Origin of the sequence: Curtobacterium herbarum (genome assembly GCF_016907335.1) — a bacterium.
GTDB classification, from domain to species: domain Bacteria; phylum Actinomycetota; class Actinomycetes; order Actinomycetales; family Microbacteriaceae; genus Curtobacterium; species Curtobacterium herbarum.
This window is the reverse complement of record NZ_JAFBBT010000001.1, coordinates 110,888-221,652: the sequence shown is the minus strand read 5'-3', so window position 1 is coordinate 221,652 and position 110,765 is coordinate 110,888. Positions and strand designations below refer to the sequence as shown.

The 110,765-nt window shown below is 72.5% G+C and carries 116 protein-coding genes (2 of these 116 running past the window's edge); 40 read left to right on the top strand and 76 right to left on the bottom strand.

Translation table 11 applies throughout. From position 1 onward, the window contains the following. Positions 1-501, bottom strand: the 5' portion of a protein-coding gene (locus tag JOD51_RS01175; protein ID WP_204606688.1) for a LysR family transcriptional regulator ArgP. It extends 420 nt beyond the left edge of the window; only the first 501 of its 921 coding nucleotides appear in the window; it begins with the start codon at positions 499-501; its stop codon lies beyond the left edge, outside the window. A 68-nt stretch (positions 502-569) separates the two neighbouring features. On the opposite strand from JOD51_RS01175, the gene JOD51_RS01170 reads away from it, so the two are divergent. After that, positions 570-1,355 (top strand): LysE/ArgO family amino acid transporter, encoded by a 786-nt coding sequence (locus JOD51_RS01170; protein WP_259558095.1) that lies wholly within the window; start codon positions 570-572, stop codon positions 1,353-1,355. 221 nt (positions 1,356-1,576) lie between these two features. Here the strand turns inward: JOD51_RS01170 and JOD51_RS01165 are convergent, their stop codons facing one another. From JOD51_RS01165 to JOD51_RS01145, 5 genes are all read right to left on the bottom strand, one after another. After that, positions 1,577-3,049: an APC family permease gene (locus tag JOD51_RS01165; protein WP_204606687.1), complete on the bottom strand. Its 1,473-nt coding sequence runs from the start codon at positions 3,047-3,049 to the stop codon at positions 1,577-1,579. A 131-nt stretch (positions 3,050-3,180) separates the two neighbouring features. Next, a complete protein-coding gene (locus JOD51_RS01160) occupies positions 3,181-4,068 on the bottom strand; it encodes an HAD family hydrolase (RefSeq protein ID WP_204606686.1) in 888 nt (295 codons plus the stop codon). Between the two features lie 51 nt (positions 4,069-4,119). Then, a complete protein-coding gene (locus JOD51_RS01155; protein ID WP_204606685.1) occupies positions 4,120-4,944 on the bottom strand; it encodes an alpha/beta fold hydrolase in 825 nt (274 codons plus the stop codon). Between the two features lie 217 nt (positions 4,945-5,161). Next, entirely contained in the window at positions 5,162-5,674 is a 513-nt protein-coding gene (locus JOD51_RS01150) for a methylated-DNA--[protein]-cysteine S-methyltransferase (RefSeq protein WP_204606684.1), read from the bottom strand. Beyond that, entirely contained in the window at positions 5,671-7,317 is a 1,647-nt protein-coding gene (locus tag JOD51_RS01145; RefSeq protein ID WP_275578851.1) for a DNA-3-methyladenine glycosylase 2 family protein, read from the bottom strand. Before JOD51_RS01145 ends, JOD51_RS01150 begins: the two co-directional genes overlap by 4 nt. Positions 7,318-7,421: 104 nt before the next feature. On the opposite strand from JOD51_RS01145, the gene JOD51_RS01140 reads away from it, so the two are divergent. Next, positions 7,422-7,982 (top strand): molybdenum cofactor biosysynthesis protein, encoded by a 561-nt coding sequence (locus JOD51_RS01140; protein WP_204606683.1) that lies wholly within the window; start codon positions 7,422-7,424, stop codon positions 7,980-7,982. A gap of 91 nt (positions 7,983-8,073) precedes the next feature. Here JOD51_RS01140 and JOD51_RS01135 read toward each other — a convergent pair whose 3' ends face one another. The 5 genes from JOD51_RS01135 to folE form a co-directional block, all read right to left on the bottom strand. Then, positions 8,074-8,622, bottom strand: a complete 549-nt coding sequence (locus JOD51_RS01135; protein WP_204606682.1) for a type 1 glutamine amidotransferase domain-containing protein — start codon at positions 8,620-8,622, stop codon at positions 8,074-8,076. A gap of 140 nt (positions 8,623-8,762) precedes the next feature. Continuing rightward, on the bottom strand, positions 8,763-9,419 hold the full coding sequence (locus JOD51_RS01130) for an HAD-IA family hydrolase (RefSeq protein ID WP_259558099.1): 657 nt from the start codon (positions 9,417-9,419) through the stop codon (positions 8,763-8,765). Between the two features lie 97 nt (positions 9,420-9,516). After that, positions 9,517-10,263 (bottom strand): pyrimidine reductase family protein, encoded by a 747-nt coding sequence (locus JOD51_RS01125; protein ID WP_204606681.1) that lies wholly within the window; start codon positions 10,261-10,263, stop codon positions 9,517-9,519. Further along, positions 10,260-11,201: a dihydropteroate synthase gene (gene folP / locus JOD51_RS01120; RefSeq protein ID WP_204606680.1), complete on the bottom strand. Its 942-nt coding sequence runs from the start codon at positions 11,199-11,201 to the stop codon at positions 10,260-10,262. The genes JOD51_RS01125 and folP overlap by 4 nt, the downstream gene beginning before the upstream one ends. Then, positions 11,201-11,803, bottom strand: coding sequence for a GTP cyclohydrolase I FolE (gene folE / locus JOD51_RS01115; RefSeq protein WP_204610663.1), 603 nt, complete (start codon positions 11,801-11,803; stop codon positions 11,201-11,203). The genes folP and folE overlap by 1 nt, the downstream gene beginning before the upstream one ends. 154 nt (positions 11,804-11,957) lie before the next feature. On the opposite strand from folE, the gene JOD51_RS01110 reads away from it, so the two are divergent. Beyond that, a complete protein-coding gene (locus tag JOD51_RS01110) occupies positions 11,958-13,427 on the top strand; it encodes an NCS2 family permease (protein ID WP_204606679.1) in 1,470 nt (489 codons plus the stop codon). A 100-nt stretch (positions 13,428-13,527) separates the two neighbouring features. Here the strand turns inward: JOD51_RS01110 and JOD51_RS01105 are convergent, their stop codons facing one another. Next, positions 13,528-13,983 carry a hypothetical protein gene (locus tag JOD51_RS01105; protein WP_204606678.1) on the bottom strand — a complete coding sequence of 152 codons (456 nt, stop codon included), beginning with the start codon at positions 13,981-13,983 and terminating at the stop codon, positions 13,528-13,530. Between the two features lie 134 nt (positions 13,984-14,117). Here JOD51_RS01105 and JOD51_RS01100 point away from each other — a divergent pair, with 134 nt between their 5' ends. After that, positions 14,118-14,381 (top strand): hypothetical protein, encoded by a 264-nt coding sequence (locus JOD51_RS01100; RefSeq protein WP_204606677.1) that lies wholly within the window; start codon positions 14,118-14,120, stop codon positions 14,379-14,381. Positions 14,382-14,473: 92 nt separating this feature from the next. Further along, positions 14,474-14,995 carry a DUF1697 domain-containing protein gene (locus JOD51_RS01095; protein ID WP_204606676.1) on the top strand — a complete coding sequence of 174 codons (522 nt, stop codon included), beginning with the start codon at positions 14,474-14,476 and terminating at the stop codon, positions 14,993-14,995. Positions 14,996-15,111: 116 nt separating this feature from the next. Here the strand turns inward: JOD51_RS01095 and JOD51_RS01090 are convergent, their stop codons facing one another. The 4 genes from JOD51_RS01090 to JOD51_RS01075 all read right to left on the bottom strand — a co-directional run bounded on the left by JOD51_RS01090 (position 15,112) and on the right by JOD51_RS01075 (position 19,814). Continuing rightward, on the bottom strand, positions 15,112-15,576 hold the full coding sequence (locus tag JOD51_RS01090; RefSeq protein WP_166780445.1) for a prevent-host-death protein: 465 nt from the start codon (positions 15,574-15,576) through the stop codon (positions 15,112-15,114). 47 nt (positions 15,577-15,623) lie between these two features. Beyond that, positions 15,624-16,391 (bottom strand): meso-2,3-butanediol dehydrogenase, encoded by a 768-nt coding sequence (gene budC, locus JOD51_RS01085; protein WP_204606675.1) that lies wholly within the window; start codon positions 16,389-16,391, stop codon positions 15,624-15,626. 148 nt (positions 16,392-16,539) lie between these two features. Then, positions 16,540-19,047, bottom strand: coding sequence for a glycoside hydrolase family 65 protein (locus tag JOD51_RS01080; RefSeq protein WP_204606674.1), 2,508 nt, complete (start codon positions 19,045-19,047; stop codon positions 16,540-16,542). Then, a complete protein-coding gene (locus tag JOD51_RS01075; RefSeq protein WP_204606673.1) occupies positions 19,044-19,814 on the bottom strand; it encodes an HAD family hydrolase in 771 nt (256 codons plus the stop codon). Before JOD51_RS01075 ends, JOD51_RS01080 begins: the two co-directional genes overlap by 4 nt. Before the next feature lie 158 nt (positions 19,815-19,972). On the opposite strand from JOD51_RS01075, the gene JOD51_RS01070 reads away from it, so the two are divergent. Continuing rightward, positions 19,973-21,325 carry an APC family permease gene (locus JOD51_RS01070; protein ID WP_204606672.1) on the top strand — a complete coding sequence of 451 codons (1,353 nt, stop codon included), beginning with the start codon at positions 19,973-19,975 and terminating at the stop codon, positions 21,323-21,325. A 67-nt stretch (positions 21,326-21,392) separates the two neighbouring features. Here JOD51_RS01070 and JOD51_RS01065 read toward each other — a convergent pair whose 3' ends face one another. The 7 genes from JOD51_RS01065 to hxlB all read right to left on the bottom strand — a co-directional run bounded on the left by JOD51_RS01065 (position 21,393) and on the right by hxlB (position 27,076). Further along, positions 21,393-22,151, bottom strand: a complete 759-nt coding sequence (locus JOD51_RS01065; protein ID WP_259558111.1) for an alpha/beta hydrolase — start codon at positions 22,149-22,151, stop codon at positions 21,393-21,395. A gap of 113 nt (positions 22,152-22,264) precedes the next feature. Further along, a complete protein-coding gene (locus JOD51_RS01060; RefSeq protein ID WP_204606671.1) occupies positions 22,265-22,912 on the bottom strand; it encodes a PepSY domain-containing protein in 648 nt (215 codons plus the stop codon). Between the two features lie 98 nt (positions 22,913-23,010). Beyond that, positions 23,011-24,408, bottom strand: coding sequence for a sensor histidine kinase (locus JOD51_RS01055; RefSeq protein ID WP_259558112.1), 1,398 nt, complete (start codon positions 24,406-24,408; stop codon positions 23,011-23,013). Then, positions 24,401-25,078 carry a response regulator transcription factor gene (locus JOD51_RS01050; protein ID WP_204606670.1) on the bottom strand — a complete coding sequence of 226 codons (678 nt, stop codon included), beginning with the start codon at positions 25,076-25,078 and terminating at the stop codon, positions 24,401-24,403. The genes JOD51_RS01055 and JOD51_RS01050 overlap by 8 nt, the downstream gene beginning before the upstream one ends. Positions 25,079-25,205: 127 nt before the next feature. Then, complete coding sequence (locus JOD51_RS01045) at positions 25,206-25,673, bottom strand: hypothetical protein (RefSeq protein ID WP_204606669.1); 468 nt, start codon at positions 25,671-25,673, stop codon at positions 25,206-25,208. 180 nt (positions 25,674-25,853) lie between these two features. Further along, positions 25,854-26,483 (bottom strand): 3-hexulose-6-phosphate synthase, encoded by a 630-nt coding sequence (hxlA, locus tag JOD51_RS01040; protein ID WP_204606668.1) that lies wholly within the window; start codon positions 26,481-26,483, stop codon positions 25,854-25,856. 20 nt (positions 26,484-26,503) lie between these two features. After that, the gene (gene hxlB, locus JOD51_RS01035; protein ID WP_204606667.1) at positions 26,504-27,076 is read right to left on the bottom strand and encodes a 6-phospho-3-hexuloisomerase; all 573 of its coding nucleotides are present in this window, start codon (positions 27,074-27,076) and stop codon (positions 26,504-26,506) included. 113 nt (positions 27,077-27,189) lie between these two features. Between hxlB and JOD51_RS01030 the strand changes: the two genes are divergently transcribed. From JOD51_RS01030 to JOD51_RS01020, 3 genes are all read left to right on the top strand, one after another. Further along, a complete protein-coding gene (locus JOD51_RS01030; RefSeq protein WP_204606666.1) occupies positions 27,190-28,014 on the top strand; it encodes a LuxR C-terminal-related transcriptional regulator in 825 nt (274 codons plus the stop codon). A 231-nt stretch (positions 28,015-28,245) separates the two neighbouring features. Continuing rightward, positions 28,246-28,557 (top strand): transcriptional regulator, encoded by a 312-nt coding sequence (locus JOD51_RS01025; RefSeq protein WP_204606665.1) that lies wholly within the window; start codon positions 28,246-28,248, stop codon positions 28,555-28,557. Then, entirely contained in the window at positions 28,554-29,234 is a 681-nt protein-coding gene (locus JOD51_RS01020) for a nucleotidyl transferase AbiEii/AbiGii toxin family protein (protein WP_259558120.1), read from the top strand. The genes JOD51_RS01025 and JOD51_RS01020 overlap by 4 nt, the downstream gene beginning before the upstream one ends. Here the strand turns inward: JOD51_RS01020 and JOD51_RS01015 are convergent. The 6 genes from JOD51_RS01015 to JOD51_RS17465 all read right to left on the bottom strand — a co-directional run bounded on the left by JOD51_RS01015 (position 29,210) and on the right by JOD51_RS17465 (position 37,032). After that, positions 29,210-29,899, bottom strand: coding sequence for a response regulator (locus JOD51_RS01015; RefSeq protein WP_204606664.1), 690 nt, complete (start codon positions 29,897-29,899; stop codon positions 29,210-29,212). The two genes, JOD51_RS01020 and JOD51_RS01015, sit on opposite strands and share 25 nt — an antisense overlap. Continuing rightward, positions 29,896-32,388, bottom strand: coding sequence for an ATP-binding protein (locus tag JOD51_RS01010; protein ID WP_204606663.1), 2,493 nt, complete (start codon positions 32,386-32,388; stop codon positions 29,896-29,898). Before JOD51_RS01010 ends, JOD51_RS01015 begins: the two co-directional genes overlap by 4 nt. A 123-nt stretch (positions 32,389-32,511) precedes the next feature. Then, entirely contained in the window at positions 32,512-33,117 is a 606-nt protein-coding gene (gene kdpC / locus JOD51_RS01005; RefSeq protein ID WP_204606662.1) for a potassium-transporting ATPase subunit KdpC, read from the bottom strand. A gap of 2 nt (positions 33,118-33,119) precedes the next feature. Beyond that, entirely contained in the window at positions 33,120-35,261 is a 2,142-nt protein-coding gene (gene kdpB / locus JOD51_RS01000) for a potassium-transporting ATPase subunit KdpB (RefSeq protein ID WP_204606661.1), read from the bottom strand. Then, positions 35,261-36,943 carry a potassium-transporting ATPase subunit KdpA gene (gene kdpA / locus JOD51_RS00995; protein ID WP_204606660.1) on the bottom strand — a complete coding sequence of 561 codons (1,683 nt, stop codon included), beginning with the start codon at positions 36,941-36,943 and terminating at the stop codon, positions 35,261-35,263. Before kdpA ends, kdpB begins: the two co-directional genes overlap by 1 nt. Continuing rightward, positions 36,943-37,032 (bottom strand): potassium-transporting ATPase subunit F, encoded by a 90-nt coding sequence (locus tag JOD51_RS17465; protein WP_111074018.1) that lies wholly within the window; start codon positions 37,030-37,032, stop codon positions 36,943-36,945. The genes kdpA and JOD51_RS17465 overlap by 1 nt, the downstream gene beginning before the upstream one ends. Positions 37,033-37,432: 400 nt before the next feature. Between JOD51_RS17465 and JOD51_RS00985 the strand changes: the two genes are divergently transcribed. Beyond that, positions 37,433-38,419, top strand: a complete 987-nt coding sequence (locus JOD51_RS00985; RefSeq protein WP_259558127.1) for an Abi family protein — start codon at positions 37,433-37,435, stop codon at positions 38,417-38,419. On the opposite strand, the gene JOD51_RS00980 is transcribed toward JOD51_RS00985, so the two are convergent. Then, positions 38,397-39,374: a helix-turn-helix transcriptional regulator gene (locus JOD51_RS00980; protein ID WP_204606659.1), complete on the bottom strand. Its 978-nt coding sequence runs from the start codon at positions 39,372-39,374 to the stop codon at positions 38,397-38,399. The genes JOD51_RS00985 and JOD51_RS00980 overlap by 23 nt on opposite strands. A 99-nt stretch (positions 39,375-39,473) precedes the next feature. Between JOD51_RS00980 and JOD51_RS00975 the strand changes: the two genes are divergently transcribed. From JOD51_RS00975 to JOD51_RS00965, 3 genes are all read left to right on the top strand, one after another. Further along, on the top strand, positions 39,474-39,893 hold the full coding sequence (locus JOD51_RS00975; RefSeq protein ID WP_204606658.1) for a VOC family protein: 420 nt from the start codon (positions 39,474-39,476) through the stop codon (positions 39,891-39,893). A gap of 51 nt (positions 39,894-39,944) precedes the next feature. After that, entirely contained in the window at positions 39,945-40,655 is a 711-nt protein-coding gene (locus JOD51_RS00970) for a hypothetical protein (protein ID WP_204606657.1), read from the top strand. A 72-nt stretch (positions 40,656-40,727) separates the two neighbouring features. Then, positions 40,728-41,648: a hypothetical protein gene (locus tag JOD51_RS00965; protein WP_204606656.1), complete on the top strand. Its 921-nt coding sequence runs from the start codon at positions 40,728-40,730 to the stop codon at positions 41,646-41,648. A 15-nt stretch (positions 41,649-41,663) separates the two neighbouring features. On the opposite strand, the gene JOD51_RS00960 is transcribed toward JOD51_RS00965, so the two are convergent. Continuing rightward, positions 41,664-42,500: a putative RNA methyltransferase gene (locus tag JOD51_RS00960; RefSeq protein ID WP_204606655.1), complete on the bottom strand. Its 837-nt coding sequence runs from the start codon at positions 42,498-42,500 to the stop codon at positions 41,664-41,666. Between the two features lie 36 nt (positions 42,501-42,536). Between JOD51_RS00960 and JOD51_RS00955 the strand changes: the two genes are divergently transcribed. Together JOD51_RS00955 and JOD51_RS00950 are read left to right on the top strand one after the other, a co-directional pair. Further along, on the top strand, positions 42,537-43,151 hold the full coding sequence (locus JOD51_RS00955) for a CG0192-related protein (protein ID WP_204606654.1): 615 nt from the start codon (positions 42,537-42,539) through the stop codon (positions 43,149-43,151). A 133-nt stretch (positions 43,152-43,284) separates the two neighbouring features. After that, positions 43,285-44,223, top strand: a complete 939-nt coding sequence (locus tag JOD51_RS00950; protein ID WP_204606653.1) for an aldo/keto reductase — start codon at positions 43,285-43,287, stop codon at positions 44,221-44,223. 103 nt (positions 44,224-44,326) lie between these two features. Here the strand turns inward: JOD51_RS00950 and JOD51_RS00945 are convergent, their stop codons facing one another. From JOD51_RS00945 to JOD51_RS00885, 13 genes are all read right to left on the bottom strand, one after another. Continuing rightward, entirely contained in the window at positions 44,327-44,491 is a 165-nt protein-coding gene (locus tag JOD51_RS00945; RefSeq protein ID WP_204606652.1) for a hypothetical protein, read from the bottom strand. A 29-nt stretch (positions 44,492-44,520) separates the two neighbouring features. Further along, positions 44,521-44,715, bottom strand: coding sequence for a hypothetical protein (locus JOD51_RS00940; protein WP_204606651.1), 195 nt, complete (start codon positions 44,713-44,715; stop codon positions 44,521-44,523). A gap of 48 nt (positions 44,716-44,763) precedes the next feature. After that, positions 44,764-45,033, bottom strand: coding sequence for a hypothetical protein (locus tag JOD51_RS00935; protein ID WP_204606650.1), 270 nt, complete (start codon positions 45,031-45,033; stop codon positions 44,764-44,766). 34 nt (positions 45,034-45,067) lie between these two features. Beyond that, a complete protein-coding gene (locus tag JOD51_RS00930; protein ID WP_204606649.1) occupies positions 45,068-46,681 on the bottom strand; it encodes a serine/threonine-protein kinase in 1,614 nt (537 codons plus the stop codon). Between the two features lie 283 nt (positions 46,682-46,964). Beyond that, the gene (locus tag JOD51_RS00925) at positions 46,965-47,819 is read right to left on the bottom strand and encodes a phosphatase PAP2 family protein (RefSeq protein WP_204606648.1); all 855 of its coding nucleotides are present in this window, start codon (positions 47,817-47,819) and stop codon (positions 46,965-46,967) included. 46 nt (positions 47,820-47,865) lie between these two features. Next, positions 47,866-49,551 (bottom strand): bifunctional 3'-5' exonuclease/DNA polymerase, encoded by a 1,686-nt coding sequence (locus JOD51_RS00920; protein ID WP_204606647.1) that lies wholly within the window; start codon positions 49,549-49,551, stop codon positions 47,866-47,868. 94 nt (positions 49,552-49,645) lie between these two features. Beyond that, a complete protein-coding gene (locus tag JOD51_RS00915) occupies positions 49,646-49,840 on the bottom strand; it encodes a multidrug transporter (RefSeq protein WP_166780183.1) in 195 nt (64 codons plus the stop codon). Next, positions 49,837-50,643: a hypothetical protein gene (locus JOD51_RS00910; RefSeq protein ID WP_204606646.1), complete on the bottom strand. Its 807-nt coding sequence runs from the start codon at positions 50,641-50,643 to the stop codon at positions 49,837-49,839. The genes JOD51_RS00915 and JOD51_RS00910 overlap by 4 nt, the downstream gene beginning before the upstream one ends. Then, positions 50,640-51,548: a carbohydrate ABC transporter permease gene (locus JOD51_RS00905; protein ID WP_239539745.1), complete on the bottom strand. Its 909-nt coding sequence runs from the start codon at positions 51,546-51,548 to the stop codon at positions 50,640-50,642. Before JOD51_RS00905 ends, JOD51_RS00910 begins: the two co-directional genes overlap by 4 nt. Next, positions 51,545-52,495 (bottom strand): carbohydrate ABC transporter permease, encoded by a 951-nt coding sequence (locus JOD51_RS00900; protein WP_204606645.1) that lies wholly within the window; start codon positions 52,493-52,495, stop codon positions 51,545-51,547. The genes JOD51_RS00905 and JOD51_RS00900 overlap by 4 nt, the downstream gene beginning before the upstream one ends. A 150-nt stretch (positions 52,496-52,645) precedes the next feature. Further along, complete coding sequence (locus tag JOD51_RS00895) at positions 52,646-53,956, bottom strand: ABC transporter substrate-binding protein (RefSeq protein ID WP_204606644.1); 1,311 nt, start codon at positions 53,954-53,956, stop codon at positions 52,646-52,648. Further along, entirely contained in the window at positions 53,953-55,194 is a 1,242-nt protein-coding gene (locus tag JOD51_RS00890; protein WP_204606643.1) for a Gfo/Idh/MocA family protein, read from the bottom strand. The genes JOD51_RS00895 and JOD51_RS00890 overlap by 4 nt, the downstream gene beginning before the upstream one ends. A 271-nt stretch (positions 55,195-55,465) precedes the next feature. Continuing rightward, complete coding sequence (locus tag JOD51_RS00885; protein WP_204606642.1) at positions 55,466-56,254, bottom strand: DeoR/GlpR family DNA-binding transcription regulator; 789 nt, start codon at positions 56,252-56,254, stop codon at positions 55,466-55,468. A gap of 132 nt (positions 56,255-56,386) precedes the next feature. Here JOD51_RS00885 and JOD51_RS00880 point away from each other — a divergent pair, with 132 nt between their 5' ends. From JOD51_RS00880 to JOD51_RS00860, 5 genes are read left to right on the top strand one after another with little or no spacing between them, the layout of a single operon-like run. Beyond that, positions 56,387-57,265 (top strand): SIS domain-containing protein, encoded by an 879-nt coding sequence (locus tag JOD51_RS00880; protein WP_204606641.1) that lies wholly within the window; start codon positions 56,387-56,389, stop codon positions 57,263-57,265. Further along, positions 57,265-58,233 carry an ROK family protein gene (locus JOD51_RS00875; RefSeq protein WP_204606640.1) on the top strand — a complete coding sequence of 323 codons (969 nt, stop codon included), beginning with the start codon at positions 57,265-57,267 and terminating at the stop codon, positions 58,231-58,233. The genes JOD51_RS00880 and JOD51_RS00875 overlap by 1 nt, the downstream gene beginning before the upstream one ends. After that, the gene (gene nagA / locus JOD51_RS00870; RefSeq protein ID WP_204606639.1) at positions 58,230-59,345 is read left to right on the top strand and encodes an N-acetylglucosamine-6-phosphate deacetylase; all 1,116 of its coding nucleotides are present in this window, start codon (positions 58,230-58,232) and stop codon (positions 59,343-59,345) included. Before JOD51_RS00875 ends, nagA begins: the two co-directional genes overlap by 4 nt. Beyond that, positions 59,342-60,325, top strand: a complete 984-nt coding sequence (locus tag JOD51_RS00865; RefSeq protein ID WP_204606638.1) for a 1-phosphofructokinase family hexose kinase — start codon at positions 59,342-59,344, stop codon at positions 60,323-60,325. The genes nagA and JOD51_RS00865 overlap by 4 nt, the downstream gene beginning before the upstream one ends. Continuing rightward, a complete protein-coding gene (locus JOD51_RS00860) occupies positions 60,322-61,158 on the top strand; it encodes a class II fructose-bisphosphate aldolase (RefSeq protein ID WP_204606637.1) in 837 nt (278 codons plus the stop codon). Before JOD51_RS00865 ends, JOD51_RS00860 begins: the two co-directional genes overlap by 4 nt. Before the next feature lie 33 nt (positions 61,159-61,191). Here the strand turns inward: JOD51_RS00860 and JOD51_RS00855 are convergent, their stop codons facing one another. Further along, entirely contained in the window at positions 61,192-62,580 is a 1,389-nt protein-coding gene (locus JOD51_RS00855; RefSeq protein WP_204606636.1) for an L-serine ammonia-lyase, read from the bottom strand. Positions 62,581-62,643: 63 nt separating this feature from the next. After that, positions 62,644-63,315 carry a LuxR C-terminal-related transcriptional regulator gene (locus tag JOD51_RS00850; protein ID WP_204606635.1) on the bottom strand — a complete coding sequence of 224 codons (672 nt, stop codon included), beginning with the start codon at positions 63,313-63,315 and terminating at the stop codon, positions 62,644-62,646. 134 nt (positions 63,316-63,449) lie between these two features. Between JOD51_RS00850 and JOD51_RS00845 the strand changes: the two genes are divergently transcribed. Further along, the gene (locus JOD51_RS00845) at positions 63,450-63,725 is read left to right on the top strand and encodes a GlsB/YeaQ/YmgE family stress response membrane protein (RefSeq protein ID WP_204606634.1); all 276 of its coding nucleotides are present in this window, start codon (positions 63,450-63,452) and stop codon (positions 63,723-63,725) included. A gap of 112 nt (positions 63,726-63,837) precedes the next feature. On the opposite strand, the gene JOD51_RS00840 is transcribed toward JOD51_RS00845, so the two are convergent. Further along, complete coding sequence (locus JOD51_RS00840) at positions 63,838-64,032, bottom strand: PspC domain-containing protein (RefSeq protein ID WP_204606633.1); 195 nt, start codon at positions 64,030-64,032, stop codon at positions 63,838-63,840. Positions 64,033-64,171: 139 nt separating this feature from the next. Beyond that, positions 64,172-65,110 (bottom strand): NADP-dependent oxidoreductase, encoded by a 939-nt coding sequence (locus JOD51_RS00835; protein WP_239539744.1) that lies wholly within the window; start codon positions 65,108-65,110, stop codon positions 64,172-64,174. A gap of 100 nt (positions 65,111-65,210) precedes the next feature. On the opposite strand from JOD51_RS00835, the gene JOD51_RS00830 reads away from it, so the two are divergent. Further along, positions 65,211-66,029: a shikimate 5-dehydrogenase gene (locus JOD51_RS00830; RefSeq protein WP_204606632.1), complete on the top strand. Its 819-nt coding sequence runs from the start codon at positions 65,211-65,213 to the stop codon at positions 66,027-66,029. Positions 66,030-66,277: 248 nt separating this feature from the next. Here JOD51_RS00830 and JOD51_RS00825 read toward each other — a convergent pair whose 3' ends face one another. The 16 genes from JOD51_RS00825 to JOD51_RS00750 form a co-directional block, all read right to left on the bottom strand. Further along, entirely contained in the window at positions 66,278-66,721 is a 444-nt protein-coding gene (locus tag JOD51_RS00825) for an SRPBCC family protein (RefSeq protein ID WP_204606631.1), read from the bottom strand. A gap of 1 nt (position 66,722) precedes the next feature. Further along, positions 66,723-68,168, bottom strand: a complete 1,446-nt coding sequence (locus tag JOD51_RS00820; protein WP_204606630.1) for a phytoene desaturase family protein — start codon at positions 68,166-68,168, stop codon at positions 66,723-66,725. A gap of 68 nt (positions 68,169-68,236) precedes the next feature. Next, a complete protein-coding gene (locus tag JOD51_RS00815) occupies positions 68,237-68,905 on the bottom strand; it encodes a hypothetical protein (RefSeq protein WP_204606629.1) in 669 nt (222 codons plus the stop codon). Positions 68,906-69,071: 166 nt separating this feature from the next. After that, on the bottom strand, positions 69,072-70,340 hold the full coding sequence (locus JOD51_RS00810) for a sugar ABC transporter permease (RefSeq protein WP_204606628.1): 1,269 nt from the start codon (positions 70,338-70,340) through the stop codon (positions 69,072-69,074). After that, on the bottom strand, positions 70,337-71,101 hold the full coding sequence (locus JOD51_RS00805) for an ATP-binding cassette domain-containing protein (RefSeq protein WP_204610649.1): 765 nt from the start codon (positions 71,099-71,101) through the stop codon (positions 70,337-70,339). Before JOD51_RS00805 ends, JOD51_RS00810 begins: the two co-directional genes overlap by 4 nt. A 116-nt stretch (positions 71,102-71,217) precedes the next feature. Continuing rightward, positions 71,218-72,333, bottom strand: coding sequence for a sugar ABC transporter substrate-binding protein (locus tag JOD51_RS00800; protein WP_204606627.1), 1,116 nt, complete (start codon positions 72,331-72,333; stop codon positions 71,218-71,220). A gap of 126 nt (positions 72,334-72,459) precedes the next feature. Further along, the gene (locus JOD51_RS00795; protein WP_259558145.1) at positions 72,460-73,560 is read right to left on the bottom strand and encodes an ROK family transcriptional regulator; all 1,101 of its coding nucleotides are present in this window, start codon (positions 73,558-73,560) and stop codon (positions 72,460-72,462) included. Positions 73,561-73,761: 201 nt separating this feature from the next. Beyond that, on the bottom strand, positions 73,762-74,784 hold the full coding sequence (locus JOD51_RS00790; protein ID WP_204606625.1) for a glycine betaine ABC transporter substrate-binding protein: 1,023 nt from the start codon (positions 74,782-74,784) through the stop codon (positions 73,762-73,764). Beyond that, a complete protein-coding gene (locus tag JOD51_RS00785) occupies positions 74,781-75,545 on the bottom strand; it encodes an ABC transporter permease (protein ID WP_204606624.1) in 765 nt (254 codons plus the stop codon). The genes JOD51_RS00790 and JOD51_RS00785 overlap by 4 nt, the downstream gene beginning before the upstream one ends. Next, complete coding sequence (locus JOD51_RS00780; protein WP_259558146.1) at positions 75,542-76,801, bottom strand: ABC transporter ATP-binding protein; 1,260 nt, start codon at positions 76,799-76,801, stop codon at positions 75,542-75,544. The genes JOD51_RS00785 and JOD51_RS00780 overlap by 4 nt, the downstream gene beginning before the upstream one ends. Beyond that, positions 76,788-77,435: an ABC transporter permease gene (locus JOD51_RS00775; RefSeq protein ID WP_111074059.1), complete on the bottom strand. Its 648-nt coding sequence runs from the start codon at positions 77,433-77,435 to the stop codon at positions 76,788-76,790. The genes JOD51_RS00780 and JOD51_RS00775 overlap by 14 nt, the downstream gene beginning before the upstream one ends. 191 nt (positions 77,436-77,626) lie before the next feature. Continuing rightward, entirely contained in the window at positions 77,627-78,283 is a 657-nt protein-coding gene (locus JOD51_RS00770; RefSeq protein WP_204606623.1) for a DUF6197 family protein, read from the bottom strand. Between the two features lie 57 nt (positions 78,284-78,340). Continuing rightward, on the bottom strand, positions 78,341-79,024 hold the full coding sequence (locus JOD51_RS00765) for an ATP-binding cassette domain-containing protein (RefSeq protein ID WP_204606622.1): 684 nt from the start codon (positions 79,022-79,024) through the stop codon (positions 78,341-78,343). Next, on the bottom strand, positions 79,014-80,996 hold the full coding sequence (locus tag JOD51_RS00760; RefSeq protein WP_204606621.1) for a bacteriocin-associated integral membrane family protein: 1,983 nt from the start codon (positions 80,994-80,996) through the stop codon (positions 79,014-79,016). Before JOD51_RS00760 ends, JOD51_RS00765 begins: the two co-directional genes overlap by 11 nt. A gap of 27 nt (positions 80,997-81,023) precedes the next feature. Then, complete coding sequence (locus JOD51_RS00755; RefSeq protein WP_204606620.1) at positions 81,024-81,356, bottom strand: lactococcin 972 family bacteriocin; 333 nt, start codon at positions 81,354-81,356, stop codon at positions 81,024-81,026. Positions 81,357-81,443: 87 nt separating this feature from the next. Beyond that, on the bottom strand, positions 81,444-82,349 hold the full coding sequence (locus JOD51_RS00750) for an aminoglycoside phosphotransferase family protein (RefSeq protein WP_204606619.1): 906 nt from the start codon (positions 82,347-82,349) through the stop codon (positions 81,444-81,446). A gap of 52 nt (positions 82,350-82,401) precedes the next feature. Between JOD51_RS00750 and JOD51_RS00745 the strand changes: the two genes are divergently transcribed. After that, the gene (locus JOD51_RS00745) at positions 82,402-82,833 is read left to right on the top strand and encodes a hypothetical protein (RefSeq protein WP_204606618.1); all 432 of its coding nucleotides are present in this window, start codon (positions 82,402-82,404) and stop codon (positions 82,831-82,833) included. A gap of 36 nt (positions 82,834-82,869) precedes the next feature. On the opposite strand, the gene JOD51_RS00740 is transcribed toward JOD51_RS00745, so the two are convergent. Genes JOD51_RS00740 through JOD51_RS00730 form a run of 3 tightly spaced genes read right to left on the bottom strand, consistent with a single transcriptional unit; the run spans position 82,870 to position 85,894 of the window. Next, positions 82,870-84,030: a PP2C family protein-serine/threonine phosphatase gene (locus JOD51_RS00740; RefSeq protein ID WP_204606617.1), complete on the bottom strand. Its 1,161-nt coding sequence runs from the start codon at positions 84,028-84,030 to the stop codon at positions 82,870-82,872. Further along, positions 84,027-84,779 (bottom strand): ThuA domain-containing protein, encoded by a 753-nt coding sequence (locus JOD51_RS00735; RefSeq protein ID WP_204606616.1) that lies wholly within the window; start codon positions 84,777-84,779, stop codon positions 84,027-84,029. Before JOD51_RS00735 ends, JOD51_RS00740 begins: the two co-directional genes overlap by 4 nt. Beyond that, positions 84,776-85,894 carry a Gfo/Idh/MocA family protein gene (locus tag JOD51_RS00730; protein ID WP_204606615.1) on the bottom strand — a complete coding sequence of 373 codons (1,119 nt, stop codon included), beginning with the start codon at positions 85,892-85,894 and terminating at the stop codon, positions 84,776-84,778. Before JOD51_RS00730 ends, JOD51_RS00735 begins: the two co-directional genes overlap by 4 nt. Positions 85,895-86,047: 153 nt before the next feature. Here JOD51_RS00730 and JOD51_RS00725 point away from each other — a divergent pair, with 153 nt between their 5' ends. Both JOD51_RS00725 and JOD51_RS00720 read left to right on the top strand, forming a co-directional pair. Then, positions 86,048-87,487, top strand: a complete 1,440-nt coding sequence (locus tag JOD51_RS00725) for a DUF4832 domain-containing protein (protein ID WP_204606614.1) — start codon at positions 86,048-86,050, stop codon at positions 87,485-87,487. A 170-nt stretch (positions 87,488-87,657) separates the two neighbouring features. Next, entirely contained in the window at positions 87,658-88,116 is a 459-nt protein-coding gene (locus tag JOD51_RS00720; RefSeq protein ID WP_204606613.1) for a DUF3817 domain-containing protein, read from the top strand. 98 nt (positions 88,117-88,214) lie between these two features. Here the strand turns inward: JOD51_RS00720 and JOD51_RS00715 are convergent, their stop codons facing one another. Beyond that, a complete protein-coding gene (locus tag JOD51_RS00715) occupies positions 88,215-90,425 on the bottom strand; it encodes an NADP-dependent isocitrate dehydrogenase (RefSeq protein WP_204606612.1) in 2,211 nt (736 codons plus the stop codon). Positions 90,426-90,577: 152 nt separating this feature from the next. After that, positions 90,578-91,066, bottom strand: coding sequence for a hypothetical protein (locus JOD51_RS00710; protein WP_204606611.1), 489 nt, complete (start codon positions 91,064-91,066; stop codon positions 90,578-90,580). 147 nt (positions 91,067-91,213) lie between these two features. On the opposite strand from JOD51_RS00710, the gene JOD51_RS00705 reads away from it, so the two are divergent. The 4 genes from JOD51_RS00705 to JOD51_RS00690 all read left to right on the top strand — a co-directional run bounded on the left by JOD51_RS00705 (position 91,214) and on the right by JOD51_RS00690 (position 94,819). Continuing rightward, positions 91,214-92,257, top strand: a complete 1,044-nt coding sequence (locus JOD51_RS00705; protein WP_204606610.1) for a M23 family metallopeptidase — start codon at positions 91,214-91,216, stop codon at positions 92,255-92,257. Positions 92,258-92,462: 205 nt separating this feature from the next. Then, positions 92,463-93,371: a helix-turn-helix transcriptional regulator gene (locus tag JOD51_RS00700; RefSeq protein WP_204606609.1), complete on the top strand. Its 909-nt coding sequence runs from the start codon at positions 92,463-92,465 to the stop codon at positions 93,369-93,371. A gap of 72 nt (positions 93,372-93,443) precedes the next feature. Continuing rightward, positions 93,444-94,172, top strand: a complete 729-nt coding sequence (locus JOD51_RS00695) for a class I SAM-dependent methyltransferase (RefSeq protein ID WP_204606608.1) — start codon at positions 93,444-93,446, stop codon at positions 94,170-94,172. 167 nt (positions 94,173-94,339) lie between these two features. Next, positions 94,340-94,819 carry an FBP domain-containing protein gene (locus JOD51_RS00690; protein ID WP_204606607.1) on the top strand — a complete coding sequence of 160 codons (480 nt, stop codon included), beginning with the start codon at positions 94,340-94,342 and terminating at the stop codon, positions 94,817-94,819. Between the two features lie 87 nt (positions 94,820-94,906). Here the strand turns inward: JOD51_RS00690 and JOD51_RS00685 are convergent, their stop codons facing one another. Both JOD51_RS00685 and JOD51_RS00680 read right to left on the bottom strand, forming a co-directional pair. Next, positions 94,907-95,893 carry an aldo/keto reductase gene (locus JOD51_RS00685; RefSeq protein WP_204606606.1) on the bottom strand — a complete coding sequence of 329 codons (987 nt, stop codon included), beginning with the start codon at positions 95,891-95,893 and terminating at the stop codon, positions 94,907-94,909. A 182-nt stretch (positions 95,894-96,075) separates the two neighbouring features. Further along, positions 96,076-96,486 carry a hypothetical protein gene (locus JOD51_RS00680; RefSeq protein ID WP_204606605.1) on the bottom strand — a complete coding sequence of 137 codons (411 nt, stop codon included), beginning with the start codon at positions 96,484-96,486 and terminating at the stop codon, positions 96,076-96,078. A gap of 95 nt (positions 96,487-96,581) precedes the next feature. On the opposite strand from JOD51_RS00680, the gene JOD51_RS00675 reads away from it, so the two are divergent. The 5 genes from JOD51_RS00675 (at position 96,582) to JOD51_RS00655 (ending at position 102,373) form a co-directional block, all read left to right on the top strand. Then, on the top strand, positions 96,582-97,118 hold the full coding sequence (locus tag JOD51_RS00675; protein ID WP_204606604.1) for an acyl-CoA thioesterase: 537 nt from the start codon (positions 96,582-96,584) through the stop codon (positions 97,116-97,118). 73 nt (positions 97,119-97,191) lie between these two features. Then, positions 97,192-98,073 carry an aldo/keto reductase gene (locus JOD51_RS00670; protein ID WP_111074079.1) on the top strand — a complete coding sequence of 294 codons (882 nt, stop codon included), beginning with the start codon at positions 97,192-97,194 and terminating at the stop codon, positions 98,071-98,073. Positions 98,074-98,244: 171 nt separating this feature from the next. Continuing rightward, entirely contained in the window at positions 98,245-98,835 is a 591-nt protein-coding gene (locus JOD51_RS00665; protein ID WP_239539743.1) for a PadR family transcriptional regulator, read from the top strand. After that, entirely contained in the window at positions 98,832-99,563 is a 732-nt protein-coding gene (locus JOD51_RS00660) for an ABC transporter ATP-binding protein (RefSeq protein ID WP_204606602.1), read from the top strand. Before JOD51_RS00665 ends, JOD51_RS00660 begins: the two co-directional genes overlap by 4 nt. After that, complete coding sequence (locus JOD51_RS00655; protein WP_204606601.1) at positions 99,560-102,373, top strand: FtsX-like permease family protein; 2,814 nt, start codon at positions 99,560-99,562, stop codon at positions 102,371-102,373. The genes JOD51_RS00660 and JOD51_RS00655 overlap by 4 nt, the downstream gene beginning before the upstream one ends. 67 nt (positions 102,374-102,440) lie before the next feature. Here JOD51_RS00655 and JOD51_RS00650 read toward each other — a convergent pair whose 3' ends face one another. Further along, positions 102,441-102,725, bottom strand: a complete 285-nt coding sequence (locus JOD51_RS00650) for a hypothetical protein (protein WP_204606600.1) — start codon at positions 102,723-102,725, stop codon at positions 102,441-102,443. Positions 102,726-103,107: 382 nt separating this feature from the next. Here JOD51_RS00650 and JOD51_RS00645 point away from each other — a divergent pair, with 382 nt between their 5' ends. Then, complete coding sequence (locus tag JOD51_RS00645; RefSeq protein WP_204606599.1) at positions 103,108-103,326, top strand: type II toxin-antitoxin system HicA family toxin; 219 nt, start codon at positions 103,108-103,110, stop codon at positions 103,324-103,326. A gap of 8 nt (positions 103,327-103,334) precedes the next feature. After that, positions 103,335-103,739, top strand: a complete 405-nt coding sequence (locus JOD51_RS00640) for a sigma factor-like helix-turn-helix DNA-binding protein (protein ID WP_204606598.1) — start codon at positions 103,335-103,337, stop codon at positions 103,737-103,739. A 222-nt stretch (positions 103,740-103,961) separates the two neighbouring features. On the opposite strand, the gene JOD51_RS00635 is transcribed toward JOD51_RS00640, so the two are convergent. Together JOD51_RS00635 and JOD51_RS00630 are read right to left on the bottom strand one after the other, a co-directional pair. Beyond that, positions 103,962-104,627: an SDR family NAD(P)-dependent oxidoreductase gene (locus tag JOD51_RS00635; protein ID WP_204606597.1), complete on the bottom strand. Its 666-nt coding sequence runs from the start codon at positions 104,625-104,627 to the stop codon at positions 103,962-103,964. Between the two features lie 82 nt (positions 104,628-104,709). After that, a complete protein-coding gene (locus tag JOD51_RS00630) occupies positions 104,710-105,111 on the bottom strand; it encodes a (R)-mandelonitrile lyase (protein WP_204606596.1) in 402 nt (133 codons plus the stop codon). A gap of 231 nt (positions 105,112-105,342) precedes the next feature. Here JOD51_RS00630 and JOD51_RS00625 point away from each other — a divergent pair, with 231 nt between their 5' ends. Beyond that, complete coding sequence (locus JOD51_RS00625) at positions 105,343-106,461, top strand: PQQ-dependent sugar dehydrogenase (RefSeq protein WP_204606595.1); 1,119 nt, start codon at positions 105,343-105,345, stop codon at positions 106,459-106,461. Between the two features lie 24 nt (positions 106,462-106,485). Here the strand turns inward: JOD51_RS00625 and JOD51_RS00620 are convergent, their stop codons facing one another. Next, entirely contained in the window at positions 106,486-107,553 is a 1,068-nt protein-coding gene (locus JOD51_RS00620) for an SDR family oxidoreductase (protein WP_204606594.1), read from the bottom strand. Positions 107,554-107,707: 154 nt separating this feature from the next. On the opposite strand from JOD51_RS00620, the gene JOD51_RS00615 reads away from it, so the two are divergent. The 3 genes from JOD51_RS00615 to JOD51_RS00605 all read left to right on the top strand — a co-directional run bounded on the left by JOD51_RS00615 (position 107,708) and on the right by JOD51_RS00605 (position 110,340). Next, the gene (locus JOD51_RS00615; protein ID WP_259558176.1) at positions 107,708-108,955 is read left to right on the top strand and encodes an MFS transporter; all 1,248 of its coding nucleotides are present in this window, start codon (positions 107,708-107,710) and stop codon (positions 108,953-108,955) included. Positions 108,956-109,195: 240 nt separating this feature from the next. Then, the gene (locus tag JOD51_RS00610) at positions 109,196-109,363 is read left to right on the top strand and encodes a hypothetical protein (protein WP_204606593.1); all 168 of its coding nucleotides are present in this window, start codon (positions 109,196-109,198) and stop codon (positions 109,361-109,363) included. A gap of 14 nt (positions 109,364-109,377) precedes the next feature. After that, a complete protein-coding gene (locus tag JOD51_RS00605) occupies positions 109,378-110,340 on the top strand; it encodes a diacylglycerol/lipid kinase family protein (protein ID WP_204606592.1) in 963 nt (320 codons plus the stop codon). A gap of 218 nt (positions 110,341-110,558) precedes the next feature. On the opposite strand, the gene JOD51_RS00600 is transcribed toward JOD51_RS00605, so the two are convergent. Continuing rightward, positions 110,559-110,765, bottom strand: the 3' end of a protein-coding gene (locus JOD51_RS00600) for an ATP-binding cassette domain-containing protein (protein WP_204606591.1). Its footprint extends 408 nt past the window's final position; the window shows 207 of its 615 coding nt (coding positions 409-615); the start codon falls outside the window, past its right edge; its stop codon occupies positions 110,559-110,561.

The window sequence follows — 110,765 nt, the reverse complement described above, 5'->3', positions numbered from 1 at the left end:
GTCGACACCGAGCGGGACGGACGAGCAGCCCTGCACCGGATCCGCCTCGGCCGTGACCGCCGCCATCACCGTCCCGGCCCGCAGCAGTTCGGCGGTGCGGTCCTGGTCCTCGCGGTGCAGGTCGAACACCACCTCGGTGTCGGTCCGGACGAGCGCGAGGGCGTCGAGGAACCACGTCGCCAGCGAGTCGGCGTTCACCGCGAGCGGGATCGACGGGGTCCGACCCGGGACGTCCGCACCGGGCACGTCGAGCGCCCGCGAGGTCTCCTCGTCGAGCAGCCGCACCTGCCGTGCGTGCCGGAGGACGACCTCGCCGTCCGCCGTGGGCACGATCGGGGTGGTCCGCTGCAGGAGCACCCGGCCGACGAGCTGCTCCATCGACTTGACCCGCTGCGACACCGCCGAGGGCGTGATCGACAGCGCACGAGCGGCGGCGTCGAACGTCCCCGCGTCGACGGCGGCGAGCAGGGTCTCGAGGTGGTCACGCTGGAACCGAACCATCAGTCCAGCTTACGGTGCACCAGGAACATGAGCTGGCCTGCGCCTGACCAGACCCGTACGGTTCCCCTGTGACCGCACCGCTCGACGCTCTGCTCCCCGTCCTGCTCCCCGCCCTGTCCGGCCTCGGCACCGGGCTCGCCCTCATCGTCGCGATCGGGGTCCAGAACACCTACCTGCTGCGGCTCGCGGTCAGCGCGCGCCTCGGTGTGGTCGCCGTCGCGGTGGCGGTCTGCGCACTCTCCGACGCGGCACTCATCATCGCGGGCGTGCTCGGCGTCGGGGTCGTCGTCGAACGGGTACCGGCAGCACTGCTGGTCATCCGGTTCGTCGGCGCGGCGTTCCTGCTCACCTACGGGGTGCTCGCGGCCCGGCGGGCGCTGCGGCCCTCGGGCGAGGCGATCCGTCTCGACGAGCGGGCCGCCGAGGACGGGGTGCCCGTCCCGACCGGTGCGGGCCATGGAGGTGACGGTCTGGAGGCTGCACCCGCGTTGCGGGGTGGGGCGGTGCCTCCCGGCCGGGCCGGTCTGGGCGACCGGCGTGTGGGAGGGGACCCGGCGGGCCCGACGATGCGCGCCGCGGTCCTGACCATGCTCGTCTTCACGTGGGCGAACCCGCACGTGTACCTGGACACGCTGGTGTTCCTCGGGTCGGTCGCGAACCAGCAGGGGGTCGACGATCGGTGGTGGTGGACCGTGGGGGCGGTGGCGGCGAGCTGCCTGTGGTTCGGTGCGCTCGGCTTCGGCGGTCGGCTGCTGCGCCCGCTGTTCGCGAAGCCGCTGACGTGGCGGGTGTTCGACGCGCTGGTCGCCGTCGTGATGCTCGCCTTCGGCGTGACGCTGCTCCTCGGCGCCTGACGGGCGGCGGGCGGCCCCGGCGGCCCGGCGGCCCGCGCCCCGACGGCCCGCGCCCCGGCGGCCCGGCGGCCCGGCGCTGCCCGCCGCTCGCCTGGCGTCGTCGGGCGCCGCCCAACAGAAGACGGCTCGCGCCACGGGATGCCATGGCGCGGGCCGTCTTCTGTGGTGCGGATCCGAACGGCACCGGGTGGCGCGCCGGCGGGCGCTGGTCGGCGGAGGGGCTACTCGCGCATCGCCTTGCCGACGCGGCTGTTGCGGCGGCTGTAGCCGAAGTAGATCGCGAAGCCGATGACGAGCCAGACGACGAAGCGGATCCAGGTCTCGACCTCCAGGTTGAGCATCAACCAGAAGCAGAGCACCGCGGACAGGATCGGGACGACGGGCGACCACGGCACGCGGAAGGACCGGGGTGCGTCGGGGCGCGACCGCCGGAGCACGATGATGCCGATCGAGACCAGCACGAAGGCGGACAGCGTGCCGATGTTGATCATGCCCTCGAGCTTGTCGACCGCGGTGAACCCGGCGAGGAAGGCGACGACGATGCCCGCGACGACCTGCACGCGGACCGGGGTCTGCGTCTTCGGGTTCGTGACCGAGAACCAGCGGGGCAGGAGGCCGTCACGGCTCATCGAGAACACGATGCGGGACAGGCCGAGCAGCAGCACCATGACGACGGTGGTGAGGCCGATCAGGGAGCCGATCGCGATGATGCCGGCGGCCCACGGCAGCCCGACGATGTCGAACGCGGACGCCAGCGAGGGCGCCTTCTCCTGGGCGAGCTGCTTGTACGAGACCATGCCGGTGATCACGATGCTGACACCCACGTAGAGCAGCGTGACGATGCCGAGCCCGATGAAGATGCCGCGGGGCAGGGTCTTCTGCGGGTTCTCGGTCTCCTCGGCACTCGTGGCGACGACGTCGAAGCCGATGAACGCGAAGAACACGAGCGACGCCGCGGCCAGCAGCCCGAAGACGCCGTACTGCGCCGGTGCCGCACCGGTGATCCAGGACACGAGCGACTGCGTCAGGACGCTGCCCTCGGCGCCCTTGGTCGGCTCGGCGGCGGGGATGAACGGCGTGAAGTTCGCTGCCTTGACGAAGAAGGCGCCGACCACGATGACGAAGAGGACGATCGCGACCTTGATCACGGTGATGACGGCGGAGACGCGGCTGGACAGGCGGGTGCCGAACGCCAGCAGCGCGGTGAACAGGCCGACGATGAGGACCGGACCCCACGTGAAGCCGATCGGTCCGATCGCGATGGTGCTCGGCAGCGTGACGCCGAACACGTCGAACGCGGTGCTGAGGTAGATCCCCCAGTACTTCGCGATCACGGCGCTGGCGGTCAGGGTCTCGAGGATCAGGTCCCAGCCGACGATCCACGCGAGCAGCTCGCCCATCGTGGCGTACGTGAACGTGTAGGCGGAGCCCGCGACCGGGATGGTCGAGGCGAACTCGGCGTAGCACATGATCGCCAGACCGCACGTGACGGCGGCGAGCAGGAACGACACGATCACGCCGGGGCCGGCGAAGTTCGCGGCGGCGTTCGCGCCGACCGAGAAGATGCCGGCGCCGACCGCGACGGCGATCCCCATCGCGGCGATGTCGAACGTCTTCAGGGAGCGCTTGAGCGAGCGCCCCTTCTCGTCGGCGTCGGCGAGCGACGCCTCGATGGACTTGGTGCGGAGGGCCATGGACGATCCCGTCATCGGAGCAGGCGGACCCCGGAAGGGTAGTGGTATACCGCACGACGGTGCAACCGGGAGGTCGCGTGCCGCTGGTCGGGCCGGCTGCGGACCCCGGTCAGACCGGTTGCGGGCCCTGGTCAGACCGCCGAGTCGGAGCGCCCCTCGCGCCAGGCACGGAGGAACCGGGCTCCGGCCTCGTCGTGGATGACCCCGTCGGGCGCGGTGAGCACGGGGTACGGCGTCTCGGGCACCCCGTCGGCCGGTCGGACGTCGACGTGGGCGACCCGGTGGCCGTTGGCGTGCAGCCAGTCGGCCATCGCGTAGTCGCTGCGGGAGTCGCCGACCGTGCGCCACTCGAGGGGCAGGTCGCCGTCCTCGGCCAGCAGTTCGAGGGCCCGCTCGGCACCGAGGTCCTTGCCGCTGCGGTCGGACTCGACGTCGGTCGAGATGATCGTCGGGTCGACCCGCCATGCCACCGCGCCGTGCTCGTCCGGACGCACGTCGTCGAGGCGGCGGACGCCGAGCCCCCGGCGTTCGAGTGCGGCCATCGCCTGCGCGTCGAACGCGGGCTGCCGGGCCAGGTACGCCGCGCTGTCGACGTCCACCAGCTGCTCGATCGACACCATCGCGTGCTTCGTCTCGTCGAAGAACACCAGGTCGGCGTACTGCTGTCGGACGAGCTCGCGCATCTCGTCGGCGAAGTCCCGCGGCAGCGCCAGGTCCTCGGCGACGGTCAGGTCGCCCATGCCGTCGGGGAACTGCGGGCCGATCGAGCACCAGACGGCGCCCTTCTCACAGACCGCGTGCACCCGGCCGCCGGCCGCGAGGCCCCCGGCGAGGAGCGGGCCGACGACCTGCTCGCGGATGAAGGCGTCGCTGCGTCCGGTGTTGAACACGACGGGGATGCCCTCGGCCGCCAGGGCGACCAGGTCCTCGACGATGCTCGGGATCGCGATGGTCCGCGAGAGCGGGCTGGCGATCGGGCCGTCGACGTCGAGCAGGAGTCCGAGGCGGGGTGCGTTCACCCGTCCATCCTGGCGCAGGTCAGCGGGTGCGGCGACGGGGCCGTGCGCGGTTCAGTGCGCGTCGGGGCTGGGTTGGGGCTGGAGGAAGCCGTCGACCGTGCTCCGCAGCACCGCCGGGTCCGGCACGTGGCCCTGCCCCTCGAGCACCACGGAGGTCGACCCGGGCACGGTCTCGACCACCGCGCGGGCGGCCGCCCGGGTCCAGGTCGGGCCGGTGGTGCCGGCGGCGACGAGCACGGGGATGCCCACGGCGGCGAGTGCCCGCTCCGGCACGACGAGTCCGCTGAGGACCCGGACGTCACGGCCGAGGACCCCGGCGTCGGCGAGCAGCGCCTTCCACAGCTTCGGCTTGAGGGGCACGGCGGAGACCTGCAGCATCGGGATGCCGAGCACCCGGGTGAGGTAGGCGCGGACCGCGGCGGCTCGACGGCCGCCGGCGATCATCTCGTCCAGCCGGTCGGCGAAGAGCACGTCGTCGGCGTGCGCGTCGACGCTCGCACGGTACGGCGGTTCGTAGAGGACGGCACGGCCGACCGGCAGCCCGGTGGCGACCGCGTGCAGGACGACCGCGGCGCCGACGCAGATGCCGAGCAGGTCGACGGGTCCGCCGACGTCGGCGACGACGGCGGCCAGGTCCTCGACCTCCCGCGTGACCGACCACGGCCGGGTGTCACCGCTCTCCCCGCGTCCACGGCGGTCGTAGGTGACGACCCGGTAGCGGTCGGAGAAGGCGGCGACGATCCCGTCGACGAACGGGGTGCCCCGGTGGTCGAAGGCTCCGCCCACGAGGACGAGCGCCGGGCCGTCGCCGCTCGACGAGACCGCGATCCGCGTGCCGTCCGCAGACAGCACCGATCGGTCGGCGGTGGTCGTCATGGCGTCCTCGTTCGGTCCTGACGGCGGGTGGCGCGCTCCGGTCGTCCGGCACCGGTGGGTGCCACACGCATCGCGGTCGACGCTGATCTCGGTCCACGGTGTTCCGTGGACCACGCCGTCGTCGTGAGTCTGACAGGCCCCGGGCTCGGCGTCACCACCCACGTCCTGGGGGAGCGCTTGATGCTCCCTGTGAACACGTGCCCTGTCCGAGGGGCGCTCAGACGAGGGCGTCGGCGGTCACGGACTCCCGCTCGAGCAGGGACCGCTTGACGTCGAGTCCCCAGGCGAAACCGCCCAGGGAACCGTCGGAGCGCAGGACCCGGTGGCAGGGGACGAACAGGGCGGGGGCGTTCCGGGCGCAGACGCTGGCGGCAGCGCGGACGGCGTCCGGGCGACCCATGGCGCTGGCGAACGCCGTGTACGTCAGCGTCGACCCCGCGGGGATGTCCCGGAGCCGCCGCCAGCCCTCGGCGAAGAGCTCGGTGCCGATCTGGTGGACGGGCACCTGCACGGCGTGCTCGGGCTCCCCCGCGTAGTAGGCGTCCACCGCGTCGGCTGCGCGGACCTGCCCGTCGAGGACCCGGGTCGGCCGGTGCCGTTCGGCCAGGCGCGCGAGGATCCGGTCGGGGTCGGCGGTCCACCCCGAGGCGAGGACCCGCCCGCGGTCGTCCTCGAGCACGGTGAAGGGCCCGTCGGGGGTGGAGAGGGTGGAGAGGACGGCGTCGGTCATCGGGGTTCCTTCCCGGGGTTCGTGGAGGTCGCTGCGGTCCGGTCCATCGCGCGATCGATGATCGGCCGCCAGCAGTGCATCGTGAGGTAGCTCCGCCAGGGGGCCACCCGTTCCGACCATAGGGAGAGCTCCCGCGCCGAACCGGGCAGCCCGAGTTCCTGTGCACCGTTCCGCACGGCGAGGTCGCTGTGCAGGAAGAGATCGGGGTGGTGCCGGACCCGGAGTGCGGTGTAGTCCGCCGTCCACGGGCCGATGCCCTTCACGGCGAGCAGGCCGGAGCGGAGTTCGTCGAGCGACTGACCGCTGTGGACGACCAGGCTGCCGTCGGCGAGCGCCGCCGCGACGCGCATGATCGTGTCGACGCGGGCTGCGGGGCCGCGGAGGACCTCCCGCCCGCGCTCGGCGATCACCGCGGCACGGGGGAACAGCCGCACGAGTGCCTCGTCGACATCGGGGGGACCGGGGACGAGCCCGGCCGCCACCGGCAGGCCCAGTGCCGCCACGAGCCGTGTCTGCGCCGTCCGGGCCGCCGCGACGGACACCTGCTGTCCGATGAGGGTCCGGAACACCACCTCGTGCGGGTCCACCGCCCCCGGCAGGCGCATGCCGGGCACGCGTGCGACGACCGGTGCGAGCTCGGGCACCGCCGCCAGGGCAGCGTCCACCGCCACCGGGTCGGCGTCGAGGTCGAACAACGACCGGACCCGGGCCACGAGCGTGGGCAGGTCCGACAGGTCGGTGAGCCGGACGAGCAGGTCCAGCCCGGTCCGCACCCGCCCGGCCCGAGCGCCGGAGCCGCCGGTGCCGGAACCAGCCCCGTCGGCGTCCGCAGCCGTCGCGCGGAACCAGCCCGGGCCTCCCGGCAGGTCCAGCACCCGCCCGTACGACGCGACCCGCCCAGCCGCGTCGAAGCCGACCTGCTCCGTGCCGGCGAGCGCGTGCAGCGCGTGCCACTCGAGCAGCCCCTGCACGTCGAACGGCGGCCGTGCCGGCAGGTGTACGCGGAGCGCACCGTCGCCGCCCGGCGCGACCCGCCGTCGGGCTCGCAGCTCGCTGGGGGTGAGCGCGAAGACCTCGCGGACGGTGTCGTTGAACTGGCGGATGCTCGTGAACCCGGCGGCGAAGGCGACGTCCGCGATCGGCAGGTCGGACGAGGTGAGCAGGGTCCGCGCGGTCTGCGCCCGGTGCGCACGGCTGAGCGCCTTCGGCCCCGCACCCAGCTCGTCCGTCATGATCCGGTTCAGCTGCCGTTCCGAGTAGCCGACGCGACCGGCGAGGCCGGGGACGCCCTCCCGTTCGACGACGCCGTCGAGGACCAGGCGCATCGCACGGGCGGCGACGTCCTCGCGGAGGTCCCACTCCGGGCTGCCGGGCGTGGCCTCGGGCAGGCAGCGGCGGCATGCGCGGAAGCCGGCGAGGTGCGCGGCGGCGCTCGTCCGGTAGAAGGTGACGCCCGTCGAGCGCGGTGTGCGGGCGGGGCAGCTCGGGCGGCAGTAGATACCGGTGGAGTGCACGGCGGTGACGAACTGGCCGTCGAACCGGGCGTCCCGCGAGGCCGCGATCCGGTACCGCTCGTCGTGCAGCGGATCGGGCAGCGGATCGGACAGCGCGTCGGGCGGCGCGGCGGCTCCGGTGGTCGTCATGCGGTCAGCCTGGCACGGGCCCACGACACCGGACTGGCGGGAATCGGACGTCGCAGCACCGCGCGTGGACGGGACGGCCGGGAGGCACGGCTACCGTCGACCGCATGGCTCCCGTCCCCGACCCGGTCGCCTCCGTCGTGCTGCCGCACGCCCGCGACGTCGAGGTGACGATGCTGCTGGTCTCCCGGAGGCACCGCTACGAGGGCCGCCCCGCGGACGGCGCGTCACCGACCGAGGAGGAGGAGCTCCGCGACCGCGTCGAACTGCGTGCCGGACTCGGGATCGTCGGCGACCGGTACTTCGCGGCCCGGGCGCACGTGCACGCGTCGGTGACCCTGATCGGTGTCGCGGGGCTCGAGGCGGTGGGACGGGAACTCGGGGTGTCGATCGACCCGGCGGCGACACGGCGGAACGTGTTCCTGCGCGGCGTCGACGTCGAGGCACTGCGGGGGGAGCCGTTCTCGCTGGACTCCGGCGACGGCCCGGTCCTGTTCCGCGGGTACCGGCCGGCGAACCCGTGCGCGTGGATGGACACCGAGGTGGCACCCGGGGCGTTCCGGGCGATGCGCGGGCGGGGCGGGGTGCGCTGCGACCCGGAGTCCGACGGCGTGCTCGCCCTCGGCCGTGCCGTGCTCCGCACCGCCCACGAGGTCCCGGTCGGCTGACGCGGCCCCGGCCCCGCGAAACGCAACGTGGGCGGTGTCGCGCGGCGGAGTACCGCTGCGCGTCGCCGCCCACGTTGCGTGTTGCGAGGGGTCAGGCGAGGGCAGCCTGGATCGCGTCGACGAACGCCGGCAGGTCGCCGGGGTTCCGCGACGTGATGATCGTGCTGCCGGTCTCGTCGACCTGGACCTCCTGGTCGACCCACTCGGCACCGGCGTTGCGGACGTCGGTCTGCAGCGAGGGGAACGACGTGATCGTGCGACCCGGCAGGACACCGGCCTCGACGAGGGTCCACGGGCCGTGGCAGATCGCCGCGACCGGCTTGCCGGCCTCGACGAACGCCTTCACGAGGTCGATCGCGGCGGCCTCCTGGCGGATGGTGTCGGCGTTGATCGTGCCACCGGGGACCACGAGGGCGTCGAAGTCGCCGGCCGAGACACCGTCGAGGGTGGTGTCGACGTCGACGTCCTTGCCCGGGTCCTTGTCGCCGACCAGGGTCTGGATCGAGCCGGACTCCTTGGCGGCGACCGTCACGGTGGCGCCGCGCTCACGGAGCTGGTCGGTGGGCACGACGATCTCGTCCTGCTCCACGCCGTAGTTCGTCGCGATGACGAGGATCTTCTTGCCGTCGAGGGCTGCCATGGTCACTCCTTCCGCAGGCCGGGGTCTCCGGCTGCAGGGACCAGGGTCGTCGGACGCCGCTGGGTGCGTTCGCAGTGCGCAGGGGGACGTCCAGCCGGAGTGCGCGGACCGGCCTGCCGGGCCGGCCCGGGCCTGCCGCGTCAGCCCCGGATGCGGAACCCGTCCCCCTTGGCCGTCACCGTGACGCCGTCGTACCCCGTGATGCGCACCAGGTCCGCCGGCAGGTCGGCGGGGGCGAGCTGCCCGACGGCGACGGTCGTCGCACCGGACGCGAGCGCAGCCTCCAGGCCGGCCGGGGCGTCCTCGAAGGCCAGGCAGTCCTCGGCCGCGACGCCGAGCAGGGCCGCGCCCCGCAGGTAGCCGTCCGGGTGGGGCTTGCCGTGCTCGACGTCGTCGGCGGCGACCACGGCGTCCGGGACGGGCACGTCGGCGGCGCGCATCCGGTTCACGGCGAGGTCCCGCGGCGCGCTGGTGACGAGCGCGACCGGCACACCTGCGGCCAGGAGTCGACGGACGAACGCACCGGCGCCGGGGACCTCGATGATGCCGTCGGTGTTCTCGACCTCGTCGTTGACCAGTTCGAGTGCGACCCGACGCTGTTCGTCGGGAGCCAGGTCGGGCAGGAAGTGCCGGATGGTGTCGATCGTCTGACGGCCGTGCGAGAAGCCGAGGATCGTCTGCGGGTCGAGGTCGTGCTCGGCGCCGAAGCGGCCCCACGCACCCTCGACGATGGCGGTCGAGTCGACGAGCGTCCCGTCCATGTCGAACAGGACCCCGGACACCACGACATCGATCACGCGCCCGACCCTACCCGGCAGGCGTGTCGGGCCCCTCCCCCGGCAGGCAGGACCGCCAGCGGGTGGACAGGCGGGTGGACGAGCAGGGAGCACCCCGTCAGCGCGCCCGCACGTACCGCGTCAACAGCACGTCCCCGGCCCCGAGCAGCACGTGCGCCAGCCGCATCGAGCGGAGTTCCGGGGACGACCCGTGCACGATGCGCCCGCCGTCGCCGCCCTCGAGTGACGGGTCGATCGACAGGCACAGCTCGTCGACGAGGTCGGCCGCGACCAGTGCGCCGAGGAAGGACGGCCCACCTTCACAGTGGATGGTGCGGAGGCCCCGGTCGACCAGCGCGGCCCGGACCTGTGCCGGGTCGACGGCGTCCTCACCGCACGACACCACGTCCGCGACGGCCTCGAGCGCGTGTCGCCGCGAGGGGTCTGCGGACGCCGAGGTGAGGACGACCGGTCGGACCGGCGCCTCGGTGAACACCCGCGAGGCCGGGTCGAGACCGAGCGACCCCGTGACGATCGCGAACACCGGGTGGTCGGGCAGCCCGTGCGCCCGACGCCAGGCGACGTCGGCGTCGTGCAGCACCATCGGCCCGTACCCCTCGTCGCGGACGGTGCCCGCGGCGACCAGGACGACGTCGGCGACCCGGCGCAGCAGGTCGAACACGCGCAGGTCGTCGTCACCGCCCAGGGACCCGGACTTGCCGGCGGCGGTGGCGGAGCCGTCGAGGGAGCTGACGAAGTTGACGCGGAGCCAGCCGCCGTCGGCCGTGCCGTCGGCGGCGTCGGTGTAGGCGTCGAGGACTTCGTCGTCGGACAGGTCGGCGATCGGGTCGGGCAGGTGCGTCACGTGTTGTGCCTCGCTTCCAGGGGTGCGCGCCAGCCGAGGACGGTCTCGACCATGCGCATCGCGTCGACGGACTCGACGACGTCGTGCATCCGGACGATGCGGGCACCGAGCATGGCGCTGACCGTCGCTGCCGCCAGCGTCCCGGACAGCCGTTCACCGCGGGGCCGGCCGAGGCTCTCCCCCACGAAGTCCTTGTTCGACACCGCGGCGAGGACCGGGTAGCCGAGGGCGACGACCTCCGGCAGGCGCCGGGTCAGCTCGAGTGTGTGCACCGTGGTCTTGTTGAGGTCGTGGCCGGGGTCGATGATGATCCGGTCCTCGGGGATGCCTGCCTCGAGCGCCCGGTCGACACGGAGCCGCAGGAAGGCCGCGACCTCCCCCGCAACGTCGGCGTACTGCGGCTTCGGGTACTGCTGCCGCGGTGCCGCGAGGGAGTGCGTGATGACGATCGTCGCGTCCGAGTCCGCCACGACGGCGGCCATCCGAAGATCGGCCAGGCCGGTGGTGTCGTTGACGACGCTGGCGCCGGCGGCGATCGCGGCGGCCGCGACCTCGGGGCGGAAGGTGTCGACGCTGATCGTCACGTCGGACTGCTGCGCGACCTGCTCGACGACGGGGACGACGCGCTCGATCTCGTCGGCCGCGGACAGCTCCGGCCCGGGAGCGAACTTCACGCCGCCGATGTCGACCCAGTCGGCGCCCTGCTCGGCGGCGGTGACGGCGGCCTCGACCGCGCGGTCGAGGGCGAACGTGCGGCCCTTGTCGTGGAACGAGTCCGGCGTGCGGTTGACGATCGCCATCACCGCGATGCGGTGGTCGAAGTCGAAGGTGCGGCGGCCGATGGTGCGGACCGGTTCGCGCAGGTCGGGGACGACCCACCCGGGTCCGGTCGCGCCGGCCGCACCGGACGGGAGGCCCGTGCCGAGTCCGACGCGCATCAGGCGTCCGCCCCGCTGCCGGTGCCGCCGCTGCCGCTGCCGCTGCTGATGAGCGCGATCGCCTCGGCCCGTCCGGCCGCGTCGGCGAGGATCCCGCTCGCTGCGACGGTCACCGTCGTGGAGCTCGTCTGCCGCTCCCCCCGGGTCGTCACGCACTGGTGCTGGGCATCGAGGACGACCAGGACGCCGCGCGCCTCGAGGCCGTCCTGCACCGCCTGAACGACCTGCTCGCCGAGGCGCTCCTGCAGCTGCGGGCGGGAGGCCAGCGCCTCCACCACACGCGCCAGCGTCCCCAGGCCGATGAGCCGCTCGCCCGGCGCGTACGCCAGGTGCGCGGTGCCGAGGAACGGCAACAGGTGGTGTTCGCACACCGAGCGGAACAGGATGTCGCGGACGATCACCAGGTCACCGCGCTCACCGTCGCCGGCGGGCACCGTGCCGTCGCGGGCGATCTGCGTCGCGTCCTGGTCGAGCCCGCGGAAGAACTCCGTGTAGGCGTCGGCGACCCGCTGCGGGGTCCGCTCCAGTCCGGGTCGGTCGGGGTCTTCGCCGATGCCCGCCAGCAGCTCTCGCACGGCGGCCTCGACACGGGCACGGTCCATGCGCTGCGTCACCAGGTCATCCAACACCGCTCGGCGGGGGTGCGACTGACCACGGAACGCGGTGACGTACCCCGATCACGGGGGACGGGCCTCCAGGACGGCTACCCTGCGGCCGCGACGTGCCGGCGGTCCCAGGTTCCTTTAAACTTCTGCGGTGAGCGCCCCGCAGACATCCAGCCCGCCCCGGAACAGCGTCGCATCCGGCCTCGACCGCTTCTTCTCGGTCACGAAGCGCGGATCGACCATCCCCCGAGAGATCCGTGGTGGTCTCGTCTCCTTCGTGACGATGGCCTACATCGTCATCCTCAACCCACTCATCCTCGGCGGGTTCAGCGCCGACCAGGCCGCCAAGGACGTCAGCGGCGGATGGCTCGAGAACGCTCAGGTGGCCGCGGCCACCGGCCTGGTCGCCGGTCTCATGACCATCGCGATGGGTGTCGTCGCGAACCTGCCGTTCGGCATCGCGGCGGGCCTCGGGATCAACTCGTTCCTCGCCGTGAGCGTCGTGCACCAGGTGACGTGGGCCGAGGCGATGGGTCTCGTCGTCATCAACGGTGTGATCATCGTGATCCTGGCGCTGACCGGCATCCGGACGATGATCTTCACCGCCGTGCCCGCGCAGCTCAAGGCGGCGATCACGGTCGGCATCGGCCTGTTCATCGCGTTCATCGGCCTGGTCGACTCGGGCTTCGTGCGGTCCTCGGGCCTGGCGTCCCCGCCGCTGCAGCTCGGTGAGGACGGCTCGGTCGGGGCCCTGCCGACGATCGTGTTCCTGATCGGCCTGGTGATCATCGGCACGCTGATGGCCCGCAAGGTCAAGGGCGCGCTGCTCATCGGCATCATCGCGACGACGATCATCGCGATCATCCTGCAGGCGGTGTTCCACGTGCCGACCTCGGTCGACTCGAAGACCGGCTGGAACCTCAACGCCCCGGGTCTGCCGAGCGCGCTGTTCGCCTTCCCCGACCTGTCGCTCGTCGGCCAGTTCGACTTCGGCGCGTTCGCCCGGATCGGTCCGCTCGCCGCGTCGATGCTCGTCTTCACGCTGGTCTTCACGAACTTCTTCGACGCCATGGGCACGATGACCGGGCTCGCGAAGGCCGCCGGGGTCGCGGAGAAGGACGGCACGTTCCCCCGTCTCCGTGCGGCGCTCGTCGTCGAGGGTGCCGGTGCCATCGCGGGTGGTGGCGCCTCGGTGTCGTCGAACACGGTGTTCATCGACTCCGCCGCCGGCATCGGTGAGGGCGCCCGGACCGGCATGGCCTCGGTCGTCACGGGCCTGCTGTTCCTGGCGTCGATGTTCCTGACGCCGCTGACCCAGGTGGTGCCGCTCGAGGTCGCCGCCGCCGGACTCGTCGTCGTCGGCGCGCTCATGGTGGCGCAGGTCGCGGACATCGACTGGTCGGACTTCGGGTCGGCGCTGCCGGCGTTCCTGACCATCGTCGTGATGCCGCTGACCTACTCGATCGCGAACGGCATCGGCGCGGGCTTCATCAGCTGGGTGCTCATCAAGGCGCTGTCCGGCAAGGGGCGCGAGGTGTCGTGGCTGCTGTACGTCGTCGCCGCGGGCTTCCTGCTGTACTTCGCCCGCGGTCCGCTGGAGGCGGCGCTCGGCGTCGGCTGACCCCCGCTGAACGCAACCTGGGCGGTTGCTCGCAACGGTGTTCCGTGGCGAGCAACCGCCCACGTTGCGTTCCGCGGAGGGGACGGGCGGGAGGCGCGGCTCAGTCCGGCAGGTCGGTGGGCTTGGCCTCGTGGTGGCGGTGGGCCGGCGTGCGCCGGTCCTCCTTCATGCCCGCCTCGAACAGGTGGCGCTTGCCACCGACGAGCTGCTCACGCGCGGTGCGCTCGAGCTCCTTCGCGGTCGCGTAGTAGCCGTCGTCGTAGTCCTCGACGACCTGGAACGTCCACCGACCGGCGATCACGTTCCGGCCGACGAGCTCGGTGTCGATGCGCTCCGCGAGCTCGGTGTGCCCGGCCTTCCGCAGCTGCTCCACCGCCTCGCCGATGTTCAGGTCGGCGGTGCCGGTCAGGCGGTGGAAGCCGTACAGGAGACCGCGGGCGTGCTCGATGACCTCGAGCGCCGCGGACAGGCTGCCGAGGGCTTCGACCGTCGCTTCCGAGACCCCGTCCGGGACCTGGTGTGCGGCGTCGGGACCCTGGTTGTCGTCGTTCGTCATGATGCTCGTCTACACGACTGCTCCTCGCCCTGTTGTCGGCGTCCCCGCAGAGCGAACACGGCACGCCGGAGCGCTTGCGGGTGTCGGATGGCCGACCTAGCATTCGAACACGTGTTCGAACGAGGAGGCTCCTGATGATGATCGTCGACACCGCGGTCACCGTGTGGTGGACCGGTGGCACACCCGTCCGACTGGTCTGGCTCGGCCGTCGATGGCGCGTCACCGACGTCCCGACCCGGCTGACCACGACCCCGTCCGACCTGCCCACCGCCATCACTCACGCGCCGGAACGGACCGCCGGGTGGCGTTTCCAGGCGACCGCAGAGGACGGCGAGACCCTGGTGCTGGACATCGTGCCGGACGGCGACGGCTGGACCGTCGCCCGGACCTGGACGTGAGCGCCGTGGACGGCCCCGTCTTGGACGTGAGCGCCGTCGACGGCCCCGCGGCGGGTGTGGACCCCGACCCGGCGCCGCGCTACGGTCGCGGCATGACGACCTGGGTCGCCCTGCTGCGCGGGGTCAACGTGAACGGCATCACGATCCGGAGCGCCGACCTCGCCGAGCCGTTCCGCTCCCTCGGGCACACCGACGTCCGGACGGTCCTGGCCTCGGGCAACGTCGTGTTCACCGCCGCGGACCCCGTCGAGCCCTCGGTGCTGCGGTCGTCCGTGGAGCAGGCCCTCCGGGAGCGCTTCGGGTACGACGCCTGGATCGTCCTCGTCCGGCACGACGCCCTCGCCGACCTCGTCGCGGGGTTCCCCTTCGCGTCCACGGCCGACCGGCACGACTACGCAGTGTTCGCATCCGAGCCCGCCGCACTCGACGACCTGCTCGCCGGACTCGACCTCGACCCGTCGGTCGAGCAGGTCGCGCGCGGGGACGGCGTCGTCTACTGGTCGTGCCCGAAGGGGTCGAGCACGTCGACCGCCTTCGCGAAGCGCGCCGGAGCTGCCCGGTTCAAGCGGACCACGACGGCCCGCAACACGAACACGCTCCGCAAGCTGCTCTGAACGGCACGCCGCCCGCCGTCGTGCCGACCGAGATCACTTGGTCTGGTTCGGGTGGCGCGTGTGGACATCGGGGTCCGGACGGGGCGAGCGACCCCCGATCGCCGCGGCACCACCGCTCAGGGCTTCTCGACGACGACCGGTCGTGCGAGGGGCTCCGGCTCGACCGAACCCCAGCCGGCGGCGATCGCCTCGGCCGAGTTGCGCCACGCCTGCATCTCGAGGAGCAGACGGCGTGGCTGCCGGAGCGCGAAGGAGCCACGCGCCACCTCGACGATCTCACGGGCGAACTGCCGCTGGTCCTCGCGACTGAGCATGCCGATCCACGGGTACGGGATCGCGAGACGCTCGTGCAGCGGCAGTTCCTCGTTCACCGTGACGGCAGCGATGAGCTCCGCGGCGATGTCGAGCACGGCTTCGTCCTCGTCCGACCGCTCCTTGGTGGTCAGGACGAGCGGCGCGCCGTCGCGGCGGGTCACCTCGAGGGGTTCCTGCTCGGCCGCCGCGAAGACGTCCTTGGCGTGCCGCGACAGATCGGAGGACTGGACGGTGCGCCGTCGACGCGGGGCTGCGAGGAGAGTCATGGATTGAGGCTATTCAGAACGCGTTCTGAACGCAAGACCCGCGGACGTCAGGCCTGCGCCGGCTGCCCGTTGCTCGCCATCGTGCCGCCGTCGACGGGCAGGACCGCTCCCGTGATGAACGACGCCTCGTCGCTCGCCAGGAACAGCACCGCCGCCGCGACCTCCTCCGACCGACCACCGCGACCGAGGGCGATCCGCTCCGAGAACTCCCGCTTGAGCTCCTCGTCCTCCGCCTGCGACCGGGTCAGGTCGGTCCAGATCAGGCCCGGTGCGACGGCGTTCACCCGCACGCCGAACCCGCCGTTGTCGAGCGCCGCCGCCTTCGTGAAGTTCGAGACGCCGCCCTTCGCCGCGTTGTAGGGGCTCATCCGCCAGTCCGCGGCCTCGCCGGACACCGACGAGGTGTTCACGATCGACCCCTTCGTCTCGCGGAGGAACGGCAGCGCCACCCGGGTGCCGTAGAACACGCTCGACAGGTCCGTCTCGACGACCCGGTGCCACTCCGTGGGCGAGATGTCCGTGATGTCACCCGAAGTGAACGTCCCGGCGTTGTTGACGAGCACGTCGAGCCGGTCCCACCGGTCGATCGCCGCGTCGACGACCGTCTGCCAGGCGTCCGGGTCGGCCACGTCGGCCTGCAGCCACAGTGCCTGCGCCGTCGGCAGTGAATCCGCGACGGCTCGGACCTTGTCCGCGACGCTGTCGACCAGGACGACGCCGGCGCCCTCCGCGACGAACGCGCGTGCGGTGGCCTCGCCGATGCCGGACCCCGCGCCGGTGACGATCGCGACCTTGCCCTCGAACCGCTTGCTCATGGTGTGTTCCTCTCGCGTCGGTGGTCCCCGTGGCGGGACACCGTCGGCCCGGAGGACACGGGTGACCACGATGCCCGCCCCGCCCTGGACGGCGGTCCAGGCGGAGGCGGGCATCGACGGCGGACGGAGGGCGGGCCTCCCGGCCGAGTCAGGCGGTGGTGTCCTCGTTCTCCGTCGCGCGTTCCAGCGAGATCGTCGGGATGGAGGCGGTGATCACCGAACCGTCAGCGCGGAGCGTCCCCTGGATGTCACTGGTGGTCGGCGCGTGCCCGGCCATCCGCGGGCCCTGGTGCGGCAACGGCACGACGGTCGGGTCGCCGGGCCGGACCTCGATGTGCTGGTTGTGGACCCAGGCGTCGAGGCCGTCGCCGGACTCGACCGTGAAGGTCATCGCGTGCTGCTCGAGGTCGACGCGCACGCGGGAGCCGCGGACCGTCATCCGGTAGGTCAGACGGTCCCAGTCGATCGGCAGTCGCGGGTTGAACGTCAGGCGCCCACCGTGGTCGCGCATGCCGCCGAAGCCGTTGACGAGCGCACCCCAGATGCCACCGGTCGACGCGATGTGCACGCCGTCGGTGGTGTTGCCGTGCAGGTCGGCGAGGTCGACGTAGAGCGCGGTCTGGAAGTACTGGTCGGCGAGCTCGTGGTAGCCGACCTCGGCCGCCATGATCGACTGCACGACCGCCGACAGCGTCGAGTCCCCCGTGGTGAGGGCGTCGTAGTAGTCGAAGTCGCGGCGCTTCTCGGCGGGCGTGAACTCGTGGCCCTGCAGGAACAGCGCGAGCACGACGTCGGCCTGCTTGAGCACCTGGAACCGGTAGATGACCAGCGGGTGGTAGTGCAGCAGCAGCGGCCGCTTGGACTCCGGCGTGCGCTCGAGGTCCCACAGCTCCTTGTCGAGGAACTGGGCGTCCTGCGGGTGGATGCCGCGGTGCGGGTCGAACGGTATCTCCATCGACTCGGCGGCGCGCTCCCAGCTCTCGACCTCGGACTGGTCGAGGCCGGTCCGACGGATCATCCGCGCGTACTCGTCCGGGTCGTCCACGGCGAGGTGCCGGCAGGCGTTGACGGCGGACCACAGGTTCGCCCGGGCCATCACGTTCGTGTACATGTTGTCGTCGACGACGGTCGTGTACTCGTCCGGGCCGGTGACGCCGTCGATGTGGAACTTCTGGTCGCCGTTCGAGCGCCAGAAGCCCAGGTCCTCCCACAGCCGGGCGGTCTCGACCAGGATGTCGATGGCGCCGCGCTTCAAGAAGTCGGTGTCCCCGGAGGCCCGCACGTACTGCATCAGTGCATGGGCGATGTCCGCGTCGATGTGGTACTGCGCGGTGCCGGCGGCGTAGTAGGCGCTGGACTCCTCGCCGTTGATCGTGCGCCACGGGAACAGGGCACCGCGCTGGTTCAGCTCACGGGCGCGGGACCGTGCGGCGTCGAGCATGTTGTAGCGGAACCGGAGGGCGTTCCGGGCGACGATCGGCGCCGTGTACGACAGGAACGGCAGGACGTAGATCTCCATGTCCCAGAAGTAGTGACCGCCGTAGCCGGAGCCCGTGACGCCCTTCGCCGCGATGCCGTGGCCGTCGGTGCGGGCCGTGGCCTGCGCCAGCTGGAACAGGTTCCAGCGGACGGCCTGCTGCACCTCGGGCTTGCCCGCGATCTCGACGTCGCTGCGGGCCCAGTAGTCGTCGAGCCACTTGCGCTGCTCACCGAAGACCTGCTCCACGCTCTCGTACTTCGCGCGGTCCAGGGTGCGGTCGCAGCGGTCGGCGAGCTCGCGCGCCGGCACGCCGCGGGACGTGTGGTAGACGACGCTCTTCACCAGGCGGATCGGCTGCCCGGCCTTCGCCTGCACCCGGTAGACGTGCTTCGCCAGGTCGTCCTCGATGCTCGAGGTCTCGTCCCAGCTGTTCTCGGTCTCGATCCGGTGCTCGACGCCGACGCAGATCGTCATGCCCGAGCTCGTCGCCTGGTAGCCGAGCAGGGAGCGGGAACCGGCGTTCCGCTTCAACCGGGGCTGCAGCACCCGGTCGGTGAAGGACTCGGCCTTGCGCGGGTCGAACGCCGCCGCGGCCGCCTTCATGCCGGCGTGGTACTCGTCGGCGACGTCCTGGCGGTTGAGCACCTGGCTCGACAGCAGGACCGAGGCGTCGTGGTCGAGCATGGTGACCTCGTAGTCGATGACGGCGAGGTGCCGCTCGACGAAGGACACCAGGCGTCGGGAGCGGATGAGCACCCGCTTGCCGGACGGCGTCGACCACTCGGTCTCGCGCAGCAGGTAGCCGCCGCGGAAGTCGAGCCGGCGGCTGTGGCGCAGGATGTCGGCCTCGGACAGGACGAGCGGCTCGTCGTCGACGTACAGGCGGATCACCTTGGCGTCGGGGACGTTGATGATCGTCTGCCCGGTCTTCGCGAACCCGAACGCGGTCTCGGCGTGCCGGATCGGCCAGGTCTCGTGGAAGCCGTTGACGTACGTGCCGTACTGCACGCCGCCGCGGCCCTCGTCGAAGTTGCCGCGGAGGCCGAGGTACCCGTTGCCGACGGCGAAGTTCGTCTCGTCGACGCCCTGCTCGTCCGCGTACTCGGTCTCGATCAGCGCCCACTCGTCGACCGGGTACCGGACACGGTCGAGGGGGTCGGAGGTGATGGGGTTCATGCGGTCTTCCCGGAGTCGGCGGCAGACAGGTCGGGCAGCAGCTCGGCGAGGTCGGTCACGACGACGTCCGCACCGTGCTCGCGGAGGGCATCGGCACCGGCGCCGCGGTCGACCCCGATGACCAGACCGAACGCCCCGTTCCGGCCCGCTTCGACCCCGCTGGTGGCGTCCTCGACGACGACGCACTGGGCTGCGGTCAGCCCGAAGCGTGTCGCGGCGTCGAGGTAGGTGTCGGGCGCGGGCTTGCCGGCGAGACCGTCGGCGCGGGCGACGGCACCGTCGACGATGACCGCGAAGCGGTCGATGATGCCGGCGGTCCGGAGCACCTGCTTCGCGTTCGCGGAGCTGGAGACGACGGCGACCTCGTACCCGGCGTCGATCGCCGCGGTGAGGAACCGCACCGAGCCCGGGTACGGCGAGACGCCGTGCTCCTGCAGCTCCGCGGTGAACTCGGCGTTCTTCCGGTTGCCGAGCCCGCAGACGGTGTCGAGCGTCGGGTCGTCGTCCGGGGTGCCCTCGGGCAGGTCGATGCCGCGGGCCTGCAGCAGCGAGCGGACCCCGTCGTACCGGGGCTTGCCGTCGACGTACGCGAAGTAGTCCTGCTCCGTGTACGGGGCGACCCCGTGGTGCGCGAGGTACGGCGTGAAGAGCCGGCTCCAGGCACGCATGTGCACCTCGGCCGTGGGCGTCAGGACGCCGTCCAGGTCGAAGAGGAGGGCTCGTTGTTCAGCGAGCGCTGCAGGGGTTCGCCGTTCCGACGACGTCATGGGCAGACCTTCCAGGGGAGCGGTGTCGAACACGATTGCTGCGGGTCAACTCTAGGACCGCTCCGCCGCGCCGTGCTCCAAGAGGGGAGCGTGCCGTGCACGTCCGGGGAGCGCGGATCTGGAGGCGCGTCCAGCCCGGCACCTGGACGCTCGCGGGCATGACCTCTGACACCGCAGCGCCGCCGCAGGACGGGACCGGATCGAAGCTGCAGCAGGCGATCACCGGCCCCCTGCTGTTCCTGTTCATCCTGGGCGACGTGCTCGGGGCGGGCATCTACGCCCTGATGGGCACCCTGTCGAAGGACGTCGGCGGGGCGCTGTGGGCACCGCTCCTGCTCGCCCTGCTGCTGGCCCTGCTGACCGCGGGCTCCTACGCCGAACTCGTCACGAAGTACCCGAAGGCCGGTGGCGCCGCGGTGTTCGCCGAGCGGGCGTACAAGGTGCCGCTGGTGTCGTTCCTGGTCGGGTTCTCGATGCTCGCCGCCGGTGTCACGAGTGCCGCGGGACTGTCGCTCGCCTTCGCCGGCGACTACCTCGGCACGTTCATCGACGTCCCGCCGGTGCCGGCCGCGATCGTGTTCCTGGCCCTCGTCGCCTGCTTGAACGCCCGCGGCATCTCGGACTCGCTGCGGAGCAACGTCGTCATGACGATCATCGAGCTGTCCGGCCTGGTCATCGTGATCGTCACGGTCGCGGTGATGGTGGGCGGCGGTGGCGGTGACGTCTCCCGCATCGGTGCGTTCCCCGCCGAGGCGAACCCGGCGCTCGCGACCCTGAGCGCGGCCATCGTCGCCTACTACTCGTTCGTCGGCTTCGAGACGTCCGCCAACGTCGCTGAGGAGGTCCGCGAACCCCGGAAGGTCTACCCGCGCGCGCTGTTCGGCTCCCTCGCCACGGCCGGCGTCGTCTACGTGCTCGTCGCGCTCGCCAGCTCGATCGCCCTGCCCGCGTCGGAGTTGTCCGACTCGAGCGGCCCGCTGCTCGCGGTGGTCGCTGCGACCGGCGTGCCGATCCCGGACTGGGTGTTCAGCATCATCGCCCTGGTCGCGGTGGCGAACGGCGCCCTGCTCACCATGATCATGGCGAGCCGCGTTACCTACGGCATGGCCGAGCAGCGACTGCTGCCGCGCCTGCTCGGCCGGGTCCTGCCGAACCGGAAGACCCCGTGGACGGCGATCGTCGCGACGACCGTGGTCGCGATGCTGCTCACCCTGGTCGGCGACGTCGGCACGCTCGCCGAGACCGTCGTGCTGCTGCTGCTCTTCGTGTTCATCAGCACGAACGTCGCGGTCCTGGTGCTGCGGAAGGACCGGGTGGAGCACGAGCACTTCCGGGTGTGGACGTTCGTGCCCGTGCTCGGTGTCGCCTCCTGCGTCCTGCTGCTCACGCAGCAGAGCGGGCAGGTCTGGCTGTACGCGGCGGTCCTGCTCGCGGTCGGCGTGGTCCTGTTCTTCGTCGCCCGGGCGACGCGGGGTCGCGACCGCACCGACTCGGAGACGTCCGCGTCGTGACGGGGGCGGGCGGGCCTCCCGGCCGGTCTGGAGGCGCGCCCCGCGATGCGGCTCCGGCTGGTGCGCGTCAGCGCAGGTCGCGCACCCAGCTCTCGATCGCGGCGGTGATCGCCCGCCGTGCCTCGTCGGGGCTGATCGTCGCCGTCCGGTCGCCCGGCTGCGCGCCGTACGCGCCGAAGTCGGCGTGGTTCGCGCCGGTGACCTGCGTCATCGTGGCGTCGGACGGGAGTTCGTCGCGGGCGGCGGCGACCTTGTCCGGCGTCGACAGGCCGTCGCGCGAGCCGGAGACGCTGAGCACGTCGAGGTCGCTGTCCGACAGGTCGTTCGCGCAGTAGCTGCCGAGGAGCAGCAGCCCGGCGACGTCGGGACCGTCCGCCAGCTGGCAGGCGCGGACGCCGCCGAGGGAGTGGCCGCCGACGGCCCAGGTGCGGACGTCGGGGGCGTGCGCCTGGAAGACCGAGAGGGCCCGGGTGTCGAAGAACGCCAGGTTGAGGGTCGGCTTCGTGATGATGACCGTCGTGCCGTCCGCGACGACCTGCCGGAAGGTCGCCATGTAGGCGTACGGGTCGACCTTCGCGCCGGGGACGAACACCAGGCCGACGCCGTCCGGGGTGCCCGTCGGGGTCATCACGACGGAGTCGCCAGCGTCGCGGACGGACACCCGGTCGTCGCGCCAGACGGTGAGGGCGGCGGAGCGGGTGCCCTGCATGACGATGTGCGCCCAGACGAGGAACACCAGGACCAGCACGAGCAGGACGGCGACGACCCACCCGCCGATCCGCAGCGCGCGGTGTCGACGGGCCGGGCTGGTTCGTGCGGTGCTCACCCCGCCGACGCTACTGCTGCCGCCTGACCCGCAAGACGCAACCCGAGCGACGCCCCGCAACGGTGTGTCGTTGCGCGGTGTCGCTCGGGTTGCGTTCCGCGAGGCCGGCGAGGTCAGTCGTCGGTGTCGACCGTGTTCGTGACGACCTCGCCGCTGCCGGCGTCGATGCGGATGCTGTGCTTCGTGCCGGACGCGTCGCGGACCTCGCCCTCCCAGACGACCGCGCCGGCGTGGTCGTCGAGGGCGAGCTCGGTCACGGTGCCGGAGACGGTCTTCGTGAGGGCGGAGGCGGCCTGTGCGACCGACAGGTCGGCGGCCGCGACGAACCGCTTCGCCTCGGCGACGTCGTCGGCGTCGGAGGTCTCCTTCGTCGGGCCGGCCGTGGTGCGCCGGCCGTCGACGTCGACGTGGACCTCCTGCTCTGTGCCGTCGGAGGTGACGACGAGGACCTCCCACGAGGTGCCGCCGGCCTCCTGCTCGATCGAGGTGACGGTGCCGGAGCCGACGGCCTTCCGGGCGGTCGCGGCGGCGGTGGGGAGGGCGTCGTTCCCGGCGGCGGTGGCGGCACTTCCGTCACCCGAGGCGACGGACGGCGCGGACGCGGCGGGAGTGGAGGCTGCCGGTGCGGAGGCCGCCGGTGCGGCCACGTCGTCGCGGTCGTCGTCGTCCGACGAGCAGCCGGTGAGCGCCAGGGCCCCGACGAGCGGGAGCGCGGTGATCAGGGCGATGCGGCGGGCGGTGGTCTTCGTCGTGGTCTGCATGGGACCACCCTGGGCACCGGGCACTGAAGCAGACCTGAAGCGACCTGGGGCGACGCCGGGCGCCGGTCCGGCCTGCGCCTCTGCCCGTGCCCGCCCGTTCAGTCGTGCAGGAGCGGCAGCCGCACCGTGAACCGCGCTCCCCCGCCGGGCGCTGCCGACACCACGACGCTGCCGCCGTGCCCCCGGACGACGGCGTCGACGATCGCGAGCCCCAGCCCCGACCCACCGGCGTCCCGAGCGCGCCCCTCGTCGAGCCGGACGAACCGTTCGAACACGCGGGCCCGGTCGACCTCCGGGATCCCGTGCCCGTCGTCGTCCACGGTGAGGACCGCGCTGCCGTCGGCGGTCCCGAGCCCCACGACCACCGTCTGCTCGGCGTGCCGGACGGCGTTGTCGACGAGGTTCCGCACCACCCGGCCGAGCAGCCGGTCGTCGCCGCGGACCCGGGCCGGGGTCACACCGGAGACGTCCACCCGCACGGCCGCGCGGCCGTCCGTACGCACGGCCGCTCCGTCCGTCTCGCGGACGGAGCGTGGTCGGGAGGCCTCGGTGAACACGAGGTCGTCGAGGTCCACCGCCCGGTCCCGGTCGCGGCCGCGTTCGTCGACACGGGTGAGCAGGAGCAGCGACTCGACGAGCTCCTGCAGCCGGGCTCCCTCGTCGAGGACGACGTCGGCGAGGTCCGCGGTGCCGGTGACCTCCGGGTGGGCGCGGGCGACCTCGGCGTGCTGCCGGATCGTCGCGAGCGGGGAGCGCAGCTCGTGCGAGGCGTCAGAGACGAACTGCCGCTGCGCCTGCTGCGACGCCTCGAGCCGCCCGAGCATCCGGTTCATGGTCGCGGCGAGCCGGTCGACCTCGTCACCCGAGCCCGGTTCGTCGACGCGGGCGTGGAGGTTCGTGCCCTCGACGGCGTCGACCTCGCGGCGCATCCGGTCGACCGGGCGCAGGGCCCGGCCGACGACGAACCACGTCACGAGCGACATCAGCGCCACGACGACGGGGACCGCCCCCGCCAGCAGCACGCTCACGGTCCGGACGGCGGCGTCGGCGTCCTCCAGGGGTGCGCCGACGACCAGGGTGCCCTCGCCGCCGTCCGGCAGGTCGACGTCGTCGGCGACGAGCAGCCACCGCTCGCCGTCGTGCCGGGAGCGGGACTCCTCCGCGGTGTCGAGCGGCCGAGCGGGGCTGTCGTCGGCGCGGGCGAGCACCCGGCCGTCGGCGTCCTGCAGTTGGGCGAGCACGTCGTCGTCCTCCGCCTCCACTGCGGCTGCGCCGTCGGCCTCCACCCGGGTACTCAGGCTGTCGAGGGTCTGCTCGGCGGCGGTCCGTACGCCGTCGGAGAGCGAGGTGCGGAGGACCCCGACGAAGGCGACCGCCCCGAGGGCCAGGGCGACGAGGACGACGAGGGCCGCGCCTCCCGTCGCGCGTGCGCGGATCGACGCGGGCCGGCGCGACCGAGGCGGCCGGCCCGACCGGGCTGCCGTGCGCTCAGCCACCGTCGGCGTCGAGGCGGTACCCGGCCCCGCGGACGGTCTCGATGGCGTTCCGGCCGAACGGGCGGTCGACCGCGCGGCGGAGGTGCCCGACGTACACCTCGACGATGTTCGGGTCGCCGGTGAAGTCGTCGTCCCAGACGTTCGCGATGACGTCGCGCTTCGACAGCACCTGGCCGGGGTGGCGCATGAGGTACTCGAGGACCGTGAACTCCCGGCTGGTCAGGTCGAGCAGGACCTCGCCCCGCCACACCCGTCGCGCCGCCGGGTCCAGGCGCAGGTCACCGGCCTGGAGGACCGTGGGCCGTTCCCGGGACCCCCGCCGGACGAGCGCACGGAGACGCGCGACCAGCACCGGGAACGAGAACGGCTTCGTCACGTAGTCGTCGGCACCGGCGTCGAGGGCGTCGACCTGGTCCCACTCGCCGTCCTTGGCGGTGAGCATGAGCACCGGGGTCCAGTCCTGCTCGGCGCGGAGGGTCTCGCAGACCTTCCAGCCGCTCATGCCGGGCATCATCAGGTCGAGGACGATGGCGTCGTAGGGGTTCTCGCGGGCGTACCAGAGGCCGTCGACGCCGTCGTGGGCGACGTCGACGGCGAACCCCTCGGCCTGGAGCCCGTTCCGGATGCCCTCGGCGAGCCGGACCTCGTCGTCGACCACCAGCACGCGCATCGTCCGAGCATGGCCGAGCGGCCTGAACCGGCGCTGAAGCCGGCTCCCCCGCGAAACGCAACGTGGGAGGCTCCACGCAACGGAGTACCGCTGCGTGGAACCGCCCACGTTGCGTCTTGGGAGGCCGTCAGCGACTGAGCGCCCAGGTCTGGAGGCCCTGCAGGACGAGCCCGAGGCCGACCAGCATGCCGACGCCGCTGAGGAGCAGGGCCACCGCGGGACTCCACCGCATCCGACGTCGGCGGGCCGACCACGCGGCCGCGGCGGACAGGACCACCATGACCGGCAGCGTCGTCAGCTGGAACATGCCCCACACCGCTCGGATACGGTCCACCTGGTGCGGTGACCCCCCGTCGATGTTGCTCGGTGCCACGCCACCGAGCGGGACACCCCAGGCCCCGGCGCGCTGGACGATCGCGAGCAGTCCGACACACCACAGCAGCACGCCGATGCTCGTCACGACGGCCAGCGTCCGTGCCCGCTCCCGGGACGGGCGTTCGACCCGCTCCATCGGCTCGCGCTCGGCCCGTGGCGGCCTGGCCGTCCACCGTTCCCAGTCGTCGTCCTGCCCCCACGCGTCCCACCCCGAAGTCATGGCTCCACGCTAGGCAGCGCGGGGGACGGTGACATCGGCCGAACGGTGGTGCCGGGTCAGCCGGAAGACGGAGCCGGCCACGGGCCTCCCGGCCGGGCTCCCCGAGAAACGCAACGTGGGCGGCCCCACGCAACGGAGTACCGCTGCGTGGAACCGCCCACGTTGCGTGTTGCGGAAGGACTACGCGGCGTCGATCGCGGCGCGGATCTCGGCCGCGGCAGCGCCGACGTCCGAGGCGCTGTAGATCGCGCTGCCGGCGACGGCGACACGGGCACCGGCGGCCTTGACCGATGCGACCGAGGACGCCTTCACGCCACCGGCGATCGAGAACGGCACGCCCGAGGCCTTGCCCTCCTCGAGCAGCGTGTCGAAGGTGAAGCCCTCTTCGGCCTGCTCGTCGAGGCCGGCGTGCACCTCGACGAACTCGACGCCGAGCTCGGTGACCTCGCGGGCACGGGCGGCCTTGTCGGGGACGCCGATCAGGTCGACGACGATGCCCTTGCCGTGCTTCTTCGCCGCGGCGACCGCGCCGACGATGGTGCTGTCCCCGGCGACGCCGAGCACGGTGACGAGGTCGGCGCCCGCCTGGAACGCCATGTCGGCCTCGAGCTCACCGGCGTCCATCGTCTTGAGGTCGGCGAACACGATCTTGTCCGGGTGGGCTTCCTTCATCGCCGTGATGGCCGCGACGCCGGCGCTCTTCACGAGCGGGGTGCCGAGCTCGAGGATGTCGACGTGCGGGGCTGCCTGGGCGGCGAGTTCGAGGGCGGTCTCGGTGGAGAGGGTGTCGATGGCGAACTGGAGCTGCATGGTGGTTCCTTCCGAAGGGGTCATTCGAGGTTGGCGTGCCGCGGCCAGAGGTCGTCGGCGGAGTGCCCGCTGCGCTGCCACAGCGCGTGGAACAGTGCGTCGCCGAGCAAGACGACGCCCTGCTCGAAGAGGCCGCCGGCGTACTGGGCCGAGGCCGTTCCGGAGCGGTCGGTCTTCGTCGCGGCCGGCAGCACGAGGGTGACCTCGGCCAGCTCGGCGAGCGGCGACGACGTGGTCGTGGAGACGGCGACGACCTGCGCGCCGACGTCCACGGCGGTCCGTGCGGCCTGCACGATGCTGCCGGTGGTGCCCGACCCGCTCGCGGTGAGCAGGACGTCGCCGGACTCGATCGCGGGGGTCGTGACCTCGCCGACGACGTGGACGTCGAGCCCGAGGTGCATCAGCCGCATCGCGGTCATCCGCAGCGCGAGCCCGGAGCGTCCGGCGCCGTGCACGAACACACGCTCGGCACCGTCGAGCAGGTCGAGTGCCCGGTCGGCGGCGGCCTGGTCGCCCTCGGCCACCCCGTCGACGAGGTCGTCGAGTTCGTGGCTGACGAGGTCGAGCGCCGCAGCGAGCGTGTGTGTGGTCATGCAACAACAGTGCTCCCCCACACCTGCGCACGCCGCTACCCGACACGGCGGGCGCCCCACCCGTTCGGACGGCTCCCCGTCCGCGGAAGGGCGGGGCGGGTAGGTTCGTCCAGATGGACACGCAGCCCGGCCGGGAGGCCCGGATCACCCCCGCCGAGCACGCTCGCCTGCTCGCCGACCAGGCCGACCGGCACACGCTGACGCTCGAGTCCGTGCTGGCCGTGCTCCGCTCCCCCCGGGTCGGCGACGCCGCCGCCCGGGCCGAGGCGGTCGAGATCGCCTCGGCGGCGCTCGTGGACCTGCGGACGTCGACGGACCGGCAGCGCGAGGTCCTGCTGGAGCCGGTCGCCGGGGCGTTCTCGCGCCTCCGGGCCGACCTGCGCCCGCTGGTCCGGTTCGGCGGTCTCGACGTGCAGTTCGTCGAGCCGCCCGCGAACGGACGCGCCCTGCCCGGCGACGTCGCCCACGCTGCCCGCGCGGTGGTCCGGACGGCGGTGCTCACCCTGGTCGACGAGGGCCGGGCGAACCGGGTCCGCATCCAGTGGGACTGCGACGGCCGGAACCTGCTCATGCAGCTCCGTGACGACGGTGCCGGGACGCACGACGTGCAGGACGACGCGATGCGGCCGATCGCCGAACGGGTCGCGGCACTGGCCGGGCAGATGCGGGTCGACTCGACGCCCGGGTGGGGATCCGTGATCGACGTGACGGTGCCGCTCGACCCGCCCGTCGCCTCCGCCCCGGTCCCCGAGGACTCCGACCTGACGCCCCGCGAACTCGACGTGCTGCGGCTCGTGGCGACCGGGGTCGGCAACCGGGAGATCGCGGACGGCCTCGGCATCACCGTGAACACGGTGAAGTACCACGTGGCGAACCTGCTCCGGAAGCACGGCGCCCGGACCCGGGCGGAGCTCGCGGCGCACGCGCACGCCGGCTGAGCGGCGGGCTGCCCGGCTGAGCTGTCGCCGCCCAACAGCATCCCGCTCGAACCACGGGATGCCGCGGCGCGAGCGGGACAGGGTTGTGCGGGTCCGATCGGCGCCACGACAGGGACCCGCCACCTGCACGACGGCGACCCGACAGCCTCCCGACCGTGCCGCGTCACGCCGTTCCGGACCGACCTGGCACGATCCGCGGTGCTCTGGCACGATCGGGAGCGAGGAGGTGCGATGACCCCGCGCGTGCTGTTCCAGGACGTCAAGCCGATCGACGTCGTCCGGTCACTCGACGACCTCCGTGGACCCGGTTCCGGGCCACTCGTGCTCCCGCTCGACGTCTACTGGGGACCCGATCCGCTCGTCGACCTCGCATCGGCTTCGGACGTCGTGAAGGCCTACCAGGCGGTCCTCCGCGAGGGCGGCGTCCGGGCGCAGGAGTCGCTGCTCGACAGGGACCTCCTCATCCGCACCTGGCCGGACCTGCTGCTCCCGGCACGCATCCGCGCTCGCTGGGAGACACGCTTCCCGGAGCTGACCGCGTGACCGACATCCGGGCGCTGCAACGCTCGATCGCCGCGACCGTCCTCAGAGCCGTGGGAGGACACGGGTTCGTCCTCGCCGGATCGGGTGCGATCCGGGAGCACGGGCTCGTCGACCGCGCGACCCGCGATGTCGACCTGTTCACGGACCGGTACGACCAGGAGCTCTTCCGCACGGCCGTCGAGGACGCGGTCGGCGTCCTGACTGCCGCCGGCCACGGGGTCGAGGTGCGGCGCCGGGCAGAGTTGTTCGCGCAGCTGCTGGTCACGACGGCCGACGGCGACCGGGTCGAGCTCGACCTGGGCTACGACTGGCGAGGCAGTGCGCCGTCACAGCTCGCCATCGGACCGGTCCTCGCCGCCGACGATGCCGTCGCCTCGAAGCTGGATGCGCTCTACGGTCGGCTCGAGGTGCGCGACTTCATCGACGTCGACGCGATCCGCACCTCCGGTCGGTGGTCAGACACGGAGCTCCTGCGGCTCGTCGCCGAACGTGACGACGGGTACGACAGCCGGATGTTCGCGCAGCAACTCGACCTCGTGTCCCGTGTGGCTGACGACCGCTTCGCGGAGTACGGGATCGAGTCCGCCGAGGTCGACGCGTTGCGTGGACGCATGCTGGCGTGGGCGGCGTCGATCCGCGCCGCCGCGCCGGATCAGCCGGCCGGCGCGAACCGGTAGCCCATCCCCGCCTCGGTGACCAGGAACCGGGGGTGCGACGGCTCCGGCTCGAGCTTCCGCCGCAGCTGCGCCATGTACAGCCGCAGGTACCCGGAGTCGGTGCCGTGCGTCGGCCCCCACACCTCGGTGAGCAGCATCTCGCGCGTCAACAGCCGGTCGGGGTTCGTCACGAGGACCTCGAGCAGCCGCCACTCGGTCGGGGTCAGTCGGATCGCGGGACCGTCCGGCGCGGTGACCTGCTTCGCGACGAGGTCCACGACGAGGTCCCCGATCCGGATGGTCGGCGTCGCCTCCGTCCCGGCCGCCGGTGCCCGTCGTCGGCCCAGCGCCCGCAGCCGTGCCAGCAGCTCGTCCATCTGGAACGGCTTCGTCACGTAGTCGTCCGCGCCGGCGTCCAGGGCGTCGACCTTGTCGCTCGAGTCCGTCCGCCCGGACAGCACCAGCACCGGCACCTGCGACCACCCGCGGATGCCCTCGAGCACCCCGATGCCGTCCAGCCGGGGCATGCCGAGGTCGAGCAGCACGATGTCCGGCCGCTCGGTGATGACGGCGTCGATGGCCGCCCGACCGTCACGGGCGGTGACGACGTCGTACCCCCGGGCACCGAGCGTGACGGCGAGCGCCCGCACCAGCTGCACGTCGTCGTCCGCGATCAGGACCTTCATCTGCCCACCACTCCCAGGTGTCCCGCGATCGGCAGCCGCACCACGACGGTGAGCCCACCGCCGGGGGTGTCGTCGACCTCGATCGTGCCGCCCATGCCCTCGGTGAACCCGCGTGCGAGCGCCAGGCCGAGTCCGAGTCCGGTCTCGTTGTCCGTGTCCCCGAGCCGCTGGAACGGCTGGAACACGTCTTCGCGGCGGTCCTCGGGGATCCCCGGGCCGCGGTCGGCGACGCGGAGTTCGACCCCGCCGGCGAAGGCGCTCGCCGCGATCCGGACACGCTCGGCGTCGGGTGAGTACCGGACGGCGTTGGCGAGCAGGTTCACGACGACGCGCTGCAGCAGCACCGGGTCGGCGAGGACCGGCGGCAGTTCGGCGGGCAGGTCGAGGTCGACGTCCTCCGGGCCGAGCTCGAGTTCGTCGAGTGCGGGCGCGACGACCGTGTCGAGTGCCGTGGGGACGGGGGCGGCGGCGAGCACCCCGGCCTGCACGCGGCTGACGTCGAGCAGGTCGGCCAACAGGACCGCCAGCTGACGGAGGCTCTCGTCGGCGGTCGCGAGGAGCGCCTCCCGGTCGGCCTCGCCCAACCGGACGTCGCGTGCGCGGAGTGACTGGACGGCGGCGCTGGCGGCGGCGATCGGCCGGCGCACGTCGTGGCTGACGGCGGCCAGGATGGCGCTCCGCACCCGGTCGACGGCGGCGATGCGTTCCGCGTCGACGGCGGTGCGGGTGAGGGCGCGGTGTTCCAGGGCGGCGTCGAGCTGCTGCTCGACGACGCGCAGCAGCCGCCGCTGGGTGGGGTCGTCGGGCGCGCCGGCGAACTCCAGGACGGCGCCGGACGGGAGGGTCGTGGCCGCGTCCGGCTCGTCGCCGAACGTCCCCGACGTGGCCGGCACCTCGTCGCCCTGGCGGACGCGGACCCCGGCGAAGCCGAAGGCCTCGCGGGTGCGCTCGACGAGGGCCTGGAGGGCGTCGTCACCGCGGAGGACGCTGCCGGCGATGCCGACGAGGAGCCCCGACTCGGCGGCGGCCCGGCGTGCGGTGCGGGAGCGTCGGGCGGACCGGTCGACGACGAAGCTGACGAGCACCGCGCTGACGACGTACATGACCAGGGCGAACAGGTGCCAGGGCTGCTGGACGGTGACCTGGTGCAGGGGTCGGACGAAGAAGAAGTCGAGGCTCAGTCCGGACAGGACGGCGGCGAACACGGCGGGCAGCATGCCGCCGATCAGGGCGACGACGAGCACGAGGAGCTGGTAGGCGAGCACGTCGACGGTGATCGAGTCGGGGTCGTCGGTCAGGCTGAGGAGCCAGGTCATGACGGGGCCGGCGACCAGGGCGAGCAGGAACGCCGCCACGATCCGGGAGCGGGACAGGCTGCCGCCGAGCTTCGGCAGGGCCAGGCCGCCGCCGGCGCGTTCGTGGGTGACGACGTGCACGTCGATGTCGCCGGACTCGCGGATGACGGTGCTGCCGATGCCCGGGCCGGTGAGGGCGGCGACGAGTCGGCTGCGGCGGCTGATGCCGATGACGATCTGGGTGGCGTCGACGGAGCGGGCGAAGCGGACCAGGGTGGTGGGCACGTCGTCGCCGACGACCTGGTGGTAGGTGCCGCCGAGCTGTTCGAGCAGGGCGCGCTGCTTGCCGAGGGCGCCCGGGTGTCGTTCGCGCAGGCCGTCGTTCGTGGTGACGTGCACGGCGGCGAGCTCCCCGCCGGCCGAGCGGGCGGCGATGCGGGCCCCGCGGCGGAGCAGGGTCTCGCCCTCGGGGCCGCCGGTGAGGGCGACGAGGACGCGCTCCCGGGTCTCCCACCGGTTCGCGATGCCGTGTTCGGCGCGGTAGCGCTTGAGGGCGTCGTCGACCTCGTCGGCGAGCCAGAGCAGGGCGATCTCGCGGAGGGCGGTGAGGTTGCCGAGGCGGAAGTAGTTCGACAGGGCCGCGTCGATCCGGGCGGCCGGGTACACGAGCCCGTCGGACAGCCGGTCGCGGAGGGCCTGCGGGGACAGGTCGACGACCTCGATCTGGTCGGCGGCGCGGACCACGGCGTCGGGGACGGTCTCGCGCTGGACGGTGCCGGTGATCTCGCGGACGACGTCGCCGAGGGACTGCATGTGCTGGACGTTCACCGTCGAGATGACGTCGATGCCTGCGGCCCGCAGTGCTTCGACGTCCTGCCAGCGCTTCTCGTGCGGGCTGCCGGGGGCGTTGGTGTGGGCGAGTTCGTCGACCAGGGCGACCTCGGGACGGCGGGCGAGGACGGCGTCGAGGTCCATGTCGTCGAGCGCGACCCCGCGGTGTTCGACCGTGCGGCGGGGGACGACCTCGAGTCCGTCGACGAGTGCGGCGGTGGCGGCGCGGCCGTGGGTCTCGACGACGGCGACGACCACGTCACGGCCGTGGTCGGCCATCCGGCGGCCCTCTTCGAGCATCGTGTAGGTCTTGCCCACGCCGGGGGCCGCACCGAGCAGCACCCGCAGCTTCCCTCGCTTCACGCGCTCATCCTCTCCTGTCTGCGGTCGTACCGGGTGTGCGTGCTTCTGCGGAACACCGGTGTTTGTCCGTCACACCGCGCACGGCGTGTGTTTGACGGACGAACACCGGTGTTTCGCGGGGGGTCAGCCGAGCTTCGCCAGCGCCAGGTTCAGCTCGAGGACGTTGACCGCCGGGTCCCCGAGGAACCCGAGCTGCCGGGACTCGGTGTGCTCGGCGACCAGGGCACGGACCCGGGCCTCGGAGACGCCGCGGGCCGCGGCCACACGGGCGACCTGCAGGCGGGCGTACTCCGGGCTGATGTCCGGGTCGAGCCCCGAGCCGGAGGCCGTCAGCGCGTCCGCCGGGACCTCGGACGCGGGCACGCCGTCGGCCTTGGCGATCGCGGCACGTCGTTCCTCGATCGCCTTGGTCAGGTCGGGGTTGGACGGGCCGAGGTTCGACCCGGACGAGGCGTTGGCGTCGTACCCGTGCTCGCCGGCGGCGGAGGGACGGGACTGGAACCAGCGGGCCGCGTCCTTGCCGGTGAACGACTGCCCGATCAACGAGGACCCCACGGTGGTGCCGGAGGAGTCGGTGACCATCGAGCCGTTCGCCTGGTCGTGGAAGGCGGCCTGGCCGACACCCCAGACAGCGAGCGGGTAGCCGACGCCGAGGGCGACGGTGGCCAGGAGGGTGAGGCGGACGGCCACACCGGTGGAGCGGAGGAAGGAGCGAGAAGAGGAAGCCATGACTAGAACCCCGGGATGAGACCGACGACGAGGTCGATCAACTTGATGCCGATGAAGGGGACGATGACGCCGCCGAGCCCGTAGACGAGCAGGTTGCGGCCGAGGATCGACGACGCCGAGGCTGCGCGGTACTTGACGCCACGCAGGGACAGCGGGATGAGCGCCACGATGACGAGCGCGTTGAAGATGATCGCCGACAGGATCGCCGACGCCGGGGAGTGCAGGTGCATGATGTTCAGCGCACCGAGGCCGGGGAACGTCGCCTGGAACATCGCCGGGATGATGGCGAAGTACTTGGCGATGTCGTTGGCGATCGAGAACGTGGTCAGGGCACCGCGGGTGATGAGCAGCTGCTTGCCGATCCGGACGACGTCGATGAGCTTCGTCGGGTCCGAGTCGAGGTCGACCATGTTGCCGGCCTCCTTGGCCGCGGTCGTCCCGGTGTTCATCGCCACGCCGACGTCGGCCTGCGCCAGGGCCGGTGCGTCGTTCGTACCGTCACCGGTCATGGCGACGAGGTTGCCGCCCTCCTGCTCCCGGCGGATCAGCGCGAGCTTGTCCTCCGGGGTGGCCTCGGCGAGGTAGTCGTCGACGCCGGCCTCGGCCGCGATGGCCTTGGCGGTGCGCGGGTTGTCGCCGGTGATCATGACGGTGCGGATGCCCATGCTGCGCAGCTCGGTGAACCGCTCGGCCAGACCGTCCTTGACGACGTCCTTGAGGTGGACGACACCGAGCAGCTGCACGGTGCCGGCCGCGTCGCGACGGCCGACGACGAGCGGTGTGCCGCCCTGGTCGGAGATCTCCGCGACGGTCGCGTCGATCGCGGCGGTGACACCGGCGTCGCTGGTGTCAGCCCAGCTGAGCACCGCGGCTGCGGCACCCTTCCGGACCGAGGAGCCGTCGGGCAGGTCGACGCCGGACATCCGGGTCTGCGCCGTGAACGGCACCTCGACCCCGCCGGCCGGGAGGGGCGTGGAGACCCCGGCGGCGAGCGCCAGGTCCACGATCGAGCGGCCCTCGGGCGTGCCGTCGGCGGCGCTCGAGAGCGCTGCTGCCGCCATCAGCTCCGGCTCGGTCACGCCCGGCACCGGGACGACCCGGGAGGCGCGGCGGTTGCCGTACGTGATCGTGCCGGTCTTGTCGAGGAGCAGCGTGGTGATGTCACCGGCGGCCTCGACCGCACGCCCGGACATCGCCAGGACGTTGTGCTGCACGAGCCGGTCCATGCCGGCGATGCCGATCGCGGAGAGCAGCGCGCCGATGGTGGTCGGGATCAGGCAGACGAGCAGCGCGATGAGCACCGTGATGCTGACGGTCGAGCCGACGAGCCCCGCGATCGGCTGCATGGTGAGGCAGACGATCACGAAGACGATCGACAGCGACGCGAGCAGGATGTTCAGCGCGATCTCGTTCGGCGTCTTCTGGCGGGCGGCGCCCTCGACCAGACGGATCATCCGGTCGATGAAGGTCTCGCCCGGGGTCGAGGTGATGCGCACCACGATCCGGTCCGACAGCACCCGGGTGCCACCGGTGACGGCGCTGCGGTCACCACCGGACTCGCGGATCACCGGAGCGGACTCACCCGTGACGGCGGACTCGTCGACCGAGGCGATGCCGTCGACGACGTCCCCGTCGCCGGGGATCACCTCGCCGGCGACGACGACCACCAGGTCGCCCTTCGCCAGGTCGACCGAGGCGACGTCCTCCGTGCCGGCGGACAGTGCGGCCGGGTCGGATGCCGAGTAGCCGACGACGCGGCGGGCGCTGGTCGTCGAGCGGGTCTTGCGGAGGGTGTCGGCCTGCGCCTTGCCGCGCCCCTCGGCGACGGACTCGGCCAGGTTCGCGAACACGACCGTCAGCCAGAGCCAGACGGCGATCGCGATGGTGAAGGAGGACGGGACGGGCGCGGCGGAGTCCGCCGAGCCTCCCGACCGGGTGAAGGGCTCGACGACGGCGGTGACCGTCGTCAGGGCGGCTCCCACCTCGACGATGAACATCACCGGGTTCTTCCACATCAGCCGGGGGTCCAGCTTGCGGAACGCACCCGGGAGGCCCGCGGCGAGTTGCCGGGGTCCGAAGGCCGACGAGCGTCGGCCCGGTTGCTCAGCGGTGTGCTGCTCCGTCTCGGGAGTCAGGGTGGTCATCAGGACAGTCCTTCTGCGAGCGGGCCCAGTGCGAGCACCGGGAAGTACGTGAGTGCGGTGACGATGACGGCGACGCCGCCCAGGAGCACGATGAACAGCGGCCGGTGCGTGGGCAGCGTGCCGACGGTCGCCGGCACCTTGTCCTGCTTGGCCAGCGACCCGGCGAGCGCCAGGACGAACACCATCGGCACGAATCGGCCGAGCAGCATCGCGACGCCGAGCGCGGAGTTCATCCACGTCGTGTTCGCGGTCAGGCCACCGAAGGCCGAGCCGTTGTTGTTGCCGGCGCTGGTGAACGCGTAGAGCAGCTCGGACAGGCCGTGATTGCCCGGGTTGAAGAGCGACGTGCCGAGCACCTGCTCGCGGACGCCGGGGATCAGGAGCGACAGGGCCGTACCGGTGAGCACCACGGTCGGGGTGACCAGGATGTACAGCGCGGCGTAGGTCATCTCCTTGGCGCGGATCTTCTTGCCGAGGTACTCCGGCGTGCGGCCGACGAGCAGACCACCGATGAAGACCGTGATGACGGCGAGCACGAGCATGCCGTACAGGCCGGACCCGACACCGCCCGGGGTGACCTCGCCGAGCATCATGTTGATCAGCGCCATCATGCCGCCGAGCGGGGTGAAGCTGTCGTGCATGGCGTTCACGGCGCCGGTGGACGTCGAGGTCGTCGCGGTGGCGAAGAGCGTCGAGCCGAGGATGCCGAAGCGGACCTCCTTGCCCTCCATCGCGGCTCCGGCGGCGTGCGTCGCGGACCCGCCACCGGCGAGTTCGGCGATCGACATCGCGGCCAGGGACACCAGGAAGATGCCGCTCATCACGGAGACGATCGCGGTGCCCTGGCGGGTGTCGCCGACCATCTTGCCGAAGGTGCGGGGCAGCGAGAACGGGATGACGAGCATGAGGAAGACCTCGAAGAGGCTCGTCCACGCCTGCGGGTTCTCGAACGGGTGGGCCGAGTTGGCGTTGAAGTACCCACCGCCGTTCGTGCCGAGCTCCTTGATGGCCTCCTGCGAGGCGACGAAGCCGTGCGGGATGTGCTGGGTGCCACCGGCCAGCGTGCTGACGTCGGTGCCGGCGCCCCACGACTGGATGATGCCGCCCGCGACGAGCACGAGTGCGGAGACGAACGCCAGCGGCAGGAGCAGACGCCCGGTACCGCGGACCACGTCGACCCACACGTTGCCGAGCGTGCCGGACTTCCGACGGGCGAACCCGCGGACCAGGGCGACGGCGACCGCGAGACCGACGGCGGCGGACAGGAAGTTCTGCACCGCCAGGCCGGCCATCTGCACGGTGTAGCCGACGGTGGCCTCGGGCGAGTACGACTGCCAGTTCGTGTTCGCGACGAACGAGGCCGCCGTGTTGAACGCGAGCGCGGGACCGACGGCGGGCAGGCCGAGGTCACCCGGCAGCACCACCTGGATGCGCTGGAGCAGGTAGACGAGGAGCAGTCCGGCGACGCTGAAGAGCAGCACGCCACGGAGGTACGCGGCCCACGACTGCTCGGCGTCGGGGTCGACACCGATCAGACGGTAGACGCCACGCTCGATGCGGCCGTGGTGGGTGCTCGTGAAGACGCGGGCCATCCAGTCGCCGAGCGGCCGGTGGGCCACGACGAGGAGCAGCACGAGGAGGGCGACCTGGGCGATGCCGGCCCAGGTCTGCGCGGTGCCCATCAGAACTTCTCGGGGCGGACGAGCGCCCAGACGAGGTACACGACAGCGGCGAGGCCGAGGACGGCGGCGGCGATGGTGATGGCGATCACAGCCGCTCCACCCCCTTGGCGATCAGTGCCACCACGCCGAACACGGCGAGGACACCGGCGACGACGAAGACGTCGAACACGTGGGACTCCTGGAGATCGAGGTGCCCGCGGCAGCTGCCGTGGACCGCACCGGTTGGGGTGCAGTCCGATGGTGTCTCCGGTCGGGGTCGCGACCGACGGTCCTAACGGTTCCCTCACGGCCCCGTGTGCGACACGTGCACCGCACTAACGGCTGCCGTCATCCCTTCCGCCCGGCACTCGGGTCCTGCTAGCCTTTGTCCATCACGATCGGCCCGCTCGCCTCACGGCTCGGGCCGATTTTCTTTGCCTTTCGCCGGGTCGACGGAGGTGCTCGGGGAGCCTGGAGGTGTTGGTGGAGTACGCGAAACCGTGGCTGTCGGTGGACGAGCAGATCGCTCGGTTGCGGGCCCGAGGGCTCGAGGTTCCCGACGACGCCGAGGCGGCTGCGGTACTGGGCGAGGTGGGGTACTACCGGCTCACGGGCTACCTCCATCCGTTCCGCCAGGCCACAGCGGCGGCGAGCGAGGGCGACGTGGAGAGTGGCGAGCGGTACCGGCCGGGTACCCGCTTCACTGACGGCGTGGCGCTCATGGAGTTCGATCAGGACCTCCGTCTCCTGGTCCTCGAGGGTGTGGAACGGATCGAGGTGGCGGTCCGGACTCGGATGGGTCACACGCTGGGCCGGTGGTCGGCCTTCGCGCACGAAGACCCCGCATTGTTCACGACGGCGTTCACGACTCCGGATGCGCATGGCATGAGTCGGCACCGAGCATGGTCAGCCCGGGTCGGTCAACGACGCGCCGACTCCGACGAGGCCTTCGTCGCCCACTTCGCGGAGAAGTACGACGGTCGGATGCCGATCTGGGCGCTCACCGAGATCCTCGAACTCGGGCATGTCACTCGCCTGTACGCAGGTCTCCGGAACGACGTGGCGACCGAGATCGCGACGTCGTTCGGTGTCCCGACCAAACGTCTGATGCAGAGTTGGCTCGCGTCGGTCAACTACGTCCGGAACGTCGCGGCGCACCACGCGCGGTTGTTCAACCGGAAACTCGTCGCTGCGCCGAAGCGCCCGCCGGGTGCGACGGTACCACTCCTGGCACACCTCTCCGACGAGGCGCCGAAGGTGTTCGGCGTCTACAACGCGCTGGCGGTCATGGCGTACCTGCTCCATGGGTTACGAGGCTGCGATGGTTGGCCAGAACGCACCGCCGGTCTGTTGCGGACGTTCCCTGCGAGCGGCGGGCTGACCGTTGCGGCGATCGGCGTCGCGCCGGGCTGGCTCGACGGGCCGCTGTGGACGAGACCGCGTCGCAACGGCGAAGGCTCCTCCTGGAGCGGATTCACGGTCGACCAGCGGCGTTGAGACGGTCGGCCACCTGCTGCACCGCGTCCCGCAGGGCATCGGGGCCGGTGACGACGAAGTCGGCGTCGAAGCCGGCGAACAGCGCCGCGAGGGCTGGCCACGACCACGAGCCGGTGGTGAGACGACAGGTGTCGTCGTGGAGGGCCTCCAGGACGGCATCCTCGGTGAGGTACGGCGCGATCGTGCGCGCGTCCACCTGCAGCACGGCGGTACCGACGCACGGCCAGGCGGGCCCGTCGCCGGACGGCCCGGCGCCCCGGAAGCGGGCCGCGACGAACGCTGCCGGGTCGCCACCCGGGACGTCCCGTGGGACGAACGGGAGGCCCGTGGGCACCTTCGGCAGGATCCGGTCCACCCGGTAGGTGCGCCAGTCCCCCGCGTCGGTGTCCCAGGCGAGCAGGTACCAGCGGCCGTCCCGCGCGAGGAGGGCGTGTGGTTCGACACGGCGGGGTGGGCGGTCGTCCTCCGCTCCCGGCGGCCAGACGGACGCGTACCCGAACCGGAGGACCGTGCGGGTCCGGACGGCCTCGCTCACGGCGACGAGGACACCCGGGTCGACGACGACCGAACCGGGTGTGGTGACCACCTGGACGGCGTCGAGGCGGTGGCGCAACCGGGACGGCAACACCTGCCGGACCGTCGTCAGGGCGCGGGCGGCCGCCTCGGCGATGTCCGCGCCCGAGGCCGGTGCGACGGCGAGCGCGAGGGCGAGGGCGATCGCCTGGTCGTCGTCGAAGAGCAGCGGCGGCAGGTCCGACCCTGCGGCCAGCCGGTAGCCGCCGGCGGGTCCACGGAGCGCGTCGACCCGGTACCCCAGCTCCCGGAGTCGGTCGACGTCCCGCCGGACCGTGCGGGGGCTGACGTCGAGTCTCCCGGCCAGGTCGGGGCCGGACCACTCGCGGCGCACCTGCAGCAGGGACAGCAGGGAGAGCAGTCGGGAGGACGGGGCGGGCATGCATCCGAGCATGTCATCAGGAGCGGACAGGATCTGACCGCATCTGCCGCGATGCTCCTCACGACGAGGACGACCGGTCCTCGCGGACGAGGAGTCGACATGACCATCACCACCATCCCCCACGTGAACTTCGACGGACAGGCCGCTGCGGCGCTGGCGTTCTGGGGCGCTGCCCTCGGCACCGAGCCGGTCGTCGTGACGTACGGGCAGAGCGGCGCCGTCGCGGACCCGGCCTGGGCGGACCGGGTCGTCTGGGGCCAGGTGACCTCGGCGAGCGGCGTCCGCGTGATGGCGTTCGACGTGTGGCCCGGGCAGCCCTACGACCAGGGCACGAACAGCGCGTACGTCTACCTGCTGGGGACGGACGAGGACGAGATCCGCGCGGTGTGGGCCGGCCTGCAGGAGGGTGCGGAGGTCCGGCAGCCGCTCGGTGCGTCGGCGTGGTCGCCGCTCGCCGGGCAGCTCCGCGACCGGTTCGGCGTCGTGTGGGCGCTCGACGTGCCGGCGCAGCAGGCCTGAGCGGACCGACCGGCGGCGGACGCGACCGCCGCCGGTCCGTACGCTGACCGCATGGGGACCACGATCACCTCCGTGACCATCGCCTTCGTCCTCGCCGCCGTCGTCCCGGTGGTCGTGACGTCGGCCATCCGTCGGGGGGACCGGAAGCGGAAGCACCAGCGTGTGCTCGCCGGAGCAGCAGCGGACGCACTGTTCACCGTGCGGCCGAGACGGTGGCAGCGTGTGATCCTGCGCACGATCGGCATCCTGGTGATCGTGGTCGGCGGTGTGCTGCTGCTCGGTGCGGCCGGTACCTCGGACGAGACGGACGCGCTGCCGATGGGCATCGCGGGCGCCGTCGCCCTGCTCGCCGGGGTCGCGTTCGTCCTGCTCGCCGGAGCCCTGGCCCGGACGCGGATCGACGCGCTGCCGGACCGTCTGGTCGTGCGGAAGGGCTTCCGGGTCGAACGCGAGGTCCACCACACCACCATCGCGTCGATCCGCCCCTGGACCGGCCCGTACGGCGGGATCCAGGCGCGGGACCCGAACGGTGCCGTGCTGTTCGACACGGTGTCGATCGCGATCGGGTACCCCGACCTCGAGGCCTGGCTGGCCCAGCGCGCGCCGTGGGCGTGGATCGCCTACGCGGGCGCAGCCACCCCGGCGCCGAACTGGCCGGCAGCCGGCGCGCCGGCACCGGCACAGGGCTGGCCGGCGCGACGGGGACCGGCGGAGCCGTGGCCCACGCCCGAGGCTCCGGGGCCGGACGCGCCGAAGTACTGACGCGCCGGGGTACTGACGCGCCGGGGTACTGACCGACGACCCCGAGAGCGCACGGACCGGCATGCTGGTGACATGGGGGAAACGGGAGCCACGGTGGGACCAGGACCCGAGCAGGAACTCGCACGGGCGCGGAAGGCTCGGGCGCGGAAGCTCCGGAAGCGGCGCGAGCTGCGACGCGTGCTCCGGCTGCAGATGGACTGGCGCGGGCGGACCGTCCCCCTGCTGGGGTGGTGGGTAGCGCTGCTCGCCGTCGCCTCCGGCTTGCTCTACGGCAGCGCAGCCGACCCCGGCGACCTCGGTGTGGCCGGGCTCCCCGTCGCGCTGACCGGGATCGCCGGCGGTGTCGCCTGGGGTGCCCTGGTGGTGGCCGCCGCCCCGCCGCTCATCGGGATCCCCGTCGTCGTCGTGAGCTACTTCGTCGGCGCGCTGACGTTCGGACCGGCTGTCCCCGGGGCGCTGTCCGCAGGCACCGTCGGCATGGTCGCGGGGTGGATGGTCGGCATCCAGGTCCGATGGATCCTGGTCGGCCGACGGCGTCGGTCCGCGCCCCCGTGGCCACAGCAGCAGCTCGTCGACCGGAGCCGTCCACGACGCCCGGCTCCGATCACCCGGTCGGAACGGCCGGCACTCGTGTCGTCGGGGGTGGCCAGCGTTGGGCTGCTCGTCTTCTCCCTGCTGTTCTTCGTGCTCCGGGCGCCCAGCACGCTGCCCACGTGGCTGCTGCTCGTCACGCTGGCCCTGGCGTGGGCGGTGCCGACCGGATGGTGGAGCGGGATGACGGAGAGCCGGTACGCCGTGGGCGGGGCGCCGTTCGTCGCCGCGCAGTGGGGCATCCTGTTCAACGCCTGGGGTGCGGTCGGCGTGCACGGGCTGCCCGTGTCCGTGACCGCGGGCATGGCGGGCACCGGCCTCGGCTTCGTCGCGCGCCGGCTGTACGATGCCCGGGTCGGACGCCACCCCCGGCAGCGGCAAGGATCGACTTCGTCCGCCTGACCGCCCGCGGATGCCTCAGGCCGTGGGCACCCAGGTGCTGACGGTCACCGCTGCGGTCACCGTCTCCGGTGCGAACACGGTGTCCGGTGCCACGTGGTGGTGGCTCGGCCCCATGTGCACGACGTCGTGCACGTCCTCCGCGGTCAACGCCATCGTCCAGGTCAGGTCCTCGCTCGAGCGCAGCGTGAACGCCGGAGTCAGGCTGTCGTGCAGGCGCCGCTCCTTCTCGGGGTCGACGCTGATCGTCGCCGCCGCGAGCTCCGCCAGGTGGCCGGCCCGGGGCGTGACGACGACGAGCACACCCTCCGGGTGCAGCACCCGTGCGTACTCGTGCTGGTTGCGGGGTGCGAAGACGTCGAGCACGACAGCTGCGGCACGGTCGACGACCGGGAGGCGCTCGGTCACGTCCCCGACGACGGCACCGACGTGCGCGTGGATGCGAGCCGCGCGGCGGACGGCGACGGCCGACAGGTCCAGGGCGACCCCGAGCCTCCCGGCCGGACCGGCGGCGGTGTCGTCGCCGGCACCGTCGAGGGTGTGGGCGAGGTAGGTGCCGGGGCCGGAACCGACGTCGAGGACCACTCCGGGTGCGGTCGCGTCCGCGACCGCGCGCGTGAGCGCCCGCTCGACCGGCGCGTAGTGCCCGCGCCCGAGGAAGCGCAGTCGCGCGTCGACCATCGCCGGGGTGTCCGCGGTCAGTGCCCGACGCTTGGCGGGCAGGAGCGTCAGGTGGCCCTGCTTCGCCTCGTCGTACCGGTGTCCGTTCCCACAGCCCGCCTGGCCCGGGGCGGTGCGGACGAGCGGCTCGGCGCACACCGGGCACGCGAGCACGGGCAGCAGGTCGTCACGCACCGGTCCAGGGTACGGGCGTGCCGGTAGGTTGCCGTCATGGCCGTCATCCACAAAGCGACCCTCATCCCCGCCAAGCTCGACGCGATCAGCGCCTGGCTGCCCGGACAGCCGTGGAGCGGAGTCGCCGCCGGAACCACGGTCGAGCAGGCCGGCCGCTTCCGGTTCGACGACCCGGACGGCGAGGTCGGCGTCGAGACGTACCTCGTCCGCGCCGGCGACGGCCCGGTGCTGCACGTACCGCTGACCTACCGGGGCGCTCCGCTCGTCGGCGCCGAGGCGTTCCTCGTCACCGAGATGGAGCACTCGGTCCTCGGCCACCGCTGGATCTACGACGCCGTCGGCGACCCGGTGTACGCCGACGTCCTGCGGCGGGCGATCGCCACCGGCGGCCACGAGGCGGAGCTCGAGCGGGCCTCCGGGCCGGGCACCCTCGAGAAGGAGGGTCGGGCCATCGGCAGCGGCACCGACCCGGCGTCCCCGACCGTCACCGGCGTCGAAGCCCGCGCCGACGGCGTGGTCACCACCGTCACGACCGACCACGGGACGCTCGCCGTGCTGCGGGTGCTCGGCAGCGACGTCCCCGCCGGGGCGACCCTGACGGCCGGCTGGGGCACCGAGCACTCGGCGGTCGTGGCGGTACTGCTGCCGTAGACGGGCTGCCGCCGGGCAGTCCACCGCGCGCTGGCGGGGCAGTCCATCCTGCGCTGGCGGGGCAGTCCGCCCTGCGCTGGCGGGTACGGCCAGTGCCTGGCTCGCACGGGTGCCCACTGGCAGGATCGGTCGGGTGAAGACACTGGAGTTGCCACAGACGGACCTCACCGCATCCGACGTCGTCGTCGGCCTGATGCGGATCAACGACATGAGCGACGAGGACATCCGGTCGCTGTACGCCGCCTCCCGCGACGCCGGTGTGACGATGTTCGACCACGCCGCCGTGTACGGCGGCTGGCACGGCTGCGAGGAGCGGTTCGCCGCCGCGGTCGCGCTGACCCCGGCGGAGCGCGCCGAGATCGTGCTGCAGACCAAGGTCGGCATCCGGCCGACGGCGGGCGGCGCGTACTTCGACTTCTCGTACGAGCACATCCTGTCCTCGGTCGAGGAGTCGCTCGCCGCGCTCCGCACCGACTACATCGACGTCCTGCTGCTGCACCGCCCCGACGCCCTCGTGGAGCCGGAGGAGGTCGCCAAGGCCTTCGACGAACTGCACGCGGCCGGCAAGGTGCACCACTTCGGCGTCTCGAACCACACCCCGGGGCAGGTCGAGCTGCTCAAGAAGTCCGTGCAGCAGCCGCTCGCGTTCAACCAGGTGCAGCTGAGCATCACGCACGCGAACGTCATCACGCAGGGCCTCGTGGCGAACATGGGCGGCCTCGACCAGGCAGTCGACCGGGACAACGACATCCTGAACTACTCGCGGCTGAACGACGTGACGCTGCAGGCCTGGTCGCCGTTCCAGAAGGGCTTCTTCGACGGCGTCTTCCTGGGCGACCGCGAGCAGTACGCGGAGCTGAACGACGTCCTCGAGGAGCTCGCCTCCGCCCACGGCGTCACCCCGACCGGGATCGCCGTGGCGTGGATCACCCGGCACCCCGCGCACTTCCAGGTCGTCCTCGGCACGACGAACCCGCAGCGCGTGCGGGACTCGGCCGCCGGATCCGACGTCGAGCTGTCCCGCGAGGAGTGGTACCGCGTGCTCACGGCGGCGGGGCACACCGTCCCCTGACGGTCAGTCACGACCCGGTCGGACGACCCTGCCTGGGCTCGCAGCCCTGCATCGTGTTCGGTGCGGGGCTGCGGTCAATTCGGGCTGGTGGTGTCAGTGCGGACTACCGGCCGCCCAGGCACTCGGCCTCCAGCTCACGCTCGAGATCGCTGCGGGACAGACCCAGAGCGGCGATGAGGTCGTCGAGCTCGATCCGCCCGCCGGCGTCCGTCGCGACTCGCGCCCACACGAGGGCTGCAGATCCCGCATCGCTGTTCACCGTGGCCATGCCGCGACGCTACAGAACGCGGGGCCGACTCAGGAAATCGAGTCTTCCTCGCCCGGCTCCCGCGGTGGCAGAGCCGCCGCAGGGTCCGCCGTGCCGCCGGACACGACCTCGAACTGGATCCCGAGCGCTGCCGGGTCCTCGTCGAGCTCGAGCCCGTCGTCGCTGATCTGCTCCTCGGGGATGGCGAGACCCTTCGACGGGTCGAACGCGCTGCTCATGGACATCCGACGAGCATGCACGGCAGACCCGGGAGTCCCCGCAACGTCGCCTGTCTAGCCGTCGAGGTCGTCCGCGTGCAACCGGTCGCCTGGCTGCGGGCGCCGGAACACCGGGCCGCCGCCGGCTTCGTCCTCGTCGTCGTGCCGGACCGGGGAGTCCGCCGGGTCGCCGGTGGCGTCCGCTCCGGTGACGTCAGCCCCGGACGGCTCGGAGCCGGAGGCGGCCCCGCGCGACTCCTCCACCTCGAGTTCGTCCTGGTCGGAGCCGTCCACGGGGACGTCGCTGCCCGGCTGCTGAGGATCGAACGGTGCGCTCATCGACATGGCTCGAGTGTGCTCCGCCGAGGTGAACAGCAGGTCAGCCTGCGGGTTTGTTCTGCCCCGGAGCTTCGCCGGACCTGCCGGGACCGGTCCCCCCGCCAGCACCGCCGGCACCCGGGCCCTGCTTCGAGGTCGTGTCGACCCCGGTGTCGAGCGGGTCCTGCACGGGCAGCGTCGTGTCGTTGCCCGGCTCCGGCCCGGTCGTCGGCACCTGTTCGGTGGGCTGGCTCGACTCGTCGGACGGCTGCGAGGGCGCCTCGGACGGCTGCTCCTGCGCCGGCTCGGACGGCTGCTGCTCGGCCGGCTGGCTCGGCTGCTGTGCGGGCTCGCTCGCCTCGTCGGACGGCTCCGAGCTCGGCTGGTCGTCGGTCGGCGCGGTCTGTTGCGTCGACTCGGTCGGGCTCGGCGTGCTGCTGCCGTCGCGGTTGAACGCGAGGGCCGCCACGACGATGCCGGCGACCACGAGGACCGCCAGGACGATCAACGGCACCACCCAGCGCTTCCGCCGGGGCTCATCGGGGTCCGTACCGAGTGGCCGGGCCGGCGCGGCGGTGCCGCCCGAGCGCCCACCGCCGGCGCCGCCGGCACCCGGACCTGCGGCCCCCGGTGTGCCGAGGATCGTGGTCGCGACGTCGTCGTCCGCACTCCGCGACGGTTGCGACTGGGTGGGCAGGCGCCGGGTGGCGTCGTCCGGACGGGAGGCCCCACTCACCGGCATCGCGCGCGTCGCCGCGTCCGCGGGGTCGGCGCCAGCGGCGGCGGCGGCTGCACCGGCCACCCCGGCACCGGCGGCGGCGCGGGTGACTGCCCCCGGGCCTCCCGGCAGGAGCTGCGTGGCGGGCGCGACCTCGTCCCGACCGAGTGCGCGGAGACGCGCCGCGGCCTCGGCGGCGGACGGACGGTCCTCCGGGTGCTGCGCCGTCATGACGTGGAGCAGCGTGCGCCATGCCGTCGGCAGGTGCTGGTCGATCTCCGGCGCTCGGGCGAGTCGGGCGGTGGCGGCCTCGACCGCGCTGCCCGGGAACGCCTGCTTGCCGGTCAGGGCCTCGAGGAGCATCAGACCCAGCGCGTACACGTCCGCCTTGCCCGTGACGACCTGACCGAGGACCTGCTCCGGTGCCAGGTACGCGGCCGTGCCGATGACGGTGCCGGTGCCGGTGACCCGGGCGGCGTCGCGGAGCAGGGCGATGCCGAAGTCGGCGAGCTTGACGTGCTCGCCGTCCTGCTCGAGGAGGACGTTCGCGGGCTTCACGTCCCGGTGCACGATGCCCTGCGCGTGCACGGCGGCCAGCCCCTCGGCGACCTGCGCACCCACTCGGGCGGTGGTCGTCGGGTCGAGCGGACCCTCGCGCAGACGGGTGGCGAGGTCGCTGCCGGGGACGAGCTCCATGACGAGGAACGAGTCGCCGTCGTCGGTGTCGAGGGCGGCGTCGAACAGGGTCACGAGGTTCGGGCTGCGAAGGCCGGCGAGCACGTGGATCTCGGCCTCGGCACGCGCACGCTCCCCGTGGTCGACGGGTCCGATGCGGAAGAGCTTGACCGCGACCTCGCGTCCGAGTTGCTCGTCGACAGCGCGGTACACCGACGCCATCCCGCCGTGTCCGAGGGTCCCGGTCACCCGGTACCTGCCGCCGATCAGCCGTTCTTCCATGCGGGGAAACCTACCGGGCCGACCTGACGAGGGTGCGCAGCCGCGTCACGACGGAGTCGGCTCCGCCCCCGGTGCAGCGCCGTCAGCGCGCCGTGCGTCGTACCGGTCGGGTGGTCACACGGACCACGTCGGTGGCGCGGAACATCCGCACACCCTGCCGCTCGACTTCGTCGAGGATGCCGACCTCCACGGTTCAAGTTTCGAGCGAGTTACTTGAACCAGAGGCACCGGGGTTCAAGTCGATCGCCGGGAACTTGAACTCACGATCGTGTCGTTCAAGTCCTCACGACGGAGTCGGCTCCGCCCCCCGGTGCAGCGCCGTCAGGTACAGCCGGTGCGCCGTGACGACGAGCGCCAGCCACGCCAGCCCGAGCGCCCACGCCGCCAGCACATCGGTGGTCCAGTGGTGTCCGAGGAACACCCGCGAGGCCCCGACGGACAGCACGAACAGCGTCCCGACGACGATCGTCCAGACCCGGGTCACGACGCGGCTCTGCCGGAGGAGCAGCAGGTACACGATGGTGCCGACGACGACGGTCGCGTTGAGGGTGTGCCCGGACGGGAACGACGGCGAGTGCTCGAACGGCGGGACGGCGTCGGACAGCGGCGGCCGGGCGCGGCCGATGAGGTCCTTGCCCGCGATCGTCATGGCGAGGGAGCCGGCACTCGCGGCGACGAGGAGCACGAGCGGTGTCCACGCCCGACGCTGGATCGTCAGGCCGACCAGGAACAGCACGGCGACGATCGGCATCCCGATGGTGCCGGCGATGTCGGTCCACCACGTGACGCCCTGGTCGAGCGCCGGGGTGCGGTGCGCGATCATCCAGTCCAGCACCGGCCGGTCGAGCACGGCGACGTCGTCGGACTCCCGGACCGCGTCGTAGACCTCGGACGCCACCCAGGTCGCGACCGCGGCGATGCCGATCCCGACGAGCAGGGTGACGAGCAGCAGCGGCAGCGCTCCAAAGCGGCGTCCGAGGGCAGCCCACGAGTCGGCGATCGTCCGGCCGGCACGGGTGCGCCAGCGGGTGAGGTCGACGTCGCCGAGGGTCCGGTCGACGCGCTCGCGCTCGACCCCGCCGATCGCGGGTGGGCGGCCGACCGTGGGTGGGCGGCCGTCGGCGTGGTGCTGATCCATCCGACCACCCTGCCCGTCCGCGGCTGTGCGGGGACGGCCGGGGTGGCTACTTCGCCTGGTCGTACGACCGGACCACCGCGACCGTCAGCGGGAAGGTGACCGGGAACCCGCCGAACATGATCCGTCCGGCGTCGACCGCCGCTGCCCGGACCTGCTCGGCCACCCACTCGGCATCGGCGGCCGGCGCGTGCACCACGAGTTCGTCGTGCACGAAGAACACCATGTGCGGCCCCGCGGTGACCGGTCCGTCCGTCCGCGCGGCCAGCCGGGTGCGCAGTCCGCCCATCCAGGACAGCGCCCACTCGGCAGCCGTCCCCTGCACCACGAAGTTCCGCGTGAACCGCCCCCAGCTGCGCGCCCGGGACTCGACGGCCCGCTGCATCGCCGGGGCGCCGTCCACCGAGTACGCCCGGTTCCGGGCCTCGAACCAGGACTGCTCCGGCACCGGCGACGTCCGCCCCAGCCGGGTCGTCACGGGTTCGCCGCGCTCGCCCGCCCGGGCCGCCTGCTCGACCAGGTCCAGGGCGCGCGGGAAGGCCCGGGCGAGCCGTGGCACGAACCGACCGCCCTCGCCCTGGGTGGCGCCGTACATCGCGCCGAGCATCGCCATCTTCGCCTGCTGCCGGGTCTGCACCGCGCCCGAGGCCACGACCCCGTCGTACAGGTCCTGCCCGTCCCCGGCCGCGGCCATGTCGGTGTCGCCGGACATCGCGGCGAGGACCCGCGGCTCGAGCTGTGCGGCGTCCGCGACGACGAGCTCCCACCCGGGGTCGGCGACCACGGCGCCGCGCACCTGCTTCGGCAGCTGCAGCGCGCCGCCGCCGTTGGCCGCCCAGCGTCCGGTGACGACCCCGCCGACGACGTACTCCGGGTGGAACCGGCCGTCCTGCACCCACTCGTCGAGCCACGTCCACCCGTTGGCGGTGAGCAGTCGGTACAGGCGCTTGTACTCGAGCAGCGGTTCGATCGCCGGGTGCTCGAGCCGCTCGAGTTCCCACTTCCGGGTGCTGTCCACGACGAGTCCGGCCCGCCGCAGGGAGCGCAGGACGTCGGCGGGTGAGTCGGGGTTGAGCTCGGGGTCGTCGAGTCGCTGGCGGAGGACGACGGCGAGTTCCTCGAGCTTCCGCGGCCGCACCCCGTACGGCACCCGTGGGCCGAGGGCGTCGGCGAGCAGCTGCTCGTGCACGTCCGACCGCCAGGGCAGTCCGGCGTGCTTGATCTCGGCGGCGACGAGTGCGCCGGCGGACTCCGCCGCGAGGAGCAGCCGCAGGGCACCGGGCTCCGTCGCGCCGGCCACCGCGTCGAGCTGCGCCCGCAGTTCGGCGACCGGGTCGAGGTCGTCGTCGGCCGCAGCGACCGTGAACAGGTCGTCGTCGAAGAGCGAGGCCTGCGTGGCGGGGGCGGGTCGGGCCTCCGGAGCGGCGGCCGCGTCCCACGCGCTGACGGGGGCCTCGGCGAGCGCGGACCCACGGGTGGCGAGGGCGCTGCGGAGCAGGCGGTGGCCGAGGCGCAGGTCGACGCAGCGGGCCACGCGTCCGCCGGCCGCCAGCACGGCCGGGTACCAGCGCGCGGTGTCGGACCAGACCCATCGGACGCCGGGGCCGTCGTGCGCGGCGACGAAGGCCCGGAGGGCCGACTCGGCCAGGCGCGTCGGCTGACCGTCCGGCGCGCCCGCGTCCGTCAGCGGCGTCGCGGTGAGGCCGCCGTCGACACGGGCGAGGACGAGGTGCACGCCGACGATTCTGCCGTGCGCCGCCGTCACCGGCGGACGCGGGGTCCGCGCGGTGGACGACCGCCGGCCAGGCGGTACCGGTGCAGGATCGGGATCAGTCGCCCGGTCGGACCGCCGCGCTGTCCGCGACGTCGATGCGCACGTCGCCGGACTCGGTCTGCTCGACCTCGACGCGGGGTGCCTCGTCGTGCTCGTCCGACCCGGACATCCGGCGGAACGTGTCGTGTCGACGCTCCTCGAAGGTCATGTCGACGCCGTCGTCCAGGTGGTCTCGATCGGGTGCGCTCATGTCCGGAACGGTACGCCGACCGGCGCGGTCCCGGTGCGCTCGGACCAGTGCCCGCCGGCCGCCCACCGGTCCTGGACCGCGTGCTGCAGTCGGCCGACGGGGTCGGCCTGCCGCGCGGTGGCCAGGTCGGTGCCGAAGACGAACTTCGCCATCGACTCGTCACCCTCGTGGTGCGCTTCGTGGACCTCGTCGGGGTCGTCCGACTCCGGCAGCAGCGTGAACCGTGCCGCGAACCGCGCCGTGTTCGACGTCGGCCCGAGGACGGCGGTCACCTGGGGGTCGAGCAACCAGGACGAGCACACGAAGGTGTCGACCGTCGTGTCCGGGTCGAGCCGTCGGAGCACCGCGGGCGCGGCCGCGAACGAGCGGTCGCACGCATCGGGGTCGAGCGGCCCGACCTCGGGCACGTGCACGCCCCACGCCGGCGTCCCGTCCGGCAGGTGCGCGGCCCGCTCGAACTGGAGGCGCCCCACGGCCACCACGCGTCCGGTCGCCACCTGCGCCAGCCAGTCCAGCCCGGTGCCGTCGAGCCCGTAGCGGTCGACCTTCCGGTCCACGTCGGCGACGCTCGCCGCGGCGTCCTCCGGGCTGCAGCCGTGGCCGACGAGCCACCGCTCGGTGACCGGCAGTACCGCGCGGAGCGCGGCGAGCAACGCGGCCTCCCGGCAGGCCGGGCCGTGGTGCTGCACGGCCGCCTCGAGCGCCGGGGCCAGCCCGGCGGGGTCGTCGCCAGGCCCGACGGCGGCGGTGAGGAGCGCGACGGGGTCGGGGCGTGCCTCCCGGCCGACGTCCGCCGGACTCACTTGAGCCCCGAGGACGCGAGCCCGTCGATCACCCGGCGCTGGAGCACGATGAACATGATGAGCACCGGGGCCATCGCCATCAGGCTCGCGGCCATGAGCACGGGGTAGTTCACGGTCCGGTCGCTCGAGAGCGTCGCGAGCCCGGCGGCCAGCGGCATGGCCCCGGCGCGGGTGGACACCACCAGGGGCCAGAGGAGCTCGTTCCACGACCAGAGCACCGTGGTGATCGCGAGCACGCTCATCGACGGCCGGGCCAGGGGCAGCATGATCCGCCAGAACGTCTGGAACGGGTTCGCGCCGTCCATGCGCGCGGCCTCCTCGAGCTCGGCCGGCATGCTCAGGAACGCGGTCCGCATGAGGAAGGTGCCGAACGCGCTGAACAGGCCCGGTGCGACGATGCCGGCCAGGGTGTCGAGCCAGCCGAGGCCCTGCACGATCTGGTACTGCGAGATCAGGTACACCTGCGACGGCACCAGCAGGATCGACAGCACGATCCCCAGGATGAGTCCACGGCCGCGGAAGCGCATCCGCGCGAACGCGTACCCGGCCAGGGTGCAGAGCACGATCTGCGCGGCCGTGCGGATCAGGGTCACCCAGATCGACGTGCCGAGCTGGCTCAGGAAGGGCAGCCGCTCGAACACCTGCGCGAAGTTCTGCCACTGCAGCTGGCCCGGCCAGAACACCGGCGTGGGCGACGTCACCTGCGCGTTGGTCGACAGCGCCATGATGATCTGCCAGATGAACGGGAACGCCATCACGAACCCGCCGACGCCGAGCACCACGTGGATCCACCAGTGGCTGCCGCCGCGACGACCGGGCCGGACCTGGCCACGGGCACGGGTGCGGCTGGCGGCCGTGGTCGCAGCGGACAGCTTGCTGCCGTGCGCTTCGATGATGCCGGTCATGACTGCACCCACTTCTTCTGGACCCGGAACTGGATGACCGTGATGATGCCGATGAGCAGGAAGATCACCATCGCGATCGCCGCCGCGAAGCCCTTGTCACCGTCGACGAACCCGGAGTTGTAGAAGTAGAAGACGAGGGACATCGTCTTCGGGATCACCGGGTTGAGGGGGCCCAGGATCGCGTAGAGCAGGTCGAACAGCTGGAAGCTCGAGATCGTCGTGACGATGAGCACGAAGAAGATGCTCGGGCTGAGCAGCGGCACGGTCAGCGAGCGGAACTGCCGCCACCGGCTCGCGCCGTCGAGCTCGGCTGCTTCGTACAGCTCCGGCGGGATGTCCTTGAGCCCGGCGCCGAGGATGATCATCGAGAAGCCGAGGGACGACCACAGGCCGACGAGCGAGACCGCGACGAGGGCGAACCCCGGGGTGGAGATCCAGTACGGGCCGGCGATGCCCAACAGCCCGAGGAACGAGTTCACGATGCCGAAGTCACCGTTGAACATGATGCGCCAGACCAGCGCGATCGCAGCGGGCATCGCCACGTAGGGCAGGAAGAACAGCACGCGGTAGAACTGGGCGAAGCGCAGGCCCGGGGTGTTCAGGAGGCTGGCGAGCCAGACCGCGATCGGGATGCCGAGCAGGACGATCACCGTGTAGATGATCGTGTTGAGCAGCGACTGGTACAGCTGCGGGTCGGCGATCAGGCGGGTGTAGTTCGCCAGCCCGGTGAGGCTCGAGCCGCCGAAGACGCCCCAGCTCGTGAACGAGTAGTAGAACGTCTGCAGGATCGGCCAGATGAAGAACGTGCCGACGCCGATGAGCAGCGGCAGGACGAACAGCCACGGCCAGAAGCCGTCGGTGCGGGGCGCACCGCGGCGGCGGGCGTCCGGGGTCGTCGGTGGCGGGGACGCCTGCGCGGCGTCACGGTGCTGGGTGGTGGTCGTCATCGGGTCGCTCCTCGGCCAGGGCGGTCGGATCGGGTGCTGCGGGTGGGGCGCCACAGCGAGCTGGATCGTCGCCCGCGGCGTGACCGGGGGCGGGTGGAACGCGGGACGGTCGACCGGCCGAGGGCAGCCCCGACCGGTCGACCGGCGCCGTCACTCCTTGGCGAGTGCCGCGTCCATCTTCTTCGCCAGGTCCTTCGCGACCTGGTCGACCGGCTTCGAACCGTCGAAGGCGCTCGGGAGCAGGTTCGTCTCGAGGGTGTTCCACGCGGCGGTGTTCTTCGACACCGGCAGCGGCTTGGCGTACTTCACAGCGTCGAGGAACACCTGCAGGTCGGCGTCCGGCATGGTCTTCGTGAAGGCGTCCTGCGTCCCCGTGTAGGCGGGGATGATCGCACCCATGTCGCCCTGCTGCTGCTGGGCGGGCTTCGAGGCCATGTAGGCCTGCAGTGCCTGCGCCGCGGCCTTGTTCTTCGAGGCCTCGGCGACGACGTTCGAGACGCCGTGGATGACCGTGGCCTGCTCCTTGCCCTTGGGCAGCGGGTAGGCGACGACGTCCTTCTCGATGTCGGTGCCGATCAGTGCGGAGCGGAACCAGCTGCCGCCCTGGTACATCGCGACCTTGCCGGACGTGAACCACTGGTCGGCGGTGGTGTCGGTCAGCTGCTGCATCGTGGGCGATGCGCCGGACTTGATGAGGTCGGCCCAGTAGGCCAGCCCCTCCTCGGTCGCCTTCGAGTCGTACTCCGACTGCTTGCCGTCGATGACGGACCCGCCAGCCTGGAAGATCGTGTCGTAGTAGGTGGTCTGGCCGTCCATGCCCGCGGCGGCCCCGTAGGCGCCCTGGCTCTTCAGCTTCTCGGAGAGCTCGGCGCCGGTCTTCTGGAAGTCGTCCCAGGTCCAGTCCTTCGACGGCATGGGGACGCCGGCCTTCTCGAACAGGGCCTTGTTCATCCAGACGCCGATGGTGTCGAAGTCCTTCGGGACGCCGTACTGGGTGCCGTCGTACGTGTAGAGCTTGTTGAGCGCGTCCGAGTAGTTGTCCGGGTCGATCGCACCGGACTCGACCTCGTCCGTGATCGGGGCGATCTTGCCGTTGGCTGCGTACAGCTGGAAGTTCGGGCCGTTCATCCAGAACAGGTCGGGCAGCGTGTTGCTCGAGCCCTGCGTCTGCAGCTTCGTGAAGTAGCTGGCGTACGGCGTGACGTCGACGTCGACCGTGATGTCGGGGTACTTCTCGTTGAAGCCCTTGATGTTGGCCTTGATCGCCTTCACCTGGTTCTGGTCCCAGACGGCGTACGTCAGGTTCGCCTTGGTGTCCTTCGCGACGTCGCCGGAACCGCCGGAGCTGCCGGAGGACGAGGTGCTGCAGCCGGCGAGCAGCGCGACGGCGCTGACAGCGGCGGCGAGACCGAGCAGTGCGCGGCGGCGGCCGTGGCCCGGGCGGGCGGTCGGAGCGGTCATCGGGTGGTCCTTTCGGGAACGTCATCGCGGTCGGGAGTGGTCGCGAAGTGGCGGAGGGTGGCCTCGGGGAGGGGCGGTACGTCGATGGGGACGGAGCCGTTGCGGAGCGAGCGGGTGGCGAGTGCCCCGGCGGCGACGGCGGCGCGTGCCGCGACCGGGGACAGGGTGGTCGGTTCGCCGAACGCGACGGACCGCAGGAACTCGGTCATCGTGAGCAGGTCGGCGTCGTCGTGGCCGTCCTCGACGCCGTCGATCGGGTACTCGACGTCCCCGGCGACGTCCCAGTTGCGGCGGTGGTTCCAGACCTTGACCACACCACCACCGGTGTCGCCGATGTTCTCGAGGCGCCCGTGGGTGCCGATGACCGTGTAGTTCCGCCAGTAGTCGGGCGTGAAGTGGCACTGCTCGTAGCTCGCCTGCACGCCGTTCTCGAGCGTCATCATGACCATCGACACGTCCTCGACGTCGACGACGGGGTTCAGGCCGGTCTGCTCGGCGGGCGGCCAGTTGTCGAACGAGAACCAGTCGGTCATCAGCTCGTCGCTGCGGTCCCGGCGGTCGGTGACGTCCCCGTAGACGGAGAGCGATCCCATGCCGACGACGCGGCTGGTGTAGGCGCCGGCCAGGGCGTGCACGACGTCGAGGTCGTGGCTGGCCTTCTGCAGCAGGAGCGAGTTCACCCGGCTGCGGTCGGCGTGCCAGTCCTTGAAGTAGTAGTCGCCGCCGTTGCCGACGAAGTGGCGGACCCAGACGGCCTTGACCGCGCCGATCTCGCCGCGGGCGATCACGTCACGCATCAGACGCACGACGGCGGAGTGCCGGAAGTTGTGGCCGACGTAGAGCGGGGTGCCGGTCTCGGCGGCGGTGTTGAGGACCGCGTCGGCGTCCTCGACCGTGATGGCGAGGGGCTTCTCGAGGTAGACGGCGATGCCGGCACGGAGCAGGTCGATCGCGATCTCGGCGTGGGTCCAGTCCGGGGTGGTGACGATCGCCGCGTCGACCGTGTTCGGGGCGCCGTCGGTGCCGATCAGTGCGCGGTGGCCGTCGACCACGGTGGCGTCCGGCCAGGCGTCGGCGGCGCGTTCGCGTCCCGAGGCGGTGACGTCGGCGGCGGCCACGATCCGGGCGTCGACCCCGTCGGCGTCGAGTCCGGCGGCGGCCACGTGGTTCGCGATGTACGACCGCTGGCCGATGCCGACCACGCCGACTCGGAGTGTGCGCGTGCTCGTGATGCTCATCTCGCTCCCTTGCGTGATTGTGACGTCCATGATGCCAAACCGATCATGAATGCACAATATGCGCTCACGGATCGCTCACGGAAGTGAGATGCGAGGGTTTAACACGCCGGTAACGTGCCCGGGTCCGGACGGGAGGCGCGGCGTGCGCCCTCCAGGCCGGCTGGGCTCCCGACGTGGCTCGCACGCACGCCTCGTGCGGACTGCCCCGCGCAGGGCGGGTGCCGCCCCGCGCAGCGCGCGTGCCGCCCCGCCCAGCGTGCGGGTCGTGCGGTCAGTCGGCGACGACGAGCTCGACGCCGGCGGCGGCCAGGTCCGCGGCGAACGGCGCCGGGACGTCGCGGTCCGTGACGAGCACGTCGATGCGGTCGAGCGGGCAGATCCGGGCGAAGGTCGAGCGTTCGATCTTCGTCGAGTCGGCGACGACGATCACCCGGCGCCCGACCGACGCGAAGTGACGGCTGACCTCGGCCTCGCCCTCGTGCATGGTCGTGGCGCCGTACTGCCCGGTCAGACCGTCGACCCCGAGCACGACCACGTCGAGGGCGAACTCGTCGAGCGTGTCCCGGACCAGCGGCCCGATCAGCTCGTACGACTGGCGACGCGCGACACCGCCGGTGACGACGATCTTCACGTTCGCCCGGACGGAGAGCTCGTACCCGATGTTCAGCGCGTTCGTGACGATGGTGATGCCGTACTCACCGTCCGCGCGGATGAAGCGCTCGCTCTTGCCGAGCTCCCGCGCGACCTCGGTCGTCGTGGTCCCGCCGTTCAGGCCGACGGTGTCGCCCGGGGCCACGAGTGCCGCCGTCGCCCGCGCGATCGCGGTCTTCGCCTCGGCCTGCCGGGCGATCTTGTACTGCAGGGGCAGCTCGTACCCGGCGCCGAGGGCTGCGGCACCCCCGTGGGTCCGGGTGACCAGGCGTTGGTCGGCCAGGGTGGCGAGGTCCCGGCGGGCGGTGGCGGCGGAGATCCCGAGCGCGTCCCCGATCTCGGTGATCGAGACGTTGCCGCGGTCACTCACCAACTCGAGGAGGGCGTTGAGCCTCTGCTGCGGGGTCATGGCGTCATCCTACGGGCGTGTTCGCGCGCGCCGCGTGATCGGAAATGACGTTTTGCACTTGCATCGAGCACGATCGATCGTCATGCTGGCCGATATCCGATCACCAAGGATCGGTCCGACCGGAAGGACACCATGTCCGACACCTTCGTGGGCGACGAGCTGGCATCGCAGCCGGCCTCCTGGCGCTCCGCGGCGGCACTGCTGCCCTCGTTCATCGACGTCCTGCCCCAGCCCGGCGAGCGCGTGGCCGTCATCGGCTGCGGCACGAGCTGGTTCATCGCCATGAGCTACGCCGTCGCCCGTGAGTCCGCGGGCCTCGGGCAGACCGACGCCTTCGCCGGCTCCGAGTACCCCGCCGACCGGCAGTACGACCGGGTCGTCACCATCTCGCGCTCCGGCACCACCACCGAGATCATCGACCTGCTGCGCGCCCTGCCGACCCAGCGCACCGTGCTGCTGACGGCCGTCCCGGACAGCCCGGCCGCCGCGGACGCCGACGACGTCGTCGCGCTGCCGTTCGCGGACGAGCGCTCCGTCGTGCAGACCCGCTTCGCCACCACCGCGCTCGCGCTGCTCCGTGCCTCGCTCGGTGACGACGTCGAGGCCCTGGCCGTGCAGGCCGAGACCGCGCTGACCCTGCCGATCGACGACCTGCTCGACGCCGAGCAGGTCACGTTCGTCGGCCGTGGCGCCGCCGTGGGCCTGACGTCCGAAGCCGCCCTGAAGACCCGCGAGGCCGCCCAGTTCTGGGCCGAGTCCTACCCGGCGATGGACTACCGCCACGGTCCGATCGCGATCGCGCAGCCCGGACGCCTGGTCTGGTCGCTCGGCCCGGTGCCGGATGGTCTGGCCGACGAGGTCGCCGCCACCGGTGCCCGTCTGGTGCACCACGACCTCGACCCCCTCGCCGGACTCGTCGTCGTGCACCGCTTCGCCGTCGCCCTGGCCGAGCGCCGCGGGCTCGACCCGGACCACCCGCGCTCGCTCACCCGTTCGGTCATCCTCACCTGATGACCGTGCGCGGGGCAGTGCTCGGGGTCGACGTCGGCGGCACGGGCATCAAGGCCCGACTGACCGGCCCGGCGGGACAGGTGCTCGACGAGCAGCGCGTCCCCACCCCGCGTGACGACCCCGCCGCCGAGGCACTCGCCGTCGTCGTGGCCGAGCTCGCCGTGCACGCGCGCTCGGCCGCCCGGCAGCAGGGCACGACCCTCGACGCCGTCGGCCTGGTCGTCCCGGGTGTCGTCGACGAGACCGCCGGCCGCTCGGTGCTGTCCGTGAACCTCGGCTGGCAGGACGTCCCCGTGCGTCAGCAGGTCGTCGACGCACTGCGGGCGACCGGCACCGACGTCCCGCTCGCGTTCGGCCACGACGTGCGTGCCGGAGCCCTCGCCGAGGTGCACGCCGGCGGGCTCGACCACGGCACGGTCGCGTTCGTGCCGGTCGGCACCGGGCTCGCGAGCGCCCTGGTCGTCGACGGTCGCGTCGTCAGTGGTGACGGCTGGGCCGGGGAGATCGGCCAGGTCCGCATCGCCGCCGGGCCGCACGCCGGCCTCCGGGTCGAGGAGGTCGCGTCGGCCGGCGCCGTCGCCCGCCGGAGCGGCGCCCCGTCCGCACACGCCGCGATGCTCCGCGTCCGGAGCGGCGACCTCGTCGCCCGCCAGGCGTGGGACGACTGCGTCGACGTGCTCGCCGACGCGCTCGCCTGGCTGACGGCCGCCGCGGGCTGCCACACCCTGATCGTCGGCGGCGGGCTCGCGCAGTCCGGCCCGCTCCTGCTCGACCCGCTCACCGCGGCGCTGACCGACCGGCTGGTCGGCGTCCGGGTCCCGGTGCTCGTCGGCGCACGGCACGGCGACGCCGCCGGAGCGATCGGTGCCGCCCTGCTCGCCCAGGAGCTGCTCGACCGCGACACCGACCGCGACCTCCACCGCGACCTCCACCTGGACCACGACCACCCGCGGGCGGTGTCCGCGTGACGACGCTCGTCCGCGCCCGCCGCGTGGTCACCGCCGAGGCCGACCTGGTCGACGGCTGGATCGCGGTCAGCGACGGTCGCGTCGCCGCGGTCGGCACCGGACCGGCACCCCGCCACGACTCCGTGGTCGAGGCCCGCGGCACCGTCGTGCCGGGCTTCGTCGACCTGCACGCCCACGGCGCGCTCGGCCACGACTTCGCCTCGTGCTCGGCGGCGGACGCCCGCGCCGCCGTCGCGCACCACGCCGCCCGCGGGACCGCGCACCTGGTCGCCTCGATCGCGACCGGCACCGTGCCGGACACGGTCGCCGCACTCCACCGACTCCGCCCGCTCGTCGCCGACGGCACGCTCGCCGGGCTGCACCTCGAGGGCCCCTGGCTCGCACCCGCACGCCGGGGTGCGCACGCCGTCGCCCTGCTGCACCCGCCGACCGCCGCCGAGGTCGAGCTCCTCGTCGACGCCGGCGGTGCGGCCCTCCGGGTGGTGACGCTCGCCCCGGAACTCCCCGGCGCGGTCGACGCGATCCGCCGACTCACCGACGCGGGCGTCATCGCGGCGATCGGCCACACCGACGCCGACACCGAGCAGGTGCAGCGCGCGGTCGACGCCGGCGCGACCCTGGTCACCCACCTCTTCAACGGCATGCCACCGCTGCACCACCGCGAACCCGGTCCGGTCGGCGTCGCCCTGACCGACGAGCGACTGACCGTGGAGTGCATCGTCGACGGCCACCACCTGGACCCGGTCGCCGTCGACCTGGTCCGGCACGCCGCCGGCGACCGCCTGGTCCTCGTCTCGGACGCGATGGCCGCCACCGGCTGTGCCGACGGGGCGTACCGGATCGCCGGGTCCGACGTCGTCGTCGAGGGCGGCGTCGCGATGCTCGCCGACGGCTCCTCGCTGGCCGGCAGCACCATCACCGTCGCCGGCGCCGTCGCACGCGTCCTCGCCACCGCCGTGCACCCCGGTGCCGTCCGGGAGGCCGTGGCCGCCTCGTCCGTCCGCGCCGCGGCCCGGCTCGGCCTGCGTCCACCCCTCACGGTCGGGTCCGCCGCCGACCTCGTCGTCCTCGACCCGGAGGGCCGCACCACCGTCCTGGAGGTCCCCGCGTGATCGTCGTCGTCACCCCGAACCCCGCCGTGGACGTCACCTACCGCGTCGCCGAACAGGTCGTCGGGGTCACCCAGCGCGTCCTCGACGTCGTCCGCCGCCCGGGCGGGAAGGGCGTCAACGTCGCCCGGGTGCTCGCCGCCGCGGGAGCAGCGACGACCTCGGTCCTGCCGCTCGGCGGGACGTCCGGGGCCTGGGTCGACACGGCCCTCCGGCAGGGCGGCCTGACGACCGCGGCCGTGCCGGTCACCGGCGACACCCGGACCACCGTCACCGTCGTCGACGATCTCGCGCACCCGACGATGTACGGCGAACCGGGGCCCGTGGTCTCGGCGGACGAGTGGACCGCCGTGACGGATGCGGTGCGCACGGCCCAGCGGCACGCGAGCGCCCTCGTGGTGTCCGGGTCGCTCCCCCGCGGCACCGACCCCGGCGTGGTCCGCCCGTGGGTCCGCGGCGCGGTCGACGCCGGCCTGCTCGTCGTCGCGGACCTGTCCGGCCCGGCGCTGCTCGAGGCCGCCGCGGCCGGGGCCACGGTCTGCAAGCCGAACCGCGAGGAACTCCTCGACGCCACGGGCGCCCCGGACGAACGCTCCGGTGCCCTCGACCTGCTCGCCCGCGGGGCCGGCCTCGTCGTCGTCTCGGCCGGGTCGGCGGGCATCACCGCGCACACCCGCGACGCGGTCGTCACCGTCCCCGCGGTGCCCGACGTGCACGGCAACCCCACCGGCGCCGGGGACGCCGCCACGGCCGGGCTCGTCCTTGCACTGACGACCCTGACGACCACGAGCGGCCCGACGAACCCGACGACCCCGACCGGCCGCGCGACCACCGACCTCGCGCCGGACGTGCTCCGGCGCTCCCTGGTCTCCGCCGCCGCGTACGGCGCCGCCGCGGTCCTCCGCCCCGTCGCGGGCGAGGTCGACCTGGACGCCGTCGACCGCTTCACCACCCAGCTCGACCGAACCGGGAGCCCCACATGACCACCGCCCTCGCCCTCACCGGCCTCCTCGACACCGCACGCACCGCCCGTCGGGGTGTCGGCGCGTTCAACGTCGTCCTGCTCGAGCACGCCGAGGCGATCGTCAGCGGCGCCGAGCGGGCCGGCCTGCCCGTGGTGCTGCAGGTCAGCGAGAACTGCATCCGGTACCACGGCGGTCTGACGCCGATCGTCACCGCGACCCAGGCCGTCGCCCGCGCCGCCGACGTCGAGGTCCTGGTGCACCTGGACCACATCGAGGACACCGCGCTCGTGCACGCGGGCATCGAGCTCGGTGTCGACTCGATCATGTACGACGGGTCGCACCTGGAGTACGACGCCAACGTCGCCGCGACGCGGGAGCTCGCCGACCGCTGCCACGCGGCGGGCATCGCGATCGAGGCGGAGCTCGGCGAGGTCGGCGGCAAGGACGGCGTGCACGCGCCCGGGGTCCGCACCGACCCGTCGGACGCCGCGGCGTTCGTCGCCGCGACCGGGGTGGACGCCCTGGCGGTCGCCGTCGGGACGTCGCACGCGATGCAGACGCGGGAGGCGTCGGTCGACCGCGACCTCGTGGAACGGCTGCGGGCCTCCGTGCCGGTGCCCCTGGTGCTGCACGGCTCGTCCGGGCTGTCCGACGCGGAGCTGCGGGGCGCGGTCCGCGCGGGCATGACGAAGATCAACATCTCCACGCACCTGAACGGGCTGTTCACCCGGGCGCTCCGGGACGTGCTCGACGAGCGACCGGACCTGGTCGACCCGCGCCGCTACGTGTCCGCGGGACGGGACGCCGTCGCGGCCGAGACCGCCCGGCTGCTCACGCTGCTCGCCGGGTAGCCGCCGAGGCCGTCCGCACGGTCACCGTCCGGGTCAGCAGAGCGGGACGTTGACCGCGAGGCCGCCCATCGCGGTCTCCTTGTACTTGTGCGACATGTCGGCGCCGGTCTGCCGCATCGTCTCGACGACCTGGTCGAGCGAGACGTGGTGCACGCCGTCACCGCGGAGCGCCATCCGTGCGGCGTTCACGGCCTTGTTCGCCGCGATCGCGTTCCGCTCGATGCACGGGATCTGCACGAGGCCACCGATCGGGTCGCAGGTCAGGCCGAGGTTGTGCTCCATCGCGATCTCGGCGGCGTTCTCGACCTGCTCGGGTGTCCCGCCGAGCAGTTCGGCGAGCCCGGCGGCGGCCATCGAGGCGGCGGAACCGACCTCGCCCTGGCAACCGACCTCCGCGCCGGAGATCGACGCGCGTTCCTTGTAGATCGAGCCGACGGCACCGGCGGTGAGCAGGAACCGGACGATCGCGTCGTCCCGGCGGTCCGGCGTGATCGTCGGCACGTAGGTGAGCGCGTAGAAGAGGACGGCGGGGATGATGCCCGCGGCGCCGTTCGTCGGGGCGGTGACGACGCGGCCGCCGGAGGCGTTCTCCTCGTTGACCGCCATCGCGGTGAGGTTCGTCCACTCCATCGCGAAGAGCGGGTCGTGTCCGGGGTCGTCCCGGGTCAGCTGCGCGAACCAGTCGGCGGCGCGGCGTCGGACCTCGAGGCCGCCGGGCAGGGTGCCGGTGCGACGGACGCTGCGGTCGACGCAGTCCACCATCACGGCGTGGATGCGGAGCAGTCGCTCGCGGACCTCGGCCTCGGTGCGGGTCGCGGTCTCGTTGGCGAGTGCGACGCCGCTGACCGGGAGGCCCGTGGTCGCGCAGGCCGCCAACAGCTCGGCCCCGCTGGAGAACGGGTGGGGCACCGCGTCGGTCTCGACCGGGATCGCGGTGCCGGCGACGTCCTCGCCCGGCTCCTCGTCACCGTCACGGGCGATGAACCCGCCGCCGATCGAGTAGTACGTCTCGACGGCGGTCTCGGTGCCGGTCGCGTCGAAGCTCCGCAGGCGCATGGCGTTCGGGTGGCGCGGCAGCATCGTCAGCGGGTGCAGGACGATGTCGGTCAGGCGGAACGCGACCGTCGGACCGTCCGCCAGGGTCAGACGACCGGTGGATTCGAGGGCGTCGAGCGCGGCCGCCATCACGTCGGGGTCGACGTCCTCCGGCCGGTGGCCCATCAGCCCGATCGCGACCGCGCCGAGTGTGCCGTGCCCGTGCCCCGTCGAGGCGAGCGAGCCGTACAGGTCGACGCGGATGCTCGTGACCGGCAGGTCGGCGACCCGCTCGGCGAAGTCGACCCCGGCGCGCATCGGACCCACCGTGTGGGAACTCGACGGCCCCACACCGATGCTGAACAGATCGAAGACGGAGACCGGCACGCCGTCACCCTACGCCGTCCGGACGGCAGGCTCGGTGGCCTGGTCGGGCCGGCCACCGGTCGATCAGGGCCCACCGAGCCAGTGGTCGATCCGGTGGTGGTCCGGACTGAACCCGTTCGCGACCCCCCAGAGCACCGCCTGGGTGCGGCTGTCGGACCCGATCTTGCGGTAGACGGAACGGATGTGTGACTTCACGGTGTTCGGGCTGAGGTAGGTCAGCTGAGCGACCTCCGCGTTGCTCTTGCCCTGGGTGATGAGCGCGAGGACCTCGGACTCGCGATCGGTGATGCCGACGCCCTTGCCCGGCCAGTCCAGGCCGTCGGCGCTCGGGGCGCGACGTCCGGCGCGGCTGACCACGACCTCGCCGGCAGCGATCCGCTCGAGCGCGTCCACCAGGTCGGCGGCACCCAGCGTCTTCGACAGGTACCCGTGCACCCCCTCCGCGAGCGCAGCGTCGACGAGCTCCTGTTGGAAGTTCCAGGTGTAGACGACGACGTGCCGTGCTCGTGGGTTCGCGACGAGTGCGGCGATCTCGAGCTGGTCGGACTCCGGCTGCGCGAACGAGTCGTAGAGCACGATGTCGATCGAGTCGTCGAGCTCTGCGTTGGCGTCGATCTCGGCCACGACGATCCGGTCGCGGTGCGCGTCGAACATGTGCGCGAGGCCCGTGAGGACGACGTCGTAGTCGTCGACGAGCGTCACGAGGAGCGGGGTGGTGGGAGCGTCGACCGGCATGGGGCCACCTTTCCACCCCCAGGGGTGAGACGGAACACCCCTGGGGGTGGAAGGGTTGTCGACGTCACCCGATCGGATGACGGACGCGCTCGGCCCTTCTACCGGTCGTGCAGAACGCACCAAGGAGTCAGCCCATGCTCGGTCTCATCCTCAGCCTCATCATCGTCGGCCTCATCGCCGGCGCACTCGCCCGGCTCATCGTCCCCGGCAAGCAGGACATCAGCCTCGTGATGACCATCGTGCTCGGCATCATCGGCTCGTTCGTCGGTGGCTTCCTCGGCTTCCTGATCTTCCAGCACGACCCGATGGACGGCTTCTTCCAGCCGGCCGGCATCATCGGCTCCATCATCGGCGCGATCATCGTGCTGCTCCTCTACACGCGCTTCGCCGGTGGCCGCAGCCGCCGCTGAGTGCCTGAACGACGAACAGGGTCCGGCTGCAACGCGTCCGGACCCTGTTCGTCGTTCCCGGCGCTTCCGCACGCTGGGACGGCCCCGCGGGAGCGGGCGGGAGCGGGCGGGATCAGCGCCGCTTGCCCTGCGTCGGCATCACGATCCAGAGCACGACGTAGGCGATCCAGAGCGGGCCGGGGAACAGGCTGAGGATGACCCAGAGGACGCGGACGCCGGTGCGGGACCAGCCGAAGCGGTCGGCGATGCCGGCGCAGACCCCGGCGAGCAGGCGACCGGAGCGGGGGCGGTGGAGTGTGTTCGTCATGTCCTCGACGCTACGGGGCGCGGCGGCGCCGCGGTAGGCGGACAGTCCCCCACTCCGGGGTGGGGACAACCCCACCGGAGCGGGACGTGCCTGCCGGACGGTGGTCGGGCCTCCTGGCCGGGACGCGGCGCGGACCGTCCTACGGCAGCAGGACGATCTTGCCGCGGGTGTGGCGTTCCTCGAGCTGGGCGTAGGCGTCCTGCACCTGCTCGAGCGGGAAGGTGGCGGCGATCGGGACCTCGACCGAGCCGTCGGCGACCATGTTCGCCAGCGCCGACAGGATCTCGGGGTCGGCGGTGTCCGCGCTGCCCGAGGCCTTGGCGCCGACCTCGGCCGCGGCCTCGAAGGCGATGACGGTCTCGATGCGGTCGGCCGGCACCCCGAGCGTGATGCCGAGGTGCACGTACTCGGCGCCGAACGTGTCGATGACGGCGTCGATGCCGTTCGTGGCGAGCTCGCGGATGCGGTCCTCCAGCCCGTCGCCGTACGCGACCGGGCGGGCGTTCTTGGAGCGGAGCCACTCGTGGTTCGACTCGGAGGCGATCGCGATGACGTCGATGCCCTCGTTCGTCAGCAGCTGGGTGACGAACGACCCGACACCGCCGGCGGCACCGGAGACGACGACGGTCTCACCGGCGCGCGGGTCGACGGCACGGACGGCGGCAGCGGCGGTGGTGGCGGCGACGTCGAGGCCACCGGCGGCCTCCCACGAGAGCAGGCGGGGCTTCGGGACGAGCTGGCCGGCGGGGACGGAGACGTACTCCGCCTGGCTCGAACGCTCCCACGACCAGCCGAGGACCTCGTCGCCCTCCTCGAAGCCGTCGACGTCGAGGCCGATCGCGGCGACCGTGCCGGCGAGGTCGGTGCCCTGGCCGGACGGCAGCTTCTCGGGGTCGTGGTCGTCGACGACGCCCTGCCGGATGGCGGACTCGCCGGGGTTGATGCCGGCGGCGCGGACCTTCACGAGCACGCGGCCGGGCTCGACCTCGGGAACGGGGACGTCGGCGACGTGCAGGACGGAACGGTCGCCCCACTCCTCGAAGCGGACGGCGCGCATGGTGTCAGGGAGAGCAGTCATCCCGCGTCACGGTACGCCAGGCGGGTGACGGTCGTCGCACTCCACGCTGCCCGCGGCGAGATGGACCGCTCCATCGTTGCTCTCGTGGGACACTGACGGCATGCCCATCCTCCACAAGGACATGCAGCTGTGCATCTCGCTCGCCGCCCGTCCGAGCAACATCGGCACCCGGTTCCACAACTTCCTCTACGACGAGCTCGGGCTGGACTACGTCTACAAGGCGTTCACCACGACGGACCTGCCCGGGGCGGTCGCCGGCATCCGCGCGCTCGGCATCCGTGGCTGCTCGGTGTCGATGCCCTTCAAGGAGGACGTGATCCCCCTGGTCGACGAGCTCGAGGAGTCCGCCGCCGCGATCCGCTCCGTCAACACGATCGTCAACGACGCCGGGGTCCTGACCGCGTCGAACACCGACTACGAGGCCGTCGCCGCACTCCTCGATTCACACGGGGTCGACCGCGAGGCCCGGGTGCTGCTCCGGGGCTCGGGCGGCATGGCGAAGGCGGTCACGGCGGCCTTCCGTGGGGCCGGGTTCCGGCACCTCACCGTCGTCGCCCGCAACGAGGCGACCGGCAGCGCCTTGGCCGACCAGTACGGGTACGCGTGGGTCGGTGCCGAGGAGCAGGCCGGCGACGCGGACGTCCTGGTCAACGTCACTCCGCTCGGCATGCGCGGCGACCAGGAGGCGGCGCTCTCCTTCGCCCCGGACCGCATCACCGCGGCGGGCACGGTGTTCGACGTCGTCGCGTTCCCGTCCGAGACCCCGCTGGTCCATGCCGGCCGCGACGCCGGTGCGCACGTCATCACGGGTGCCGAGGTCATCGCGTTGCAGGCAGCGCGCCAGTTCGAGCGGTACACGGGCGTCGCCCTGACGGCGGACCAGGTCGCGCGCGCGAGCGCGTTCTCCCGCGAGGCGTAGGCGCGGCGGCGGGCGGGCGGGCGCCGCCGAACGTGTGAGACGCCGCCACTTTCCGCGGCGCCCCGCGCAGAACGCGGCGCCCCGCGCAGACGGGGGCGTCCCGGCCGGGAGGCGCGGGGCGGGCCCGCACCGACCCTCCCGTCCGCCACACACCGACACCACGACGAGACACCGCCGAGTCCGCGAGACGCCGCCACTTTCCGCGGCGCCCCGCGCAGAACGCGGCGTCCCGCACAGACGGGGGCGTCTCAGCGGCTGCGCGCGCGCCCCGCGGCGACCCAGCCGAGCCGCCGGGCGGTCTCGTGGTTCCGGAGCCAGATGGCGGGCTGCGCGAGGAACCCGGGCACGAGCGTTCCCGGACCCTTCACGGGGTTCTCGCGGAGGGTGACCCGGCAGCCGCGCGGGTGGGGTTCGACCTCGACCTCGACGCGTGCCTCGCCCATCGGCCACCCGCGGGGCTGGATGACCATGCGCCGGGGCTCGTCGCACTCCAGGACGGTGGTGGTGTCGTCGATGACGAACGGCCAGACGCCGAACGAGTGGTGGATCCGGGTGCCGACGGCGGGCCACCCGGGGTCCGCGCCGCGCATCCGGGACGCGCCGACCACCCACGTGGGGTAGAGCCAGCCGTCGCGGAGGACGTCGAACACGTCCTCCGGGGTGCAGTGGATGATCCGGACGTTCTTCGCCATGTCAGCTCCTCGGTGCCAGGTCGACGTCCACCGGCAGCCCGTACGTGTGCCGGAGGGCGCTCTTCGCCGCGTGCCACCCGGCCATGCCGTGCACCCCGGGCCCGGGCGCCGCGGACTGGGACGCCAGGTACATCCCGCCGCCCATCCGCCACGGGTCGCTCGAGAGCACGGGCCGCTTGACCAGCTGCCAGAAGCTCGCGGCACCGGCGGCGATGTCCCCGCCGGAGTAGTTCGGGTTGTACTGCTCCATGTCCTGGGCGGTCCGGCTGTTCGTCGCGACGATGGTGTCGCGGAAGCCGGGGGCGAACCGTTCGATCTGCCGGATGATCGTCTCCTGGTGGTTGACGGTCGAGCCGGCGGGGACGTGGGCGTAGGCCCAGAAGACGTGGCCGCCCTCGGGTGCCCGGCTCGGGTCGACGACGGTCGGCTCGGAGCCCAGGACGTAGGGACGGTCGGGGTCCTGCCCGCGGGCGACCTGCGCCTCGGCCTCGGCGATCTCGGCGCGGGTACCGCCGATGTGCACGGTGCCGGCGCGGTGGAGCTCCGGGTTGGTCCACGGCACCGGCTCGGACAGGGCGAAGTCGACCTTGGCCGCGGCGTTGCCGAACCGGAAGTGCCGGAGCGCCCCGCGCCTGGGTGCCGGCAGCTGGTCGCCGGCGATCCGGAGCATCGACGGCACGCTGGTGTCGAAGAACACCGCCTTCGCCGGGGTCAGGTCGCCGAGGGAGTGGACCTCCCGCCCGGTCTCGATCGTGCCGCCGTGCGCGACCAGGTCGGCGGCGAGCGCGTCGACGATCGCCTGGCTGCCGCCGATCGGCACCGGCCAGCCGCGGGCGTGGGCGTAGACGCCGAGCGACAAAGCGGCGGCCGCGGTGGCGAGCGAGGGCATGTGCTGGATCGAGTGCGCCGCGACGCCGCTGATCATGGCGGGGGCGACGTCGTCCCGGAAGCGGAGGTTCCACGCGCGGGAGCCCTGCTCGAGCGCGCGGAGACCGAACCGGGCGACCGTGACCGGGTGCCGCGGGACGTGCAGCAGGGCGTCGGTGGCGAAGTCGGAGACCCGGTCGGCCTGCTCGACCAGCGGGGCCATCAGCTGCCGGTAGGCGCGGCCGTCGACCCCGAGGGCGTCGGCGGTGCGGTCGAGGTCCTGGTACGCGATGCCCGCGCGGCCGCCGTCGAGCGGGTGGCCGTACTGCACCTCGGGCAGGCGGAGCTCGATGCGCCGCTCCATGCCGAAGGCCCGGAAGAACCGCGACTGCAGCGCCATCGGGTGCACGGCGGAGCAGACGTCGTGCAGGTACCCGGGCAGCGTGAGTTCCGTGGTACGCGCACCGCCGCCGATGGTGTCGTTCCGTTCGACGACCTCGACACTGAGGCCGGCCCGAGCGAGGGTGACCGCTGCCGCCAACCCGTTCGGTCCGGCTCCGACGACCACCGCATCAACCATGCGGTCGAGCCTACGGAGCGACGGCTGGGCACGGGTCGAGGCGGACCCGCGCGCCGACGGGCGGCGCGTCAGCTCGTGGTGGTGTCCGCCTCGGCCGGGTCGGTGCCGTCGTCCGGTCCGTCGGCGTCCGGCTCGTCGGCGCCGACCGGGGTGCCGGAGCCGACCGGGTGCTCGGCGACGAGGGCCGCGAAGTCCTCGTCGAGGAGCTGCTGCACGCGGTCGTCGCGTCCGACCTCGTAGTCGTCGGCGGGACGCTGGGCCCAGCCGAGACGTCCGACGACGGTGGTGCCGATGTCGTCCCAGGCGCGGGCCCGGGCGGCCAGGACGATGCCGTCGACGAAGTGCTGGTCGTCCCGGCGGGCGTCGAGGCGCTTCGCGAGTTCCTCGTAGGTCGCCTCGCGCGTGCGGAGCTTGAGGTCGTCGCCGCGCCGGTAGTCGTGCTGGTGCTGCGAGCGCCCGCCCTGCTTGCTCGACCGGACCCGGATCTCCCGCATCCGCTCGGCGTCGCCGCGCTGCTCCTCCGCCATCCGGTGCAGTTCCTGCCGGGCGGCGTCGGCGATCAGGGCGTGGTCGAAGTAGCCCTGGTCACGCAGGGCGTTGGTGATGATCCGGTTCGCCACGGCGACGGTCACCGCTGCCCTGGCGATGAGGAAGCCCTCGTCGACCGCACGCTTCAGCTCGACCTGGCTGACGGGCCGATCGCGCACGTCGGGCTTGCGTCGTCCGAACAGTGCCATGCGTCGACGATACCGGCGTCGAGGTGCCAGCGGGCGGAGGGACCGGCCGACTGTGGAACCGACGGACGCGGGAACCGACGGACGCTGGGACCGACGGACGGGAGGCACCGTGCCAGCTGGCACCGCGCCTCCCGTCCGTCGGGTGGGGACGACTCAGGCCGTCGGCTCAGGCCGCCCCGTGGCTGGCGCGGCTGCGACGCGACAGCGAGTCGATGATGACCGCGAGCAGCAGGACCGCGCCGGTGATCATGTACCGGATCGAGGAGTCGAGGCTGAGCAGGGTGAGCCCGTTCGAGATCGACTGGATCACGATGATGCCGAGCAGCGCCGACCACGCGCTGCCGCGTCCACCGAAGAGGCTCGTCCCGCCGATGACCGCCGCGGCGATCGCGTTGAGGTTCGTGTCGCCGGCGCCCGAGGACAGGCTGGCCGAGTTGAGGCGGGCCGCCGCCAGGATGCCGCCGATCGTGGCGAACAGCGAGGTGAGCACGAACACCGAGATGTAGATGCGGTTCACCCGGATGCCGGAGCGTCGTGCGGCCTCGACGTTGCCGCCGACCGCGAAGACCGAGCGGCCCCAGCGGGTGCGCTTCAGCAGGAAGTTCATGAGGACGACGAGCACGATGAAGAACACGAACGAGGTGCCCGTGCCGAAGTCCCGCGACAGGTACCAGACCATCACGGCGAGGCCGATGAACAGGGCGGCGGACTTCGCGATCGTCAGGGACATCGCGCCGGTGGACAGCCCGGCACGGCGGCGACGGCCGGCACGTCGGACCTCGGTGATGAACAGCCCGCCGGCGGCGACCGCGGCGAGCACGTAGGCCAACCACGGCGGCAGGTACGACGCCGAGGCGAACTGCACGACGGGCGACGAGTACGGCAGGTTGATCGAGCCGTTCGGGCCGAGGATGAGCAGCTGCAGGCCGAGGAACCCGAGCAGACCGGCGAGGGTGATGACGAAGCTCGGGACGCCGAAGCGGGTGAAGAGCAGGCCGTAGAGCAGGCCGGCCGCGGCACCGACCGCCAGCGCCACGACGATGACGAGCCAGAGCGGCCAACCGAGCGTCGTCAGCCCCTGGCCGAGGATCGCGGCCGCCAGACCGCTGACGCTGCCGACGGACAGGTCGATCTCACCGAGGAGCAGCACCAGGACGATGCCGATCGCGATGGTGCCGACCGCCGCGCACTGCAGGGCGAGGTTGACGAGGTTGCCCGGCGAGAGGAAGTCGGGCGAGAGGGCCTGGAACACCGCCCAGATGACGACGAGGCCGACGACCACCGGCAGCGAGCCGATGTCGCCGCCACGGACCCGGCGGACGAAGGCCTTCGCGGCGCCGCCGATCCCCTGGTCGCGGAGGAGCCGCTCGTCCTGCAGGTCGGCGGCCGACGGGGTGGGGTTCGACGCGGTGAGCGTCTCGTCGGTCTTGCTCATGCGGTGGTCTCCTGCTCGGTCCGGGACGCGGCACGACGGGTGACGGCGTTGTCGGTCGCGCCGGTGATGGCCGCGATGATCTCCTCGTAGGAGACGTCGTCGATGCGGAAGGTGCCGTTGTTCCGACCGAGTCGCAGCACCGCGACCCGGTCGGCGACGGCCTGCACGTCGGCGAGGTTGTGGCTGATGAGGACGACGCCGAGGCCGCGCTCACGGAGGCGTTCGACGAGGTTGAGCACCTCGGCGGTCTGCGCGACGCCGAGTGCTGCGGTCGGTTCGTCGAGGATGACGACCTGCGGGTCGCCGATCAGGGACCGGGCGATCGCGACCGTCTGCCGCTGCCCACCGGACAGCGACGCGATCGGGATGCGCACCGAGGGGATCCGCGCGGCGAGCTGCTGCAGGAGTTCCCACGATCGGCGTTCCATCTCCTCCTCGTCGAGGAAGGGCGTGGCGATCTCGCGACCGAGGTACAGGTTCGACACGACGTCGAGGTTGTCGGCGAGGGCGAGGTCCTGGAAGACCGTGGCGATGCCGAGCGACTGGGCCGCTGCCGGGTTCGGGACGGTGACCTCGTCGCCGTTGAAGGTGATCGTGCCGCCGTCCGGCGTGTAGACGCCGGCGAGGATCTTCACGAACGTCGACTTGCCGGCGCCGTTGTCGCCGACGATGGCGACGACTTCACCCGGGTAGACGTCGAAGTCGATGTCACTGAGGGCCTGGACGGCACCGAACCGCTTGTCGATGCCACGGAGGGACATCACGGGTTCGGTGGTGGTGGGTGCTGCTGGGGGCTCGATGCTCACGGTGTCGTCCTCGATCGGAAGTGCGTGCGGGCCGCCCGGTCCGGATCGGACCGGGCGGCCGGGGGTGTTCCTTACTCGATGCCGTTCTTCGAGCAGGCGCTGGCGTACTGCGAGGTGCAGACCTGCTTGACCGTGTACAGGCCGTCCTTGATGACGGTGTCCTGCACGTTGTCGGTCGTCACGGCGACCGGGTCGAGCAGCGTGGCCTGGACGGTCGCGCCGCCCGCGGTCTTCGCCGTGGTGTCGCCCTTCGGGGACTTGCCCTGGGCGAACTGGATCGCCAGGTCGGCCGCCTGGGACGCCTCGGGCTTGAACGCCTTGTAGACGGTCATGTACTGCTCGCCCGACAGGATGCGCTGGATGCCGGCGAGGGACGCGTCCTGGCCGGTGACGGGCGGGAGCTCGGAGACGCCGGCCGACTTCAGGGCCGCGATGACGCCGCCGCCGGTGTCGTCGTTGGCCGCGTAGACACCGGTGATCTTGTCCGCGCCGAGCTTGCTGATCTGTCCGGCTGCCCAGTCCTGTGCCTTGGCGGGGTCCCATCCGGGGGTGTCGTACTCGGCGAGCACCTTGTAGCCGCTGTCGTCGATCGCCTTGTGGGCGCCGGCCTTGAACTGGGTGGCGTTGTTGTCGGTCGGGGAGCCGTTCACCATGATGATGCCGGAGCCCGAGGGGACGTTCTTCGCCTTGAGGGCCTTGACGAGCGCCTCGCCCTGCAGCTCGCCGACCTTCTCGTTGTCGAACGAGATGTAGTAGCTGAGGTCCGGGCTGTCGATGAGTCGGTCGTAGGAGATGACCGGCACCTTCTTGGCCTTGGCCTGCTGCACGATCGAGGCCGCTGCCTCACCGTCGAACGGGTCGAGGACCAGGACCTTGACGCCCTGGGTGAGCATGGACTGTGCCTGCTGCAGCTGCTTGGACGCGTCGCCGTCGGCGTTCGCGTAGACGACGGAACAGCCGCTGCACTGCTTCTTGACCTCGGCGGTGAAGAGCGGGCGGTCGGCGCTGGCGTAGCGGGCGGTGACGGAGTCGGGCAGGAGCAGCCCGATCTTGGCCTTGGAGGCGTCGCCCCCGCCGCCGCCGGAGCCCGTTCCTGCGCCGGCTCCGTTCGAACAGCCCGCCAGGGTGGTGATCGCGAGCAGCAGGGCGCCGACGCCCAGCATGGCTCGTGTGGTGGCTTTCTTCATCGAAATGTCCTCCAACAGGTGGACCGCCCACGTTGGCGGTGACCTGAGTGTGCCAGTGGCGGTTCTTGGCTGCAAGAGTTGAACGCAAGGGTGCGGTGCCGTGACGGAATCGTTATCGAGCGATCGTCAGTGGCGGACGTCCACCGCTTCGATCGCCACGGCCAGCGCACCGGTCACCGCGGCCTTCTCGCCGAGCTGCCCCTGCACCACGTCCGGGGTGCCGTCGGCGTCGACGATGAGCATCGACTCGAGCGCGTGCCGCATCGGGCCGAGGAGCAGTTCCCCGGCGCGCGCGAACTCCCCCGTCACGACGAGCCGCTCCGGGTCGAGCACGTTGCAGAGCCCCACCGCCGCGGTGCCGATCGCCCGACCCGCGTCGGCGATGGCCCGGATGCACACCGGGTCGCCGGACATCGCCCGGAGGATGAGGTCCGCCGTCTTCAGGGTGCCGACCTCGTCGCGGACGCTCTCGAGCACGGCGGGCGCGCCGGCGACGGCCTCCAGGCAACCCCGGTTGCCGCAGCGGCAGATCGGGCCGTGCGGGACGACGGGGGTGTGCCCGAACTCGCCGGCGACACCGTGGTGCCCGCGGAACAACCGGCCGTCCAGGATCAGGCCCGCGCCGATGCCGTTGCCGACGTCGAGGGTGATCACGGAGTCGCGCCCGCGCGCCGCCCCGCTCCGGTGCTCGGCCAACGCGGACAGGTTCGCCGAGTTGTCCACCTGCACGGGCTTGCCGACCCGGCGCTCGAGCGACTCTCCGATCGGCAGGCCGTCCCAGCCGCGGAAGATCCCACCGCGGGCGGTCATGCCCGTCCGCCGGTCGATCGGCGCGGCGACCGCCAGCCCGACGGCCAGCACCTCGTCCATCGAGGACTCCACCGACTCCGCCATGTCCATCACGAGCAGCGCGGTCTTGTCCAGCTCGGCGTCCGCCCGGTGGTCGCGGGCCAGGGGCATGTGCCGCTCCGCCAGGACGGTCCCGTTGAGGTCGGACAGGGCCAGCCGCAGGTGCCGGGGCGAGACGTGCACGCCGGCGACCAGGCCGAGACCGTGCGGCAGCGTCACCCGCAGGGCCCGGCGTCCGCTCGAGGTGCTCGGGGTCGCGTGCAGGGCGCCGGTGGCGACGAGCTCCTTGACGATGTTCGACACGGTCGCGGGGCTCAGGCCGGTCGCACCGGCCAGCTCGACCTGCGTCAGACCACCGTGTCGCTTGACCGCCGCCACGACACGACCCCGGTTGGCTTCACGCAGTGAAGCTTGGCTGCCCGGACTCCGTCGTGGCTCTGACACGGGGACAGCGTAACGGGCACGATCCGCGCGTCGACCGCGTCCCCCGGACGGACGGAGGAGACGACGGACAGACGGACGGGAGGCACGGTGCCAGCTGGCACCGTGCCTCCCGTCCGTGATCGGGTCGCGTCGCGACTAGGGCTTCGTGATGAAGCCCTCCTTCACCATCCAGTCGAAGGCGACGTCCGCCGGCTCGCGGCCCTCGACGTCCACCTGCCGGTTGAGCTCCTGCAGCACCGCGTCGGTCAGCTTCGGCGAGATCTGGTCGTACACGTCCTGCAGCTGCGGGTACTTCTTCAAGGTCGCGCTCGAGAGCACCGGGGCGACGTTGTACGCCGGGAAGAACCCGCGGTCGTCCTCGAGCACCTGCAGCCCGAGCGACTTGATGCGGCCGTCGGTGGTGAACACCTCACCGAAGTTGCACGTGCCGCGGTCGGTCGCCGTGTACACGGTGCCGGTGTCGAGGATGTCGACGTTGCTCTTCGGGATCGCACCGTCACCGGAGCCGCCGAGCGTCAGCCCGTACTTCGCGAGCATCGGCTTGAAGCCGTCGGGACGCGAGTTGAACTCGGACTCCACGCAAAACGTGCGCTGGTCGGCGGGCAGGTCGGCGATCTGCGACAGCTTCGTGATGCCGTCGAGGTCCTTGACGGCTTCCTTCCGCACCGCGAACGCGTACGTGTTGTTCATCGGTGCGGGCTGCAGCCAGGTGAGGCCGTTGCCGGCGTCCTCGTCCTTGACGGCCTGCCACTGCTTCGTCTTGTCCGGGATCCCCTGCTTGTGCCCCATGAAGGTCAGCCAGGCGGTACCGGTGTACTCGTACGTCATGTCGGCGTCGTGCGACGTCATCAGCTGGCGGACGGCCACCGAGCCCGGGACGTTCGTCTCGTCGGTGACGTCGAAGCCCGCGGCCGAGGCAGCCAGCACCGAGATCTTGCCGAGGACCAGCTGCTCGGTGAAGTTCTTCGACGTGACCGTGAGCTTCGCGTCCTTCGGCAGGCCGTCGATGTGCTTGATCGTGCCGGGTGCCGCGGCGGGCACGAACGCGGCAGCGGGCTGCAGACCGCAGCCGGCCAGGAGGCTCGTGGTCGCGCCCGCCAGGACGACGGCGGCGAGCAGACGGCGGGCGCGGCGGCCCGGAGTGCGCGTGCGGGTCATCGGAGTCCCTTCGGTCGGGCGAACGTCTCGACGATGCGGCCGAGCCAGTCGATGGAGAGGGCGAGGAGGGCGATCAGGAGCGCCCCGGAGACGAGCACCTTCGGCAGGAACAGGTTCACGCCGGTGGTGATCAGGAGCCCGAGGCCGCCGGCGCCGATGAACGTCGCGAGGGCGGCGGACCCGACCAGCAGCACGAGCGCGGTGCGGATGCCGGCGAGCATGACCGGGACGGCGAGCGGCAGTTCGACCTTGAGCAGGACGGCGGCCGCGCTCATGCCCATGCCGCGACCGGCCTCGACCAGTCGGGCGTCGACGCTCTCGATGCCGATGATCGTGTTCCGGAGCACCGGCAGGATCGCGTAGAGCACCAGTGCGACGACGGCGGCCCAGAACGTGAAGCCGAGCCAGAACGCCAGCAGCACGATGAGCCCGACGGCGGGTGCGGCCTGGCCGAAGTTCGCGACGGCCAGGATCGCCCCGCTCGCCTTCCGCAGCGGACCGCGGGTGAGGGCGATGCCGAGCGGGATGGCGATCACGAGCACGATGGCCGTCGACACCACCGTGAGCAGGATGTGCTGCCACGCCAGGTCGAGGAGCCCCGACGGGTTGAGCGTCGAGCGCTCCGAGTCGCTCAGGTCGGCGTTCGCCAGCCAGAGGGCGAACGCGCCGAAGACGACGAGGATCGCGACGGGCTGGATGACCAGTCCGCGCCAGCTGGTGCGCGTGCCGGTCGCCGGGGACGCGGTGACGACGTCGCTCACTGGTCGTCCCGGGCGGCGACGGGCGAGCTCGGCAGCGTCTCGAGCGGGTTCGTGTTCGTGCCGACGGGCGTGTAGGCCTGCTCCTCGGCCGCGGCGGCACGGGTGCGGGTGATCGCGTCCATCACCGTCTCGACCGTGATGACACCCTGGAACGCGTCCCGTCGGCCGGTCACCAGGGCGGCGCCGGCGCTCGAGACGAGCATGGTGTCGAGCGCGTCGTTGAGGGTCGATGCCTCGGAGACGACCGGCAGGCCGGCCTCGGTGCCGTCCGGGATCCGGTCGAGCCGCTCGAGCTGGCGGCGCGAGGGCCACCCGATCGGACGCTGGCGCTGGTCGACGACGACGGCGTGCCCGTGGCCGCCGGCCTCGCGCATCCGCTGCAGCACGGCCTGGGCCTGCTCGCCGGGGGAACAGGTGACGGCGTCGGCGAGCCCGACCTCCCGCACGCGGGTCAGGGTCAGCTGCTTGAGCCCGGCACCCGAGCCGATGAAGTTCTCGACGAACTCGTTCGCGGGTTCGGCGAGGATCCGCTCCGGGGAGTCGTACTGCACGATGTGCGCGCCCTCGGAGAACACCACGATCCAGTCGCCGAGCTTCACGGCCTCGTCGAAGTCGTGGGTGACGATGACGATCGTCTTGTGCAGCTCCGCCTGGATGCGGATGAGCTCGTCCTGCAGGCGCTGGCGGGTGATCGGGTCGACCGCGCCGAACGGCTCGTCCATGAGCAGGACGGGCGGGTCTGCGGCCAGGGCACGGGCGACGCCGACACGCTGCTGCTGTCCGCCGGAGAGCTCGCGGGGGTAGCGGTCGCGGTAGGTCTCCGGGTCGAGCGAGACCAGGTCCAGGAGCTCGTCGACACGGGCGGCAATCTTGTCCTTCGACCAGCCGAGCATCTTCGGCACGACCGCGATGTTCGCCGCGACGGTCATGTGCGGGAAGAGCCCGCCGGCCTGGATGACGTAGCCCATCCGACGGCGGAGTTCGTCGCCGTCGATCTTGGTCACGTCGTCGTCGCCGACCACGATGCGGCCCTCGGTGGGCTCGATCAGTCGGTTGATCATCTTCAGCGTGGTGGTCTTGCCGCAGCCGGACGGGCCGACGAGCATGACGATCTTGCCGGCCGGGATCTCGAGCGTGATGCCGTCGACCGCGGGCTTCGTCTGACCGGGGTACCGCTTGGTGACCTGGTCGAGCAGGATGCTCCGGCCGGTGACGTCGGAGTCGGGCGCGGTGGTCGGGGAGTCAGTGCTGGACACGGATACCTCTCGAGGTGGTCAGGCGGCCGAGGCCGAGGAGCAGGAGGTCGAGCACCAGGGCGAGCAGGACGACGCCCACCGTGCCGACGACGACGGAGTTGAGGGAGTTCGCGCCACCGAGGCGGGACAGTCCGGAGAAGATGAAGCTGCCGAGTCCCGGGCCGAGCGCGTACGCGGCGACCGCGGCGACACCCATCACCATCTGGGCGGAGACCCGCACACCGGTGAGGATGATCGGCCACGCCATCGGCAGTTCGACCTGCACGAGGGTGCGGAAGCGGCTCATGCCGATGCCCCGCGCCGACTCGACGACCGCGGGCGGGATCTCGTTGAGCCCGACGACCGCGTTGCGGAGGATCGGCAGCGCGGCGAAGAACGTGACCGTGACGACGGACGGCACGACGCCGAAGCCGAGCGGCACGAGCAGCAGACCGATGACCGCGAACGACGGCAGCGTCAGGCCGATCGTGGAGATCTCGTTCGCCGCGGAGCGCAGCCCGGGCACCCGGTAGACGAGCGCCGCGAGGACCACGGCGATGACGGTCGCGAGCACGACGCACTGGACCACCAGCGAGAAGTGCTGCCAGGACGAGAACCAGATCTGGTCCCATCGCTCGGCGATGTACTGGAACACCGGTTCTGCACTCCCTCAGGTCGGCAGTTCGACCCACGGATCGGGGCACGAACGGCCCCCAAGCTACGCAGATCCTCAGCCCGAGCCGAATCCCAGCCGGGAGAACGGCGGCTCCACGCCCGTTCCTGTGTGAAGAGAACCCCAGGTCAGCGCGACATCACCGCGCTGACCCTGGGAGGTCTGTAACGATCTCAGCCGAGGACGGGAACTCCTGCGCTACGGGATCGCAGTGCGGCGGCCCGGTCCGAGACCCGTTCGGACTCGTGCAACGCCACCCGTTCCGCCGTCAGCAGCAGTCCGGACACCTGCTCTGCGGTCCGTCCGGCGCTGTCGTTCCAGCGGGTCAGGTCACGCACCCGCCCCATCCGGATGTCCGGCGCCGGGCACCACGTGACGGGCGATCCCTCGGCCGACGCGAGGGCGTGCCAGACGAGGTCCAGGGAGCGCTGCACCGGCTGCGAGTGCACCGCGTGCGGCCCACCCGCGGCGTCGACCACGGCCCCGACCAGGCACGCGCCGACGAGGGGTCGGCCGGCCACCTCGATCGCGGCGGCACTCGACGCGGTCCGGGTGCGTCCCCGGTCGTCCAGGTAGGCGAACCAGGCGTGCTGGATCCACCCGCGGTCGACGACCGCCCGGGCCTCGGACAGCACGCGCTGCAGGTCGGCGAGTTCGGCGCGGTCCGTGTCGAGCCGGCGGAGCTGCGCGGCGGTGCGGCGGGCGGCGAGGTGGTCGAGGACCCGGCGCACCCGGCCGCGCGGTGCGGTCCGGGGGGCGGGGGTGGCGTCGGTGGCGACGTCGTGCTGGACGCGGAACTCGAGGGTCATGAGGCCCCTCCCGATCTTCACGTGCACGGATGGTGTGGGGAGACGGTAACCCCGCGTTCCCGCGCGCGGTAGCCCCCGTCACCGCTCCTGCGGGAAGTGGAGGCCCCGTGCGGGCCCGTCGAGCGACAGCGTCCGATCCGCTGCTCGGACGACGTCGCCGTCGTGTGTCGCGACGATGACGGTGGCGCCCTCGCTCCGCAGGACACGGATCGTCTCGATGACGGCCGCCGTGGTGACCGCGTCGAGCGCAGCGGTCGGCTCGTCGAGCAGGACGAGCTCCGGACGACGGACGAGCACCCGGGCGAGCGCGACCCGCTGTCGTTCGCCTCCGCTCAGGGCATGCACCGGGGTCTCCGCGAGGCCGTCGACACCGAGCGACGCGCATGCCTCCGGTGGCGAACAGGGACGGCCGATCGGGCGGTTCGGCATCGCCCGCTCGGCGAGCGCCAGGTTCTCGCGCACCGACCACGACGGGACGAGCCCCGCATCCTGCGACACGAAACCGACCCGGTCCCGCCGGAACCGCCGCAGCCGTCGGTCGGAGAGCGTGCCGAGGTCGACCCCGTCGGCCAGGACCACGCGGGGCTCCGGACGCTCGACGCCGCCGACGAGACGCAGGAACGTCGACTTGCCGACACCGCTCCCGCCGGTGACCACCGTCAGGGTGAACGGCTGGAACACCGCCGCGGGGACGTCGACCAGCACACGCCCGTTCCGGGCGTGACGATGCGCACGGACCTCCACCGTCGGGTCAGATCGCATCCGGGTCCCCTTCGTGTCCGGCGCTCCGGGTCACCGACCGGACGACGGCGATCGACGTCGCCCACGCGATGACCGACGCCGCCACGAGAGCAGGAACCCACGGGGCTCCGAGTGCCAGGGCGGCTCCCACTGCGACAGCGACGGAGGCGACGAGGACGCCCCCTTCGGCGACGAGGGTCCGCGCGTGCGTCCGGAGCAGCCCGATGCCCAGACCGGTCGCTTCGCGCACCCTGGTCCGGTCCGTCCAGCGGAGTGCGCTCGCTCGGATCGACGCGGCCATGACGATCACCGCCAGCACGAGGGCCGCAGCGATCGCTTCCGCCAGGGCCGTCCGGACGAGGGCACTCCGATGGGCAGCCGACACGGCCGGCCAGCGATGCATCGATCCGACGACGTCGGTCAGACCCGCCGATCGCACGACCTGCTCCGGATCGTCGACGTCGAGGAGCAGCTGTCCGTTCGACGCGGCAGCCGTCAGGAAGTCGCCACTCAGCAGCTCGGAGGCCGCGGGGACGACGGCGATGACGGGTGCGTCCGCGAACAGGGGCGCTTCGTCCGTCGCCGCGCCGAAGGTGAAGACCGAGCGCGGGGCGTACTCGACGACCACCGGAGCACGGGGTTCGACGATCGTCGGGTCGATCTCGCGCTGGAAGGCGAACCACTCGCGCCACTGTGCGATGACCGTCGCCCTCGGTGGGCCGTCCTCCGGCACGACGAGGGCCCACTCCCCCGGCCCCACCGAGGTCCGGCTCGGCCACGGGTCGGGGAGTGCGGGCTGCACGCGGTCCAGGTACTCCCGGTTGACGACGAGGGTGTTGCCCACGTCCGGCACGACGCTGTGTGCGACCGGCGCGACGGGATGACTCGCGAGGACCGACCGGCCGTCGTCGACCGCGCGGAAGAGCCGGGCGAACGCCGGCGCTGCGGCTTCGATCTCGTCGGGGTGCAGCGTCCCCGACAAGAGCGGTTGCGTGCAGTGCGAACAGCCGATGCGGGTCTCCCCCGCCAGACGGTACTGGTCGAGCAGGGCAACACGGTCCACCAGCGGACCGGCCGCGAGCGCGACGCTCGTGACCGCCGCGACCCGGAGGACCGACGTGGCGAGCGCTGTCCGACCTCGAGGGCGCCAGGCGCTCCGACCAGCCCGCATCCGCGCTGCCGCGGTGCGTGGCCACCCCGTTGCCATCGCGCCGAGGAACAGGACGGCGTGCGCCCAGTAGACGCACGCAGCGATCGCGAGGACGGCCGGCAGTTGCGAGCCGACCAGGGCGAGCGCGACGGCTGACCCGGCAGCGGTCGCCGTGGACGCGACGACGATCTGGCACCGCAGTGTTCGGGCCGCCTCTGATGATCGCACCCGGCGCACGCCGAGGACTTCGGCGACGCCGAGGCGACGGGCTGCCGATCTCCCGCACAGCCGCCCCAGCATCACCGCCGCGACGATCGAGGCGCCGAGGGCGAGTCCGATCCCCGGTCGGCCGATCGTGAACACGACCGCTGTCCACCAGCCGGCCGGTTCGACGCGGGCATCGACGCCCACGCTGCGGAGCTCGGAGACGAACGCCGAAGCCTGCGCTGACGAAGCGGTCGAGAAGTACACACCACGCGTCGAGGTGTTGCCCTGGCCGAGGGCCACCGGCTGCTCGGCCACACCACCGCGGTACATGCCGTCGTGGAAGACCCGGGCGAACGCGGCCGGGTTCCCGACGACCGCGTGGACGATCCGGCGGCCGGCCTGGTCGGGGTCGGACTGGACCCGGTAGAAGTCGATGCGGTCCTGCTCGGCCCGTTCCCGGAGCAACCGCGGGAGGTCCACGTCCGCCGGGACGTCGAGGACGACGAGCGCCGTGTGCGCGGTGGGGAAGGTCTGCTCCGACCGGTCGAGCGTCGCCAGCAGGGCGAACGCGATGGCGACGGCAGCGGAGAAGACCATCGCCACGAGGACGAACCGGGAGGAGCGATCAGGACGCATGGTGCCGAGGAGCGGTGCGGCGCCGGTCTACTGCACGCCCCAGTAGGCGGTGTTGCCGCTCGCGGTCTTGTCCCGGATGGCGCTGGCGTACGCGCCCTTCGGCTTCCATCCGCTGTACGCACAGCGGTTCTTGCCGTCACAGGCGGTCGCCTTGTGGGTCTTGCCGGCGTGGCTGTAGAAGGACTGGACGAAGCCGTTCGAGATGCCGTACTCCCAGTAGCCGCCGCCGACGCGGACGATGGTGCGGGTGGAGGCAGGCGCGTCGGCGTCCGCGGACCCGCCCTCTGCGGCGAGGGCCGGAGCCGGCAGGCAGAGAGCGGCGACCAGTGACAGGCCGACGACGGTGAGGCGCTTGTTCATGGTGATCCCTTCGAGAGCAGATCCAGCGAACATACCAGTACTGCAGTTCCGGATTCCAGCCCCGATCTCGGGGACGCGGATGCCCGCTCAGCCGTCGAGCACCGCGTCGATCGCCCGCCGCGCGACCGCACGGAAGGACGGCTCGTCGCTGACCGCGAGCGCCGACGCGATCGACACCGCCCAGCCGCGGGCCCGCCCCCACGAGTGCTCGTCGAGGCTCGCGTCCGCGGCGGTGACCCGACGGCGGAAGTCGGCCCGGGCCTCCTGGTCGAGCGTCAGCCAGGCGGTCGCCAGGTCGACGGCGGAGTCCCCCGCCGTCACGTCGCCGAAGTCGACGACCGCCGACAGGTGGTCGCCCTGCGGGCCGGTGTCCACGAGCAGATTGAAGGGGTGCAGGTCGCCGTGCACCCAGACGGGAGGCCCGGCCGCGGTCGGCAGGTCCGCCGCCGTCCGCCAGACGGTCGCCAGCTCCGCCGCACGCGGGACCGGCCCGGAGGCGAGCCGTTCGAGCACCGCCTGGCTCCGGGTGTGCAGCGGGACGGCGCGGACCGGGTTCACCGGGGCGTCGGCCGGCGCCGGGACGTGCAGGGCGGCGACGAACGCGGCGAGCGACCGGGCGACCGGCAGGCCGGCGGCGCGCTGGCCGTCGTCGCGGGACCCGGCGGGGACGCCCGGGAACCAGGGGACGACGCTCCAGGACCACGGGTAGCCGAGCGCCGGTCGGCCGGTGTGGAGCGGGACCGGCAGTGGGACCACGTCGCCGACCAGGGCCGCCAGTTCCGGCAGCCAGCGCTGTTCGTGCTCGATGAGCGTCGCGGCCGCCGCACGCCGAGGGAGTCGAGCGGCCAGGTCGGTCCCGACGCGGACGACGACGTTGTCCCAGCCGTTCGCGACGACGGCGAGCGGCCGATCGGCGAGGTCCGGGTGCTGGTCGGTGAGCAGTGCCCGGACCAGGGGCACGTCGACGTCGACCTCCGCTCGGGGTGTGGGCACCTGGCGATGCTAGCCGGGCAGTCGTCCGGGTTCGTGTCGTACCGTTCCCGGCATGCATGGATGGCGCACGCCCGCGCGATGGGCCCGGACCGGCCGGTGGCTGCTCGTGCCGATCGCCGTGCTCGACTGGTTCTCGCTCGTGCCGCAGCCGGTGTTCGTGGCGGCCTTCGCGCTGGCGGTCGTCGGGCTGGCCGGCATGGGGGCGGCGCTCGTGGTCCGGATGCTCGGTGGACGTCGGGGTGCGATGGCGGCCCTCGGGGTCGTGCTGCTGCTCGGCGGGTTGGCGATGTTCGGGCTCGACCCGTTCCCGGGTTCGGTGCCGTTCCTCGACCCGTGGTGGCCGTCCGTCGTCACGCAGCCGCAGCACGTCGCCAGCGCGTACTGGCAGCTCGCGGCGCTCGGTGTCGTGCTGGCCGGCTTCGGGATGCTCGCGACGCTGCTCGTCGCGGCGTTCGCCGGCAAGCCCGGCACGCAGACGCGCTGAGACTCCGGACCCCCGGGTCTCCGGGACCTCGAGCCCTCAGCGCCGCGTGACGACGACGAGGGTCAGGTCCGTCGTCGGGTCGCCCTCGGGCAGCAGCGCGCGGACGTGCTCGACGGCCGCCGCGCCGTCCGGCTGCGCGGCGACGAGTGCCGCGATCGCCTCGGGACCCTCGACCCCGGGCACGGTCGCCCACGCGTCGGAGGCCAGGACGAGCCGGTCCCCGGCGGCCAGGTCCACCGACAGTGTCGACCGGGCGTTGGGCGTCGACGCGGTGCCGAGCCCGACGGGCAGCTCGGTGGACTGCACCGGACGCACGGTGCCGTCAGCGGCGACGACGACCGCGGTGCCGAGCCCGGCGTCGACCAGGTCGACGTGACCCGTGGTCGGGTCGAGGCGCGCGTGCACCAGCTCGGCCACCGCGTCGGCGACCCGCAGGTCGGGGGCGACCTGGGCCTCCAGTCCGGCGATCGCCTCGGTGATCGGCAGGCGCGTCCGCGCGGCGAGGGCACCGCGGACGTCGGCGGCCAGGAGGGCCGACACACGTCCGGCGACGACCGCGCCGACCGTCACGTGCAGGGCGCCGTCGGGGGCGACCCGCCAGTCGGTGAGCCCGCCACCGCCGTCCGGACGCTGCACGGTGAGCGTCGCGACGTCGTGTCCGGGGACGGCGAGGGGATCCGGCACCAGTGCCTCCCGTACCTTGGCGAGCCGGTCGCGTTCGATCGCGTAGCCGAGCTCGCGTTCGGCCCACCGCGCCAGGTCGCGCAGCAGCGCCAGGTCCGACGCCGAGAACGCCCGCGGCTGCGCGTCCATGATGCAGAGCGTGCCGACACGGGTGCCGTCGAGCATCGACAGCGGTGCCCCGGCGTAGAAGCGGATGCCGTGCTCGGTGACCGCCGGGGTGTGCGCGAAGCGGGGATCGAGGGTGGTGTCGGGGATCACCATCGGCTCCGGGGTGAGCACGGTCGTGGCGCAGAACTCCTCGCTCGCCGGCACGCTCGTCCCCTGGTTCCACCCGTACGTCGACTGCGTGGTGACGAGGTCGTGGTGCACGAGGTTGAGGAAGGTGAGCGGCACCCCGAACGCGTCGTGGGTCATCCGGGTGATCCGGTCGAAGCGCTCCTCGGGGCCGGCACCGAGGACGTCGAGCGCCTCGACCAGGGCCGTGCGGTGGTCGGCGTCCTGCGGTGCGGTCATCCCCCCTGTCTACGCGAAGCGTCGTCCAGGAACCAGTCCCTCGGGTGGGGGTCGGCGGTCAGCTGGCGGCGCGGACCGGTCGGTGCGGCCCACTCGGCGGCGTTCGCCAGGACCCGCTGGATGTCGGGGTGGTGGTAGACGGGGTACTCCTGGTCGCCGGGCGAGAAGTAGAACACCCTGCCGAGCCCACGGCGGTAGGCGACACCGGAGCGGAACACCTCGCCGCCGGCGAACGTGGACAGGAAGACCTCTTCGTCGGGGCGGGGGATGTCGAAGTACTCGCCGTACATCTCCTGGCGGTCGATGACGATCGGGTGCGGGACCCCGGCCGCGATCGGGTGCTCGGGCGCGATCGTCCAGACGAGCTCGCGCTCCCCGTCGTTGCGCCACTTCAGCGAGCAGGTCGTGCCCATCAGCCGCGTGAACGGCTTCGAGTAGTGCCCGGAGTGCAGCACGACCAGGCCCATGCCGGCGTGCACGTGGCGGACGACGCGGTCCACGACCTCGTCGGCGACCTCGTCGTGGGCGATGTGGCCCCACCAGAACAGGACGTCGGTCGCGGCCAGGCGCTCCTCGGTCAGGCCGTGGTCCGGTTCCTGCAGCGTGGCGGTCGTGACGGTGTGGGCGGAGGCGAGTCGTGCCTCCAGGCCGGCGGCGACCACGGTGTGGATGCCGTCGGGGTAGTGCTCGCGGACCGTCTCGTCGCCGCGGGTCTCGTGGACGTTCTCGTTCCAGACGACGATGTTCACCGGACGACCTGCACTTCGTGACCGGCCTGCGCGGAGGCGTAGACGGCGTCGACGACCCGGGTGCGGTGCAGCGCGAACTCGCCGTGGTGGCCGTCGTGGGAGCCGGAGCGGATGGTGGCGAGGAACTCCTCGATCACGCGCTGGTGGTGGCCGGCCGGGACGTGCACGGCGGGGCGGGTGACCGCGGGCACGCCGTCGATGTCGGAGTACAGCTCGACGGTGCCCTCGGTGGCGTAGTTCCGGACGAACAGCCGGGCGCCACCGGTCGAGCCGAGGAGCTCGACCTCGATGTCCTCGTCGTCCTTGGAGTAGGACGCCCACGAGGCCTGCAGCTGCAGGCTCGAGCCGTCCTCGAAGCGGAGCAGGGCGTTCGCGAAGTCCTCGACGTCGAAGGGGCGGCCGGTCGCGTCGGAGACGGGGCCGCCGCCGACGCTGCCACCGCGTCCGGCGGTACCGAGCTCGTTGTACGCGACCGCGCTGACGGCCACGACCCGGGGCTCGCCCATCAGGTACATCGCGATGTCGAGCACGTGCGAGCCGAGGTCGATGAGCGGACCACCACCGGCGGCGTCCTTGTTCGTGAACCACGACGTGATGCCGGGGATGCCGGCGCGTCGACGCCAGCTCGCACGGGCGTGGTAGACGCGCCCGAGGGGACCGTCCTGCCCGTCGACGGGGCGGACGTGGTCGGCCAGGAACTGCACGTCGGCCCGGCGGCGGTGGTTGTAGGCGACCTCGAGCACGCGGTCGTTCGCGACGGCGGCGTCGACCATGGCCTGGGCCTCGGCGCCCGTGGTGGCGAGGGGCTTCTCGCAGAAGACGTGCTTGCCGCTCTCGAGTGCGGCGATGGCGATCGGGGCGTGCAGGGAGTTCGGCACGCCGATCGACACGATGTCCAGGTCGTCCCGGGCAACCAGGTCCTGCCAGTCCGGGAACGTGTGCGGCACGTGGCGGGTGTCCGCGAGCTCGTGGAGCCGTTCGGTCTCCTTGCCGGCGAGTGCCACCACCTCGGTGCCGGGGAGTGCGGTGTAGGCGTCGAGGTGCGTCGTGCCGGCGTACCCGAGCCCGACCACCCCCACGCGCAGCGTCTTCGATGCATCCGTCGTCTGCGACATGTCGACCACGCTACCGAGAAACGGGTCGAATCGATACGAGGAACCAGGGGTGGTGTTTTCTGATCGTTTGACCTACATTCAGATCACATTCGCGCAGGTTCCGACACCAGGGAGTGTCAATCCACACCTGCGCCGAGGACAGGGGCTCGTCCGATGCAGCACCGCACCATCACCACCGCCGCGCTCGCGGCCGTGATCGCACTCGCCGTGCCGACCAACGCCTGGGCGTCGTCGTCACACAGCGGCCACCACCCGGCGCCGACCAGCTCCACCGTGACCTACACGGCGAGCGACGCCGTCATCCCGAACCCCCAGCGCGGGTTCGACCACACCACCGAGACGCACTACCGTGCCGACGGCAGCGGGTACACCCCGCTCGACGCCGCCACGCTCGAGGGCTACCGCGCCGACGGCGTCACCCAGATCGTCCGGGTGTTCTACATGGAGGCGTTCGTCGACCAGCGGCGCCTCAGCCCGGCCTGGCTCGCGCTGGTGCAGCACGACTACGACACCGCCCGGGCCGCCGGCGTCAGCGTGATCACCCGCTTCGCCTACGTCCAGGGCGGCAGCTACCCGTACTCGGCTCCGTACGGTGACGCCGACCTGCCGACCGTGCTCGCGCACATCAAGCAGCTCACACCGGTCCTCCGCCGGAACGCCGACGTGATCCCGACCCTGCAGGAGGGCTTCATCGGCCTGTGGGGCGAGGGGTACTACACCGACCACTTCGCCAGCGACCCGGCCAACCCGGGCGTGCTGACCGAGGCCGACAAGGACGCCCGACGCCAGGTGATCGCAGCCGAGCTGGCAGCCCTGCCGTCCAGCCGCTCGATCCAGGTCCGCACCATGCAGATGAAGCAGGACGCCCTCCGCACCACCTCGGGCACCGCCGGGGCGCTCACGCCGCAGCAGGCGCACGACGGGTCGGCGGCGTCCCGCATCGGCCACCACAACGACTGCTTCCTCGCCTCGCCCGACGACTTCGGCACCTTCCTGAGCGACCCGCTGTCGCTCGACCAGGACTACCTGGCCGCCGACTCGCGGTACGTCCTGGTCGGCGGTGAGACCTGCGCCGTGAACGCGCCGCGGTCCGAGTACCCGTCCGCCGCGGCCGAGATGGCGAAGTACCACTACAGCTACCTGAACCTCGACTACAACAAGGACGTCCTGTCGACCTGGGGGCAGGACGGCATGACCGACGCGGCGAAGAAGCTCGGCTACCGGTTCACGATGACCTCGAGCACCGTGACCTCCGGCAAGCACCCCGCGGTCTCGGTGTCCGTGCGGAACGACGGCTGGGCGGCGCCGTACAACCGCCGTCCCGTCCAGCTCGTGCTGACGAACGGTCACCGGCACGTGACGGTGCCCGTCCGTGCCGACGCGTCCTCGTGGCAGCCCGGCACGACGGCGACGCTCACCGCGTCACTCCGGAAGGTGCCGGCCGGCAAGTGGGAGGTCGCCCTCGCGATGCCCGCCGCCGAGCGGTCGGTCTCCCGTGACCCGGCCTTCGCGATCCAGACCGCGAACGTCGGCACCTGGGACGCCGCGGCCGGGGTCAACGAGCTCGGACAGGTGGTGACCGTCCGGCGCTGAGCGTCGTGACCGTCGTCGGCCGTCGCTGACGGCAGGGCGCCCCGGGCCGGTGGTCCGGAGCGTCGTGCTGTCCGGGTGCTCCCACGGGGCGTCAGCGGTCGTCACCGGTTCGTCGGCGGCTTCGGGGGTCTTCGGGGGTCTTCCACCGGGCGTCCGCCACGATGGAGGCCATGACCCCTCGATCCCTGTTCCGCGGCCTGGCGATCGCCGAACTCGTGACCTGGACCCTGCTGCTTGTCGGCATGCTGCTGAAGTACGGCCTCGGTGCCGGTGACTGGCCCGTCCGGGTCGGCGGTGGCGTGCACGGCTTCGTGTTCCTGGCGTACCTCGTCGTCACGACGGTCGTCGCGGTGAACCAGCGGTGGTCGTTCGGCGCGACGGTGCTCGGCTGGGTGAGTGCGATCGTGCCGTACACGACACTGCCGTTCGAGGTCGGCGTCGCCCGCCGCGGCATGCTCGACGGTGGGTGGCGGCGCGGCCCCGAGGCCGGGGAGCGCCCGGGTCCGCTCGACCGGCTGCTCTTCGTCGTGGTGGCGCACCCGTTCCTGGCCGCGGCGGTCGGGGTGGTCCTGGTGGCGCTCGTCTTCGTGGTGCTGCTGACGATCGGCCCGCCGGTCCCGTCACGCTGACGGGTCGCGACCGGTCTGGTCGCGCAGACAGCACCACAGACGGACGGGAGGCCCGGCACCAGCTGGCACCGGGCCTCCCGTCCGACGTGGGGTCGCGCCTACAGCGTCGCGAGCGCCGCGTTCAGCGTCGCCGACGGACGCATGACCGCACTGGTCTTGGCGTCGTCGGGCCGGTAGTAGCCGCCGATGTCCGCCGGGTGGCCCTGCACCGCGACGAGTTCGTCGACGATCGTGCCCTCCTGCTCGGCGAGGATCGTCGCGAGGCCCTGGAACGCCGCGGCGAGCTCGGTGTCCTCGGTCTGCGCGGCGAGTTCTTCGGCCCAGTACTTCGCCAGGTAGAAGTGGCTGCCACGGTTGTCGATCGAGCCGAGCTTGCGGCCCGGGGACTTGTCCTCGTCGAGGAACGTCCCGGTGGCCCGGTCGAGCGTGTCCGCCAGCACCTTCGCGCGGGTGTTGCCGGTGACGCCGGCCAGGTGCTCGAGGCTGACCGCGAGCGCCAGGAACTCGCCCAGGCTGTCCCAGCGCAGGTAGTTCTGCTGCACGAGCTGCTGCACGTGCTTCGGCGCGGAGCCGCCGGCACCGGTCTCGAACAGGCCGCCGCCGCCGAGGAGCGGGACGACGGAGAGCATCTTCGCCGAGGTGCCGAGCTCCATGATCGGGAACAGGTCGGTCAGGTAGTCGCGGAGGACGTTGCCGGTGACGGAGATGGTGTCCTCGCCACGGCGGATGCGGTCGAGCGAGAAGCGCATGGCGTCTTCCGGCGACAGGATCTCGATGTGCAGCCCGTCGGTGTCGTGCTCCTGCAGGTAGGTGCGGACCAGGCCGATCAGGACGGCGTCGTGGGCACGGGTCTCGTCGAGCCAGAAGACGGCCGGGGTGCCGGAGTTGCGGGCGCGGGTGACGGCGAGCTTCACCCAGTCGCGGATCGCGATGTCCTTCGTCTGGCAGGCGCGCCAGATGTCACCCTGCTCGACGTCGTGCTGCAGGACGGTCTCGCCGGCGGCGTTCGTGACACGGACGACGCCGTCGCCCGGCAGCTCGAAGGTCTTGTCGTGCGAGCCGTACTCCTCGGCCTTGAGCGCCATGAGTCCGACGTTCGGCACCGAGCCCATGGTCGCCGGGTCGAAGGCGCCGTGGGCACGGCAGTCCTCGATGACGGCCTGGTAGATGCCGGCGTAGCTGGAGTCCGGGATGACCGCGACGGTGTCGTGCTCGTCGCCGTCCGGGCCCCACATGTGGCCGGAGGTGCGGATCATCGCGGGCATCGACGCGTCGACGATGACGTCGCTCGGGACGTGCAGGTTCGTGATGCCCTTGTCGGAGTCGACCATGGCGAGGTCCGGGCCGGCGTCGATGCCGTCCTGGAACGCCTGCTTGATCTCGGCACCGTTCGGCAGCGCGTCGAGGCCGGCGTAGATCGAGCCGAGGCCGTCGTTCGGAGTGAGCCCGGCGGCGGCGAGGTCGGCTCCGTAGCGCGCGAACACGTCGGGGAAGAACGCTCGGATGACGTGCCCGAAGATGATCGGGTCGGAGACCTTCATCATCGTGGCCTTGAGGTGGACCGAGAACAGCAGGTCCTCGTCGGCCGCACGCTGGATCTGCGCACGGAGGAACTGCTCGAGCGCGGCGACGTGCAGCACGGTGCCGTCCACGACCTCGCCGGCGACGACGGGGATCGACTGCTTGAGCACCTGCTCGCTGCCGTCCTGCCCGACGAAGGTGATCGTCAGGGTGTCGTCGGCGGGTGCGACCCAGGTCTTCTCGTTGGAGCGGAAGTCGTCGACGCCCATGGTGACGACGTTCGTCTTCGAGTCGCTGCTCCACTTGCCCATGCGGTGCGGGTGCTTACGGGCGTAGTTCTTCACCGACAGCGGTGCGCGACGGTCCGAGTTACCCTCGCGCAGGACCGGGTTGACGGCGCTGCCCTTGACCTTGTCGTAGCGGGCTCGAGCGTCGCGCTCGTCGTCGGTCGTCGGCTCGTCGGGGTAGTCCGGCAGGTCGTAGCCCTGCGACTGCAGCTCGGCGATGGCGACCTTGAGCTGCGGGATCGAGGCCGAGATGTTCGGCAGCTTGATGATGTTCGCCTCGGGCGTCCCGGCGAGGTCGCCGAGTTCGGCCAGCGCGTCGTCCAGGCGCTGCTCAGCACTGAGCCGCTCCGGGAACAGGGCGATGATCCGGCCCGAGAGCGAGATGTCGCGGGTCTCGACGTCGACCCCCGCGGTCTTCGCGAAGGACGCGATGACGGGCAGGAAGGAGTGGGTGGCGAGGAACGGGGCCTCGTCGGTGAGCGTGTAGATGATCTTGGCCATGCTGGCGGGTACTCCCTTGTTCGCGCGGTCCGTGCCCCCCACGCTACTCGCGGCGTGAGATGTCTCGACATCAAGATACCGGTCCTGTGGACGAGCACCAGTGCCGACCGGACCTGTGCAGGAACGGCCCAGCCGCGCCGACGGTGCCGGGCTCAGACCGCCAGGCGGAACACCCGGAGCCCGGCAGCCCGCAGGCCCGCCGTCCCGAGTCGTGTGCGGAGGTTCCGGAAGGGCCGCCGGAACCCCGACCAGGCCGTCGCCGCACCGAGCTGGTGCAGGACCTCGGCGGTCAGGGCGCGTTCGAGCTTCGGGGCGAGCCGTGTGGCCCGCGAGACCGTGATGACGATCCGCACGGCACCCGGTCGGAGCAGGGGTTCGATGAGTTCCGCCGCCTCCTGCGCCCGGTGGAACGCGGGGTCCTCGCCCGGACGGCGGATCGCGATGACGGCGAGCTCGGCGTCCGCGGCCTCGTGCAGCTCCGGCGCGTCGTCGACACCGACCACACGCATGCGCGTCGCGTCCACACCGGCACGGACGGCGGCCGCCCGCAGGATCGGGAGCAGGTCCTGGGTACCGGCCAGCACGACCTCCGCCGACCGCAGGTCGATGGGTTCGTGCCGCTCCCGCGGCGATCGGGCCATGAGGGGTCCTCTCCGTCGCTTGCCTCGACACTACTGATCCCCAGCCGGGAGGCCCGGATCCCGTCGATCTGCGCACCCTCGACCGCGGGTGGTCGCGGAACCCGGGGCTGTACAACCGGACAGGTTCGTGCAGAATGGGCTCCGGCCATGACTCCCCCAGATGCAGACCTCCCCAGCAGCACGCCCGTCGTGCACCTGACGCGTCGCGCTGCCCTGGCGGCGGAGCGGGCCGAGCAGGCCGCCGCGACGAAGCGACGTGCACGGGCGCCGCGACCGGCACCCGCCCCGATCGTCACGGCCGAGGCCGGCGCACCGCCGGCGACAGTCGCACGGGCGGTCGCAGCACCAGTCGTCGCAGCACCGGCCGTCGCCCACCCCGACACCCGCATCCGCCGGGTCCCGCGCCGCGCGGTCGCGATCGCCAGCACGACGACCGGCGGCACGACGACCGGCGGCACGACGACCGGCGGCACCGCGACCCCCGCCGCGCGCCGCCGCGTCCGCGGAGCCCGGGCCAGCCGCCTCACCCTGACGAGCGCCGCCGCCGCACTCGCGATGTTCGGCGCCGCCGCGATGCCCGCGCACGCCAGCACCGGCGCCTCCGCGGCGGTCGCGACCCTGGCGCCCGCCGTGAGCACCCAGGACTTCGCCGTCACCCAGGTGGCACTGCCGAGCACCTCGCGCGACGGCTTCACGGTCGGCGGCGGTGTCGCGTCGACCGGCACCGGTGCCGTCTCCGCCGGCGAGACCGTGACCTACGGCGGCGACGTCCGCTCACCCTTCCCGGGCCCGGTCCGGATGAGCTCCGGCTTCGGGTACCGCACCGCGCCGTGCGGTGCGTGCTCGTCCCTGCACCAGGGGCTCGACTTCAACCCGGGCATGGGCGCTCCGATCGGCGCGGTCGCCGCGGGCACCGTCCGGGTCGCGGGCACGTACTTCTCGTACGGCGAGACCGTGATCATCGACCACCAGGTGGACGGCCGGAAGGTCTCGACCCTGTACGGCCACATGATCCCCGGGTCGTCGCCGCTCAAGGTCGGCGACCGCGTCGAGCCCGGTCAGTTCATCGGCAGCGTCGGGTCCTCCGGGGTCTCGACTGGGGCGCACCTGCATCTCGAGGTCCTCATGGACGGCACCCTGCCGATCGACCCGGCCGCCTGGCTCGCCGCGCACACCGGCCGCGCGCTCTAGCCGCAGCGCATCCGCGAGCGCCGTGCCGGCGCGCATCCGGCGGGGCCGCGTCGGCGCGCGTCCAGCAGCGCCGTGCCGGCGCGACCACACGTCGGACGGGAGGCGCGCCACCGGACCGGTGCCGGGCCTCCCGTCCGACGGTCCGCAGCCGGGCACACCACTCGGCGCACCACCGGGCACATCGCCGGGCACGTAGCCTGGTGGCATGGGTATCGACGTCCGCAACGAGATCCGCGACTTCCTGTCCAGCCGCCGAGCCCGGCTCACCCCGGAGCAGGCCGGCATGCCGTCGTTCGGCGGCGGTACCCGGCGCGTCCCCGGACTCCGTCGGCACGAGGTCGCGATGCTCGCCGGCGTCAGCGTCGACTACTACACGCGACTCGAACGCGGCACCCTCAAGGGCGTCTCGGAGGGCGTCCTCGACGGCCTGGCCAACGCCCTGCAGCTGGACGAGGCGGAGCGCGCGCACCTGGCGGACCTCGCACACCTGGCGAACGCAGGGGTGAAGACCACCCACCGTCCGGTGCCGACGTCGGTGCGGCCCGCGGTACAGCGCCTGCTCGACGCGATCACCGGCGCCCCGGCGTGGGTGCGCAACGAACGGCTCGACATCGTCGCCGCGAACACCCTCGGCCACGCGCTCTACGCCCCGGTGTTCGCCGGTGCCGGACGCCCGGTGAACACGGCACGGTTCGCGTTCCTCGACCCCGCCGCCCGCGACTTCTTCCCCCGCTGGGAGCAGACCGCCCGCGACGCCGTGGCCGTCCTCCGCACCACGGCGGCCTCGAACCCGTGCGAGCCCGGCCTGATGACCCTGGTGAGCGAGCTCTCGGCGAAGAGCGAGGAGTTCCGCACCTGGTGGGCCGAGCACGACGTGCACGTGCACCGTTCGGGCCGCAAGCACCTGCACCACCCGATCGTCGGGGAGCTCGAGCTGACGTTCGAGGCGCTCGACCTGGTCGCCGACCCCGGGCTGACGGTGTTCACCTACGGCGCCGACGCCGGGTCGGAGTCCGAGCGGTCCCTGTCGCTCCTCGGTACGTGGGCCGCCACCGAGCTGGCCGAACAACGGGCCGCCGTGCGGTCGCCGGAGTCGGTCGACCAGGTCGACTGAGACCGGCAGGACCGACCGAAGCCGCCCGCAACCGACCGGTTGCCGCCGACCTGCCCGCCGTAGGCTGACGGCGTGACGAGGACTGCGGACGGACCAGCAGGCGACGCCGAGCGCGGCAGGGCCGACGGTGCGGCCGACGGCTCGTCCCGGCACCGTCGACCGGAGCCGGTCTTCGAGCGGGCGATCCGGGTGGCACTCGGCCAGGCCGACACGGTCCTCTACGTCGGCGCCGGAGCCGTCTCGTACGAGCCGCGGGACCGGGACGTCACGACCGTCGAGCCTCCGGCCGAGACACTACTGTTCGCGGACGGGTCCTTCGACGCCGCCGCGTCGGCTTTCTCGCTGCCGGCGTGGCCCGACCTCGAACGGGGGCTCGCCGAGGTGCGACGGGTCACCCGCGGCCCCGTCGCCCTGCTCACCCGCGACCCGGCCCGCATCCCGGACCACTGGCTCGCCGACTACGCCCCCGAGGTCCTGGCGCGCGAAGCCCGGCGCTGGCCGGCGCTCGACCGGGTCGCCGATGCCCTGGGCGGCCAGGTGACGACGACCCGCGTGCCGATCCCCTTCACGTGCGTCGACGGGTTCTCCGAGGCGTACTACGCACGACCGGAACGGCTGCTCGACGCCGGCGCCCGCCGGGCAGACCCTGCCTGGGCGGCCGTCGACGAGATGACCGCAGCCCGGTCGGTCGCCGCCCTCCGCACCGCGCTCGAGGACGGCACGTGGGACGCCCGGTACGGCCGACTCCGTGTGCAGCCGTCGTACGAGGGCTCGCTGGTGCTCGTCGTCGGTCAGCCGTAGGGTGCTGGTGTGAGCAACCGTTCCGAGGAGGTCGTCGGCGCCTGCGCCGGCATCAGGGCCTGACGCCCCCGCCGTGTCGTCCGACACGACGGCATCGTCGACCCCTCCGAACGAACCGCACCCGTGACGCACACTGCTGCGCCGGTGCCAGGACGACAGGCCCAACCATGCTCCCGATCACCGTCGAGGCCCTCCGCGCCTCCTTCGTCAACGCCTCACGCCGTGAGGTCACCGAGATGACCGTCCCCGACCTCGACGCCGTCCGCTGGGACGACCTCACCTTCCTGGGGTGGCGCGACCCGAAGACCCCGCGCCGTGCGTACGCGGTCGTCCCGACCCTGGACGGCGACCTGGTCGGCATCGTGTTCCGGCAGGCCGAGGCGTCACCACGCTCCCGTGCCCAGTGCTCGTGGTGCCAGGACGTCAAGCTGCCGAACGACGTCGTCTTCTACTCAGCCAAGCGCTCCGGCCCGGCCGGTCGGAAGGGGGACACCGTCGGCACGCTCGTCTGCCAGGACTTCCAGTGCTCGCGGAACGTCCGGAAGACCCCGCCCCCGGCGTACGAGGGCTACGACGTCGAGGCGGCGCGCCTCCAGCGGATGGAGGACCTGCAGCTGCGGGTCGCGGCGTTCGCCACCGAGGTTTGAGCGAAGCCCCGCTGAACGCAAGGTGGGCGGCACCACGCAACGCGATCGCGTTGCGTGGTACCGCCCACCTTGCGTTCCGCGAGAGGGTCAGCGACCGATGCTCGACATGTCGGGGTAGCGGTCCCCGGTCGGCAGCGGCAGCGCCGACAGACGCTCGACCTGCTCGGGCGTGAGGGTCAGGTCGGCAGCGCCGATGTTCTCCTCGAGTCGCGAGACGCGCTTCGTGCCCGGGATCGGGACGATGTCGTCGCCCTGGGCGAGGAGCCACGCGAGCGCGACCTGGGCGGGGGTACCGCCGACCTCGTCCGCGATGCCCTTGACGGCGTGGACGATCTCCATGTTCGCCGCGAACGCCTCCTCCTGGAAGCGGGGGTTCGCGGAGCGGAAGTCGTCGGCGTCCAGGTCGGACGGCTTCGTGATGGCGCCGGTGAGGAACCCGCGGCCGAGCGGCGAGTACGGCACGAGGCCGATCCCGAGCTCACGCACGGTGTCCAGGACGTCGCCCTCGGGGTCGCGCGTCCACAGCGAGTACTCGCTCTGCAGCGCGGTGATCGGGTGCACGGCGTGGGCCTTGCGGATCGTCGCGGCACTCGCCTCGGACAGACCGATGTGGCGGATCTTGCCCTCCTGCACGAAGCCGGCGAGCTGCCCGATGACGTCCTCGATCGGTACCGCCGGGTCGACGCGGTGCTGGTAGTAGAGGTCGATGTGGTCGGTGCCGAGACGGCGGAGCGACCCCTCGAGTGCGGTGCGCACGGAGTGCGGAGCCGAGGTCAGTCCGCGCTCCTGGCTCGGCGTCTCCTCGTCGGCCTCGTGCTTGTACAGGCCGAACTTCGTGGCGATGACGACCTCGTCGCGGCGGCCCTGCAGGGCTTCGGCGAGGAGTTCCTCGTTCGTGTACGGGCCGTACGCCTCGGCGGTGTCGAAGAGCGTGACACCGAGGTCGATGGCGCGGTGGATGGTGCGGATGGACTCGGCGTCGTCCGAGCCGGCACCCGAGTAGAAGGCGCTCATGCCCATGGTGCCGAGGCCGATCGCGCCGACCTGGAGGTCAGCGAGCGTGCGTGTCTGCATGCGTGGTCCTTTCGTCTGCAGTCCCGGTGTACTCGCCTTGACCCGGTCAGAGGGAGGCACTGACCGTGCCCGCCTGGTGGGAATGCCGGAGACCGTCGCCGGTGCAGGCCGCCACGGACGACGACGGACCCGGTCCGCGCGGGTGCGCGGTGCCGGGTCCGTCGGGTGGTGCGAGCTGGAGATCAGTGCTTGCGGAAGTACCCGTTCGAGCTGGGGAGGAACATCAGCACGGTGGCCACGACCACGGCGATGACGCCGATCGTGCCGAGGACCGAGAAGGCCCCGAAGATGCCCAGGAACTGCAGGATCGCGAGCACGAGCAGCACGATGCGTGCCCAGTTCCGGCCGTCGCGCATCTTGAAGACGATGATGAGCTCGACGATCGCGACGATGATCGCGAACACGGCGGCGACGACGACCACTGCGCCCACCGCGGCACCCTGGCCCTCGGTCTGCGCCTGGACCTGCGGTGACGAACCGGCGCCGATGATCCCGACGACGCCGCTGATGATCCCGAGGACCACCGTGATGAGCCAGAGGACGAACGAGACGGTGACGGTGGTCGGACGACCGGTGGCGGAGTTGGTGCTCATCGGATGGTTCCCTTCGTGGCTCGGGCGAGCCGGTAGAACCTGAAGGTAGTCTCCGAAAGCCCTGATGTCCGATCTCCGCGTGGTCGGATCGTGCCGTGAACCTGACCTTCCGGCTCCTGCTGCTGACCCTGCGGGTGCGTCTGACGCCCCGCCGCCGGCTGTCGCTCTGGGACGAGTCGCGCACGCCGTTCCGCGTGGCACTGACCGATCTGGACCCGCTCCGGCACGTCAACAACGGCAAGTACCTGTCCCTGCTCGACCTCGGCCGCCTCGAGCTGCTGCTCCGATCGGGTGCGTGGCGGGTCTACGGCGAGCGCGGCTGGTACTCGGTCGTCGCCGCGCAGACGATCACCTACAAGCGGTCGCTGACGCTCGGGCAGCGCTTCGAGCTGCGGTCGCGGGTGCTCGGTGTGGACGAGCGTGCCGTGTACCTGGAGCAGACGTTCGTCCGCCGCGGGGACGTCGTGGCGCGTGCGGTGGTGCAGGCCCGGTTCCTGCGTCAGACGGGAGGCTCGGTGCCGCCCGACGAGGTGCTCGCGGCGACCGGTGGGTCGCCTCGCGACCTGACCCTGCCGGCCTGGGTGTCGGCGTGGGCGGAGGCCGTCCGGATCAGCAGCGACGACCGGGGCTGAGCCGCCCCTGTCGTACCCCCGTCGCCGGGTGGACCCTCAGGAGCGTGGTGCCGGGCAGGCGTAGACCGGGTACATGACCACTGGCACCGACACCACGAACCGTCCGGCCGCATCATCCGGAACCTTCCGCATCGGCGGGGACCTCGAGGTCAACCGCCTCGGCTACGGCACCATGCAGCTCACCGGCCCCGGCGTGTGGGGACCGCCGAAGGACCACGACGAGGCGATCCGCGTCCTCAAGCGTGCCGTCGAGCTCGGCGTGAACTTCTTCGACACCGCCGACTCGTACGGCCCCTACGTCGCCGAGGAGCTCCTCAAGGAGGCGCTGCACCCCTACGGCGACGACGTCGTCATCGCGACGAAGGCCGGCCTGACCCGCACCGGCCCGAACGAGTGGCCGCCGGTCGGCCGCCCGGAGTACCTGCGTCAGGAGGCCGAGATGAGCCTCCGCCGCCTGGGCCTGGAGCGCATCGACCTGTTCCAGCTGCACCGCATCGACCCGAAGGTCCCGCTCGAGGACCAGATCGGCGAGCTCAAGAAGCTGCAGGACGAGGGCAAGATCCGCCACATCGGCCTGTCCGAGGTCTCCGTCGACGACGTGAAGGCCGCACAGGAGATCGCCACGATCGTCTCCGTGCAGAACCTCTACAACCTGACCGACCGTTCGGCCGAGGAGCTCCTGGACTGGTCGGAGCAGCAGGGCATCGGGTTCATCCCGTGGTTCCCGCTCGCGACCGGCGGGCTGACGGGTACCGACTCGCCGCTGACCGAGCTGGCGAAGCAGAAGGACGCCACTCCGGCGCAGGTCGCGCTGGCCTGGCTGCTCAAGCGGTCGCCCGTGATGCTGCCGATCCCGGGGACGTCGAGCGTCGACCACCTCGAGGACAACCTGCAGGGCGCGACGATCGAGCTCAGCGACGACGAGTTCCAGGAGCTGTCGAAGCTGCACAGCTGACGCACCGACTGCACGACGGGAGGCTCCCCACCGGTCCGGTGGGGAGCCTCCCGTCCGTCGTCCGGATGATGTTCGCGTCGTTCCCTTGCCCACCCATACCGGGTATGTGCATACTCGGTATGCCCGAGGGGAAGCGCTCCGCGGGGTCGAGAGGGAACGATGAGCGTTCGCATGGGCGTACTCGCACTGCTGGTGGCCGAGCCGGGCTACGGCTACCAGCTCCGGGGGGAGTTCGAGCACCGGACCGGGGGCAGCTGGCCGCTGAACATCGGCCAGGTCTACACGACGCTCGACCGGTTGGAGCGCGACGGCCTCGCGACCCGCGGCGACGCCGACGGCGACGGACACGTCGTCTACACGGCGACCGACGCGGGACGCGAGGCGGTCGACCGCTGGTTCAGCGAACCGGTGCCGGCGAAGCGCGGACGCGACGAGCTCGCGATCAAGTTCGCCATCGCGGTGACCGTGCCGGGCGTGGACGTCCAGCGCCTCGTGCAGGTGCAGCGGACCGCGGCACTCCGGGCGCTGCAGGACCTGACCCGGCTGAAGCGCACGACGGACCCGGCGACGGAGCTGGCGTGGTCGCTCGTCCTCGAGTCGATGGTGTTCCAGGCGGAGTCCGAGGTGCGGTGGCTCGACCACGTCGAGTCGAGCGTCATCCGCTACCAGCCCGCTCCCCGAGCGACGGCCGACACCCCCGACGACGAGGACGTGTACGGCAGCGAGCCGACCGGCCGCCGCGGCACCGGGGTCGTCCGATGACCACGACCGCACTGCTCGAACTCGACGCCGTCGCCGTGCAGTACGGCAGCGGCGCCCAGGCGGTGACCGCCCTGGCCGGTGTCGACCTGACGATCCGTCCGGGCGAGATGGTGGCCGTGATGGGCACCTCCGGCTCCGGCAAGTCGACGCTGCTGTCGGTCGCCGGAACCCTGATGCCCCCGACGAGCGGCGAGGTCCGCATCGACGGCGAGTGGGTGTCCGACCGCCCGGCCCGCGAACTCGCGGCACTGCGGCGACGCGTGCTCGGGTTCGTGTTCCAGGACTTCAACCTCATCCCCTCGCTGACCGCGGTCGAGAACGTGGCGCTGCCGCTGGAGCTCGACGGCTGGCGCACCGGGCGTGCGCGGAAGGCGGCGGAGCTCGCGCTCGAGAGCGTCGAACTCGGCCACCGGCTGGACGCCTGGCCGGACGACCTCTCCGGCGGGCAGCGGCAGCGCGTCGCCATCGCCCGTGGGGTCGTCGGGGACCGCAAGCTCGTCCTCGCCGACGAGCCGACCGGCGCCCTCGACTCGCAGACCGGCGAGGTCGTGCTCCGCATGCTCCGCCGCCACGTCGACTCCGGCGCGGGCGCCCTGCTCGTCACGCACGACGCCCGGCACGCCGCGTGGGCGGACCGCATCGTGTTCCTCCGCGACGGCCGCATCGTCGACGAGTCGTCGTACGCCGGCGTCGAGCTGGCCCTGACGGACGCGCAGGAGCGACCGTGAGCGAGCGGCCCCGTCGGGACACGCACCGCCCGACGATCCGCAGCCGCACCCCGTTCGCCGTCCGGCCGGCACTGCTGCTGGCCCGCCGGCTGGCGTTCGCCCGCCCCGGGCGGGCCGTGCTCGTCGCCGCGCTCATCGGGCTGCCGATCGCCGGCCTGGCCGCGGGCGGAGTGCTCGTCGCGTCGACCAGCCCGAGCACCCAGGACCGCCTGAGCGTCGAGCTCGGACGGTCCGCGGCGATGCTCGAGGCGAACGGCCCCGACCTCGCCGGCATGCGGCAGGACCCGGTCGACCGGTACACGTCGACCATCCGGAAGCACAGTCCGCTCGATCGGTACTACGACCGTCCGGACTCCTCCGACGCCGACGCCAGCGCCTTCCCGACACCCGATCTGCTCGACTCCGTGCCCGACGGTGCGGCGTCGATCCCGGTCCGGCAGGGCACCGCCGTCGTCAGCGGCCCGAAGGTCCCGGTCACGGTGAACGCCGTCGAGGGGCAGACCTGGGCGGGCGCACTGCAGGGGCACTGGGAGCACCTCGACGGCGGTGTCCCGAAGTCCGGGGACCAGGTCCTCGTCACCCCGGCGACCCTCGACCGGCTGCACATCGCCATCGGCCAGACCCTCGAGCTGGACGACCCCGTGCAGCGGCAGGTCACCGTCGTCGGGACGCTCCGCGACCTCGGGCAGCCCGCATCGACCCTCGCGGTCTTCGGGGAGTGGGGCTCGCTCGGGCTCACGGACGACGGCACCGCGCAGGTGTTCCTGCCCGACCGCAGCATCACGTGGCCGGAGATCCAGCGGTACAACGACCACGGCATCCTGGTCGAGTCGCGTGCCGTCGTGCTCGACCCACCGTTCCCGAGCCAGAGCACGCGCGGGGCCGGGTCCCTCGTCAACTACGGCTACGTGGGGCTCGCCGGGGTGTTCGCGCTCTTCGAGGTCGGACTGCTCGCCGCAGCGGCCTTCCTGGTCAGCTCCCGCGCCGACACCCGGACCCACGCGGTGCTCGCCAGCGTGGGCGGGGACCGGCGCTTCCTGTTCACCGTCGTGTCCTCGTCCGGGCTCGTGCTCGGTGCCGTCGGCGCGGCCGTCGGGACCGCACTCGGCGTCGTCGGCGGCGTCGTCGCGTTCCACCTGCTCGACTCGGGCGATCGGTCGCAGTACCCGGGCGTGCACCTGCCCTGGCTGGTGCTGCTGGCCGTCCTGGCGCTCGGCGTCCTGGCCGGGTGGGCGGCGTCGCTCGTCGCCGCCCGGAGCGCCAGCCGCGTGGACGTCGACAGTGCCCTCCGCGGAGCCACCCGTCCGGCCCCGGTCTCCCGGCGGCGCTGGGCGGCGGCGGCCGGACCGGTGCTCGCCGTCGTCGGGATCGCGATGACCCTGGTGTGCGGCGTCGTCGTCCTCGCGCTCAACGCCCGTCCCGTGCAGGAGGACCACCTGGCCCTCGTCGTCGGTGCCGGTGTCGCCCTCGGGCCCTGCCTGGCGCAACTCGGCGTCGTCCTGGCCGCCCGCCGGCTGCTCGGCGTGGTCGCCCGCGTCGGCGAACGCTTCGGCCTGCCCGCCCGGATCGCCGTGCGGGACGCCGTCCGCAACCCGGTCCGGACCGTGCCGGTGCTCGCGAGCGTGATGAGCGTCGTGTTCGTCGCCACCGTCGTCCTGACCTTCACGGCGTCGCAGTCGACCCAGAACAACGAGCAGTACGCGTTCCGGACCGCGGTGGGCGTCGGCACGACGACGGTCACCGACACCGACGGCGCGCCGGACGCCGACCTCACCCAGCGGGCGGTGCGCGTCGTGCGCCAGGTCGTCCCGGAGGCGCACGTCCGCGTGCTCGGGGCGAGCATCGAGAACCGTCCGGACGGCGATCCCGTCACCCTGCCCGTCGACGTCCACCGACCCGACTGCGCCGGAGTGGGCAGCGGCCCCTGTTCGGCGTGGTTGACCGGACCGGACAGCCGCAGCCCGCACGTCCTGACCGGCAGCGCCGACGACCTCGGCGTCCTCCTGGGCCACCGGCCGTCCCGAGCTGCCCGCGCAGCCCTGGACCGCGGGGACGCCGTCGCCGTGCGTCCGGAGTTCGTCCGGGACGGCGTCGTCCGGTTCGACACCCGGAAGGCCTCGGAGTTCACGATGTCCGGGCAGCAGCCGACCGGCGAGCCCCTGCACACCAGGACCGTGCCGGCCGTGGTCGAGCACACCGACCAGCCGCTGCAGATCGCGGTGTTCCTCACCCCGCAGGGCGCCGCACGGCACGGTCTGGAGACCGCGCGGAACTACCTGGTCGGCAGCTTCCCCGACGGCATGTCGACGGAACGCTCGGACGCCCTCGCCGCCACCTGGCAGGCCGCCGCCGGGCAGCAGGCCGAGACCTGGTACCCGTCGTTCACCGTCGAGGCCGGACCGCAGGACCCGTTCCGCCCGATCGCCCTGGTCGTCGTCCTGCTCGCCGGCATCGTCACGCTCGGGGCCACGACGGTCGCGATCGGCCTGGCCCGGGCCGACGGTCGCCGTGACGACGAGGTCCTCGACGCGATCGGCGCCTCCCCCGGAGTCCGTCGTCGGGTCTCCACCTGGCAGGCCGCGGTGCTCACGCTGGTCGGCTCGCTGATCGGGGTCGCGCTCGGGATGCTGCCGCTCCGTGCGCTCACGCTGCGGTTCACGCCGACGCCGCTCGGGGTCTCGCACCTGCCGTTCGCGCCGGACCCGACCTCGCTCGTCGTGCTCGCGATCGGGCTGCCGCTCCTGGTCACCGCCGGGGTGTGGGCCGTGGCCGGGCGTCGGCGGCGGGTCGCGGTGCGGCGGACGGCCTGAAGCGGCGGACGGGAGGCGCGGTGCCCGCTGGCACCGCGCCTCCCGTCCGGTCTGCGGTCGCGGCCCGCTACTCGGTGAGCCTGACGAGCAGCGGCAGGAACAGCCCGGCCAGCCAGGAGAGCACGAGCACGGAGGCGCCGACCGCCAGGAGGCGGCGCCGGCGCCGCTGCCGCGGACCCTCCGCGATGCCCCAGACCCCGGCGCGGACGAGCAGGCGGTTCGCCTCGCCGACCAGGCGGCGGACCTCCGGGTCCTCCATGTCGAGGTTGCCGTTCTCGGCGTGCTCGGTGATCGCGGTGGCCTCGTCGACCGTCAGCGCGGTGTCGCCCGTCGCACGGTCCCTGCGTCGCATGCGCCCACGGTAGCCCGCGGGTGGCCGGAGGGCCACCGGTGGCGGCGGGCAGTGCGGCGGCCGGCGCGGCCGCGGTGCGCGCGCGGTGCGGTCGCCCGCGGCGCGGTCGGGACGGGCACAACGGGAACCGGCTCGAACCACGGGAACCCGCAGTTCGAGCCGGTTGCTGTTGTGCGGCGCCGGTCCGCGCCAGCGGGCCGACGCCGGACGGGAGGCGCGGGGCAGGCCGGGCCGGGGCGGACGGGAGGTGCGGCGCCGGTCCGCGCCAGCGGGCCGGCGGACGGGAGGCGCGGGGCGGTCCGGCACCGCGCCTCCCGGAAGCCGTTCCACAGTTGTCAACAGGGGGCTGATGGACACCTCACCCCCCGGTAGATTACGCTGCATGCCGAAGCCACAGAAGTACCGGGACGTCGTGAGGGTCCTCCGTGCGAACGGATGGATCCTGCTGCGGTCCGGCAAGGGGTCGCACGAGTTGTGGGGTCCGCCGGACGGCTCCGTGTACGAGGTCGTGAGCAACCACGGTCCCGGTGGCGAGATCAGCGCCGGCGTGGTCGGCAAGCTCCTGCGCAAGCTCCCGACCGCACCCGACAACTGGCGATAGGAGAGACCATGACCGACATCACGTACGCAGCCGTCGCGCGGAAGGACGGGCGCTGGTGGACCGTCGAGGTCCCCGCGCTCGACGTCACCGGACAGGCTCGGAGCCTCGGCGAGGTCCAGGACGTGGCGCAGGAGGTCGCGGGGCTCGTGCTCGACGTCGACCCCACCGCGGTCCGGGTCGAGATCAGCGTCGGCCTGCCCGAAGAGCTCGAGGCGAAGTGGCGTGCGGCACGGGAGCGTGCATCCCGAGCCGCGGCCGAACAACTGGCCGCAGCGGCCGAGAGCCGCGCCGTCGTCCATGCCCTCCGGGACCAGAAGTGGACCTACAAGGAAGCGGCAGCAGCCCTCGGCCTCTCGGAACAGCGCGTGCACCGCATCGAGCAGGCGAACGGGCGCGAACTCGCCCCGGTGTGAGGGGCAGCCGGCTGGTGGCCGGTGCGGTGCGTGACCCGGTGCGGTCGGGACGGGCACAACGGGAACCGGCTCGAACCACGGGAGGCCGCGGTTCGAGCCGGTTGCCGTTGTGCGGCGCCGGTCCGCGCCAGCGGGCTGCCGCCAGCGGGCTGCCGGCCGCGGGCCGTCGCTGGACGGGAGGCGCGGGGCGGTCCGGCACCGCGCCTCCCGTCCGTCGGGGGGTCACTCGGGCAGCGGCTCCGCGTAGGTGCGGAAGTCGCCGCGCTCGGTGTGGATCGCCCAGAGACGCTCGGCGATCGACTGCCCCGAGTGGTCGTCCTGGCCGTCGTCGATGCCGAACGGGATGATGAGCTGGCCGACGTGGACGTCCTCGTCGCGGACCGCGTCGTGCAGCAGCTGCGCGTACGCGGTCTCGCCGGCGAACGCGACCGAGGTGCCGGTGACGCGGGCTCCCGGGCGGACCGCGCTGCCGCCGTTGACGAACAGGATCGTGCCGTGGCCGAGTGCGCGCATGCCGGGCAGGACCTGGCGGACGGCGGTGACCGAGCCGTAGACGGAGAACTCGATCGGGCCGACGAGGTCCTCGGCAGTCGTCTCGAGGACCGGCCGCATGTACTCCTTGGCGGGCAGCGGGCTGTACTGCAGCACCTCGATCGGGCCGAGCTGCTCGGTGGCCTGCTCCAGCGCGTGGCGGAGCGAGTCACCGTCGCGGACGTTCGCGGCGAAGCCGGCCGCCTGGTGGCCCTCCGCACGGAGCGAGGCGGCGAGGTCGTCGAGTCGTGCCTGGTTGCGGGAGATCAGGGCGACGGCGAAGCCCTCGCGGGCGAAGCGTTCCGCGACGGCGAGCCCGAGGCCCTTGCCGGCGCCGACGATGGCGATGGTGGTCATGTGGTCCTCCGGGGACGGTTGGTGGTCGGTCCACTGAACCAGGCGGCCCGGTGCGGCAGCCCGGGGTCGGTGGCCGGGTCGGTCAGGGTCGGTGGTACTCGTCGTCGGCGACGTGCTCGAGCCAGGTCGTCGTCGTCGCGGGGTCCTGGGCGTTGTCGAGCATCGCCAGGTGCGCCGTGAAGTCGTCGGGGGTCGCGCCGTGCCAGTGCTCCTCACCCGGGGGCGTGTACAGCGTCTGGCCGGGGTGGAGTTCGACGACCCGACCGTCCCGCGTGCCGACGAGGGCGACGCCGTCGGTGACGTGCAGCGTCTGCCCCTTGGCGTGCGAGTGCCAGGCGGTGCGGGCTCCCGGCGTGAACCGGACCATCGCGACGGTCATCGTCTGCCCAGGCTCCCTCGGCGCCGCGATCGGGTCGAGCCAGACGTCGCCGGCGAACATCTCGGGCGGGTTCTTCGTGGTGGGCTGCTTCGGATCGATCTGCATGCCGTCGACGGTAGGACGATCGGGTCGGCGCGGGGAGGCCCTGGCCGGACACCCCTCGGCGGGAGCGCGTCGAGAGCTGCGGCGTCCGCGCCGGGATCCACACGCCGGACCGAGCGGGGACGGTCACCCCCACGACGAGCATGTCCGTGTCGTGTCCGCGACCCGCAGACGCCCAGCCCCTCCGCACCTCCGCGGGGTGCAATCGGTCGACACCCACCCCGGAGGCACCCCATGGCGCAGACCCGTCGTACCGTCGCGGCCGCGAGCGTCGCGCTCGTCGCCCTCGCCCTCACCGCCTGCACCGGCGACGACCGGAGCGACCCGTCGGGCGCACCCCGGGCCTCCGCCCCGGCGGACCTGGCGACGGGACAGGTCGCGCCGGACGGTGCGACGACCGACGTGGTCACCGGACTGGAGGCGCCCTGGTCCGTCGTGCGCACCGGTGACGGTGCCGACGCGCTCGTCAGCCTGCGCGACTCCGCGAAGGTGCTGGAGCTGTCGGCCGGCGGTGACACCCGCACCGTGGGCACCGTCCCCGGCGTCCGGCACGGCGGCGAGGGCGGCCTGCTCGGCCTCGCCCTGCACGACGACGACCTGTTCGTCTACTCGACCGGCGAGGACGGCAACCGGATCGAGCGCTACGACCTGCGGGGCTCGACCGGCTCGTACACGCTCGGGGACGCGACGACCCTGATCGACGACCTGCCCGCGAACACCTTCCACGACGGCGGCCGGATCGCGTTCGGCCCCGACGGCATGCTCTACGCCAGCGTCGGGGACGCCGGCGCGAGCGAGGACGCGCAGGACCAGGACTCGCTCGCCGGCAAGATCCTGCGGCTGACCCCGGACGGCGACGTGCCGGACGACAACCCGTTCCCGGACTCCCCCGTCTGGAGCCTCGGGCACCGGAACGTGCAGGGCCTCGGGTGGAGTGCGGACGGCACGATGTTCGCCTCCGAGTTCGGGCAGGACCGCCGCGACGAGCTCAACGTCATCGAGCCGGGCAGCAACTACGGCTGGCCCGAGGTCGAGGGCACCGGCGGCGAGGACCAGGGCTTCGTCGACCCGGTGCAGCAGTGGGCCACCGACGACGCCAGTCCGAGCGGTCTGGCCGTCGTCGGTGACACGGTGTTCATCGCGAACCTGCAGGGCCGGGTGCTCCGCGGTGTGCCGGTCGACGACCCCGGCAGCGCCGAGGAGTACTTCGCCGGGGAGTACGGCCGGATCCGCACGGTCCTGGCCGGGCCGGACGACACCCTGTGGTTCGTCACGAACAACACCGACGGGCGCGGCGACCCGGGCGCGGGTGACGACCGGATCGTGCAGGTCCCGCTGACCACCGGCTCCTGACGTCCCTCGCCAGGACGCCGGGCTTCAGGGGACGAGCCGCTCCGCCCGGTACCGGTCGAACAGCCGGGTGAACGAGTCGATCGTCCGGTGGTGCTCGGTGAACCCGGCGAGCCGACTCTTCGACATGTCGGTCATCACCTCGATGTCCCGCCCGAGGTCCGCGTCGGTGTGCCACCAGGACGCCAGGCGCTCCAGGTCGGGCTCGACCAGGCCGTGCTCGGCGACGATCTCGGCCCAGACCGGTGCGGCGTCGGCCATCTGCTCCTCGAAGGGGCGCGGTGCGGTGTCGAAGCCCTCGGCCTCGACGCCCAGGTGCGCGGCGATCCGCGGCCACATCCAGCGCCAGCGGAAGACGTCGCCGTTCGCGGTGTTGAACGCCTCGTCGGCCCCGGCCGGGTCCGTGGCCGCCCACACCATCTGCGCGGCGAGCAGGTCGGCGTCGGTGACGTCGGTCAGGCCGTTCCACTGGGTCTCGCTGCCGGGGAACACCATCGGTCGGCCGGTGTGCCGGCTGATCGCAGCGGCGACCGCGATGGTCAGGCCCATGTTCATGGCGTTGCCGACCGCGTACCCGAGGACGGTGTGGGAGCGGTGCACCGACCAGGTGAAGCCCTGACGCGCGGCGGCGGCGAAGAGCTCGTCCTCCTGCGCGTAGTAGAAGTTGTCGACGTCCAGCCGCGGCTCGTCCTCGTGGAACGGGGTGTCCGGCATCGTGCCCTGCCCGTACGCCTCGAACGGGCCGAGGTAGTGCTTCAGCCCGGTCATCAGCGCCACGTGCTGCACCGGTGCGCCGGCGAGCGCGGCGAGCAGGTCGCGGACCATGCCCCCGTTGACGGCGATGTTCTCGGCCTCGGTCGCCTGGCGTGACCACGCCGTGAAGAACACGTGGGTGGCGGGGACGTCCGCCAGCGTCGCGGCCAGCGACTCGGCGGAACGCAGGTCCGCGGAGCGCCAGGTGATGCCGGGCCGTTCGGCTCCCGGGCGGCGGGACAGTGCGGTGACGGTCCAGCCGTCGGCGACGAGGTGGTCGACGATCGCCGATCCGGCGATGCCGGTGGCGCCGACGACGAGGGCGTGCGGGGTCGCGGTCATGCGGGTCCTTCCGGTGGAGGGCGGTGAACCGGAGACAACACCTGTCGGCTGTGTGCATTCCGTCCCGCGTGCGGCCCTCGGCCGGGAGGCCCGTGCGGACAGGGGTACGAGTGTCACCTCCCACGGGTGGTCGCGTCCGCATACCGTCGTGTGGGTGACAGCGCAGACCCCGAACCCGTCCGGACCGCACGGCATGACGACCGGTCGCACCCTCCTGTTCGCCGTCGGGGGTGGCGCCGCGGTCGGGAACCTGTACTGGGCGCAGCCGTTGCTCGACGAGATCGCCGCGGACCTGCACGCCTCGTCGTCGCTGGCCGGGTTGCTCGTCACCGTGACGCAGGTCGGGTACGCGCTGGGGATCCTCCTGGTCGTCCCCCTCGGCGACGTCCTGGACCGTCGGCGTCTCGTCCCCGGGGTGCTCGTCGCGTCGGCGGTCGCGCTGCTGCTCGCCTCGGTCGCACCCGCGTTCGGCGTGCTGCTCGGTGCCCTCGGCCTGGTCGGGCTGACGACCGTCGCCGGGCAGCTCCTCACCCCGCTCGCCGGTGACCTGGCGGACCCGACCGCCCGAGGTCGGGTGGTCGGCACCGTGGCGTCCGGCATGCTCACCGGCATCCTCGTGTCGCGGACGGTCAGCGGGCTGGTCGCCCAGGTGGCCGGCTGGCGCGCGATCTACGTCGTCGCCGCGGTCGCCGCCCTCGTGCTCGCGGTCCTGCTGCGCCGGGCGATCCCGCACCTGGAACGGCGCGACCGGGTGCCGTACCCGCGGCTCATCGGGTCGGTGTTCCGAGCGGTGGCGGAGCACCGGGCCGTGCGGGTGACCCTGCTGCTCGGCGCGTCGGCGTTCGCGGTCTTCACCATGTTCTGGACGGCGCTGACGTTCCTGCTGAGTGCTGCACCGTTCGGGTACTCGCCGGCCGCGATCGGGCTGGTCGGTCTGGTGGGGCTCGCCGGTGCCGTCGCCGCCCAGCGCGTCGGCCGCCTGCACGACCGGGGACTGTCGGTGCCGGTGACGGGGGCGGCGCTCGCCCTCGGGCTGGTGTCGCTGGTCGTCGCCGGGCTCGGAGCACGGTCGATCGTGGTCGTCCTGGTCGCGGTCCTCCTGCTCGACATCGGGGTGCAGGCCGCGAACGTGCTCAACCAGACCCGGCTCTTCGCGATCGACCCGGCTGCGCGGAGTCGGCTCAACACGGCGTTCGTGACGGGGAACTTCATCGGAGGTGCGGTCGGTTCCGCGCTGGCGTCGGTCCTCTGGGGACTCGGCGGCTGGACGGCGGTCACGATCGGCGGGGCCGTCCTGTTCGGGTTCGCGCTCACGGTGTGGGCGGTCCACCGTCGCGGGGCGCTCGCGCTGCCGAGCGGCGGCGGCGGCACGGCCGAGCACGGGCGCGCCGGTCGGCGCTGAGGGACTGCTCGCCCCCGACGACTCGTCACGCGGCGCGGTCCGCGGGCCGGCGACCGTGCAGCAGCCGGCGGGACTCGTGGCACACGGAGTTGCCGCGCACGCCCGCGCCGCCCTAGCGTTGTCCCCAGCAGCCCCTGGCCCGGTGCACCGGCACGGTGCGTGGACGGACACGACGGGCTGTCCGACGGGTCCCCTCGTTCCAGGTCGGCACCCAACTCAGCTCCCATCGAAGGACACCCCATGAAGACCGTCGTCATCCTCCTCGCCATCTGGCTGATCCTGTCCATCGTCGGCTTCGCACTGAAGGGGCTGGTCTGGCTGGCCATCATCGGCATCGTCCTGTTCCTGGCGACCGCGATCTTCGGCGCGCTCCGTCGCTCCGGCAACAAGGCCAAGCGCACCAACTGACCGCCGACACGCGGATGAACGCTCCTGCGCCCCAGCGAGCCGCGGTCGTCGTCAACCCGGTCAAGGGCAACCCCGGCCGTCTCCGGGCGCTCGTCGACGCCGAGGCGGCCCGCAACGGCTGGGCGCCGACCGGCTGGTTCGAGACCGCCGCGGACGACGACGGGCGCGCTGCAGCACGCGCGGCCGTCGATGCCGCTCCCGACGTGGTCCTCGTCGCGGGCGGAGACGGGACCCTGCGCGTCGTCGCCGAGGAACTGCGCGGGACCGGGATCCCGGTGTCGCTGATCCCGAGCGGGACGGGCAACCTCTTCGCCCGGAACCTCGGCCTCCACCGCAACGACACCGCCGGTGCCGTGCGGGCAGCCTTCACCGGAACCGACCGGCCGATCGACGTCGGGATCGCCGAACTCACCGACGCGGACGGTGCGACCAGCACGAACGCGTTCCTCGTGATGGCGGGCATCGGCCTCGACGCGAGCATGGCCGCGGACACCAACGCCTGGGTGAAGAAGCGGTTCGGGTGGGTCGCGTACTCCGACCCGATCGCACGATCCGTCATCGGGAACCGACAGATCCCCGTCCACTACGCCCTGGACGCCGGCCCCACCCGCACGATGCACGCGCACACGGTCATCGTCGGCAACTGCGGCACGCTCACCGCCGGCGTGCTGCTCCTGCCCCAGGCCGAACCCGACGACGGCATCCTGGACGCCGTCGCGTTCCGCCCCGTGGGCTGGCTCGGGTGGACCAAGATCGGCTACACGCTCTCCCTGAACCGGTTCTTCTCCAGCACCCGGTTCGGACGGCTCATCGCCCGGGTGCTCCCGACGTCACGAGCGCTCCCCACCACGCGTGCTCGGACCCTGCACCTGGAGCTCGACACCCCGGAGCGCATCCAACTCGACGGCGACCCGTTCGGCACCGTTCGTGCGGCCACCCTCACCACGCACCACCACGGGCTGACGCTGCGCTCGTAGTGCCGCGACGAGACGGGCTGGCAGCCGCCGGCCGGTCCCCCGCTGTGATCGTCGGGTGAGGGCGCCCGCCCCGCGTTCGGTGGACAGGGCGGGCGCCCTCGGGCCGCGACGTCGGGTTCAACGCTGAACGAAGACGGGCCGGGAGCGGCGCTCCCGGCAGCCGTGACTCGGGATCACGGCGCAGCAAGTGCACGGTACGCGGGTTCTCGGCCTCAGTGTCACGACGTGCGCTCGAGCCGCAGGACGGTCGCGGCCCTCTCGGCGACCGGTGCCGCGTGGGTCGCGACGATCACCGCGGCTCCGGCCGATGCGAAGTCGCCGAGTGCGTCGAGCACCATCCGGGCGTTGTCGTCGTCGAGTGCACTCGTCGGTTCGTCCGCCAGGATGACGTCCGGCTGCTTCACGACGAGGCGAGCGAGTGCGAC

Excerpts from the sequence above, each read along its gene's own strand:
- JOD51_RS01100 (WP_204606677.1), top strand. The coding sequence starts at position 14,118 with ATGATGATCGTCGACACCGCGGTCACCGTGTGGTGGACCGGTGGCACA.
- JOD51_RS00930 (WP_204606649.1), bottom strand. The coding sequence starts at position 46,681 with ATGGAAGAACGGCTGATCGGCGGCAGGTACCGGGTGACCGGGACCCTC.
- JOD51_RS00710 (WP_204606611.1), bottom strand. The coding sequence starts at position 91,066 with ATGGCCCGATCGCCGCGGGAGCGGCACGAACCCATCGACCTGCGGTCG.
- JOD51_RS00915 (WP_166780183.1), bottom strand. The coding sequence starts at position 49,840 with ATGAGCGCACCCGATCGAGACCACCTGGACGACGGCGTCGACATGACC.
- JOD51_RS01060 (WP_204606671.1), bottom strand. The coding sequence starts at position 22,912 with ATGCAGACCACGACGAAGACCACCGCCCGCCGCATCGCCCTGATCACC.
- JOD51_RS00745 (WP_204606618.1), top strand. The coding sequence starts at position 82,402 with ATGCATGGATGGCGCACGCCCGCGCGATGGGCCCGGACCGGCCGGTGG.
- JOD51_RS00810 (WP_204606628.1), bottom strand. The coding sequence starts at position 70,340 with ATGAGCAAGACCGACGAGACGCTCACCGCGTCGAACCCCACCCCGTCG.
- JOD51_RS01135 (WP_204606682.1), bottom strand. The coding sequence starts at position 8,622 with ATGGCAGCCCTCGACGGCAAGAAGATCCTCGTCATCGCGACGAACTAC.
- JOD51_RS00980 (WP_204606659.1), bottom strand. The coding sequence starts at position 39,374 with ATGCCCGCCCCGTCCTCCCGACTGCTCTCCCTGCTGTCCCTGCTGCAG.
- kdpC (WP_204606662.1), bottom strand. The coding sequence starts at position 33,117 with ATGGCTTCCTCTTCTCGCTCCTTCCTCCGCTCCACCGGTGTGGCCGTC.
- JOD51_RS01155 (WP_204606685.1), bottom strand. The coding sequence starts at position 4,944 with ATGACGACCACCGCCGACCGATCGGTGCTGTCTGCGGACGGCACGCGG.
- JOD51_RS00740 (WP_204606617.1), bottom strand. The coding sequence starts at position 84,030 with ATGACCGCACCGCAGGACGCCGACCACCGCACGGCCCTGGTCGAGGCG.
- JOD51_RS00665 (WP_239539743.1), top strand. The coding sequence starts at position 98,245 with ATGGGCGTACTCGCACTGCTGGTGGCCGAGCCGGGCTACGGCTACCAG.
- JOD51_RS00890 (WP_204606643.1), bottom strand. The coding sequence starts at position 55,194 with ATGAGCATCACGAGCACGCGCACACTCCGAGTCGGCGTGGTCGGCATC.
- JOD51_RS00900 (WP_204606645.1), bottom strand. The coding sequence starts at position 52,495 with ATGACGACCACCACCCAGCACCGTGACGCCGCGCAGGCGTCCCCGCCA.
- JOD51_RS00660 (WP_204606602.1), top strand. The coding sequence starts at position 98,832 with ATGACCACGACCGCACTGCTCGAACTCGACGCCGTCGCCGTGCAGTAC.
- JOD51_RS00690 (WP_204606607.1), top strand. The coding sequence starts at position 94,340 with ATGCTCCCGATCACCGTCGAGGCCCTCCGCGCCTCCTTCGTCAACGCC.
- JOD51_RS00630 (WP_204606596.1), bottom strand. The coding sequence starts at position 105,111 with ATGCAGATCGATCCGAAGCAGCCCACCACGAAGAACCCGCCCGAGATG.
- JOD51_RS00850 (WP_204606635.1), bottom strand. The coding sequence starts at position 63,315 with ATGCCGGTCGACGCTCCCACCACCCCGCTCCTCGTGACGCTCGTCGAC.
- JOD51_RS00645 (WP_204606599.1), top strand. The coding sequence starts at position 103,108 with ATGCCGAAGCCACAGAAGTACCGGGACGTCGTGAGGGTCCTCCGTGCG.
- JOD51_RS01045 (WP_204606669.1), bottom strand. The coding sequence starts at position 25,673 with ATGACTTCGGGGTGGGACGCGTGGGGGCAGGACGACGACTGGGAACGG.
- JOD51_RS01025 (WP_204606665.1), top strand. The coding sequence starts at position 28,246 with ATGACCCCGCGCGTGCTGTTCCAGGACGTCAAGCCGATCGACGTCGTC.
- JOD51_RS00685 (WP_204606606.1), bottom strand. The coding sequence starts at position 95,893 with ATGCAGACACGCACGCTCGCTGACCTCCAGGTCGGCGCGATCGGCCTC.
- JOD51_RS00625 (WP_204606595.1), top strand. The coding sequence starts at position 105,343 with ATGGCGCAGACCCGTCGTACCGTCGCGGCCGCGAGCGTCGCGCTCGTC.
- folE (WP_204610663.1), bottom strand. The coding sequence starts at position 11,803 with ATGGACCGTGCCCGTGTCGAGGCCGCCGTGCGAGAGCTGCTGGCGGGC.
- JOD51_RS00895 (WP_204606644.1), bottom strand. The coding sequence starts at position 53,956 with ATGACCGCTCCGACCGCCCGCCCGGGCCACGGCCGCCGCCGCGCACTG.
- JOD51_RS00610 (WP_204606593.1), top strand. The coding sequence starts at position 109,196 with ATGAAGACCGTCGTCATCCTCCTCGCCATCTGGCTGATCCTGTCCATC.
- JOD51_RS00725 (WP_204606614.1), top strand. The coding sequence starts at position 86,048 with ATGCAGCACCGCACCATCACCACCGCCGCGCTCGCGGCCGTGATCGCA.
- JOD51_RS00935 (WP_204606650.1), bottom strand. The coding sequence starts at position 45,033 with ATGTCGATGAGCGCACCGTTCGATCCTCAGCAGCCGGGCAGCGACGTC.
- JOD51_RS00605 (WP_204606592.1), top strand. The coding sequence starts at position 109,378 with ATGAACGCTCCTGCGCCCCAGCGAGCCGCGGTCGTCGTCAACCCGGTC.
- JOD51_RS00835 (WP_239539744.1), bottom strand. The coding sequence starts at position 65,110 with ATGACTGCTCTCCCTGACACCATGCGCGCCGTCCGCTTCGAGGAGTGG.
- JOD51_RS00730 (WP_204606615.1), bottom strand. The coding sequence starts at position 85,894 with ATGTCGCAGACGACGGATGCATCGAAGACGCTGCGCGTGGGGGTGGTC.
- JOD51_RS00680 (WP_204606605.1), bottom strand. The coding sequence starts at position 96,486 with ATGAGCACCAACTCCGCCACCGGTCGTCCGACCACCGTCACCGTCTCG.
- budC (WP_204606675.1), bottom strand. The coding sequence starts at position 16,391 with ATGAGCAAGCGGTTCGAGGGCAAGGTCGCGATCGTCACCGGCGCGGGG.
- JOD51_RS00975 (WP_204606658.1), top strand. The coding sequence starts at position 39,474 with ATGACCATCACCACCATCCCCCACGTGAACTTCGACGGACAGGCCGCT.
- JOD51_RS00880 (WP_204606641.1), top strand. The coding sequence starts at position 56,387 with ATGTCCGACACCTTCGTGGGCGACGAGCTGGCATCGCAGCCGGCCTCC.
- kdpA (WP_204606660.1), bottom strand. The coding sequence starts at position 36,943 with ATGGGCACCGCGCAGACCTGGGCCGGCATCGCCCAGGTCGCCCTCCTC.
- JOD51_RS01080 (WP_204606674.1), bottom strand. The coding sequence starts at position 19,047 with ATGAACCCCATCACCTCCGACCCCCTCGACCGTGTCCGGTACCCGGTC.
- JOD51_RS00830 (WP_204606632.1), top strand. The coding sequence starts at position 65,211 with ATGCCCATCCTCCACAAGGACATGCAGCTGTGCATCTCGCTCGCCGCC.
- JOD51_RS00805 (WP_204610649.1), bottom strand. The coding sequence starts at position 71,101 with ATGTCCCTCCGTGGCATCGACAAGCGGTTCGGTGCCGTCCAGGCCCTC.
- folP (WP_204606680.1), bottom strand. The coding sequence starts at position 11,201 with ATGCGCGTCGGACTCGGCACGGGCCTCCCGTCCGGTGCGGCCGGCGCG.
- JOD51_RS00955 (WP_204606654.1), top strand. The coding sequence starts at position 42,537 with ATGGCCGTCATCCACAAAGCGACCCTCATCCCCGCCAAGCTCGACGCG.
- JOD51_RS01075 (WP_204606673.1), bottom strand. The coding sequence starts at position 19,814 with ATGACGTCGTCGGAACGGCGAACCCCTGCAGCGCTCGCTGAACAACGA.
- JOD51_RS01030 (WP_204606666.1), top strand. The coding sequence starts at position 27,190 with ATGGACACGCAGCCCGGCCGGGAGGCCCGGATCACCCCCGCCGAGCAC.
- JOD51_RS00760 (WP_204606621.1), bottom strand. The coding sequence starts at position 80,996 with ATGCGTCCTGATCGCTCCTCCCGGTTCGTCCTCGTGGCGATGGTCTTC.
- kdpB (WP_204606661.1), bottom strand. The coding sequence starts at position 35,261 with ATGACCACCCTGACTCCCGAGACGGAGCAGCACACCGCTGAGCAACCG.
- JOD51_RS00840 (WP_204606633.1), bottom strand. The coding sequence starts at position 64,032 with ATGACGAACACACTCCACCGCCCCCGCTCCGGTCGCCTGCTCGCCGGG.
- JOD51_RS00790 (WP_204606625.1), bottom strand. The coding sequence starts at position 74,784 with ATGACCCGCACGCGCACTCCGGGCCGCCGCGCCCGCCGTCTGCTCGCC.
- JOD51_RS00800 (WP_204606627.1), bottom strand. The coding sequence starts at position 72,333 with ATGAAGAAAGCCACCACACGAGCCATGCTGGGCGTCGGCGCCCTGCTG.
- JOD51_RS00620 (WP_204606594.1), bottom strand. The coding sequence starts at position 107,553 with ATGACCGCGACCCCGCACGCCCTCGTCGTCGGCGCCACCGGCATCGCC.
- JOD51_RS00825 (WP_204606631.1), bottom strand. The coding sequence starts at position 66,721 with ATGGCGAAGAACGTCCGGATCATCCACTGCACCCCGGAGGACGTGTTC.
- JOD51_RS00820 (WP_204606630.1), bottom strand. The coding sequence starts at position 68,168 with ATGGTTGATGCGGTGGTCGTCGGAGCCGGACCGAACGGGTTGGCGGCA.
- JOD51_RS00945 (WP_204606652.1), bottom strand. The coding sequence starts at position 44,491 with ATGGCCACGGTGAACAGCGATGCGGGATCTGCAGCCCTCGTGTGGGCG.
- JOD51_RS00885 (WP_204606642.1), bottom strand. The coding sequence starts at position 56,254 with ATGACCCCGCAGCAGAGGCTCAACGCCCTCCTCGAGTTGGTGAGTGAC.
- JOD51_RS00925 (WP_204606648.1), bottom strand. The coding sequence starts at position 47,819 with ATGGATCAGCACCACGCCGACGGCCGCCCACCCACGGTCGGCCGCCCA.
- JOD51_RS01150 (WP_204606684.1), bottom strand. The coding sequence starts at position 5,674 with ATGACCGACGCCGTCCTCTCCACCCTCTCCACCCCCGACGGGCCCTTC.
- JOD51_RS00720 (WP_204606613.1), top strand. The coding sequence starts at position 87,658 with ATGACCCCTCGATCCCTGTTCCGCGGCCTGGCGATCGCCGAACTCGTG.
- JOD51_RS00635 (WP_204606597.1), bottom strand. The coding sequence starts at position 104,627 with ATGACCACCATCGCCATCGTCGGCGCCGGCAAGGGCCTCGGGCTCGCC.
- JOD51_RS01140 (WP_204606683.1), top strand. The coding sequence starts at position 7,422 with ATGGCTCCCGTCCCCGACCCGGTCGCCTCCGTCGTGCTGCCGCACGCC.
- JOD51_RS00700 (WP_204606609.1), top strand. The coding sequence starts at position 92,463 with ATGGGTATCGACGTCCGCAACGAGATCCGCGACTTCCTGTCCAGCCGC.
- hxlA (WP_204606668.1), bottom strand. The coding sequence starts at position 26,483 with ATGCAGCTCCAGTTCGCCATCGACACCCTCTCCACCGAGACCGCCCTC.
- JOD51_RS00705 (WP_204606610.1), top strand. The coding sequence starts at position 91,214 with ATGACTCCCCCAGATGCAGACCTCCCCAGCAGCACGCCCGTCGTGCAC.
- JOD51_RS01095 (WP_204606676.1), top strand. The coding sequence starts at position 14,474 with ATGACGACCTGGGTCGCCCTGCTGCGCGGGGTCAACGTGAACGGCATC.
- JOD51_RS01070 (WP_204606672.1), top strand. The coding sequence starts at position 19,973 with ATGACCTCTGACACCGCAGCGCCGCCGCAGGACGGGACCGGATCGAAG.
- JOD51_RS00765 (WP_204606622.1), bottom strand. The coding sequence starts at position 79,024 with ATGCGATCTGACCCGACGGTGGAGGTCCGTGCGCATCGTCACGCCCGG.
- JOD51_RS00715 (WP_204606612.1), bottom strand. The coding sequence starts at position 90,425 with ATGGCCAAGATCATCTACACGCTCACCGACGAGGCCCCGTTCCTCGCC.
- JOD51_RS01015 (WP_204606664.1), bottom strand. The coding sequence starts at position 29,899 with ATGAAGGTCCTGATCGCGGACGACGACGTGCAGCTGGTGCGGGCGCTC.
- JOD51_RS01090 (WP_166780445.1), bottom strand. The coding sequence starts at position 15,576 with ATGACTCTCCTCGCAGCCCCGCGTCGACGGCGCACCGTCCAGTCCTCC.
- JOD51_RS00905 (WP_239539745.1), bottom strand. The coding sequence starts at position 51,548 with ATGACCGGCATCATCGAAGCGCACGGCAGCAAGCTGTCCGCTGCGACC.
- hxlB (WP_204606667.1), bottom strand. The coding sequence starts at position 27,076 with ATGACCACACACACGCTCGCTGCGGCGCTCGACCTCGTCAGCCACGAA.
- JOD51_RS00860 (WP_204606637.1), top strand. The coding sequence starts at position 60,322 with ATGACCACCGCCCTCGCCCTCACCGGCCTCCTCGACACCGCACGCACC.
- JOD51_RS00640 (WP_204606598.1), top strand. The coding sequence starts at position 103,335 with ATGACCGACATCACGTACGCAGCCGTCGCGCGGAAGGACGGGCGCTGG.
- JOD51_RS01050 (WP_204606670.1), bottom strand. The coding sequence starts at position 25,078 with ATGCGCGTGCTGGTGGTCGACGACGAGGTCCGGCTCGCCGAGGGCATC.
- JOD51_RS01165 (WP_204606687.1), bottom strand. The coding sequence starts at position 3,049 with ATGGCCCTCCGCACCAAGTCCATCGAGGCGTCGCTCGCCGACGCCGAC.
- JOD51_RS00650 (WP_204606600.1), bottom strand. The coding sequence starts at position 102,725 with ATGCGACGCAGGGACCGTGCGACGGGCGACACCGCGCTGACGGTCGAC.
- JOD51_RS01145 (WP_275578851.1), bottom strand. The coding sequence starts at position 7,317 with ATGACGACCACCGGAGCCGCCGCGCCGCCCGACGCGCTGTCCGATCCG.
- JOD51_RS00965 (WP_204606656.1), top strand. The coding sequence starts at position 40,728 with ATGGGGGAAACGGGAGCCACGGTGGGACCAGGACCCGAGCAGGAACTC.
- JOD51_RS00970 (WP_204606657.1), top strand. The coding sequence starts at position 39,945 with ATGGGGACCACGATCACCTCCGTGACCATCGCCTTCGTCCTCGCCGCC.
- JOD51_RS00845 (WP_204606634.1), top strand. The coding sequence starts at position 63,450 with ATGCTCGGTCTCATCCTCAGCCTCATCATCGTCGGCCTCATCGCCGGC.
- JOD51_RS00670 (WP_111074079.1), top strand. The coding sequence starts at position 97,192 with ATGACCACTGGCACCGACACCACGAACCGTCCGGCCGCATCATCCGGA.
- JOD51_RS00815 (WP_204606629.1), bottom strand. The coding sequence starts at position 68,905 with ATGGCACTGTTCGGACGACGCAAGCCCGACGTGCGCGATCGGCCCGTC.
- JOD51_RS00755 (WP_204606620.1), bottom strand. The coding sequence starts at position 81,356 with ATGAACAAGCGCCTCACCGTCGTCGGCCTGTCACTGGTCGCCGCTCTC.
- JOD51_RS00875 (WP_204606640.1), top strand. The coding sequence starts at position 57,265 with ATGACCGTGCGCGGGGCAGTGCTCGGGGTCGACGTCGGCGGCACGGGC.
- JOD51_RS00940 (WP_204606651.1), bottom strand. The coding sequence starts at position 44,715 with ATGTCCATGAGCAGCGCGTTCGACCCGTCGAAGGGTCTCGCCATCCCC.
- JOD51_RS01105 (WP_204606678.1), bottom strand. The coding sequence starts at position 13,983 with ATGACGAACGACGACAACCAGGGTCCCGACGCCGCACACCAGGTCCCG.